Annotated in this window: 75 protein-coding genes, 6 tRNA genes and 1 rRNA gene; 21 read left to right on the top strand and 61 right to left on the bottom strand. The window is 56.3% G+C overall.

All coding sequences use genetic code 11. The features are described from left to right. Positions 1 to 256: 256 nt before the first annotated feature. Genes hemG through pepQ form a run of 4 tightly spaced genes read right to left on the bottom strand, consistent with a single transcriptional unit; the run spans position 257 to position 4,251 of the window. A complete protein-coding gene (hemG, locus tag SPG90_RS21605) occupies positions 257 to 802 on the bottom strand; it encodes a menaquinone-dependent protoporphyrinogen IX dehydrogenase (protein WP_029739672.1) in 546 nt (181 codons plus the stop codon). Between the two features lie 10 nt (positions 803 to 812). After that, positions 813 to 2,264, bottom strand: coding sequence for a Trk system potassium transporter TrkH (gene trkH, locus SPG90_RS21600; RefSeq protein WP_023309600.1), 1,452 nt, complete (start codon positions 2,262 to 2,264; stop codon positions 813 to 815). Positions 2,265 to 2,305: 41 nt separating this feature from the next. Further along, the gene (locus SPG90_RS21595) at positions 2,306 to 2,920 is read right to left on the bottom strand and encodes an IMPACT family protein (protein ID WP_045403834.1); all 615 of its coding nucleotides are present in this window, start codon (positions 2,918 to 2,920) and stop codon (positions 2,306 to 2,308) included. Then, complete coding sequence (gene pepQ / locus SPG90_RS21590) at positions 2,920 to 4,251, bottom strand: Xaa-Pro dipeptidase (protein ID WP_047174395.1); 1,332 nt, start codon at positions 4,249 to 4,251, stop codon at positions 2,920 to 2,922. Before pepQ ends, SPG90_RS21595 begins: the two co-directional genes overlap by 1 nt. A gap of 190 nt (positions 4,252 to 4,441) precedes the next feature. On the opposite strand from pepQ, the gene fadB reads away from it, so the two are divergent. Further along, on the top strand, positions 4,442 to 6,631 hold the full coding sequence (fadB, locus tag SPG90_RS21585; protein ID WP_047174396.1) for a fatty acid oxidation complex subunit alpha FadB: 2,190 nt from the start codon (positions 4,442 to 4,444) through the stop codon (positions 6,629 to 6,631). 9 nt (positions 6,632 to 6,640) lie between these two features. Beyond that, positions 6,641 to 7,804, top strand: a complete 1,164-nt coding sequence (fadA, locus tag SPG90_RS21580) for an acetyl-CoA C-acyltransferase FadA (protein ID WP_008501515.1) — start codon at positions 6,641 to 6,643, stop codon at positions 7,802 to 7,804. Between the two features lie 125 nt (positions 7,805 to 7,929). On the opposite strand, the gene fre is transcribed toward fadA, so the two are convergent. Next, positions 7,930 to 8,631, bottom strand: coding sequence for an NAD(P)H-flavin reductase (gene fre, locus SPG90_RS21575; RefSeq protein ID WP_008501516.1), 702 nt, complete (start codon positions 8,629 to 8,631; stop codon positions 7,930 to 7,932). Positions 8,632 to 8,673: 42 nt separating this feature from the next. After that, on the bottom strand, positions 8,674 to 10,164 hold the full coding sequence (gene ubiD / locus SPG90_RS21570; protein ID WP_161496003.1) for a 4-hydroxy-3-polyprenylbenzoate decarboxylase: 1,491 nt from the start codon (positions 10,162 to 10,164) through the stop codon (positions 8,674 to 8,676). Between the two features lie 173 nt (positions 10,165 to 10,337). Here ubiD and rfaH point away from each other — a divergent pair, with 173 nt between their 5' ends. Next, a complete protein-coding gene (rfaH, locus tag SPG90_RS21565) occupies positions 10,338 to 10,829 on the top strand; it encodes a transcription/translation regulatory transformer protein RfaH (RefSeq protein ID WP_023309605.1) in 492 nt (163 codons plus the stop codon). Here the strand turns inward: rfaH and tatD are convergent. The 9 genes from tatD to udp form a co-directional block, all read right to left on the bottom strand. Further along, the gene (tatD, locus tag SPG90_RS21560) at positions 10,826 to 11,608 is read right to left on the bottom strand and encodes a 3'-5' ssDNA/RNA exonuclease TatD (protein WP_047743389.1); all 783 of its coding nucleotides are present in this window, start codon (positions 11,606 to 11,608) and stop codon (positions 10,826 to 10,828) included. The two genes, rfaH and tatD, sit on opposite strands and share 4 nt — an antisense overlap. A gap of 41 nt (positions 11,609 to 11,649) precedes the next feature. Next, complete coding sequence (gene tatC, locus SPG90_RS21555; protein WP_023309607.1) at positions 11,650 to 12,420, bottom strand: Sec-independent protein translocase subunit TatC; 771 nt, start codon at positions 12,418 to 12,420, stop codon at positions 11,650 to 11,652. Between the two features lie 2 nt (positions 12,421 to 12,422). Continuing rightward, entirely contained in the window at positions 12,423 to 12,965 is a 543-nt protein-coding gene (gene tatB, locus SPG90_RS21550) for a Sec-independent protein translocase protein TatB (RefSeq protein ID WP_047174397.1), read from the bottom strand. A 3-nt stretch (positions 12,966 to 12,968) separates the two neighbouring features. Continuing rightward, positions 12,969 to 13,223 carry a Sec-independent protein translocase subunit TatA gene (tatA, locus tag SPG90_RS21545; protein ID WP_023309609.1) on the bottom strand — a complete coding sequence of 85 codons (255 nt, stop codon included), beginning with the start codon at positions 13,221 to 13,223 and terminating at the stop codon, positions 12,969 to 12,971. Positions 13,224 to 13,299: 76 nt separating this feature from the next. Beyond that, positions 13,300 to 14,940 carry a ubiquinone biosynthesis regulatory protein kinase UbiB gene (ubiB, locus tag SPG90_RS21540; RefSeq protein ID WP_322408351.1) on the bottom strand — a complete coding sequence of 547 codons (1,641 nt, stop codon included), beginning with the start codon at positions 14,938 to 14,940 and terminating at the stop codon, positions 13,300 to 13,302. After that, a complete protein-coding gene (gene ubiJ, locus SPG90_RS21535) occupies positions 14,937 to 15,542 on the bottom strand; it encodes a ubiquinone biosynthesis protein UbiJ (protein ID WP_126304516.1) in 606 nt (201 codons plus the stop codon). Before ubiJ ends, ubiB begins: the two co-directional genes overlap by 4 nt. A 13-nt stretch (positions 15,543 to 15,555) precedes the next feature. After that, the gene (ubiE, locus tag SPG90_RS21530) at positions 15,556 to 16,311 is read right to left on the bottom strand and encodes a bifunctional demethylmenaquinone methyltransferase/2-methoxy-6-polyprenyl-1,4-benzoquinol methylase UbiE (protein WP_023309612.1); all 756 of its coding nucleotides are present in this window, start codon (positions 16,309 to 16,311) and stop codon (positions 15,556 to 15,558) included. 66 nt (positions 16,312 to 16,377) lie between these two features. Further along, the gene (rmuC, locus tag SPG90_RS21525) at positions 16,378 to 17,835 is read right to left on the bottom strand and encodes a DNA recombination protein RmuC (protein ID WP_126304514.1); all 1,458 of its coding nucleotides are present in this window, start codon (positions 17,833 to 17,835) and stop codon (positions 16,378 to 16,380) included. 139 nt (positions 17,836 to 17,974) lie between these two features. Next, on the bottom strand, positions 17,975 to 18,736 hold the full coding sequence (gene udp / locus SPG90_RS21520) for a uridine phosphorylase (RefSeq protein WP_003860792.1): 762 nt from the start codon (positions 18,734 to 18,736) through the stop codon (positions 17,975 to 17,977). 255 nt (positions 18,737 to 18,991) lie between these two features. On the opposite strand from udp, the gene SPG90_RS21515 reads away from it, so the two are divergent. After that, the gene (locus SPG90_RS21515; RefSeq protein ID WP_115877022.1) at positions 18,992 to 19,798 is read left to right on the top strand and encodes a dienelactone hydrolase family protein; all 807 of its coding nucleotides are present in this window, start codon (positions 18,992 to 18,994) and stop codon (positions 19,796 to 19,798) included. 49 nt (positions 19,799 to 19,847) lie between these two features. Here the strand turns inward: SPG90_RS21515 and metE are convergent, their stop codons facing one another. Further along, positions 19,848 to 22,109, bottom strand: coding sequence for a 5-methyltetrahydropteroyltriglutamate--homocysteine S-methyltransferase (gene metE, locus SPG90_RS21510; protein ID WP_126304512.1), 2,262 nt, complete (start codon positions 22,107 to 22,109; stop codon positions 19,848 to 19,850). A gap of 237 nt (positions 22,110 to 22,346) precedes the next feature. Between metE and metR the strand changes: the two genes are divergently transcribed. Continuing rightward, positions 22,347 to 23,300, top strand: coding sequence for an HTH-type transcriptional regulator MetR (metR, locus tag SPG90_RS21505; protein ID WP_023309616.1), 954 nt, complete (start codon positions 22,347 to 22,349; stop codon positions 23,298 to 23,300). Here the strand turns inward: metR and SPG90_RS21500 are convergent. The 3 genes from SPG90_RS21500 to pldB all read right to left on the bottom strand — a co-directional run bounded on the left by SPG90_RS21500 (position 23,188) and on the right by pldB (position 25,994). Next, a complete protein-coding gene (locus SPG90_RS21500) occupies positions 23,188 to 24,087 on the bottom strand; it encodes a carboxylate/amino acid/amine transporter (protein ID WP_047174401.1) in 900 nt (299 codons plus the stop codon). The two genes, metR and SPG90_RS21500, sit on opposite strands and share 113 nt — an antisense overlap. A gap of 82 nt (positions 24,088 to 24,169) precedes the next feature. Then, on the bottom strand, positions 24,170 to 24,970 hold the full coding sequence (yigL, locus tag SPG90_RS21495) for a sugar/pyridoxal phosphate phosphatase YigL (RefSeq protein ID WP_023309618.1): 801 nt from the start codon (positions 24,968 to 24,970) through the stop codon (positions 24,170 to 24,172). A 31-nt stretch (positions 24,971 to 25,001) separates the two neighbouring features. Further along, positions 25,002 to 25,994 (bottom strand): lysophospholipase L2, encoded by a 993-nt coding sequence (pldB, locus tag SPG90_RS21490; RefSeq protein WP_126304510.1) that lies wholly within the window; start codon positions 25,992 to 25,994, stop codon positions 25,002 to 25,004. A gap of 110 nt (positions 25,995 to 26,104) precedes the next feature. Here pldB and rhtB point away from each other — a divergent pair, with 110 nt between their 5' ends. Next, positions 26,105 to 26,725 (top strand): homoserine/homoserine lactone efflux protein, encoded by a 621-nt coding sequence (rhtB, locus tag SPG90_RS21485; RefSeq protein ID WP_008501533.1) that lies wholly within the window; start codon positions 26,105 to 26,107, stop codon positions 26,723 to 26,725. Here rhtB and rhtC read toward each other — a convergent pair. From rhtC to pldA, 3 genes are all read right to left on the bottom strand, one after another. Then, positions 26,722 to 27,342, bottom strand: a complete 621-nt coding sequence (gene rhtC, locus SPG90_RS21480; RefSeq protein ID WP_126304508.1) for a threonine export protein RhtC — start codon at positions 27,340 to 27,342, stop codon at positions 26,722 to 26,724. The two genes, rhtB and rhtC, sit on opposite strands and share 4 nt — an antisense overlap. Before the next feature lie 61 nt (positions 27,343 to 27,403). Continuing rightward, the gene (recQ, locus tag SPG90_RS21475) at positions 27,404 to 29,233 is read right to left on the bottom strand and encodes an ATP-dependent DNA helicase RecQ (RefSeq protein WP_126304506.1); all 1,830 of its coding nucleotides are present in this window, start codon (positions 29,231 to 29,233) and stop codon (positions 27,404 to 27,406) included. Between the two features lie 90 nt (positions 29,234 to 29,323). Further along, positions 29,324 to 30,193: a phospholipase A gene (pldA, locus tag SPG90_RS21470; RefSeq protein ID WP_045357184.1), complete on the bottom strand. Its 870-nt coding sequence runs from the start codon at positions 30,191 to 30,193 to the stop codon at positions 29,324 to 29,326. Positions 30,194 to 30,356: 163 nt separating this feature from the next. Here pldA and yigI point away from each other — a divergent pair, with 163 nt between their 5' ends. Both yigI and rarD read left to right on the top strand, forming a co-directional pair. Beyond that, the gene (yigI, locus tag SPG90_RS21465; protein ID WP_008501538.1) at positions 30,357 to 30,824 is read left to right on the top strand and encodes an acyl-CoA thioesterase YigI; all 468 of its coding nucleotides are present in this window, start codon (positions 30,357 to 30,359) and stop codon (positions 30,822 to 30,824) included. A gap of 51 nt (positions 30,825 to 30,875) precedes the next feature. Next, the gene (rarD, locus tag SPG90_RS21460) at positions 30,876 to 31,772 is read left to right on the top strand and encodes an EamA family transporter RarD (protein ID WP_126304504.1); all 897 of its coding nucleotides are present in this window, start codon (positions 30,876 to 30,878) and stop codon (positions 31,770 to 31,772) included. A gap of 83 nt (positions 31,773 to 31,855) precedes the next feature. Here rarD and corA read toward each other — a convergent pair whose 3' ends face one another. From corA to lptM, 8 genes are all read right to left on the bottom strand, one after another. After that, a complete protein-coding gene (corA, locus tag SPG90_RS21455; RefSeq protein ID WP_008501540.1) occupies positions 31,856 to 32,806 on the bottom strand; it encodes a magnesium/cobalt transporter CorA in 951 nt (316 codons plus the stop codon). A 151-nt stretch (positions 32,807 to 32,957) separates the two neighbouring features. Further along, the gene (ysgD, locus tag SPG90_RS21450) at positions 32,958 to 33,014 is read right to left on the bottom strand and encodes a YsgD/CorL family protein (RefSeq protein WP_212743980.1); all 57 of its coding nucleotides are present in this window, start codon (positions 33,012 to 33,014) and stop codon (positions 32,958 to 32,960) included. Between the two features lie 149 nt (positions 33,015 to 33,163). Beyond that, positions 33,164 to 35,326 carry a DNA helicase II gene (gene uvrD / locus SPG90_RS21445; protein ID WP_032646073.1) on the bottom strand — a complete coding sequence of 721 codons (2,163 nt, stop codon included), beginning with the start codon at positions 35,324 to 35,326 and terminating at the stop codon, positions 33,164 to 33,166. 79 nt (positions 35,327 to 35,405) lie between these two features. Beyond that, a complete protein-coding gene (gene yigB / locus SPG90_RS21440) occupies positions 35,406 to 36,122 on the bottom strand; it encodes a 5-amino-6-(5-phospho-D-ribitylamino)uracil phosphatase YigB (RefSeq protein ID WP_023309624.1) in 717 nt (238 codons plus the stop codon). After that, complete coding sequence (gene xerC / locus SPG90_RS21435; protein ID WP_023309625.1) at positions 36,122 to 37,024, bottom strand: tyrosine recombinase XerC; 903 nt, start codon at positions 37,022 to 37,024, stop codon at positions 36,122 to 36,124. The genes yigB and xerC overlap by 1 nt, the downstream gene beginning before the upstream one ends. Then, a complete protein-coding gene (locus SPG90_RS21430) occupies positions 37,021 to 37,728 on the bottom strand; it encodes a DUF484 domain-containing protein (protein WP_023309626.1) in 708 nt (235 codons plus the stop codon). The genes xerC and SPG90_RS21430 overlap by 4 nt, the downstream gene beginning before the upstream one ends. Next, positions 37,725 to 38,549, bottom strand: coding sequence for a diaminopimelate epimerase (gene dapF, locus SPG90_RS21425; RefSeq protein WP_008501545.1), 825 nt, complete (start codon positions 38,547 to 38,549; stop codon positions 37,725 to 37,727). Before dapF ends, SPG90_RS21430 begins: the two co-directional genes overlap by 4 nt. Before the next feature lie 35 nt (positions 38,550 to 38,584). After that, entirely contained in the window at positions 38,585 to 38,788 is a 204-nt protein-coding gene (gene lptM, locus SPG90_RS21420; RefSeq protein WP_045403858.1) for an LPS translocon maturation chaperone LptM, read from the bottom strand. A 135-nt stretch (positions 38,789 to 38,923) separates the two neighbouring features. Here lptM and cyaY point away from each other — a divergent pair, with 135 nt between their 5' ends. After that, complete coding sequence (cyaY, locus tag SPG90_RS21415) at positions 38,924 to 39,244, top strand: iron donor protein CyaY (protein WP_045403860.1); 321 nt, start codon at positions 38,924 to 38,926, stop codon at positions 39,242 to 39,244. A 95-nt stretch (positions 39,245 to 39,339) separates the two neighbouring features. Here the strand turns inward: cyaY and cyaA are convergent, their stop codons facing one another. Further along, complete coding sequence (gene cyaA / locus SPG90_RS21410) at positions 39,340 to 41,883, bottom strand: class I adenylate cyclase (RefSeq protein WP_023309629.1); 2,544 nt, start codon at positions 41,881 to 41,883, stop codon at positions 39,340 to 39,342. Between the two features lie 350 nt (positions 41,884 to 42,233). Between cyaA and hemC the strand changes: the two genes are divergently transcribed. The 5 genes from hemC (at position 42,234) to SPG90_RS21385 (ending at position 47,715) form a co-directional block, all read left to right on the top strand. Then, on the top strand, positions 42,234 to 43,175 hold the full coding sequence (hemC, locus tag SPG90_RS21405) for a hydroxymethylbilane synthase (RefSeq protein WP_045403863.1): 942 nt from the start codon (positions 42,234 to 42,236) through the stop codon (positions 43,173 to 43,175). Further along, on the top strand, positions 43,172 to 43,912 hold the full coding sequence (hemD, locus tag SPG90_RS21400; RefSeq protein WP_126304500.1) for a uroporphyrinogen-III synthase: 741 nt from the start codon (positions 43,172 to 43,174) through the stop codon (positions 43,910 to 43,912). The genes hemC and hemD overlap by 4 nt, the downstream gene beginning before the upstream one ends. 20 nt (positions 43,913 to 43,932) lie before the next feature. Continuing rightward, positions 43,933 to 45,129, top strand: coding sequence for a uroporphyrinogen-III C-methyltransferase (hemX, locus tag SPG90_RS21395; protein ID WP_023309632.1), 1,197 nt, complete (start codon positions 43,933 to 43,935; stop codon positions 45,127 to 45,129). Between the two features lie 2 nt (positions 45,130 to 45,131). Continuing rightward, positions 45,132 to 46,331, top strand: coding sequence for a protoheme IX biogenesis protein HemY (gene hemY, locus SPG90_RS21390; RefSeq protein ID WP_023309633.1), 1,200 nt, complete (start codon positions 45,132 to 45,134; stop codon positions 46,329 to 46,331). A 172-nt stretch (positions 46,332 to 46,503) separates the two neighbouring features. Then, positions 46,504 to 47,715: an MFS transporter gene (locus SPG90_RS21385; protein WP_126304498.1), complete on the top strand. Its 1,212-nt coding sequence runs from the start codon at positions 46,504 to 46,506 to the stop codon at positions 47,713 to 47,715. A 507-nt stretch (positions 47,716 to 48,222) separates the two neighbouring features. Here the strand turns inward: SPG90_RS21385 and SPG90_RS21380 are convergent. The 17 genes from SPG90_RS21380 to trxA form a co-directional block, all read right to left on the bottom strand. Then, positions 48,223 to 48,299, bottom strand: a tRNA-Pro gene (locus SPG90_RS21380). Between the two features lie 45 nt (positions 48,300 to 48,344). Next, positions 48,345 to 48,430 (bottom strand) — tRNA-Leu (locus SPG90_RS21375). 22 nt (positions 48,431 to 48,452) lie between these two features. Beyond that, positions 48,453 to 48,528 (bottom strand) — tRNA-His (locus SPG90_RS21370). Positions 48,529 to 48,595: 67 nt separating this feature from the next. Beyond that, a tRNA-Arg gene (locus SPG90_RS21365) sits at positions 48,596 to 48,672 on the bottom strand. Positions 48,673 to 48,774: 102 nt separating this feature from the next. Then, entirely contained in the window at positions 48,775 to 50,160 is a 1,386-nt protein-coding gene (thrP, locus tag SPG90_RS21360) for a bifunctional threonine/serine APC transporter ThrP (protein WP_023309635.1), read from the bottom strand. Between the two features lie 197 nt (positions 50,161 to 50,357). After that, complete coding sequence (gene wecG, locus SPG90_RS21355; protein ID WP_126304496.1) at positions 50,358 to 51,098, bottom strand: lipopolysaccharide N-acetylmannosaminouronosyltransferase; 741 nt, start codon at positions 51,096 to 51,098, stop codon at positions 50,358 to 50,360. Positions 51,099 to 51,110: 12 nt separating this feature from the next. Further along, positions 51,111 to 52,463, bottom strand: a complete 1,353-nt coding sequence (wzyE, locus tag SPG90_RS21350) for an ECA oligosaccharide polymerase (RefSeq protein WP_023309637.1) — start codon at positions 52,461 to 52,463, stop codon at positions 51,111 to 51,113. Then, positions 52,460 to 53,539 (bottom strand): TDP-N-acetylfucosamine:lipid II N-acetylfucosaminyltransferase, encoded by a 1,080-nt coding sequence (locus SPG90_RS21345; RefSeq protein ID WP_047743368.1) that lies wholly within the window; start codon positions 53,537 to 53,539, stop codon positions 52,460 to 52,462. Before SPG90_RS21345 ends, wzyE begins: the two co-directional genes overlap by 4 nt. Further along, positions 53,536 to 54,786, bottom strand: a complete 1,251-nt coding sequence (wzxE, locus tag SPG90_RS21340) for a lipid III flippase WzxE (protein ID WP_126304494.1) — start codon at positions 54,784 to 54,786, stop codon at positions 53,536 to 53,538. Before wzxE ends, SPG90_RS21345 begins: the two co-directional genes overlap by 4 nt. Position 54,787: 1 nt before the next feature. Then, positions 54,788 to 55,918, bottom strand: coding sequence for a dTDP-4-amino-4,6-dideoxygalactose transaminase (gene rffA, locus SPG90_RS21335; protein ID WP_126304492.1), 1,131 nt, complete (start codon positions 55,916 to 55,918; stop codon positions 54,788 to 54,790). Between the two features lie 4 nt (positions 55,919 to 55,922). Continuing rightward, complete coding sequence (rffC, locus tag SPG90_RS21330) at positions 55,923 to 56,600, bottom strand: dTDP-4-amino-4,6-dideoxy-D-galactose acyltransferase (protein WP_322408350.1); 678 nt, start codon at positions 56,598 to 56,600, stop codon at positions 55,923 to 55,925. After that, positions 56,597 to 57,859 (bottom strand): UDP-N-acetyl-D-mannosamine dehydrogenase, encoded by a 1,263-nt coding sequence (gene wecC, locus SPG90_RS21325; RefSeq protein ID WP_126304488.1) that lies wholly within the window; start codon positions 57,857 to 57,859, stop codon positions 56,597 to 56,599. Before wecC ends, rffC begins: the two co-directional genes overlap by 4 nt. Next, positions 57,856 to 58,986 carry a non-hydrolyzing UDP-N-acetylglucosamine 2-epimerase gene (gene wecB / locus SPG90_RS21320; protein WP_029739565.1) on the bottom strand — a complete coding sequence of 377 codons (1,131 nt, stop codon included), beginning with the start codon at positions 58,984 to 58,986 and terminating at the stop codon, positions 57,856 to 57,858. The genes wecC and wecB overlap by 4 nt, the downstream gene beginning before the upstream one ends. Positions 58,987 to 59,042: 56 nt before the next feature. Continuing rightward, complete coding sequence (gene wzzE / locus SPG90_RS21315; protein WP_023309644.1) at positions 59,043 to 60,089, bottom strand: ECA polysaccharide chain length modulation protein; 1,047 nt, start codon at positions 60,087 to 60,089, stop codon at positions 59,043 to 59,045. A 13-nt stretch (positions 60,090 to 60,102) separates the two neighbouring features. Further along, the gene (gene wecA / locus SPG90_RS21310; protein ID WP_045357210.1) at positions 60,103 to 61,206 is read right to left on the bottom strand and encodes a UDP-N-acetylglucosamine--undecaprenyl-phosphate N-acetylglucosaminephosphotransferase; all 1,104 of its coding nucleotides are present in this window, start codon (positions 61,204 to 61,206) and stop codon (positions 60,103 to 60,105) included. A 241-nt stretch (positions 61,207 to 61,447) separates the two neighbouring features. After that, positions 61,448 to 62,707 carry a transcription termination factor Rho gene (gene rho, locus SPG90_RS21305; protein WP_008501566.1) on the bottom strand — a complete coding sequence of 420 codons (1,260 nt, stop codon included), beginning with the start codon at positions 62,705 to 62,707 and terminating at the stop codon, positions 61,448 to 61,450. A gap of 345 nt (positions 62,708 to 63,052) precedes the next feature. Next, positions 63,053 to 63,382: a thioredoxin TrxA gene (trxA, locus tag SPG90_RS21300; RefSeq protein WP_006179218.1), complete on the bottom strand. Its 330-nt coding sequence runs from the start codon at positions 63,380 to 63,382 to the stop codon at positions 63,053 to 63,055. Between the two features lie 144 nt (positions 63,383 to 63,526). Here trxA and rhlB point away from each other — a divergent pair, with 144 nt between their 5' ends. Together rhlB and gppA are read left to right on the top strand one after the other, a co-directional pair. Then, positions 63,527 to 64,795 carry an ATP-dependent RNA helicase RhlB gene (rhlB, locus tag SPG90_RS21295; RefSeq protein WP_023309646.1) on the top strand — a complete coding sequence of 423 codons (1,269 nt, stop codon included), beginning with the start codon at positions 63,527 to 63,529 and terminating at the stop codon, positions 64,793 to 64,795. 6 nt (positions 64,796 to 64,801) lie between these two features. Next, the gene (gppA, locus tag SPG90_RS21290) at positions 64,802 to 66,286 is read left to right on the top strand and encodes a guanosine-5'-triphosphate,3'-diphosphate diphosphatase (RefSeq protein ID WP_023309647.1); all 1,485 of its coding nucleotides are present in this window, start codon (positions 64,802 to 64,804) and stop codon (positions 66,284 to 66,286) included. Positions 66,287 to 66,345: 59 nt separating this feature from the next. Here the strand turns inward: gppA and rep are convergent, their stop codons facing one another. After that, on the bottom strand, positions 66,346 to 68,370 hold the full coding sequence (rep, locus tag SPG90_RS21285) for a DNA helicase Rep (RefSeq protein WP_023309648.1): 2,025 nt from the start codon (positions 68,368 to 68,370) through the stop codon (positions 66,346 to 66,348). Positions 68,371 to 68,482: 112 nt separating this feature from the next. On the opposite strand from rep, the gene ppiC (SPG90_RS21280) reads away from it, so the two are divergent. Next, a complete protein-coding gene (gene ppiC, locus SPG90_RS21280) occupies positions 68,483 to 68,764 on the top strand; it encodes a peptidylprolyl isomerase PpiC (RefSeq protein WP_126304486.1) in 282 nt (93 codons plus the stop codon). Between the two features lie 50 nt (positions 68,765 to 68,814). Beyond that, positions 68,815 to 69,168: a peptidylprolyl isomerase PpiC gene (ppiC, locus tag SPG90_RS21275; protein WP_322408349.1), complete on the top strand. Its 354-nt coding sequence runs from the start codon at positions 68,815 to 68,817 to the stop codon at positions 69,166 to 69,168. A gap of 92 nt (positions 69,169 to 69,260) precedes the next feature. Here the strand turns inward: ppiC (SPG90_RS21275) and ilvC are convergent, their stop codons facing one another. After that, the gene (gene ilvC / locus SPG90_RS21270) at positions 69,261 to 70,736 is read right to left on the bottom strand and encodes a ketol-acid reductoisomerase (RefSeq protein ID WP_021242831.1); all 1,476 of its coding nucleotides are present in this window, start codon (positions 70,734 to 70,736) and stop codon (positions 69,261 to 69,263) included. A gap of 152 nt (positions 70,737 to 70,888) precedes the next feature. On the opposite strand from ilvC, the gene ilvY reads away from it, so the two are divergent. After that, a complete protein-coding gene (gene ilvY / locus SPG90_RS21265; RefSeq protein ID WP_126304484.1) occupies positions 70,889 to 71,779 on the top strand; it encodes an HTH-type transcriptional activator IlvY in 891 nt (296 codons plus the stop codon). Here ilvY and ilvA read toward each other — a convergent pair. The 7 genes from ilvA to ilvL all read right to left on the bottom strand — a co-directional run bounded on the left by ilvA (position 71,776) and on the right by ilvL (position 78,326). Next, on the bottom strand, positions 71,776 to 73,320 hold the full coding sequence (gene ilvA, locus SPG90_RS21260) for a threonine ammonia-lyase, biosynthetic (protein WP_126304482.1): 1,545 nt from the start codon (positions 73,318 to 73,320) through the stop codon (positions 71,776 to 71,778). The two genes, ilvY and ilvA, sit on opposite strands and share 4 nt — an antisense overlap. 2 nt (positions 73,321 to 73,322) lie before the next feature. After that, a complete protein-coding gene (gene ilvD / locus SPG90_RS21255; protein WP_033146918.1) occupies positions 73,323 to 75,173 on the bottom strand; it encodes a dihydroxy-acid dehydratase in 1,851 nt (616 codons plus the stop codon). Positions 75,174 to 75,233: 60 nt separating this feature from the next. Beyond that, positions 75,234 to 76,163 (bottom strand): branched-chain-amino-acid transaminase, encoded by a 930-nt coding sequence (ilvE, locus tag SPG90_RS21250; RefSeq protein ID WP_023309654.1) that lies wholly within the window; start codon positions 76,161 to 76,163, stop codon positions 75,234 to 75,236. An 18-nt stretch (positions 76,164 to 76,181) separates the two neighbouring features. Beyond that, positions 76,182 to 76,445, bottom strand: a complete 264-nt coding sequence (ilvM, locus tag SPG90_RS21245; RefSeq protein ID WP_024907956.1) for an acetolactate synthase 2 small subunit — start codon at positions 76,443 to 76,445, stop codon at positions 76,182 to 76,184. After that, positions 76,442 to 78,088, bottom strand: coding sequence for an acetolactate synthase 2 catalytic subunit (ilvG, locus tag SPG90_RS21240; RefSeq protein ID WP_126304480.1), 1,647 nt, complete (start codon positions 78,086 to 78,088; stop codon positions 76,442 to 76,444). Before ilvG ends, ilvM begins: the two co-directional genes overlap by 4 nt. 2 nt (positions 78,089 to 78,090) lie before the next feature. Beyond that, positions 78,091 to 78,141: a peptide IlvX gene (gene ilvX / locus SPG90_RS21235; protein WP_166792073.1), complete on the bottom strand. Its 51-nt coding sequence runs from the start codon at positions 78,139 to 78,141 to the stop codon at positions 78,091 to 78,093. Between the two features lie 86 nt (positions 78,142 to 78,227). Next, entirely contained in the window at positions 78,228 to 78,326 is a 99-nt protein-coding gene (gene ilvL / locus SPG90_RS21230; protein WP_001311244.1) for an ilv operon leader peptide, read from the bottom strand. 341 nt (positions 78,327 to 78,667) lie between these two features. On the opposite strand from ilvL, the gene SPG90_RS21225 reads away from it, so the two are divergent. Continuing rightward, on the top strand, positions 78,668 to 80,188 hold the full coding sequence (locus tag SPG90_RS21225; protein ID WP_023309657.1) for a YifB family Mg chelatase-like AAA ATPase: 1,521 nt from the start codon (positions 78,668 to 78,670) through the stop codon (positions 80,186 to 80,188). A 30-nt stretch (positions 80,189 to 80,218) separates the two neighbouring features. On the opposite strand, the gene SPG90_RS21220 is transcribed toward SPG90_RS21225, so the two are convergent. Continuing rightward, positions 80,219 to 80,557, bottom strand: a complete 339-nt coding sequence (locus SPG90_RS21220; RefSeq protein ID WP_023309658.1) for a DUF413 domain-containing protein — start codon at positions 80,555 to 80,557, stop codon at positions 80,219 to 80,221. A gap of 118 nt (positions 80,558 to 80,675) precedes the next feature. Between SPG90_RS21220 and hdfR the strand changes: the two genes are divergently transcribed. Next, complete coding sequence (gene hdfR, locus SPG90_RS21215; RefSeq protein ID WP_023309659.1) at positions 80,676 to 81,497, top strand: HTH-type transcriptional regulator HdfR; 822 nt, start codon at positions 80,676 to 80,678, stop codon at positions 81,495 to 81,497. 98 nt (positions 81,498 to 81,595) lie between these two features. On the opposite strand, the gene SPG90_RS21210 is transcribed toward hdfR, so the two are convergent. From SPG90_RS21210 to rrf, 3 genes are all read right to left on the bottom strand, one after another. Continuing rightward, positions 81,596 to 81,671, bottom strand: a tRNA-Trp gene (locus SPG90_RS21210). A 54-nt stretch (positions 81,672 to 81,725) separates the two neighbouring features. After that, a tRNA-Asp gene (locus tag SPG90_RS21205) sits at positions 81,726 to 81,802 on the bottom strand. A gap of 55 nt (positions 81,803 to 81,857) precedes the next feature. Beyond that, positions 81,858 to 81,973: ribosomal RNA gene (gene rrf / locus SPG90_RS21200) — 5S ribosomal RNA — on the bottom strand. Positions 81,974 to 81,996: the final 23 nt, after the last annotated feature.

Here is an 81,996-nt window from a genome sequence, read left to right as displayed (position 1 = left end):
CACTTTGAGTGCCCACACAGATTGTCTGATAAATTGTTAAAGAGCAGTGCCGCTTCGCTTTTCGCTGCGGCGCGGGGTGTGCATATTACGCTTTCCCGCTTCAGAGTCAAGCGATTAATTTCGCTTTTCTCTGCTGACCCGGCGGCGTGTGTGCCGTTGTTCCGTGTCAGTGGAGGCGCATTATAGGGAGTTATTCCGACGTGACAAGCACAAAATACAAAAAACTTTTCGTTCGCTCACTTTTCAAACTTAACGCTTATTTATGTCGCGAATCGCCCGTTAAATGTGCGATTTCTCGCGCAAAACTGGCCACCTGCGACCAGTCGGTATAAACCACTTCTTTACGCGTATCGGTTTCACCCCCGGTCATCTTCATAATCAGGCGGATCATAAAGCGGTCATACCAGCGGTAGCGAGGGTAGCGCAGCGCGCCGGCAAAGACGGCGCACAGGTCAGGCTGCCACGGCGAGCTGAGTAAAAACTTGCGCGTGTAGCTGTTGGTCTGCGGCGTACGCTTCTCGGCTTTACGTGCGACAAGATTGACCGAGTAAAAGGCACCGGGCAATTTGTTGAGCACCGCCGTGTGCTTCTTCACAAAGCGATCCAGCGCCGGATGGAAATGCCCGTAACGAATTGACGCGCCAATTACCACGCGATCGTACTCCTGCCAGGCTATCTGCTCCGCACGGTTCAGGTTCACCACATCAGAGTAAATACCCAGCTCTTTTAATTCCGACGCCAGATAAGCGGCAATCTCACGCGTTTGTCCGTCTCGCGTAGAGAAAAGAATCAATGTTTTCATCAACGGCTCCTTACTCGCGCCAGAATGTAGGGGTGAACAGCACCAGCAGCGTAAAGACCTCAAGACGACCAAACAGCATATTGGCGATGAGGATCCATTTCGCTACCGGGTTCATGCTGGCAAAGTTATCCGCCACAACGCCCAAGCCGGGCCCGAGGTTATTCAATGTTGCTACGACGGACGCAAAGGCGGAGAAATCATCCACCCCCGTCGCGATAATCGCCAGCATGCTGACGATAAAGACCAGCGCATACGCCGAGAAGAAGCCCCACACCGCTTCGAGGATACGTTCCGGCAGCGCGCGGTTCCCCAGCTTAATGCTGTAAACCGCGTTCGGGTGGACCAGGCGCTTCAGCTCACGGTTGCCCTGCTTAAACAGCAGCAGAATACGAATTACCTTCAGGCCACCGCCCGTAGAACCCGCACAGCCCCCGATAAATGCCGAGCATAACAGCAGCACCGGCAGGAACAGCGGCCAGCGCGCGATACTGTCCGTGGTAAACCCGGCGGTCGTCGCCATTGATACCACCTGGAAGAACGCCTGATTTAGCGTGGTCAGCGCGGAGTTGTAGACATCATGGAACCACAGCACCAGGGTACAGATGATTACCAGCGTAAGCTGGACGCCAATAAACATACGGAACTCCGGGTCACGCCAGTACACCTTCAGGCTGCGCCCGCTCAGTAAAGAGAAGTGCAGACCGTAGTTACAGCCTGAAATCAGCAGGAAAATGGCAATAATGGTGTTAATCGTTGGACTGTCGAAGTAGCCGACGCTGGCATCGTGGGTGGAGAACCCGCCGATAGCGATCGTCGCAAAGCTGTGTCCGATGGCGTCGAAAGCGGGCATCCCGGCAAACCATAGCGCCAGCGCGCAGGCCACCGTCAGTAATACATAGATAAGCCAGAGGGTTTTCGCCGTCTCGGCAATACGCGGGCGCATTTTGTTATCTTTCAGCGGCCCGGGCATTTCAGCGCGATAGAGCTGCATGCCGCCAACGCCCAGAATAGGGAGAATAGCCACTGCCAGGACGATGATCCCCATCCCCCCGAACCACTGCAGCATCTGACGATAAAAGAGAATGGCGTGCGGGAGTGAATCCAGCCCCACCAGCGTCGTCGCCCCGGTGGTTGTTAAACCGGAGAACGATTCAAAAAAGGCATCCGTAATGCTCAGGTTAGGCTGTTCAGAGAAGATAAAGGGCAGCGAACCGACGCTCCCCAGCACCGTCCAGAACAGGACCACAATCAAAAATCCTTCGCGAGATTTCAGTTCACCTTTCTGACGACGGTTTGGCCACCACAGCAGCGAGCCGATCGCCAGCGCGACAAAGAAGGTCTGGGTAAATGCCCGCCCCGCGCCGTCCCGGTAGATAAGCGCCACCAGTCCTGGGAGAATCATCGTCCCGGAAAAAAGTATGACCAGCAGTCCAACGATTCGGGTTATGGCACGAAAATGCATCTCTGCCGCTTCCTTTGGTATTCAAAAAAGTGAGGTGGGGATTATTCTTCAATCGGCAGCAATTGCAACGAACCACGACTAAAATCAGCCAGTTTTGCTGAAAAAGCAGCCAGCTCCGCCTGAGGAAGCGCCACGCGTAATTTCACCATTGCCTGATATTCACTGTGCGCGATGACGCCGTTAAACTGTTTGAGCAGCGTTTCAATGCCCGATAGCTGAGCGTAATCGCACAACAAAGTATATTCGGTGAGCGGCGTTTTGCGGATAGTTGTGAGCATATTCAGTGCCTGCTGAACTCCGCCGCCATAGGCTTTTACCAGCCCACCCGTGCCTAACAGGATGCCGCCGTAGTAGCGCACCACCACGGCGGTTATTTCGCCCACGCCGCAGCCCATTAGCTGGGAGAGCATGGGTTTACCGGCCGTGCCCGCCGGTTCACCGTCATCGGAAAACCCCAACTGCTGTGAATCGTCCGGCGGCCCTGCTACCCACGCCACGCAGTGGTGACGGGCGTCAGGATGCTCAGCCCGGACGGACTCGACAAACGCTTTTGCCGCCTCTACGCCGTCGGTATGCGCCAGCAGCGTAATAAAGCGGCTTTTCTTGATTTCCTCAACAAAGGTGACCGGTTCAGCCGGTATCAGCCAGCTTTCCATCAGGCCAGCTTCAGGTCTCGCGTCATATTCTCGATACCGTTTTCGTGAACCACCACGTTATCTTCAATACGAATACCGCCAAACGGCTTCAGCGCCTCAATTTTTTCCCAGTTGAAGTGCTTGCTGAACTGGCCTTCACGCCACGGCGCCAGCAGGGATTCAATAAAGTAGATCCCCGGCTCAATCGTCAGCACCATACGCGGCTCCAGAATACGGGTGCAGCGCAGGTAAGGATATTTAGACGGTGCCGCCAGGTGCGTGCCGGTATCATCCTGCATAAAGCCCGCAACGTCGTGAACCTGCAGGCCCAGCGGGTGGCCGATACCGTGCGGCATGAATGGCCCGGTCAGATCGTTCTCGACCATCGCCTCTTCGCTCATGTCTTTCACAATCTGGTGCTTACGCAGCAGTTTAGCAATGCGCTGATGGAACTGAATGTGGTAATCCACATAGCTGGTTCCCGCCTTCATGGTGCCAATAAGCGCCAGCTGTTCATCGTTCACGTCTTTAATCAGCTGCGCGAAATCGGTATCCGCATTCGCCGCCCAGGTACGGGTCAGGTCGGCCGCGTAACCGTTGTACTCGGCGCCTGCGTCAAGCAGGAAGCTGCGCATCTCCGACGGAACATGGTGATCCAGTTTGGTGTAATGAAGCACAGACGCGTGCTCGTTCAGCGCGACGATATTGCTGTACGGCACGTCGGTATCACGGTGGCCCGTCGCGGTCAGATAGGCCTGATTGATGTCGAACTCGCTCATCCCCGACTGGAACGCTTCGTGCGCGGCACGGTGGCCATTCACCGCCGTTTTTTGCGCTTCACGCATGCAGTAAAGTTCGTAGTCGGTTTTATAGGCGCGGTAATAGTGCAGGTAATCCAGCACGCCTTTCGGATTGAGTTTGTCTGCCGGAATATCCAGACCCAGCGCGCGCTCCGGAACAGGGCCAATGTAGCCGATGTTGCCTCGCGCGGCAGGCAGCTGGCTACCAATACCGTCCGCTTTCGGCAGTGCAATCACATCAATCTCTTCCGTCCAGAAAGAGGTCGGCAGCGGTTCTACGTTGTGCCAGTAATCGACCGGCAGGTAGAACCACAGTTTCGGCTTGTTCACGCCGTCTACCAGCAGCCAGCAATTTGGAACCTGAGTCACCGGCACCCAGGCTTTGAACTGCGGGTTCACCTTAAACGGATAAGCGTGGTCATCCAGAAAGGTATTCATCAGCTCGCCGGAGTGGATCAGCAGCGCATCCAGCTTGAAGCGGGCCAGTACATCGCGGGTACGTTCCTGTAGGGTAACGATATGATTTTTATAAAGCGAAGCCAGTGAGTCCATCATTCTTCCTTTCGTTTTTTTGACCTCAAGTCATCGCATCTTAGCACACCTCACTCCGGCTGCGTGATTTCCACCGACCGTGATCAATGCAGCATTTTCTTAATGAGTAATTTGCATTTTATTAACATAAATCCCACACTCCGATTCATCTGGTATGACCAGATCCAATTGCTGGATTCAGGAGACTGACATGCTCTACAAAGGCGACACCCTGTACCTCAACTGGCTGGAAGATGGCATTGCCGAACTGGTGTTCGATGCCCCCGGCTCAGTGAACAAGCTTGATACCGCGACGGTGGCCAGTCTTGGCCAGGCGCTGGATGTTCTTGAAAAACAACCTGAATTAAAAGGGCTGCTGCTGCGTTCGAACAAAGCGGCCTTTATTGTCGGTGCCGATATCACCGAGTTTCTTTCGCTGTTCCTGGTCCCGGAAGAACAGCTGAGTCAGTGGCTGCACTTTGCCAACAGCGTCTTTAATCGTCTGGAAGATCTGCCTGTCCCGACCATTTCCGCCGTTAACGGCTACGCGCTGGGCGGCGGCTGCGAATGCGTACTCGCGACCGACTACCGTCTGGCGACGCCGGACCTGCGCATCGGCCTGCCGGAAACCAAGCTGGGCATCATGCCGGGCTTTGGCGGCTCCGTGCGTATGCCGCGCATGCTGGGTGCCGACAGCGCCCTTGAGATCATTGCCGCAGGTAAAGATGTCGGCGCAGAACAGGCTCAGAAAATCGGCCTGGTCGACGGCGTCGTGAAGCCAGAGAAACTGGTTGAAGGTGCACTCGCCATTCTGCGTCAGGCCATTAACGGCGATCTCGACTGGAAAGCCAAACGCCAGCCGAAGCTGGAACCGTTAAAACTCAGCAAGATTGAAGCCACCATGAGCTTCACCATCGCCAAAGGCATGGTGATGCAGACGGCGGGTAAACACTACCCGGCACCGATCACGGCGGTGAAAACCATTGAAGCAGCTGCTCGTCTCGGACGCGATGAAGCGCTGAAGCTCGAAAATCAGAGCTTTGTCCCTCTGGCGCACACCAATGAAGCTCGCGCGCTGGTCGGTATCTTCCTCAACGATCAGTTCGTGAAGGGTAAAGCCAGGCAGCTGACCAAAAACGTTGAGACGCCAAAACATGCGGCGGTACTCGGCGCGGGCATTATGGGTGGCGGCATCGCTTACCAGTCGGCCTGGAAAGGCGTGCCGGTAGTGATGAAAGACATCAGCGAGAAATCCCTGACGCTGGGCATGACCGAAGCGTCCAAGCTTCTGAATAAACAGCTGGAGCGTGGAAAAATTGACGGGCTGAAGCTTGCAGGTGTGATCTCCACCATTCAGCCCGTGCTGGAATACAGCGGTTTCGACCGCGTGGACGTCGTCGTTGAAGCGGTTGTTGAGAACCCGAAAGTCAAAAAAGCGGTGCTGGCAGAAACGGAAGACAAAGTTCGTCCTGAGACCGTGCTGGCTTCGAACACCTCCACCATTCCAATCAGCGAACTGGCGAGCGTGCTAAAGCGTCCGGAAAACTTCTGCGGGATGCACTTCTTCAATCCGGTACACCGAATGCCGCTGGTCGAAGTGATCCGTGGGGAAAAAACCTCTGACGAAACCATCGCTAAAGTGGTGGCATGGGCAAGCAAGATGGGCAAAACGCCGATCGTTGTTAACGACTGCCCGGGCTTCTTCGTCAACCGCGTGCTGTTCCCTTACTTCGCCGGCTTCAGCCAGCTGCTGCGCGACGGTGCGGACTTCCGCAAAATCGACAAAGTGATGGAGAAACAGTTCGGCTGGCCGATGGGCCCGGCGTATCTGCTGGACGTGGTCGGCATTGATACCGCTCACCATGCTCAGGCGGTGATGGCGGCAGGCTTCCCGCAGCGTATGCAGAAAGATTATCGCGACGCCATTGACGCTCTGTTCGACGCTAACCGCTTCGGCCAGAAAAACGGCCTGGGCTTCTGGCGCTATATAGAAGACAGCAAAGGCAAACCGAAGAAAGAAGAAGATGCCGTGGTGGATGGTCTGCTGGCCGACGTTAGCCAGCCAAAACGCGACTTCACCGACGATGAGATCATCGCCCGCATGATGATTCCGATGATCAACGAAGTGGTGCGTTGCCTCGAAGAAGGCATCATCGCCAGTCCGGCGGAAGCGGATATGGCGCTGGTATACGGCCTGGGCTTCCCTCCGTTCCACGGCGGCGCGTTCCGCTGGCTGGACACGCTCGGCAGCGCCCGCTATCTCGATATGGCCCAGCAGTATCAGCACCTCGGCCCGCTGTATGAAGTACCGGAAGGGCTACGTAACAAAGCGCGCCATAACGAACCCTACTATCCAGCAGTTGAGCCAGCCCGTCCGGTTGGCGAGCTGAAAACGGCTTAAGGAGTCACAATGGAAAAGGTTGTCATTGTTGATGCGATTCGCACCCCGATGGGCCGTTCAAAAGGCGGCGCGTTCCGTAACGTGCGTGCGGAAGACCTCTCCGCGCATCTGATGCGTAGCCTACTGGCGCGTAACCCGGCGCTGGATCCGGCTGCGCTCGACGATATCTACTGGGGCTGCGTGCAGCAGACCCTGGAGCAGGGCTTCAACATCGCCCGTAACGCGTCGCTGCTGGCGGAGATCCCGCATTCGGTTCCGGCCGTCACCGTCAACCGCCTGTGCGGTTCGTCAATGCAGGCGCTGCACGACGCGGCGCGCATGATCATGACCGGCGATGCTCAGGCCTGCCTGGTGGGCGGCGTCGAGCACATGGGTCACGTGCCGATGAGCCACGGGGTCGATTTCCACCCAGGCATGAGCCGTAACGTGGCGAAAGCCGCGGGGATGATGGGCCTGACCGCCGAGATGCTCTCTCGGCTGCACGGCATTAGCCGTGAAATGCAGGATGCCTTTGCCGCGCGCTCTCACGCTCGCGCATGGGCGGCGACGCAGTCCGGCGCCTTTAAGAATGAGATCATCCCGACCGGCGGCCACGACGCTGACGGCGTACTGAAGCAGTTCAGCTACGACGAAGTCATCCGCCCGGAAACCACCGTAGAAGCGCTTTCTACCCTGCGCCCTGCGTTTGATCCGGTCACCGGTACGGTAACGGCAGGTACTTCGTCGGCACTGTCCGACGGTGCCGCCGCGATGCTGGTGATGAGCGAAAGTCGCGCCCGCGAGCTGGGCTTAACGCCTCGCGCTCGGGTACGTTCGATGGCGGTCGTGGGCTGCGATCCTTCAATCATGGGTTACGGCCCGGTTCCGGCCTCGAAGCTGGCGCTGAAAAAAGCGGGATTAACCGCCAGCGACATCGACCTGTTTGAAATGAACGAAGCGTTCGCCGCGCAGATCCTGCCGTGCATTAAAGATCTGGGGCTGATGGAGCAGATCGACGAGAAGATTAACCTCAACGGCGGCGCGATCGCCCTCGGTCACCCGCTGGGCTGCTCCGGAGCGCGTATCAGCACGACGCTTATCAACCTGATGGAACGCAAAGATGCCCAGTTTGGTCTGGCAACGATGTGTATCGGGCTGGGTCAGGGTATCGCGACGGTGTTTGAGAGAGTGTAAATCAGGAAAAGTATCTCAAAGCCAATGACGTCAGAACGAACGCAGCCAACGCAGTTATGGCGTCATTGGCGAAGAGAAAGAGTTTAGTTGCCGTTCTTCCCGCCTGTCAGGGGCGGGTTTTTTATTTAAATGAAGGCAAACGCATCGCCAAACAGGCGGTCTTCACGCGCGTCACGTTCGTTGCAGAACAGGTCGCGGGCAATTTTCGCCATCTCGAAACGGCCAGCGATATAGATATCGTGCCCTGCCAGCGTGCCGTGATCCTGCAGCACCGCCGTCAGCACCGTCCCGCTACGACCACGCCAGCCCTCTTCCGGCTGCTCAACCACCGGCTCAATGCGCAGGTTAGGATGGGTTACGCTCAGCGCTTCCAGCTCTGACAGGTCGTACAGATGTTTCTCTTCGCGGCCACCCCAGTAAATGGTGATGTCACGGTCAGGGTTACGCGCCAGGGCGGTCAGCAGAATGGAGCGCACATAAGAGAAGCCCGTACCGCCAGCGATCAGGATCAGCGGACGGTCTTCGTCATCGCGCAGCCACGCATCGCCGTGCGGAATATCCACCACGATTTCACGTTCCTTCAGGATCCGATCCATCACCGCCATCGCATACAGGTTAAGCTCTGACGCACCAATATGAAGCTCAATAAATTCCTGCTCCGCTGGCGTTGAGGCCATAGAGAAAGGACGCTTATCACGCTCATCCATCACGACCATCAGGTACTGACCCGCGCGGAAAGAGAATGGCGCTTCAGGCACTAAACGGACGCGATATACGGTGTCGGTGATGGCATCTACCGAGGTCACTTTACAGCTTAAGGTTGTCATTCGCTCTCTCTGTCGGGAAGTCTATAGGGCTTAACGGTTAGCTCAGGGTTTACCGTTATTCATTATGGCCAGCTCGTCCCAGATCGCGTCAATTCGCGCGGTCACGGCAGGATCTTTTTTGATCGGGCGACCCCATTCACGGTCGGTTTCGCCAGGCCATTTATTTGTGGCATCCAGTCCCATCTTTGAGCCAAGACCGGAAACCGGCGAGGCAAAATCCAGGTAATCTATCGGCGTGTTTTCGACTAACACCGTATCGCGCGCCGGGTCCATTCGCGTGGTAATGGCCCAGATTACGTCATTCCAGTCGCGGGCGTTAACGTCATCATCGCAGACAATAACAAATTTGGTATACATAAACTGGCGCAGGAAAGACCATACGCCCATCATCACGCGTTTAGCGTGACCAGGATACTGCTTCTTCATCGTGACCACCGCCATGCGATACGAGCATCCTTCAGGCGGCAGATAAAAATCAACAATTTCCGGGAACTGCTTTTGCAGGATCGGCACAAACACTTCATTTAGCGCCACGCCCAGCACCGCCGGTTCGTCCGGTGGACGTCCGGTATACGTAGAGTGATAAATCGCATCTTCACGCTGCGTAATGTGCGTCACGGTGAACACTGGGAAGTTATCCACTTCGTTGTAATAGCCGGTGTGGTCGCCGTAGGGGCCTTCTGGCGCCATTTCACCCTGCTCGAGGTAACCTTCCAGCACAATTTCAGCACTGGCCGGAACTTCGAGATCGTTAGAGATACACTTCACGACTTCGGTTTTCGTTCCGCGCAGCAGGCCTGCAAACGCATATTCAGAGAGCGTATCCGGCACGGGCGTGACGGCTCCCAGAATGGTGGCCGGATCGGCGCCTAAGGCGACAGACACCGGGAAACGCTCCCCCGGATGCGCAGCGCACCACTCCTGGAAATCCAGCGCGCCGCCGCGATGCGACAGCCAGCGCATAATGAGTTTATTCTTGCCAATCAACTGCTGGCGGTAAATACCGAGGTTTTGCCGCTCTTTGTGCGGGCCGCGCGTAACGGTCAGCCCCCAGGTGATCAGCGGAGCGGCATCTTCAGGCCAGCACTGCATAATAGGGATTTTGGTCAGATCAACCGCATCGCCTTCCAGCACTTTCTGCTGGCACGGCGCGCCGCGCAGGCGCTTGGTGGGCATGTTCAGCACCTGCTTAAACTGCGGCAGCTTGTCGAACAGATCGCGGAAGCCCTTCGGAGGCTCCGGCTCTTTCAGAAACGCCAGCAGTTTACCGACTTCACGCAGCGCAGAGACGTCTTCCTGCCCCATTCCCAGTGCAACACGACGCGGTGTACCAAACAGGTTGCACAGCACCGGCATGGAGTAACCTTTCGGATTTTCAAACAGTAATGCGGGGCCACCGGCACGCAGGGTGCGGTCAGCAATTTCTGTCATTTCCAGATAAGGATCGACAGGAAGTGTAATACGTTTGAGTTCACCCTGCTTTTCCAGCAGCGTCAGGAAGTCGCGGAGATCGTGGTATTTCATGCAGTTAATCATGGCCTCTCTGTAAGCGCTTCATTATACGGCGTAAGCCTGCTTGATGCTGTAATTTTGTTAAATAAGCGTGAACTTATGCGTTCTGTTCCATTTTCCCCCATTATAATCAACTTAGCGATCCCGCCAGGGTTTTGATATGCTTGCGCCCCGAACTAAGGGAAAGAGTGATTATGCAGGCCTGGTATTTACTGTATTGCAAACGCGGGCAACTTCAGCGCGCGCAGGAACATCTTGAACGTCAGTCTGTAAATTGCCTGACACCCGTGATCACGCTTGAAAAAATGCAGCGCGGGAAGCGCACAACCGTCAGTGAGCCGTTGTTCCCGAACTACTTGTTTGTGGAGTTCGACCCGGAAGTCATTCATACCACCACCATCAGCGCAACGCGCGGCGTCAGCCACTTCGTTCGTTTTGGTGCCCACCCGGCAACGGTTCCGTCGACGGTCATTCATCAGCTGTCGATTTATCAACAGCCTGAGGGGATCACCGACCCCGAAACCCCTTACACGGGCGATAGCGTCGTGATTACCGAAGGCGCTTTCGAAGGCCTGCAGGCGATTTTTGCCGAGCCGGACGGGGAAGCGCGCTCTATGCTGTTGCTCAATCTGCTGAACAAGCAGGTGCTGCAGAGCGTTAAAAACACCGACTTCCGCAAGCTTTAAACGTTTATTCCGAACAGATTACGCACGTTGTCATCCGTCTGCGCCGAAAGCCAGTGCGGATCCTCTCCGCGCCACTTCGCGACGCTCTCAACAATGTGCCCCAGATACGCGGGCTCATTCCGCCGCGATGCAGGTTTGGATTTCATATCGCGCGGTAGCAGATAAGGCGCATCGGTTTCGAGGAGCAGCCGGTCAGCCGGGATTACTGGCAACAGCTCACGAAGTTCAAGCCCGCGGCGCTCATCGCAAACCCAGCCGGTAATACCCAGATAAAGCCCTCGCTTCAGGCAATCCAGCGCTTCCTGCCGTGAACCGGTGAAGCAGTGCAGCACCGCGCCGGGCAGTTTCTCCAGCCACGGATCCAGAAGTGCCAGGAAACGCTCATGCGCGTCGCGGCAGTGCATAAACACGGGCATTTCAAGCTCTGCTGCGAGCGCAAGCTGGGCAGTAAACGCCTTTTCCTGCTCTTCAGGCGTGGAAAAATTACGGTTGAAATCGAGACCGCATTCGCCGATCGCCACAACCTCTGGCGTCTTCGCCAGCCTGTAGAGGGTGTCGCCACTTTCCGCTGTCCACTGGCTGCTGTCGTGAGGATGCACGCCAGCGGTAGACCAACAGCGATCGTAGCCTCGAGCCAGCTGCTGCGCCTGCTCGCTCTCATGCAGGTTGGTGCCCGTCAGCAGCAGTCCTTTCACCCCGGCGGCAAACGCGCGCGCAACCACCTCATCACGATCTTTCGCAAACTGCGAGCTGGTCAGGTTGAATCCGATATCAAACATGGAAATCCCTATATAACAACCGCCCTGACGGGCGGCTGATTTTACTCTTCAGTGGTCTTGTCGGACGTATCGTCTTCGTCATCCGCTCGACGCCCTTTACCCACGTAGAACCGTGAGAAGAAGACGCCGACCTCAAACAGGCAGTACATCGGTATGGCCAGCAGCGTCTGCGAGAAAACATCCGGCGGTGTCAGCAGCATGCCGACCACGAAGGCGCCCACCAGAATATATGGACGCTTCTTACGCAGGTCATCCGGGGTCGTTACTCCTACCCAGCAGAGCAGCACAATGGCCACCGGCACTTCGAATGCCACGCCAAACGCCATAAACAGCGCCATCACAAAGCTGAGGTAGCTGGCGATATCCGTCGACACCTGGACCCCTTCCGGCGCGGTATGCGTCAGGAAGCCGAAGGCCAGCGGAAAGACGACGAAATAGGCAAACGCCATGCCGATATAAAACAGCAGCGAGCTGGACACCAGCAGCGGGATCACCAGCTTACGTTCATGCTTATACAGCGCTGGCGCCACAAACGCCCACACCTGGTAAAGAATGACCGGTGCAGAGGCAATCAACGACACCCAAAAGGTCAGCTTGATGGGGGTAAAGAACGGAGAAGCAACGTCTGTTGCAATCATCGTTGCACCCAGCGGCATCTGCTTGATCAGCGGCGCAGAGACCACCTGATAGATATCGTTGGCAAAATAGACCAGGCACAGGAATATGAGTAAAACCGCAATAATGCAGTTTAACAGGCGCTTACGCAGCTCAATGAGGTGCGTAATCAGCGGTTGAGTATCATCTACTGCCATGTTTACGCTTTATCACTCGACGAGGGGGATGAATCGGAAACGGACGCAGCGGGCTTCACTTCCGCCGCTTTTGCTACCGGCTCTTCCGGCTGCGCCTGTTTTTTCAGTTCGGTTTCCTGAGGCGTCTGTTCTGGCGCGGCAGCCTGATGTTCAGCACTCGCAGGCGTTACGCCCTCGCGCTGCTCCTCGCTGCCCTTAACCACCCGGTTATGGATGGTGTTCGCCTCATCGCTCGCTTTTTCAGGATCGTTAACGCTATAGGAGCGTTTCATCGATTCCGCCGCTTCGCGCAGCTCATCCATTGACGCTTTCAGTTCCGGCGTCAGGTTATCCATGCTCGCCTTCTCGACCTTTTTCAGGCTTTCCTGAAATTCCTGCAGCTTAAGCTCCTGCGCCAGCTCATTCTGAACGGTCGATGCCAGCGATCTCAGCGCACGAACCCAGCCCGCAACGGTTTTCACTGCCACCGGCAGACGCTGCGGCCCCAGCACAATCAGGCCAATCACAAAGACCAGCAGGAGCTCACTAAAACCAATGTCGAACACGACTTACACCTGCTCTTTATCGTGGCGTTTAGCGTCTTCCTTTTTGGCTTCTTCTTGCTTGTCGGCGATGGATTTAGCAGTAAAGTCAGCGTCCTGGCTGGTTTTATCCTGCTTGCTCTCATCATCGCTCATCGCTTTCTTGAAGCCTTTGATAGACGCGCCCAGATCGGAACCAATAGAACCGAGCTTTTTGGTGCCAAACAGCAGCACGACGATGACGGCAATAATGACTAATTGCCAGATACTGATACCACCCATACATGTTCCTCAGGGATAGATGATTAATGAGTCAGGTCGCATTATACGTGTGCGACCCGTCGATAGCGACGCACGCTCAGCGCGTTTTTCGCCAGCCGGCTAGCCAGACTACCACCCCGCCAGCCATCAGCCAGGCGGACATCATCTGCCAGTCCGGACGGTTGATCAGCAGCAGCGTACCGCTCAGCAGCAGCGTTGCGCCAATCCCAAAGAGATAGCGTGACTGCCCCTGGCGAACGCGGCTGGACTGAAGCTCGCGGGCGATTTTATCCATGCTGTGCTGAAGGTTCTTGCTCTGACGCAAACTGTCATAAACCAGTTCAGGAATTTCAGGCATTTTTTCTATCCAGAACGGGCCTTTCTCTTTCAGCGAGCGCACCAGCGCCGGAATGCCAACCTGATCCTTAATCCAGGATTCAAGGAAAGGTTTCGCGGTCTTCCACAAGTCTAACTGAGGATAGAGCTGTCGGCCTACACCCTCAACGTAAAGTAATGTTTTCTGAAGTAAAACTAGCTGTGGCTGAACTTCCATATTAAAACGGCGAGCCGTGTTGAACAGGTTCAACAGCACGTGCCCGAAGGAGATTTCCGCCAGCGGTTTTTCAAAAATCGGTTCACAAACGGTCCGGATCGCGAACTCAAACTCTTCGACGTTGGTATCCGGCGGCACCCAGCCGGAATCGACGTGCAGCTCGGCCACCTTACGGTAGTCGCGGTTGAAGAACGCGATGAAGTTCTCAGCCAGATACCGTTTATCTTCTTTGTTCAGCGACCCCACAATCCCGCAGTCGATACCGATATACTTCGGATCCTCAGGATGCTCGTAGCTTACGAAGATATTGCCCGGATGCATGTCCGCATGGAAAAAGCTGTCGCGGAACACCTGGGTAAAGAAGACCTGTACGCCACGTTCGGCCAGGAGCTTCATGTTTGTTCCCTGTTTCTCCAGGGCCACCACATCCGAAACCGGAATACCGTAGATACGCTCCATCACCATCATATTCTGGCTGCAGTAGTCAGAATAGACTTCAGGTACATAGAGCATCGGGCTGTTTTCAAAGTTGCGACGCAGCTGAATGGCGTTTGCCGATTCGCGCAGCAGGTTAAGCTCATCAATCAGCGTTTTTTCATATTCCCGCACCACTTCCAGTGGACGAAGGCGGCGCCCGTCCGGCAGCAAGCGTGGCACCCAGCGCGCCAGACGATAAATCAGCTTCATGTCCGCTTTGATGACTGGCAGGATGTCCGGACGAATAACTTTGATAACGACTTCTTTGCCGTTTTCTTTCAAACGCGCGGTGTGCACCTGCGCGATAGAGGCCGACGCCAGCGGCTGAATATCGAAATCGTCAAACCAGGTTTCGACGGGTACATTTCCCATCGCCTCTTCAATTTGCTTTTTCGCGCGCGCGCCGTCAAAGGGTGCGACGCGGTCCTGAAGCATTGCGAGCTCATCGGCAATGAGAGGCGGGAAGAGGTCGCGGCGGGTCGAGAGCATCTGCCCGAATTTAATCCATACCGGACCGAGTTCCTGCAGCGCCAGGCGCAGACGCTCACCCAGCGGTTGACCTTTGTGGCGATTGGGCATCCAGAACAGCATCCGCCGCCAGATGCGAAGCGGCAGCGTGATGCGCATTTTGGGAATAAGCTCGTCGAGCCCGTAGCTCAAAAAGGTGCGAGTAATAAAATAGAGGCGCCGAATTTCACCAGGCGTCATTTGCCCTCCAGTTTTTCCAGCCGTTTGGTAAACGCATCAACCGCGCGTTCAACAGCAGCGGTTTCTTCCGCAAACCATGCAACTTCCAGTGGCCCGGGCGCCATTCGCCACTCCTCAGTCATCACTTCCGCCACATAGCGTTGTTGGCGCTGGAGGCTTTTACGCGCAAAGGAGGCGCCACCATGAAGGGCTTTCCCGATGCCTTCGGCAGCAATGTCGCCGATAAAAGGCGCGAGCAGCTCTGCCGGATCGAACTCCGCCAGATCGGTGAGGGCAACGAAGTTTTGCACGACCTGAATGTCGCCTTCCACCTCCAGCTCACCGCTGCGGATAAGCGCCGTTAATTGCTGGCGATCGCGCAGTTTTGGCAGCACGCTCATGTGCGTGATGACCGAGCAGTCAGCTTCACCTTCCCACGCCCCCAGAACGTCAAGCTGGCGTTCGCTGAATACCAGCACAAGCGGCGTCGAGAACTCTTTTAAAACAATACGTAATATCTTCCCGTTTAGCCGCTGACGCGCTGCTTTCAGCGCCGGAGCACGATAGAGAAAGGCATTCAGTACGTTTTCGATACCTGCGGTGACTAAGGGCTTAAAGGGCACGGGACACCTCCACTCAGAACTTGTAACCGCGATGCAGCGCGACGACACCCGCCGTCAGGTTGAAATATTCAACGTTCTCAAATTCTGCATCCTGCATCATGGCTTTTAATGTGTCCTGATCCGGGTGCATACGGATAGATTCCGCCAGATAGCGGTAGCTTTCAGCGTCGTTAGCCACCAGCTCACCGATGCGCGGCAGCACGTGGAAGGAATAGGCGTCGTAGGCTTTGCTCAGCGGCTCAATAATCGGTTTGGAGAACTCGAGCACCAGCAGACGTCCACCCGGCTTCAGCACGCGGTACATGGAGCGCAGCGCTTTTTCTTTATCGGTCACGTTACGCAGACCGAAGGAAATAGTGATACAGTCAAAGGTATTGTCCGGGAACGGCAGCGCTTCGGCGTTTGCCTGCACATATTCCACATTCCCCACCACGCCGATATTACGCAGCTTTTCGCGTCCCATTTTCAGCATGGAGTCATTAATATCGGCGAGAACAACGCGACCGGTTTCACCCACCAGACGAGAGAATTTCGCGGTTAAATCGCCCGTACCGCCAGCTAAATCCAGCACCGTTTGTCCGCGACGCACGCCGCTACAGTCAATGGTGAAGCGCTTCCACAAGCGATGAATGCCGAACGACATCAGGTCATTCATCACATCGTACTTCGCCGCCACGGAATGAAATACGTGGGCCACCATGTCAGCTTTCTGCGCTTTGGCGACAGTCTGAAAGCCAAAGTGCGTTGTGTCTTGTGAATCGTCAGCCATCTTAGAGCCTGCTTATCAGTAAAATGTTCGTGAAGTGTATCAGATTGGGCGCGTTTGCCCTACGTTTCAACCACCGCGAAAAAAACGCGCTGGAATCTCGTCTGGTGATGAATCCGCCGCTAACGTGTTGTCTTCAATGTTTGTTTTTTGTTCGCTCGCCCCTTCTCGCAGGCGAAACTCGTCGTCCTGGGCGGTGGCCTGCTCGACCAATTCCGGATTAATCTCGCGTTTAACTTCTACCCCCAGGCTGCGGAATGATTCAGCCTGCGCCAGCAGATTGCCACGTCCGGAGGCGAGTTTTTTCATCGCCTGGCGATAGTTATCCTGCGCACGATCCAGGCTTTGCCCGACTGAAGACATGTCGTCCACAAAGAGGCGCATTTTGTCGTACAGCTTGCTGGCACGATCGGCAATCTGCTGCGCGTTGCGACTCTGGTGCTCATAGCGCCACAGGTTCGCAATGGTGCGTAACGCCACCAGCAGCGTGGTGGGGCTGACCAACATAATATTATTTTTGAGCGCTTCGGTTATAAGCTCAGGCTGTCTGTCGAGTGCCAGCAGAAATGCGGGCTCTACCGGAATAAACATCAGGACATAGTCCAGCGAGCGCAGACCCGGCAGCTGCTGGTAGTCTTTTCTGCCGAGCAGGCGAATGTGATTACGCACCGAGGCAATGTGCTCCTGAAGCGCCGATTCGCGGGTGTAGTCATCCTCCGCGTTGAAGTAACGCTCATACGCTACCAGCGTCATCTTGGCGTCAATCACCACATCTTTGCCCTGCGGCAGCCGCACGATCACATCCGGCTGCATGCGCGAGCGGGCATCGTTTTCGATACTCACCTGCGTTTCGTATTCGTACCCTTCCCGAAGGCCTGAAGCTTCCAGGACGCGGGTCAGCACCACTTCTCCCCAGTTGCCCTGGGTTTTGTTATCCCCTTTCAGCGCACGGGTGAGGTTGACCGCCTCCTGCGCCATCTGGGCATTCAGCTGCTGGAGATTGCGAATTTCATGCGCCAGGGTATGCCGCTCGCGGGCTTCCTGACCAAAGCTGTCCTGTACCTGACGGCGGAAGCCGTCCAGCTGTTCACGCAGGGGCGTCAGCAGACTGTTCAGGCTCTGGCGGTTTTGTTCGTCAACGCGGCGGTTGCTGTGCTCAAAAATGCGGTTCGCGAGATTCTCAAACTGTTCGCTGAGACGCTGCTCGCTGTTGATCATCTGGCGGATTTTGTCTTCCGCATGCAGTTGGGTGGATTCAAGGCGTGTGGTCACTTCGCGGAGATCGGCCTCCAGTGACGTGTTGATATCACGCAGGTTGCGCAGCTCGTTGTTGAGCAACTCACACTCATCGCGCCAGTGTTCGCTCAGCGCAAGCTGCTGTTTTATAGCGCTTAAATCTGCGACCATCTCTTCTCGCTCAGCCAGCTGGTCGGCCTTCTGCTGCGCATGCTGGTAGCTGGAAATCAGCCAGCCAATCCCTAAGCTCACCAACGCAATCACCGCGTAAATCAGGATTGAGATATCCACAATGCCCCCTGCATCAACGTATTACCCGCACAAAATAGAATTGTGCTGTATAAACGTCCAGTTTGAAAGGGTTTTCCTGCGAGGCGCTACGCAAAAAATAAAGGCCGAACGTGTCGGCCTTTGATTTAAGAAGAGAGGACTAGATCAGGCGACGCGCTGCTTCCACCACGATTTTCACTGCATGACTTTCGGTCTGCTTCATGGTTTCGGCGTTCGGGATCTCCTGCTGGGTACGGTTGACGATAACGCCCGCCACCATACCGGCACGCAGACCCTGGCTTGCACACATGGTCAGCAGCGTTGCGGATTCCATTTCGTAGTTCATCACACCCATGGACTGCCACTCTTCCATTGAGCCTTTGAAACGGCTAACCACGCGGCCTGAGAAGGTATCGTAACGCTCCTGGCCCGGGTAGAAGGTGTCGGAAGACGCGGTTACGCCCACGTGAGTGGTTGCGCCTACGGATTTCGCAGCTTCAACCAGTGCGGTGGTACATTCGAAATCAGCCACTGCCGGGAATTCCATTGGTGCAAAATGCAGGCTTGCGCCGTCCAAACGGACGGACGCGGTCGTGACCAGAACGTCGCCGACGTTGATATGCGGCTGAATAGCGCCGGTCGTACCGATACGCAGGAAAGTGCGGATGCCCAGCTGCGCCAGCTCTTCAACAGCAATAGACGTAGACGGACCACCGATACCGGTAGAGCACACGATCACCGCTTTGCCATCCAGCTCTGCGCGCCAGGTGGTGAACTCACGATGGGCAGCCAGCTTGACCGGCTTATCCATCAGCGCGGCGATCTTTTCCACACGCTCCGGATCGCCAGGGACGATGGCGAGCGTAGCCCCTTGTAAATCGTTTTTAGTGAGGCCGAGATGAAAAACATCAGACTTAGACATAGGTGACTCCTCTGTGGGTCGGTTAGTCAGAAGAAGTAAAACGGTACTTTACAGAAGCAGTAAGCATATTTTCGTGACGAACCTCACCATGAATAAAAATGGTTACATTGAATTTCCATAAAAAAGTGATTTACATCACATTAACAAGTTATATCGCCAGGTGCTGCACAAAAGATAGACCGTTTAAGGCACTGTGAGTTGTTAACCTGGTGTCTATATTTACCTTTGCGCTAACTCATTGGTACGGAGAATGCCATGACTGAAAAAACCGGTTTTGCACCTGCTGCGGCCCCACATGCTTCAACCATCGTGTCGACTCCAGAAGCGGCAATTACCGCGGGCGAGACCTCTATTCCCTCGCAGGGGGAGAATATGCCTGCTTATCACGCCCGACCAAAATCGGCAGAGGGTCCGCTACCCATCGTGATTGTGATTCAGGAGATATTTGGTGTTCACGAACACATTCGCGACCTCTGCCGCCGGCTGGCGCTGGAAGGGTATCTGGCCGTTGCGCCAGAGCTCTACTTCCGTCAGGGCGATCCGAACGACTACAGTGATATTCCAACATTGCTCAGCAACCTGGTCAGCAAAGTCCCGGACGCGCAGGTGCTGGCCGATCTCGATCATGTCGCCAGCTGGGCGGCGCGCAATGGCGGCGATCCGCATCGTCTGCTGGTCACCGGTTTCTGCTGGGGCGGTCGCATTAGCTGGCTGTATGCCGCGCATAACCCGCAGCTCAAAGCTGCTGTCGCCTGGTACGGCAAACTGGTGGGTGAAAAAACGCTGAATTCGCCTAAACATCCCGTCGATATCGCCACCGAGTTAAATGCCCCCGTGTTAGGGCTTTATGGCGGTCAGGATACCGGTATTTCGCTGGATTCGGTAGAAACCATGCGCCATGCGCTGCGTGCGGCCAATGCGAAGGCGGAGATTGTGGTGTACCCGGATGCCGGGCATGCGTTTAACGCCGATTATCGTCCGAGCTATCACGCGGAATCAGCCAAAGATGGCTGGCAGAGAATGCTGGCGTGGTTTAGCCAGTACGGCGGTAAGAAAGCGTAATAACAATAAGCCCGGAGGCAGTTACGCCTTACCGGGCCATCCAATACCCCTACGCCTGACGCAAATTCTGCGCTGCCTTCACCATGTTCGCCAGCGCTGCGCGGGTTTCAGGCCAGCCGCGGGTTTTCAGTCCGCAGTCCGGGTTTACCCAAAGACGCTCTGCCGGAATACGCTGGGCCGCTTTTTTCAGCAGGGCTTCAATCCACTCCACGCTCGGCACGTTCGGGGAGTGGATGTCGTACACGCCCGGCCCGATTTCGTTCGGGTAGTCGAATTCTTCAAACGACTCCAGCAGCTCCATATCTGAACGCGAGGTCTCAATAGTGATCACGTCGGCGTCCAGCGCGGCAATCGAATCCATGATGTCGTTAAATTCGCAGTAACACATGTGGGTGTGGATCTGGGTGTCATCCTTCGCCACCGCAGCGTTGATGCGGAACGCCTCCACGCCCCACTGCAGGTAGGCATCCCAGTCGCTGCGGCGCAGCGGCAGGCCTTCGCGCAGCGCCGGCTCGTCAATCTGGATAATGCCAATGCCTGCCGCTTCCAGATCCGCCACTTCATCACGCAGCGCCAGGGCAATCTGTTTGGCGATGGTTTCACGGGTCACGTCTTCACGCGGGAACGACCAGCAGAGAATGGTCACCGGACCGGTCAGCATCCCTTTTACCGGCTTGTCGGTCAGGGACTGGGCATACTTCGCCCACTCCACGGTGATCGCTTCCGGGCGGCTGACGTCACCGATCACGACTGGTGGCTTCACGCATCGGGAGCCATAGCTCTGCACCCAGCCGTTCTGGGTAAAGACGAAGCCGTCCAGGTGCTCGCCAAAGTATTCCACCATGTCATTACGCTCTGCTTCACCGTGCACCAGCACGTCCAGCCCAAGGCGTTCCTGCTCGATAATCGCCTGCTTGATGTGTTCCGCGATCCCGGTGCGGTAGTGATTCGCATCCAGATTGCCCTTTTTAAAGTCCAGACGCAGGCCGCGGATCTCGGTGGTCTGCGGGAAGGAACCAATCGTCGTGGTCGGCCACGCAGGCAGATTGAAGCGGGCGCGCTGGGCTTCGGCGCGCACCTCATACGGGCTCTGGCGCTGGCTGTCCTGGGCGGTGATGGCCGCCAGACGTTTTTCCACCGCCGGGTTATGCACGCGCGCGGAGTGGCGGCGCGCCCGGATCGGGGCGCTCCATTCGGTAATTGCCGTCGTGTCGCCGCTGTTCAGCGCGTCGCGCAGCAGGGCCAGCTCTTCACATTTTTGCAGCGCGAAGGCAAACCAGCTCTTTACTTCAGGGTCGAGACGGGTTTCCACGCTCAGGTCGATCGGGCTGTGCAGCAGCGAGCAGGACGAGGCCACCCACAGCTCACGTTTACCGACGATGTCTTTGATTTGTGCGTATTTCTCGGTCAGATCGGCGCGCCAGACGTTACGGCCATTCACCAGACCGGCGGAGAGCAGCCAGTCTGCGGGCAGGCGCTTGTGCAGCTCCGTCACATCATCTTTACCGTGTACAAGGTCTACGTGCAGGCCCTGCACCGGCAGCGCGGTAATCGTGTTCAGGTTCGGCGTCACGCCTTCGAAATAGGTTGTCAGTAGCAGCTTCACCTCCCCGGTGAGCGCGTCATACGCCGGTTTGAAGGCATCGAGCCATTCCTGAGGCAACTCGAGCACCAGCGCCGGTTCGTCGATTTGCACCCACTGAATGCCGCGTTTGCCCAGCTCAATCAGCACCTGTTTGTAGACCGGCAGAATGTCCTTCAGCAGGCTCAGACGATCGAACTGCTCGCCTTTGACTTTCCCCAGCCACAGATAGGTCACTGGCCCCAGCAGCACGGGTTTAACCTGGTGGCCCAGCGCCAGCGCTTCATCCACTTCGTCCAGAAGCTGCGTCCAGGCCAGCCTGAACTGCTGGCCTTTGACGAATTCCGGCACCATATAGTGATAGTTGGTGTTAAACCACTTGGTCATTTCCGCCGCTGCCGCTGGCTCCCCCGTTGGCGCGCGGCCACGGCCGATGCGGAACAGAGTATCGATATCTACCGATCCATCTTTGTTCTGATGACGAGCCGGCACGTTGCCAAGCAGCAGGCTGGTCGTCAGAACATGGTCGTACCAGGCGAAATCGCCCACCGGCAGCAGGTCAATGCCCGCCTGTTTTTGCTGATCCCAGTGGCGGGCGCGCAGCTCGCGTCCTACCGCCAGCAGCTCTTCGCGGGTGGTATTACCCGCCCAGTAGCTTTCTTGCGCTTTTTTCAGCTCGCGACGCAGGCCGACGCGAGGGAAACCGAGAGTGTGATTGCGGATTGTCATGTTTTTCTTCCTCTAATTAATTGTAAATCCTTTGGATTTTGAATTTAGGGAAGGCGGCAAGTTTGCTCATCCCCGGGAGCTTACATGAGTAAGTGACCGGGGTGAGTAAACGCAGCCAACGCACCATAAATTTAAATGACGAAGGATTTTAGCCGTCCAGATGTTTACACATCCATAATTGGCAGTTACTGTATATTCCTCAAGCGCAAAATGTTCATGGCGAAGTGAAGGACTTTCATGATCGAGATTAAACACCTGAAAACGCTACAAGCGTTGCGGAACTGCGGTTCGCTCGCGGCGGCTGCGGCCACGCTGCACCAGACCCAGTCTGCCCTTTCTCACCAGTTCAGCGATCTGGAACAACGCCTCGGCTTCCGTCTTTTTGTGCGTAAGAGCCAGCCGCTACGCTTTACGCCGCAGGGTGAAATTCTCCTTCAGCTGGCGAATCAGGTCCTGCCGCAAATCGCGAGCGCGCTGCAGGCGTGTAACGAACCGCAGCAGACCAAACTGCGCATCGCCATTGAGTGCCACAGCTGTATTCAGTGGCTGACCCCCGCGCTTGAGAACTTCCGCCAGAAATGGCCGCAGGTGGAGATGGACTTTAAATCCGGCGTGACGTTCGACCCGCAGCCCTCGCTGCAGCAGGGCGAGCTGGATCTGGTCATGACCTCTGACATCCTGCCGCGCAGCGGCCTGCACTATTCGCCGATGTTTGATTATGAAGTGCGCCTGGTGCTGGCGCCGGACCACCCGCTGGCCGCCAAAACGCGCATCACGCCGGAAGACCTGGCGACAGAAACGCTGCTGATTTACCCGGTCCAGCGTAGTCGTCTGGATATCTGGCGCCACTTCCTGCAGCCGGCAGGCATCAGTCCGCAGCTGAAAAGCGTGGATAACACCCTGCTGCTGATTCAGATGGTGGCGGCCAGAATGGGTATCGCGGCGCTGCCGCACTGGGTGGTGGAGAGTTTTGAACGCCAGGGTCTGGTGCAGACCAAAACCCTGGGTGAAGGACTGTGGAGCCGACTGTACGCCGCCGTGCGCGATGGCGAGCAGCGTCAGCCGATTACGGAGGCGTTTATTCGCTCAGCGCGGAACCACGCGTGCGACCATCTTCCGTTTGTGCGGAGCGCGGAGCGACCCATCGGCGATGGACCCACAGCGAAGCCAGGATCACCGCTCCCCCAATAAGGAAGCTCGGCCAGTGCGGCTGTTGCTGCCAGATGGCGAGGTTGACCAGCAACCCTGCCGGGACATGCACGTTGTTCATGATCCCCAGCGTACCGGCGTCTACCTGCGTAGCGCCGTAGTTCCACATGAAGTACCCCAGCCCTGACGCCACTACGCCCAGCCAGACCAGAACGCCCCACTGCACGGCGGTGGTCGGCAGCTTTTGCGGATTACCGAGCATAAACCACGCCGCCACCGCGACAATCGCGGCGCCCATATAGAACCATGCGAACGCGTTATGCTGCGGCATCGGGCGGGTTTCCATCAGGCGTTTGTAGCCCACCATGCCGATGGCGAAACTGATGTTGGCGAGCTGGACGAACATCAGCCCGGTCCAGAAGTGATCGCTCACTTTGTCGTAGCGAATAATCGCCGCGCCGATCACCGCCAGCGCGGCGCTCAGCAGGTATCCCCAGCGCAGACGGCGTTTACTAAGCAGATCGTATATCAGCGTGATGTAGAGCGGCGTCAGCACGGTAAAGAGCAGGAATTCGGAGACGGACAGGTAGACGTAGGCCCGGAAGCTGAACAGATACATGATGCCGAGCTGCATCGCCCCCACCAGCATATACAGCACAATCGTTTTCAGCGATTGCCCGCGCGTGCGCAGAAACGGCAGGAACACCAGCGCCGCCAGCCCCACGCGCATCAGCACCGAGAAGTAGCTGTCGACCGAACCGGCAAGGTATTCGCCAATCAGGCTAAAGGAGAAGGCCCACAGGATAGTGGTGATAATGAGTAGCGCCACAATGCTTGTCTCTCAGAAAGAAGAACAGGCATTGTAGCGAACTCTTTAGTTGACAACTGAGCAATAAACAACCGAATGAAGATTATTCAAGGAACAGTTTACGCAGATACTTCGGTACCGCGTTGTCAGCGTTAGAACCAATCACTTCCAGCTCAGGGTGCAGATCCTTCAGACGCTGGTGCGCGTTCTGCATGATGCAGCCCTTACCCGCCATCGAAAGCATCTCGGCGTCGTTCATGCCGTCACCGAAGGCGATACAGTCTTTCAGCCCGAAGCCCAGGCGTTTCGCAACCGCTTCCAGCGCGTGACCTTTGGAGACGCCACCCGCCATTACTTCCAGACAGGTCAGGGTTGAGAAGCTCACGTTGACGCGATCGCCCCAGCGGGCGTTGATCGCCTGTTCCAGCGGGAGCAGCTCTTCGTGGCTGTCACAGGTGAAGAACACCTTGCTGATCCCTTCCGGCTCCAGCAGGCCCGGTTCGTAAAGGGAGTAGTTGAATACCGCTTCCTTGAAGAAACGCATTTCATCCGGGCGGTGGCGGTTCATAAACCAGTCGTCGTCGCGGTAAACGTTAGTAACGATAGCCGGGTTGTCATGCACCACGCCGAACAGATCGGCGGCAATATCGCGATCCAGATTGTGGGTAAAGATCAGGTTGCCGTCGGTATCATGCACGCGCGCACCGTTGGAGGTGATCATGTACGATTTGATCTCAAGATTATCGCGGATCTGCCCTACGTCCACGTGGTGGCGGCCGGTGGCGAACACAAAGTTCACGCCACGGGCAGTCAGGAGTTTTAAGGTCTCTTTCGCGTAAGGCGACAGGGTGTGGTCGGGGGAAAGCAGCGTGCCATCTAAATCAGATGCAACAACCTGGTACATAGGGATTTCAACCTCTGGTGGAAAACAAGAATCAATTATGCCTGTTGAAAAATTCAACAATGGCGTTAAGCGCGACTGAGCGCATAGCGTCCTTTTCAAAAAGGATCTCATGGAACGCGCCGTCAATGACCAGCGGTTTACCCCCTTCACAAGGGTGACCGGCTGCAGCGCGCAGTTCACAATAGCGGTCGTGCATGCGGTTATCCACCACACGCTCTTCCTCCGCCTGAATCAGAAGCGTCGGCGTGTCATCATCGCCCACGCCCGCCAGCACCTGCTCACCGGCCAGAATCCCCTCCCGCACCCAGTGCCAGGTCGGGCCGCCGACGCGCAAGCGCGGTTCATCGGCATAAAAGCGCAGGTTGCGGCGATAACGCTGCCGGCTATGGGTTAAGACGTTGATGGCGAACGGCAGCGCGCGCCAGCGTCCTGTGCCAATGGCGTAACCTTCACGAATGCGCTGATGGCCCTCAGCCCAGTCAAGAAGATGGCGCACCATCCAGTCAGGAAAACGGATCACGATACCGTACATCGGCGCGGTGAGCGCAATGGCGTCGCACTCGTGCGCATAACGCTGCAAAAACAGCGTCGAAATGGCGCCGCCCATGGAGTGCGCAAGAATATACCGCTTGCGCCAGGGGCCGGGCTGAACGTCCTGCTGCCAGAACGCGGCAAAATCGTCGACGTAATCGCTGAAGCGATCGACGTGCCCACGGTGCGTGTCCGGCAGCATACGTCCGGACAGCCCCTGTCCACGATGGTCGATGATCAGGACATCGAACCCCATATGGACCAGGTCATAGGCCAGCTCGGCGTATTTAACGTAGCTTTCAATACGCCCGGGGCAGACCACAATCACCCGGTCATTTTTTTCATTTCGGAAACGAACGAAACGCACCGGGATGCCCCCGACGCCCGTAAACTCATCTTCCTCACACTGCCGCCAGAAATCGGTCAGCGGCCCCATAGAGAAAGCAGCAAAAGCGTTTTCTCGTGTTTCCCAGTCCTTTTTCTGCTGAAACATTGGGTTTCCACTCACGTAATCCAGGGAATATCGTTTTTTTCGTCACCGGTCACAAAATGACTCAATAATAGCGTATTGTGGCATAAAAATAGACGGTTCGGGAGTTTCAAATGACCTTCGAATGGTGGTTCGCCTACCTGCTGACATCCATTATCCTCAGCCTTTCTCCGGGCTCGGGGGCTATTAACACCATGACCACCTCCATCAATCACGGCTATCGCGGTGCGGCGGCGTCGATTGCCGGTTTGCAGACCGGGCTGGGCATTCATATTGTGCTGGTCGGGATCGGTCTGGGGACCCTGTTCTCCCGCTCCGTGCTGGCCTTTGAGGTGCTGAAATGGGCCGGGGCAGCGTATCTGATTTGGCTCGGCATCCAGCAGTGGCGCGCGGCAGGCTCCATCAACCTGAATACGCTGGCTCAGACGCAAAACCGCGGCCATCTGTTTAAGCGCGCGGTGTTCGTCAACCTGACCAACCCGAAGAGCATCGTTTTCCTCGCCGCGCTGTTCCCGCAGTTTATCGTTCCGCATCAGCCCCAGGTGATGCAGTACGTGGTGCTGGGCGCGACCACTATTATCGTCGATATCATCGTGATGATTGGTTACGCGACGCTGGCGCAGCGAATTGCGGCGTGGATTAAAGGGCCTAAGCAGATGAAGGCCCTGAATAAAGTCTTTGGCTCGCTGTTTATGCTGGTTGGCGCGCTGCTTGCGTCAGCGCGTCACGCTTAGCGAGAAATGATGAGATGAATGCCGAAGCCGGCGAACAGCGCGCCGGCGAAGCCGTCAATCCACTTCGCGATACGCTGGTAGCCGCGGCGCATCGCCGGTAAGGCAAACAGGCTGGCCACGATGGTAAACCAGGCAAAGGTTTCAACGACGATCAGCAGGAAGATGCCCCAGCGCGCGCCTGCGCCGACGCTATCGCCGACAAACAGCGAGAACACCGAGCCGAAATAGATAATCGCTTTTGGGTTCGCCAGATTGGTCAGCAGCCCTTTTACAAAGCTGCGGCCGCCCGTTGCCAGCTCCACCTTCGGCTCTTGCGCTTTTTTCTCTTCTTTCTTCAGCGCCCCGCGCAGCATCTGGTAGCCCATCCAGCACAGGTACAGCCCGCCGCCGACCATAATGATGTTATGCAGCCAGGCCATCTTCGCCAGGATAAGGTTCAGACCGAGCAGCGCGACCGCCGCCCAGACCATAACGCCCATGGTGATACCGAGCACGCCCATCATCGCCTCTTTGCGGGAGCGGCTGACGGCCGTTTGTGATACGAAGAAAAAGTCCGGGCCGGGGCTCATCAGCGCAACGATGTGCACTAACGCCACGGTGAGAAATAGCATTAACATAATTAGCTCGCGGGGAAATAATTTAGTGAGTCATCATCCTGGCACTTTTTCGCCCGGCTGACTACTCCTCATCATCACCGTCGGCGTGAGAGCGGATGAGCGCCATAAACTCTTTACCGAAGCGCTCCAGCTTGCGTGTTCCCACGCCGTTGACGCTCAGCATCTCGCTGGCGCTCAGCGGCATCTGTTCGGCCATCTCAATCAGCGTCGCGTCGTTGAAGACGACATAAGGCGGGATATTCTCTTCATCGGCAATGGCTTTTCGCAGCTTGCGCAGTTTGGCGAACAGCTTACGGTCGTAGTTGCCGCCGTAGGATTTCTGCATCACGCGCGGTTTGAGAGCAACTACGCGCGGCACGGCGAGTTTAAGTTCCACATCACCGCGCAGCACCGGACGCGCCGCCTCGGTCAGCTGCAGGGCGGAGTGCTGGGCGATATTCTGTGTGGCAAAGCCAAGGTGAATTAGCTGACGAATAATACTGACCCAGTGCTCGTGGCTCTGGTCCTTGCCAATACCGTACACTGGCAACTTGTCGTGGCCCATATCGCGGATACGCTGGTTATTGGCGCCGCGCAGCACCTCCACCACGTAGCCCATCCCGAAGCGTTGATTCACACGGTAAATGGTCGAGAGCGCCTTACGCGCGTCCATCAGGCCATCGTACTGCTTTGGCGGATCGAGGCAGATATCGCAGTTGCCGCACGGCTCCTGGCGCCCTTCACCAAAGTAGTTGAGCAGCACCAGACGACGGCAGGTTTGCGCTTCGGCAAACGCGCCCATCGCGTTGAGCTTGTGGCGCTCGATATCCTGCAGCTGTCCCTGCGGCTTCTCTTCCAGACAGCGGCGCAGCCACGCCATATCGGCCGGATCGTAAAACAGCATCGCTTCCGCAGGCAGACCGTCACGCCCGGCGCGGCCGGTTTCCTGATAGTAGGATTCGATATTGCGCGGGATGTCGAAATGCACCACAAAGCGCACGTTCGGCTTGTTGATGCCCATTCCGAACGCCACGGTCGCGACGACGATCTGCAGGTCGTCACGCTGGAATTTCTCCTGCACGTCGGCGCGGATGTGATTCTCTAACCCGGCGTGATAGGCGGCGGCGCTAAAGCCGCGGTTTTGCAGACGCGCGGCGGTGTCTTCCACCTTCGCACGGCTGTTGCAGTAGATGATGCCGGACTTGCCGCGCTGCTCCTGGACGTAGCGCAGGAGCTGATCCAGCGGCTTGAATTTTTCCATCAGCATATAGCGGATGTTTGGGCGGTCGAAGCTGCTGACCTGAATATAGGGGGCGTTCAGCCCGAGCAGGCGAACGATATCCAGCCGCGTGGTGTCATCCGCCGTGGCGGTAAGCGCCATAAACGGCAGCTCGGGGAAGCGCTGACGCAGCTGGCCGAGGGCGGCGTATTCCGGGCGGAAATCGTGTCCCCACTGGGAAATACAGTGCGCTTCATCCACCGCCAGCAGCACCGGGTTCCAGTGCGCCAGGTGATCGAGGAAGTTATCCAGCATCAGGCGTTCCGGGGCGATATACAGCAGGCGGATCTGCCCGGTGCGGCACCCGGCCATCACCTCTTGCTGCTGCTCCCGGGTTTGGGTCGAGTTAAGACAGGCTGCCGCCACGCCGTTGGCGAGCAGCTGGTCAACCTGGTCTTTCATAAGAGAAATGAGAGGGGATACCACGACCGTCAGGCCGTTAAGCACCAGCGCGGGCACCTGATAACAGAGGGACTTACCGCCGCCGGTCGGCATTACCACCAGGCAATCACGACCTTCCAGCACCGTTTCAATGATGGTTTCCTGGCCAGGGCGGAACTGCTGGTAGCCAAAGGTTTCATGCAAAACCTGTTTAGCCAGCGACTCCTGATTCAATACTTCCGCCTGCGCCACGTTAACCCCATATGCCAGAAATGAAACAGGCGCTATTTTCAGCGCCTGAGAGAGAAACTTCAACGTTTAACGCAAAAACATTCGAACAGCCTAGAGAATATCGTTCAGCATCACGCCCACGCCGACGCGGGTCTGGTTGAAGTTGTAATCGATAAGCGACTCGCCGTAACCGCTGTACACCTGAGTATAGATGCGGACATGCTTCGTCATGGGATAGCTTAAGCCCACTTCCGCACCGCCGTAGCCGGTGTTCCAGTTGTACTGGCCTTTGGCGCTGAGCACGGCATCACCTAACTGATAGCCGACTTTAAGCTGGTAGTAGCCCATATATTTGGTGATGTCCGGATTGTCATCCGTGCTGCCGACCACATACCACGGCTTCACTTCCACCATCCAGTTACCGTTCTGCGCCATCAGACGCGTATAGGCACGGTTCCAGCTACGGGATGTCGGGTCAGAACGACCGTTGGAATCATGGTTAAAGCCCACTTCGACGTCACGCAGCGTCCAGCCCGCAAACTCATAATCCGTTGCAAAACCGAGGAACAGCTGCGGCTCATAGTTGGTTTCACGGAACGGTGAGGACTCTCCGCTGTTAGAGAGCTGCCACCAGGATTTCTGGGTGTAAGACGCCCCGAGCACCGAGTTTGGCCCCAGAATACCGCGCCAGAACGGGAACGCGAGGCTGAGCTGGAACTTCACCTCATCTTTACGCGCATTATCAGACCAGTTATAGGAGCTTATCGCCTCTTTGTTGAGATCGCTGGTCTGGGTATAAATCACATAGTTGGTGTCATACGGATAGAGCGTGAACGGATTGTCATGCTCCTGAAGAAGGTTCGCGATAATGCTACCGTGAACGGCAGGTTTATCATGCACCTCTTTAATCGTCGCTTCCTGCGCATATGCTGTGAGGGGCAGCGCAACCGCCGCCAGTAACCAGGCCAGATACGTCCGCATCGGTGGTGTTCTCCTGCAAAAGAGTAAAATTAGCTGAATAGTTATGTGGCGAACATTCTACAGACTTCTGCGACAACTGCTGCATCCTCGTTTCTGAAAGTGGAATTCCTTGTTGCCGAGGCATAAAATCAACATTTCGTTAACAATAAGGATGTGATGCCTCATGTCAGCCATGCTTACCGCCGAAGAAGTGTTAAAACTCGTGGGCGAGATTTTTGTTTACCATATGCCGTTTAACCGCGCGCTGGGACTGGAGCTGGAACGTTACGAGAAAGACTTTGCCCAGCTGAGCTTCAACAACCAGCCGATGATGGTAGGTAACTGGGCGCAAAGCATTTTGCACGGCGGCGTGATTGCCTCCGCGCTGGACGTGGCGGCAGGTCTGGTCTGCGTGGGCAGCACGCTGACCCGCCATGACACCATCAACGAAGACGAACTCCGCCAGCGTCTGGCGCGCATGGGCACCATTGATTTGCGCGTCGACTATCTTCGCCCGGGGCGCGGAAATCGCTTTACCTGTACCAGCAGCCTGCTGCGCGCGGGAAATAAAGTTGCCGTGGCGCGCGTTGAATTACACAACGAAGAACAGGTGTATATCGCCAGCGCAACCGCCACTTATATGGTGGGTTGAGGCGGCAAAATCGGGTAAAATTAATTCACTTTTTTGTAACGGATTTTCCCGATGGATGCTAAACAGACGCGGCAGGGCGTTTTACTCGCCCTTGCCGCTTATTTTATTTGGGGTATCGCCCCGGCGTATTTCAAGCTTATTGCCTACGTTCCGGCCGATGAGATCCTGACTCACCGCGTTATCTGGTCATTCTTCTTTATGATTGCGCTGATGAGCCTCAGCCGTCAGTGGTCGGGCGTCAAAACGCTGCTGCAAACCCCGAAAAAGATTTTCATGCTGGCGCTCTCAGCCGTGCTGATTGGCGGCAACTGGCTGCTGTTTATCTGGGCGGTGAATAATCATCACATGCTCGAAGCGAGCCTGGGGTACTTCATTAACCCGCTGGTGAATATCGTGCTGGGGATGATTTTCCTCGGGGAGCGCTTCCGCCGGATGCAGTGGGTGGCGGTGATTCTGGCCTTCTGCGGCGTACTGGTGCAGCTCTGGACCTTCGGCTCGCTGCCGATTATTGCCCTCGGTCTGGCGTTCAGCTTTGCGTTCTACGGCCTGGTGCGTAAGAAGATTGCGGTTGAAGCACAGACGGGGATGCTGTTTGAAACCCTGTGGCTGCTGCCGGTAGCGGCGATTTATCTCTTCGGCATCGCCGACAGCGCCACCAGCCATATGGGCAGCAACCCGTGGTCGCTGAACCTGATGCTGATGGCGGCGGGCGTGGTGACCACCATTCCACTGCTGTGCTTCACCGGTGCCGCGACGCGTCTGCGTCTCTCCACGCTGGGCTTCTTCCAGTACATTGGCCCGACGCTGATGTTCCTGCTGGCGGTGGTGTTTTACGGCGAGGTGCCGGGGGCGGATAAGATGGTAACGTTCGCCTTTATCTGGGTGGCGCTGGCGATTTTCGTTGCCGATGCGATTTATACCCAGCGCAGGGTGCGCAAAGGGCTGTGATGTTGCCCTCACCCTAACCCTCTCCCACAGGGAGAGGGAATTCGATCGTAAGGCGGGTAAGCGCAGCGCCACCCGCCAGATTTTTACAGCCAGTTCCGGCGCTTAAAGTACAGATACGGCGCCAGCCCCGCGAGGATCATAAAGATAATCGCCCCCGGGTAGCCAAAGCTCCATTTCAGCTCCGGCATAAACTCAAAGTTCATCCCGTAGCTGGACGCCACCAGCGTCGGCGGCAGGAACACCACAGACACTACCGAGAAGATCTTGATGATGCGGTTCTGCTCGATGTTGATAAAGCCCATCGCCGCCTGCATCAGGAAGTTGACCTTCTGGAACAGGGATTCGTTGTGCGGCAGCAGGGATTCGATATCGCGCAGGATCTCACGCGCCTGCTCCAGCTGACCGCCCGGCAGACGCGCCTTGCGCACCAGGAAGTTCAGCGCGCGCTGGGTATCCATCAGACACAAACGCACCTTCCAGCCGATATCTTCCAGCTCAGCCAGCGTGGAGAGTGCCTCGTCGTACTCATCGCCCTGATGGCCTTCCATGATCACGCGGCTAAGCTTTTCCAGATCGCTGTAGATGTTTTCAATTTCATCCGCCAGCTGTTCAATTTTAGTTTCGAACAGATCGAGCAGCAGCTCGTAAGCGTTACCGTCCACCATTGCCTGGCTGCGGGCGCGCATACGGTAGAGGCGAAATGCCGGCAGCTCGCGCTCGCGCAGGGTAAACAGACGGCCGTCGCGAATGGTAAACGCCACGGTGGAGTTACCCGCGTGGTCTTCCGCATCTTCAAAGAAGAAGAAGGAGTGAATATGCAGACCGTCTTCGTCTTCAAAAAAACGCGCGGATGCTTCGATGTCTTCCAGTTCCGGGCGGGTTGCCAGGCTTTGCCCCAGTTCAGATTGTACGCGAAGGCGTTCATCGTCGTCCGGCTCGACCAGATCCACCCATACGGCATCAATGAGGGGCTGTGACTCTTCGGCTTCAAGCCGAGTCAGTCGGTTATTTTCGAGTTGAAATGCGCTCAACATGACCGGGACTCCCAATGCAAAAAATATCGGACAGTTCGGTGGGCACACAGAAACAAATTGGGTTTCAGACCATTAAACAGCCTGACTCAGCGCGACGGGAATAATGCAGGTCGCTGACAACCACTAAGGCCATCAGCAAGAGGAGATAGCCTTAGGAGTTGTTCCTAGATGACAGGGAATTGAGCCAGTATCTACTGGGTGTGTCCAAGGCGAATGTCCTCTTAGCGTAATCGTGCGCGCATGTTACGCCAGCTATAACTGTGGCGTCAACACGCAACGGAACGCTGAAGGGCATTAATTGACCTTCACTGTATAAGGCTAGCAGATTATTACAAAATAATTATATTTTTCTGAATGTTAGACTGTTTCCAGCTTCGCGTAGGCCGCCACCAGCCATTTGATCCCCTGCCCCTGGAACGCTACCTGCAGTCGGCTGTGCTCGCCGCTGCCTTCCAGATTCACAATGGTGCCTTCGCCAAACTTCGAATGGCGCACGCGCTGGCCCAGCTTGTAACCGGTGTCGGTTTCCGCAATCGGCGAGCCCATGCGCTGATGGCTGACCGGACGGCTGATGCTCGCCCGCAGACGCACCTCTTCCACGCACTCCTCCGGCAGTTCGCCGATAAAGCGCGATGGACGGTGATAGACCTCTTTACCGTACAGACGTCGGGTTTCGGCGTAGGTTAGCGTCAGCTTTTGCATTGCGCGCGTCACGCCCACGTAGGCCAGACGACGTTCCTCTTCCAGACGTCCGCCTTCATCCAGCGACATCTGGCTCGGGAACATCCCCTCTTCCATCCCGACGATGAACACCTGCGGGAACTCCAGACCTTTGGCGGAGTGCAGGGTCATCAGCTGAACCGCATCCTGCCAGGTGTCCGCCTGCCCTTCACCCGCTTCCAGCGCGGCGTGGGAGAGGAACGCCTGCAACGGCATCAGGTCTTCGTCTTCTTCGTTGTAGCTGAACTGGCGCGTTGCCGTGACCAGTTCCTCTAAGTTCTCAATACGGGTCTGGCCCTTCTCGCCTTTTTCCTGCTCGTACATGGTTCGCAGGCCGGAGTCTTTAATCACCCGGTCGGTCTGCACGTGCAGCGGCATGTCGGCGGTTTCCTGCGCCAGAGCGTCAATCAGCTCAAGGAAGCGCTGTAACGCGCTGGCGGCACGTCCGGCGAGCGCTTTTTCCTGCAGCAGCTCGCGGCACGCCTGCCACAGCGTCAGCTGGCGATCGCGCGAGGCCTGACGCACCACGTCCAGCGTGCGGTCGCCAATCCCGCGGGTCGGCGTGTTGACCACGCGCTCAAACGCCGCGTCGTCGTTACGGTTGGCAATGAGGCGCAGATACGACAGCGCATCTTTGATTTCCTGACGCTCGAAGAATCGCATGCCGCCATAAATGCGGTACGGCATGCTCACCTGCAGCAGCGCCTCTTCCAGCACGCGCGACTGGGCGTTGCTGCGGTAGAGAATGGCGCACTGCTCCAGCGCGCCGCCGTTGTCCTGCCAGGTTTTGATACGGTTCACCACGAAGCGGGCTTCGTCGAGCTCGTTGAAGGCGCAGTAAATCGAAATCGGTTCGCCGTCGACGCCGTCGGTCCACAGCTTTTTACCCAGACGCCCGTTGTTGTTCTCAATCAGGGCGTTGGCCGCGCTCAGGATGTTGCTGGTTGAGCGGTAGTTCTGCTCCAGACGGATGGTTTCCGCGCCGGGGAAATCGTTGAGGAAGCGCTGGATGTTCTCCACCTGCGCCCCGCGCCAGCCGTAGATCGACTGGTCATCATCGCCCACGATCATCACCTTGCCGGTATCGCCGGCCAGCAGGCGGATCCACGCGTACTGGATGTTGTTGGTATCCTGGAATTCGTCCACCAGGATATTGGTGAAGCGTTCACGGTAGTGCTGCAGGATGTGCGGTTTGTTCAGCCACAGCTCGTGGGCGCGCAGCAGCAGCTCGGCGAAATCCACCAGACCGGCGCGATCGCACGCTTCCTGATAGGCCTTGTAGACGTTCTGCCAGGTCTGCTCGACCGGGTTGCCGAAGCTCTGAATGTGGTGCGGGCGCAGCCCCTCGTCTTTCTGGCCGTTGATGTACCACATCGCCTGACGCGGCGGCCACTGCTTCTCATCGAGGTTCATCGCCTTGATCAGGCGCTTCAGCAAGCGGAGCTGGTCTTCGCTGTCGAGGATCTGGAAATCCTGCGGCAGGTTAGCGTCCATATGGTGCGCGCGCAGCAGGCGGTGCGCCAGACCGTGGAAGGTGCCAACCCACATGCCGCCCTGGCTGGTGCCCATCAGCTGGGCGATACGGTGGCGCATCTCTGCTGCCGCCTTGTTGGTAAACGTCACCGCCATGATGGAGTACGGGGAGCAGTTTTCCACGCTCTGCAGCCAGGCGATACGGTGAACCAGCACGCGCGTCTTACCACTGCCCGCTCCAGCCAGCACCAGCAGGTTGGTGCGCGAGGCGGCAACCGCGTCACGCTGTTTGTCATTAAGGCTGTCGAGCAGGTAAGAAACGTCCATTGGCACCGTCACGTCATGTCGGGCGGGCAAATGTTTCCATTCGCCAAAACCCTGTTAATTTATACAGAACAATTGATGATTATATCAGCGTCGTGAGGGATGCCAACCGTGAAATTTCCACGTGCGGCAGAAGACGGCTGTCGGTTGCGGTCATCAGCTCCGCATTTTCCGGCTTGATCCAGCAGGCCTGCATCCCGCAGCGGATAGCGCCGGCCACGTCCGTAGTCAGGTCATCCCCCACGTGCAGAATGTTACCCAGCGGCAGGTTAAGCTTATCTGCCGCCAGATGGTACATATCATTAAATGGCTTCGCGCGCCCGTGAGGACCCGCACGCAGCACGAACTCAAAATAATCGCTGAGGCCAAACAGCTCCGGCTGAGCATTGCCGTTAGTGATCGCCACCAGCGGCCACTTTTCGGCAAGCTTCGCCAGCGTGTCGTGGGTCTCCTGCGGCACGTCGATACGGCTGCGCCATTTGGCAAAGTTTTCCATGGCCGCTTCGGCACCGATGGCCGCGTCCTGCGCGCTCAGGCCGGCATTGAGCATCGCCTGCTCGACCGCACGACGACGCCATTCGGTCACGTCGTGGTAAATGTCCGGCTCGGTTTCCCGCAGGGACTGACGGAGCTTCTGAAAGTCCTTGTTCTGCATCGCTTTCAGCGCGGGATGGTAGTTCTGCACAAACGCCAGCGACTCCTGCTCGGTACGCAGGATCACCTCGCGGTTGTCGTAAAGGGTGTCATCAAGGTCAAACGTCAGGGCTGAGATCTGACCAAGTGGGCGGTAAAAACGCATTATTTCCCCCGTTTGGCGCGTGGATGCGCCGCGTCATACACCGAGGCAAGGTGTTGGAAGTCTAAGTGGGTATAGATTTGAGTGGTCGACAGATTCGCGTGGCCAAGCAGTTCCTGCACGCCGCGCAGATCGCCGCTCGACTCAAGCATGTGTGTCGCAAAGGAGTGGCGCAGCTTGTGCGGATGAACGTGGCTGTTCAGCCCCTGCTTAATGCCCCACTCCGCAAAGCGCTTCTGGACGTTACGCGCGGAGATCCGCTTGCCGAGCTTCGACAGGAACAGCGCATCCTCTTCGCTGCCAAACAGCCCGCGCAGGTCAAGCCAGTGCTCAATCCAGGAAACTGCATTGCGGCCAATCGGCAGGCGGCGCTCTTTGCTGCCCTTGCCCATTACCCACACTTCACCGGACTCCAGATCGAGGTGTTTGATATCAAGATTAACCAGCTCTGACAGACGCAGCCCGGCACCGTACATCACCTCCAGCATCGCGCGGTCGCGCACGGCGAGCGGATCGTTAAGGTCGATATCCAGCAGGCGGTTTACGTCGTCAACGTCGATATTTTTAGGCAGATGGCGCGGCGCTTTCGGCGTGGCGATCCCCTTTGCCGGGTTGGCTTTTAAGCCCCCCTGGCTGACCAGCCAGTCGAAGAAACTGCGCAGCGCCGAGAGCCTGAGCGCCAGGCTTGCCGGGCTGAGATTTTTTTTACGGCTACGCACGACGAACCCGCGTACCGTCGCAGCGTCACATTGTTGCCAGCTTTTCAGGCCGATTTCGTCGGCGATCTGCATGATGGCATCAAGCTGACGCTGGTAGTTGAGCAGGGTAATGGGGCTAAGCTGACGCTCCACGCCCAGATAGCGCAGAAAGCGCGAGACGTCAGTGGCGAGCAGTCCGTCCGTCATACGCGCTCAATCCAGCGCTCCAGCAGCTCGGGCAGCATCAGGGCGATCTCCTGCAGCAGGTGCGTCGCTTGCCCCTGCTCATAGTGATGCGCATCGCGGCTGGTAAATAACATGACACCCAGATCGCCATCGCGCCCCATCAGCGACATCGCTACCGAACCAATCGCTTTGGCTTCCGGTAACACCACCAGCAGCTCAGGCCCGTTCAGCGGCCCCAGATAGTGGTGCTCATGGCCCAGACGCTGAATGCGCAGCGGTTCAAACGCCTGACGGCTAAGAGCCAGATGGGTGAACCCCGACGGTGCACCGATGCGCCAGCGGTCAGGGAAAAGACGAATCGTTGCGCCCGCCAGCCCCAGCTCGCGAGCCCAGCGGTGGAAGCGGCTGAGGAACTCGTCAAGACTGTGCGCCGACGCCAGACGCGCCTGCAGATGCAGCAGACGATAGAACAGGCTTTCGTTGGTGCTGGCCTGCTCCATCAGCAGCGTCATGTTCTCTTCTAGCTGATTGATGTGGTTGCGCGAGCGCGCCATGTGCCATTCGACCAGCGACACGGTCCCGCGAACCGGATGCGGCACGCGCATCTCTTCGACGACGCGTGCATTGCGAATAAAGAACTCAGGATTGCGCAGCAGATAATCAACAACAGCTCTGTCGTCCAGTTCCGTCACTGTTTCCTGCAGTTCTTCCCCTGGTTGTTTCATAGATGGATAAACCCGTCATAGACATGTGCCGCCGGGCCCGTCATATACAGTGGATGACCCGGTCCTTTCCAGGCGATATCAAGCCGGCCGCCCGGTAATTCCACGCGAACCTCTTCTGCCAGTAACCCCTGAGAGATGCCCACGGCCACCGCAGCACAGGCGCCGCTTCCGCAGGCCTGAGTCTCGCCCGCGCCGCGCTCGTAAACCCGCAGGCGAATGTGCTCGCGCTTCACCACCTGCATAAAGCCGATGTTCGCGCGCTCCGGGAAACGTTCGTGGCTTTCCAGCACCGGGCCGAGCGTTTCGACCGCGGCGGTTTCCACATCATCAACCTGAATCACGCAGTGAGGGTTACCCATTGAGACGACGCCGCACAATACTGTCTGCTCGGCCGCACGCATAATATAGGTCTTTTCCGCTTTGTTTGCGCGAAACGGCACGACGGAGGGCTCGAAGTTAGGCTCGCCCATGTTCACGCGCACCAGCTCATCATCGGTGACGCTGAGCACCATGCGGCCATTGGCCGTGCTGACGCGAATATCACGCTTGTTGGTCAGCCCTTTCAGGCGGACAAAGCGGGCAAAACAGCGCGCGCCGTTGCCGCACTGGTTAACTTCGCTGCCGTCCGCGTTAAAAATACGGTAGTGGAAATCGAGGTCGGGATCGTACGGTGGCTCGACCACCAGCAGCTGATCGAACCCCACGCCCAGATGCCGATCCGCCAGGCGACGGATCAGTTCCGGGGAGAAAAACACATTCTGCGTTACCGCGTCGACGACCATAAAATCGTTGCCAAGGCCATGCATTTTAGAGAACTGCATCATTTGCTCCATTGCGCGGGTACAGAACGTTGTCGTCAGAGATTAACCTGAGTCGGGCCACCGTTGTCGCCACGATCGTTAGTATTTGGCGTGGTAGACTCAATGCCGCTTTGCGCGGGTTTCGTCGGCGGCGGCGCGGTTTTATCCGCCGGTGGGAAGTACAGTGGTCCCTTCAGTCCGCAGCCAGTCAGGCTAAACAGCGTGATGAGAACGGCAAGCGTTCGGAAAGCGTTTTTCATTATAAAGTTGCCCGTAAGTTCAAATCTGTTTCTATCATCGCAGGAGAAGACACAAAAGCAAGAGTTTGCCGCTTTCCTGCAACGGGAATTATTTAGGGTTATACTGCCGGCATCACGAAAAACAGGAACAAAACCATGAACGACAGTGAATTCCATCGCCTTGCCGACACCCTGTGGATGACCATCGAAGAGCGTCTTGACGACTGGGATGGCGACAGCGATATCGATTGTGAAATCAACGGCGGCATTCTGACCCTGAGCTTCGAAAATGGCAGCAAAATTATTATTAACCGCCAGGAGCCGCTTCACCAGGTGTGGCTGGCCGCGAAACAGGGCGGCTATCATTTCGATCTGAAGGACGGGGAATGGGTTTGCGACCGCAGCGGCGTACCGTTCTGGGATCTGCTGGAACAGGCGGCGACCGCGCAGGCGGGTGAGGCTGTGAGTTTCAGATAGTTTTGGTGCCGGGTGGCGCTGCGCTTACCCGGCCTACGGGTTCGAGCTGTTGTAGGCCCGGTAAGGCGTAGCCGCCACCGGGCTAGCGAAAAGGCTCAGGAGAAATACTGTTGCAGCAGCGGCGCGGTGTCCTGATTGGCAGGCGCGGCAGGCGTTACGGCCTGGGTGCGGAACGGGATCACCTGCGTACGACCGTCGACGTTCACAATCTGGTAGAACTGCGGCAGGTTAAAGTTGATAAAGCTTGAGCCGTAGGTGAAACGGTCATGCGAAGAGGAGTAGAAGCGGCTGACGTCGCGCACCAGCTCCTCTTTACTGCCTTCACAGTGGTGATACACCTCGGCGCGGTTGGTTTCATCCAGAATGTAGATGTTGAACCCGGCATCGTCGCCCGACTCTTCAAAGAAGAACTGAATAATCCCTTCGCTGGCGAATCCGTCCACCACCTGCGGGAGCTTAACGTGGTTGGTTTCCACCTGCACCGACAGGCCATGCAGCTTGTTGTGTGAAATCGCGCCGTAGAACTCGATGGCGTTTTCCAGCTTCTGTACCGACACGTTCAGGCGTTCGAAGAACAGGCCCCAGGTCTGGCCGGAGACGCGCAGCGCTTTAAAGCGCCCGGTTTCCTGACGGGTACTGGAGAGACGCAGTTCGATACACTCAGAAACCAGCTGCTGCACGCGGGTACGAATTAAACCGCGCAGGTGCTGGCTGTAGCAGAACACCTCAACGCTGTCCGGCGGTGCGGCATCCTGGTGCATCTTGCCGAGAATCGTTTTCAGCGCTTCGATCATCGCCTGCTCGCCGTTGAAATGCAGGGTACGCACTTCGTTCCACGAGTTGCGGTACAGCAGATCCACGCTGCCCACCAGGCAGTTTTGCTGCTCGCCAAAGCTGAAGACGTCCAGCTTGCGGAAGTCAAAGTGAACTACCTGATTGCGGAAGGCCGCCGTCGGGTCGTACTCCAGGTTGACGATAATCGCCAGATGGCGAATCTCGCACGGGCTGTAGAGCGCTTTAGGCGTTGGGGCAGGCAGACGCAGCGGGAAGTGGTGCGACACATCCGCGACCATCTCCTGCAGCTTAGCGAGATCAACCACCTCGTTGCCTTTGATAAACAGGCGCGTGCGCGAGGTCAGCAGGCCGTTAAACCAGGCCCAGGCCACCAGCTTGTTCAGGTAGCGGTTATACTCCAGCGGCTGATGGCTGATGATTGAGTCCATGCTTGGCGCACGGTTGTACAGATACCACCCGGTGCGGTTCGCGCGGCCCGGCGGCACGTAGATAAAGGTCAGATTCGGTTCTGACAGGTCTGGCGAAATCTGCGGGTTAACCAGGGTGACTTTACCCGGCAGCGCTTCAAACGCGGCATACAGCTTACGGGTTAATACCCCGATGTCCTGCGGGCTGGCGGAAACGCTGAGGTTGTTACGGCGCGCAAAGCGGATCAGGTTACGATAGCTTTGCATCATCGCATCGAGCAGTTCGTTGTGCGCTTCACGCACCTGATCGATTTTCCAGTTGGCCCGGTTGTCGAGCATGGACAGACGCGCTTCGTCCCATCCCCACTCTTTCACTAACTGACTGACCACTTCACGACGCCAGCCCACGCAGGCGCGCTCGCGGCTCAATTTCTCACAGACTTTGAGATAGAAACATCGACGCACCAGGTCAAGACGCGTGGTGTCATCAATGGCTTTCAGGTATTCGGTCACGCGCTCCAGCATCATGCAGTAGGCGTCCAGCCCGAAGGAGACGATCTCCCCGTCGTGCAGACGTTGCTTGATATCTTTCGCCAGCAGGCGAGGCGTGGGGTATTCCCAGGAATAGGCTTCCAGCAGCAGCGTTTTCAGCACCGCTTTGTACGGCGAGTCGATACTTTTATAGAGCTGCCAGAGGCTTGCGCCAAAGTACTCTTCTGCTGACAGAGAGCTCAGACCGCCGAGGTCCAGCCATTCGTTTGGCGTCAGTACGCCCTGCGCGTAAAGCGACATGACGTAGTCATCGTAATGCTCTTCTTCTTCGCACGGGACCATATTCCACAGAATACGCTTCCCGGCCAGACGCACGGCAGTACGGTAAAATTCATCCAGCAGTAAGATGTGCTGAGTCGAGCCGCAGTCCTCACCACCCAGACTGCCGCTTTCGTTATGGCGGAAACGGTTTTCATCAATCAGGAAGAAGCTCACTTCCACACCGAGCGATGCAGCCCAGCTCTCCAGCAGGCTGCATTTACGCTGCAGCAGCTGACGCTCGTCGTTATCGAGCCAGGACTGATGGCAGACCCAGATGTCCAGGTCCGAAGAACAGCTTTGCCCTACCGATGAGGTGCTCCCCATAGAGTAAACGCCGGTAATCGGTAGTTCACCTTTTGGAGACTCCTGTGGCGGCATGCCGCGGTAGAGTTCCAGTTCGTTGAGGTAATGCTGTTGGGTTTCATCAGGCGTGAAAAGGCAAATGCCCTGGGGAACGTTACCGTCAAGGTAGCCAGGCATCAGCGGATGGTGATAGTGCAATAATGTCGGCAGCAGACTGTATACCTGCTGGAAAGCAGGGCCCATGGCAGCAAGCGCGCGATCCACACGCAGTTGATTAATGGCATCCAGTCTCTGTTTCAGAGTCTCAATATAGAGGTACAAGACGTATCGCCTGATGTTTCCGGGTGTCGCAAGCTATTCAAAACACGAATAACAGCGGACCCGCAGTATTTCAAAAAGATAACCGTTACCCTTTTTCGCCCTTATCATTTTTGGTGGTACCGACGAAAAAATGGTCTAAAACGTGATCAATTTAACACCTTGCCGGTTGACCGTAAAGAAAGATGCGCTACATACAAGTGTAGCACCGTTCTGTACGTGTAAATTCCTGAATACGGCTATGGCTGACGAATACGCCGCCCTGTCCCTCTCGCGCTTCATCAACCGTAAAACTGCCATCCCAGAGTCAACAATGTTAGGATGGTTAGCGATTGATAATGACGGTAACAAGCATGTTAGACAATGTTTTGAGAATTGCCACACGCCAAAGCCCTCTCGCGCTCTGGCAGGCACATTATGTGAAGCAGCGCCTTGAAGCCTGCCACAGTGGATTGCGCGTCGAGCTGGTGCCGATGGTCACGCGCGGTGACGTGATCCTCGATACGCCGCTGGCGAAAGTGGGTGGCAAAGGCCTGTTTGTCAAAGAACTGGAACTGGCATTGCTTGAGAACCGCGCCGATATCGCCGTACATTCAATGAAAGACGTGCCCGTCGAGTTCCCGGAAGGACTGGGGCTGGTGACCATCTGCGAGCGCGAAGATCCGCGTGATGCGTTTGTCTCTAACCACTATGACTCGCTCGACGCGCTGCCGGAGGGTAGCGTGGTTGGCACGTCCAGTTTACGCCGTCAGTGTCAGCTGGCAGAGCGCCGTCCTGACCTGATCATTCGCTCGCTGCGCGGTAACGTCGGCACGCGTCTGGGCAAGCTGGATAACGGCGATTACGATGCCATTATCCTCGCCGTTGCCGGCCTGAAGCGTCTGGGGCTGGAGTCGCGCATTCGCGTGGCGATGCCGCCAGAGCTGTCGCTGCCGGCCGTGGGCCAGGGTGCCGTCGGCATCGAGTGTCGTCTGGACGATGCGCGTACCCGCGAACTGCTCGCGCCGCTGAACCATGACGAGACCGCTATACGCGTAAAAGCCGAGCGTGCGATGAATACCCGCCTCGAAGGGGGATGCCAGGTACCGATTGGCAGCTATGCTGAATTAACAGAAGGCGAACTGTGGCTGCGCGCGCTGGTGGGCGCCCCGGACGGTTCGCAGATGGTACGCGGCGAACGTCGCGGTAAAGCGCAAGATGCCGAGCAGCTTGGCGTGTCGCTGGCGGAAGAACTGCTGGATAACGGCGCCCGCGAGATCCTGGCTGACGTTTATAATGGAGAGCCCCCTGCATGAGTATTCTTGTCACCCGCCCTTCTCCCGCAGGAGAGCAGTTAGTGAGCCGTCTGCGCGCACTGGGGCAGGTGGCCTGGAGTTTTCCGCTCATTGAATTCTCCCCCGGTCGGGAGCTCTCCGCGCTCGCCGACCAGATGAATACTCTTCAAGAAGGCGACCTGCTGTTTGCACTGTCGCAACATGCCGTGGAATTTGCCCACGCGCAGCTGCAACAGCAGGGTTTGACCTGGCCAGCCGCCCCCCGCTATTTCGCGATTGGCCGCACAACGGCACTGGCGCTGCATACCGTAAGCAGCGTGGACGTTTGTTACCCGTTAGATCGGGAAATCAGTGAAGTCTTGCTACAATTACCTGAATTACAAACTATTGCCGGAAAGCGCGCGCTCATTTTGCGCGGTAATGGTGGCCGCGAGCTGCTGGGCGAAACGCTGCGTGAACGTGGTGCAGACGTGACGTTCGTTGAGTGCTATCAGCGTTGTGCAAAACACTACGATGGCGCGGAAGAGGCGATGCGCTGGCACGCGCGCGGCATTAATACGCTGGTGGTCACCAGCGGTGAAATGTTACAACAGCTTTGGTCGCTGATACCGCTCTGGTATCGCGAAAACTGGTTACTCCGCTGTCGGCTTCTGGTCGTCAGTGAGCGTCTGGCGTACCAGGCCCGGGAACTGGGCTGGCAGGATATTCGGATCGCTGATAACGCCGACAACGATGCGCTGCTGCGCGCATTACAATAACTCTCAAATGGGAAGCCATAATGACGGAACACGACAAATCCTCCGCCGTGGTTGAAGAGACCAGGGAGACTGTGGAGACGACGCCACAGCCAGAGACGACAGAGAAAACCGCTGAGAAGAAAAACGGCAGCAACAAAACGAGCCTCGCGCTAAGCGCGATTGCCATCGCCATTGCGCTGGCTGCAGGGGTTGGCTTGTACGGCCTGGTGAAGCAACAGGGCGCTAACCAGACGTCCACCAGCGATGCGCTGGTGAATCAGCTCACTGCCCTGCAAAAAGCGCAGGAGACGCAGAAAACCGAGCTGGAAACGGTGATTAAGCAGCAGGCCGCCGCGCTTGCCGAGGCGAACCGCAAACAGGAAGAGCTGGCTAAACAGCTGGGCGACGTGCAGCAGAAAGTCGCCACGATTTCCGGTACCGATGCCAAAACCTGGCTGCTCTCGCAGGCTGACTTCCTGGTGAAGCTCGCAGGACGTAAGCTCTGGAGCGATCAGGACGTCACCACTGCCGCCGCGCTGCTGAAAAGCGCCGATGCGAGCCTGGCAGACATGAACGACCCGAGCCTCATTACCGCACGTCGCGCGATCACCGAAGACATCGCCAGCCTCTCCGCCGTCTCGCAGGTGGATTACGACGGCATTATCCTCAAGGTGAACCAGCTGTCGAATCAGATTGATAACCTGCAGCTGGCGGATAATAACGACGACGACTCCCCGATGGATTCCGACGGTACCGAGCTTTCCAGCTCCCTGAGCGAATGGCGCATAAACCTGCAGAAAAGCTGGCAGAACTTTATGGACAGCTTCATCACTATCCGCCGTCGCGACGAAACCGCCGTGCCGCTGCTGGCGCCGAACCAGGATATCTATCTGCGCGAGAACATCCGTTCCCGCCTGCTGGTGGCGGCTCAGGCCGTGCCGCGTCATCAGGAAGAGACCTACAAACAGGCGCTGGATAACGTCTCAACGTGGGTACGCGCCTACTACAACACCGATGATGCGACGACCACCGCCTTCCTCGAAGACATTGATAAGCTGAGCCAGCAGAACATCACCATGAACGTGCCGGATAAGCTGGCCAGCCAGCCGATTCTGGAGAAACTGATGCAGACGCGCGTACGTAACCTGCTGGCGCAGCCGGGCGTACCGGCAGAGCCGTCGGGCGGAGCGGCACCTGCCCCGGCTCCGGCGCCTGAAAGCGCACCGCAAGGAGAGTAATGATGCTAAAAGTTCTCTTACTCTTCATCCTGCTGATCGCCGGGATCGTGCTGGGCCCCATGCTTGCGGGCCATCAGGGTTACGTCCTGATCCAGACCGATAACTACAACATTGAAACCAGCGTAACCGGCCTGACGATCATTCTGATCCTCGGCGTGGTGGTGCTGTTTGCGATCGAGTGGATCCTGCGCCGCATTTTCCGCACCGGTGCCCACACGCGCGGCTGGTTCGTTGGACGTAAACGCCGCCGCGCCCGTAAACAAACCGAGCAGGCTCTGCTTAAGCTTGCTGAGGGTGACTATCAGCAGGTTGAAAAGCTGATGTCGAAAAACGCTGACCATGCTGAACAGCCGGTGGTGAATTATCTGCTCGCAGCCGAAGCGGCGCAGCAGCGCGGTGACGAAGCCCGCGCTAATCAGCATCTGGAGCGGGCGGCAGAGCTGGCGTCCGGTGACCCAATTCCTGTGGAAATTACCCGCGTCCGCCTGCAGCTGGCACGCAATGAGAACCACGCGGCTCGCCACGGTATCGATCGCCTGCTGGAAGTTGCGCCACGTCATCCGGAAGTGCTGCGTCTTGCCGAGCAGGCGTATATTCGTACCGGCGCCTGGGGTTCGCTGCTGGACATCATTCCGTCGATGGCGAAAGCCGAGGTGGGCGACGATGAACATCGTGATGAGCTGCAGCGTCTGGCATGGATTGGCCTGATGGATCAGGCGCGCGCCGACCTGGGCAGCGACGGTCTGAAAACGTGGTGGAAGAATCAGAGCCGTAAGACGCGCCAGCAGGTTCCTCTGCAGGTCGCCATGGCGGAACATCTTATTGAATGTGACGATCATGACACGGCTCAGGAGATCCTCCTCGACGGCCTGAAGCGCCAGTATGACGATCGTCTGGTGATGGTGATCCCGCGCCTGAAAACCAATAATCCTGAGCAAATCGAAAAAGTGCTGCGTCAGCAGATTAAAAGCGTCGGCGATCGTCCGCTGCTGTGGAGCACCCTCGGTCAGTCGTTAATGAAGCATGGCGAATGGCAGGAGGCGAGCCTCGCCTTCCGTGCGGCGCTGAAACAGCGTCCGGACGCGTTTGACTACGCGTGGCTTGCCGATACGCTGGACAAGCAGCATAAGCCGGAAGAGGCAGCCGCCATGCGGCGTGACGGATTGCTGCTAACGCTGCAAAATAACGGTACGCAGCAGTAAATAAAAAGGAGGCCAGAGGGCCTCCTTTTTTTATCGCCTTTCTCCTGCTACATTCTTTGCACCCACATCCGCAAACGAATCCGCCAATGTAACGATGTCTTTTCATTAACCTTTTTTCACACACGCGCACATTTTGCAGCGTGGACTAAATCGTTTTTGAAAGGAAATCTCAATGAACTCGCTTTTGTATGCGCTTATCCAGGCGCTGCGCTGCCACCGCTGGCTGCGCCTGCTTGCCTGTGCTTTTATCTTTTCGTCACTGGGGAATGGTCTAACCCAGGTTGTGGTCTTCGGTTTGCTGCTAGCGTGGTCAGCCCCGCCCGCTCTGCTCACTCTCGCTTTTCTTTTCGCTACGGTACCTGGGTTCATCGGCAGCATCTTAGGCGAAAAACTGTGCTCGCTCTTTTCGCCGATATCGCTGCTGATACTGACCGAGGTGCTGGGCTTGCTCGCCCTGCTCTTTCCTCTGCTTGGCGTGGGTTACCACAGCGTTGCCGCATTGCTCGCCGTGCAATCCACCGAAGCCCTGCTCAGCGGGATGAGCTGGCCCGCGCTGACATTGCTCTTTAAGCGCGGACTTAGCGAAGCAGAGCTGCCCGCTGCAACCTGTCTGGAAAATGTGATTTTCGCTTCTCAGGTGTTATTAGGGACCGGACTCGGCGTGGTGCTGTTTCAGAAGACATCCGTGTTTACCCTACTGGCCATTGATGCCGCGAGCTTTCTGGGCTCATTAGTACTGCTATGGCTGGCTGGGCGCCGGTTTTCTCCGACACCAGGCCCCACCACTATGGAAAAGGGGGATGCTGCAACATTACGCTGGCAGGCGTTGACCGTTCGGCAGAAACGCAGCCTGCTCATCCTGCCGGCGCTGGCCGCCGTCGGCTCACCGGCGATGGCGCTTCTTCCGGCACTGGCCCAGCAGCTCCGTCCTCAGGATGCGGCGGGCCTTGCTTTGCCTTTGCTTTTCGCGAGAAGTCTGGGGCAGCTTAGTGGCCCCCTGCTGCTAAAAAAAGAGAGCCTGACGCGCTTTGCGGCCCACACGCCACGAATAATCGTTTGCCTGAGCATCTTTCTGGCCGCTTATGGCATGCTGCCGTTTTTGTCCGGGTGGACAGTATGTGCGCTGGGGATGATCTTTATCGCGCATCTGGCCTCGAATGTTCTCTTCGCAGCGGGCACGTTTGGGGTACTCAGTAGTTTTCCTCTCACGCAAACCGCTTCGGCCAGCGGTAAAGCCTGGCGCTGGCAAACGCTCAGCGCCTCTCTTTTCACCGGCATTGCAGCGGCGGTGGCTTCAGGGTTTGGCTCAGTACAGGCGCTCTATGCTGTCTCTGCATCGGCCCTGCTGATGGTTGCCCTGATCATGCGCTTGTATCGGGAATAAGGCATAAAAAAACGCCTGCTATAAAAGCAGGCGTCAAAACAGGTCTGTAAGACAACATATTTGGTGCTTCACTCAACGTTGTGTCCATGGTGTCTGATGAGGCCGAAGCGACATCTGTCAGTGGACGATAAGCACCGTAAATGGCTCTGCGTCATTCCTGAGTTTATGAGGCACTAAGGCGAACATAAGAGATGGAATGAGCATCTACACGCATATTATTGCACGTAACGTGCCAACATAACACCCAGAACTTTTACATGACGCAATATTTTAAGATAAAAGGAAATTATGCTGCTAAGCGCCGTCTTAAGCGCTACAACGTATCGGGAAAAGGCGGGAATATGTCGCCAGGAGGAGACAGCAAAACCCATAAATGTTTTTTTATCTAACTTTCAATGAGTTGTATGTCGCTGGATTGCGACAATGAAAAAGGACGCTGTCGGAGAATGACTACAGGGATGAGAAGCCGCAGAAAACAAAAAACCCCGCCGAAGCGGGGTTCAAAATTGGTCGGCGAGAGAGGATTCGAACCTCCGACCCACTGGTCCCAAACCAGTTGCGCTACCAAGCTGCGCTACTCGCCGATGTACTGCTTTTTGAATTTTTAGTTCAATTCATTTAAAAAGTCGTGGTGCGAGGGGGGGGACTCGAACCCCCACATCCAAAGGACACTAACACCTGAAGCTAGCGCGTCTACCAATTCCGCCACCTTCGCAATTCACAACTCTTTCAAATAATGGGGTGGCTAATGGGATTCGAACCCACGACAACTGGAATCACAATCCAGGGCTCTACCAACTGAGCTATAGCCACCACTGTATTCTTTCACGCGGTACTGACTACTTCTCAGACCACCGCAGCTCTAGCGCCGGGACTAAAATGGCGCGCCCGACAGGATTCGAACCTGAGACCTCTGCCTCCGGAGGGCAGCGCTCTATCCAGCTGAGCTACGGGCGCTTAGCGCCGTTGCGGGGCTGGATATTACGTACCTCCGTCCCCGCTGTCTAGTGCTTTTTTGAAAAAAATGCGCGTTTGGTTATGGTTTGCACATTTTGCCGCTTATTCCTCCACTTTCTGCGTGGTGCCGCGGCGACCCAGGCCAAAAAGCTTATATGCGGCCGTCACAGCCGCCAGGAAGATCATCCCGACAAACAGCGACATGCGGGTATCTTCATTAAAGTACATGCCGATTAATACGCAAATCAGGAACGCCATCGTCAAATAGTTCGCATAGGGGAACAGAATTGAGCGGAACGGATGGCTTTCGATCGCTTTTTTATGCGCATGCCGGAAACGTAGCTGGCTGATGAGGATAACAAACCACGGCACCATGCCCGGCAGTACGCTGGCGCTGTAGACGTAAACGAATACGCGCTGCGGGTTAGGAATGATGTAATTCAGGCAAGAGCCAATCAGCAGGATTACAATGGAGACCGCCACACCCGCCACCGGTACGCCGGCACGTGAGACTTTACTCATCGCCGCAGGCAGCTGGTTATTCTTCGAAAGCGCATAGAGCATACGCCCGCAGCTGTACATCCCGCTGTTACAGCCTGACAGCGCTGCCGTCAGGACCACAAAGTTGATGATGCCCGCCGCCGCCGTGATACCAATTTTGGCGAAGGTTAAAACAAACGGGCTACCCGTCGTGCCAATTTCGTTCCATGGGAAGATAGTCACGATGACGAAGATCGCGCCCACATAGAAAATCAGGATGCGCCACAGCACTTTGCCCACCGCGCTACGCAGCGTGACCTGCGGGTTTTTCGCTTCACCGGCGGTAATACCAATCAGCTCCACGCCCTGATACGAGGCCACAACGATACACAGCGCCGTCAGGAAGCCCTTCCAGCCGCCGGCAAAGAAGCCGCCGTTTTCGGTCAGGTTGCCAAAACCGATAGCGTGTCCACCGTTGCCAAAGCCGAAGAAAATCACGCCCAGGCCGACGACAATCATCACGATAATCGTGGTGACTTTGATCATTGCGAACCAGAACTCAATTTCACCGTAAAGGCGCACGGCTGCCAGGTTTGCCAGCGCCACCAGCCCCACGGCAATGAGCGCGGGTATCCACTGGACCATGTCCGGGAACCAGAACTGGACGTAGACCCCTATCGCGGTGATCTCTGAGATGCCCACCGCCATCCACATAAACCAGTATGACCAGGCCGTCAGGTAGCCGAAGAAGGGGCTCATATAGCGATGCGCGTAAACGGCGAAAGAGCCGGTTACCGGCTCCAGGAAGAGCATTTCGCCCATGGAACGCATAATGAAGAAAACAAACAGCCCGGCGATAATATACGCCAGTAATACGGAAGGGCCTGCCCATTTGAGCGTGCTTGCGGAGCCCATAAACAGGCCTACGCCGATAGTGCCGCCCAGCGCTATCAGTTCAATATGACGAGCTTCCAGCCCACGCTGTAGCTCCGGTTGTTTCTCTGCCATAGATCCTCGATTGTGTTTGCTATTTCCCGGCTTAATACCGGGTATTGTTTTTTAGGGGTACTAAAATACGGAGCGAATGGTTTCCTAAAATCTGCCAAATGGCAAACGATGCATTAAAAAAATGAATGCATTGCACAGATTATCAGCAGTTTTGCAGGCGAGTTGCAGCGCGAATAGCATATCGCGCTACATTTTGATTACATTTTCCCGGTGTAATGCCAGGCGAGGTAGCGTAACAGACGGATCTGTCGTTTGATGCGCGTCGGTTGCGATAGCAGGCGGTACAGCCACTCCAGCCCCAGATTTTGCCAGACCTTTGGCGCACGCTTAACGTGGCCGGTAAAGACGTCGTACGTGCCGCCGACGCCCATGTAGAGGGCATCAGGACAGACCAGACGGCAGTCACGCATCAGGATCTCCTGACGCGGGGAACCCATCGCCACGGTGACAATTTTCGCCCCGCTGTCACGAACGCGTTCAAACAGAGCCTGTCGATCTTCCGGTTTGAAGTAACCATTCTGGCTGCCGACAATATTAACATTCCATTGACGACACAGTTTCTCCTCCGTCTGGGCCAGTATCTCCGGCTTTCCGCCAATCAGGAACACGGGCGTACCCTGCACACCGGCGCGGGCCATAAGCTGCTCCCAGAGATCGGCCCCCGCCACGCGGGATACATTAGCGTCAGGATACTTTTTACGGATAGAGCGAACTACGCTGATCCCGTCCGCGTATTTAAATTCAGCCGCTTCAATCAGGCTTTTGACTTCCGCATTATCCTCAACCGCCAGCATTTTTTCCGCGTTGATGGCCACCAGCGTACCGGATTTCATCTGGCCGTCGGCGAACAGAAAGTCCAGCGCGTGCTGCATGTCGCGCCAGCCAATAAGCTGCAGGCCACGTAGCGCGTAGCGCGGTGCAGAAATTTTATCAGTCATTACTATCCTTACTCAGACTTGCGACAGCGTTGTGCTGCCCTGCCGCTCGCGCTTGTGCACGAGCCCTGCGCTGTCAAATAGCCAGTACAACAGTTTGGCCAGCAACAGGCAGAGGCCGAAAACGACCATGAAGAACACCACGCGCGACACGAACGAGTCCAGCCCTTCGCGCGCCAGAACGATCATATTGAAAATGGCACCAAAGCAGAAACTGTGCAAAATGGCGGCTTTATAGCGGTTGGTCTCTTCATTGCCGCGCAGATAAAGCCAGTCAAACCACTTGATAATCAGCCCAACGGCAACTGCACCGGGCAGAATGAACCACGCCCCCCCCATCACCACCAGGGAACCAATCAGCGTTGGCGAGATTGCCAGACCGGAATGGTTGTTCAGCACTTCCCAGGTAAAGTAATTTGCCGTGTTAAGCACCACGCCAGGCCGGTCCGGCCATAGCCAGGAAGGGATAAAGACGTAGAAGTCGCGAACAATCGGCGCCAGCCCCTGGAAATCAATCTTGTCGTAGTTTTGCAGCAGCAATGCCAGGTTTTCCCACGGGGAGAAGGTATCGCGCGTCAGGTAGAGGAACGTGTAAAACGCCTCATCGCCCGCCACGTTCATCCCGTAGCGCTTCAGCGCCAGCCAGAACATCCCCACAATGCCAAACACGCCTGCCGCAACCAGCATCCACAGCGAGATCCAGCCGCGGATGATGCCGATAAACAGGAAGATGGCGAAGGCGATGATAATGTTCGCGCGCGTGCCGCCCACAATCATGTAGGTCAGAATGCCAAACGCGACGGTGCTGACCAGGAAGAATAGCCACGCTTTGCTGTCCTGGCGCAGAAAAAAGACCACCAGCATCGCCGGAATGAAGAAGTAGAAGAAACGCTTAAGCGCCACGCCCGAGACTTCGGCCGAAAAAATCTGGCTGTAGGAGTGGAGCTTAAACAGCAGAAAGCCGTTATGCATGAAGAAGATACCGACGCTGACCAGGGCGATGGTCATCAGCATCACCCACGTCAGGTGGGTTTCCACCCGATTCATGGTAAAAAGCGGCCGGCGCGGGGCAGCAGCCTGCGCTGAACGAAGACGCGTTTTATAGGTGACGTAGTAGACGGCATAGAAGCAGGTCGCCGCCAGAAGCGCCTGAAGCAGGATTTCCGGCGGTGCGACGCTCACGTCAAAACGGAAGACCAGAATGCTGGTCAGCGGGAAGCCGAAAAAGAAGGTCAGCAGAAACAGTAACGAGAAGAAAACGTTAAAGTTGAAACGTACCCGGCGGAATTCAAACCAGGTAAGCGTGGCAATAAACAGGGTGCTCAGAAGCCAGACAACCAGTAAGCCGCTGAATTGCAACTGACTCATGCTTTGTCTCCTGAAGCGATACGCAGCGCGCGGTGCCACGGCGTGAGGTAATTCGGGCTGAAAAAATCGATGCTATTTTTATCCACCAGCGTGAGCTGGCGTTGGGCTTCCCGAACCACCTCGACATTCAGCGTGTCTGAGGTAAACAGCACCGGAATATGCTGCTCGGCCATGTCCTGCCAGAACGGATTGTCGCGGTTGAGCACGCACGGTACACCCGCCTGAATCAGCAGACACAGCGTGCCGATTCCCTGCTGTCGTGCGAAGATGAAATAGCCAAGATCGCATTTTCTCAGCAGCGCAAGATATTCATCAAATTCCAGCTTATCGCTAAGGATGTGCAGGTTTTCTGCACTAAACAGCGCAAGCCCCTGTTGGCGAACGTCAGCAATATAGGCGTCGTTGTTGGCGGGATAGCCCATCGGCACCACAACATTCACCGTGTCGCCAAACTGCTGATGCACCGCCCTGAGCGCCGCGACGTGTTCGTTACTGCGATCGCCGGAATTCCCCACCAGGATCGTCAGCTTGCCTTCACGCACCGCGTCATTCGCCATGGCGTTCAGCGCCGGATCCATGCGGGTCGGGAAATAGAGTAGTTCTCCGCGCACGTTCGGGTGCTGTTTAGCAAAATAGTTGAGATCGCCACGGGTGGCAAACACACAGCCTACGCGCCCCTGCGCCATGCGCCGCAGCGGATAGAAAAGACGGAATTTCCAGCCGCGGGAGACTTCGTAGAGATCGGCTCCCCAGATATGCCAGCTGCACTGGGAAGGTTTAATCCCCCCGCTGAGCAGTGCCAGCCACAGGCCGGTATTGAACTGCCCGTGGAAAAAGAAACGTTGCTTACGATCCGCTTTGGCTTTTGCAATGACCGCCTTCGCCAGCGCGGCCTTATCCGGCCAGAAGCGAATCGTCAGCGCCGGAAACGCCTCGCTCAGGCCCTTATCCTGACCTGCAACCATAAACTCACGCGCATCAGGATTACCCGATGCCAGCTCGTCGTTGAAGAACCGCAAAACGGTCTGGTTATGGTGTGGGATATCCGATCCCAGGATGTGAATCAGTGCAGTCATGCGCGTTTACGCCACAATAAAAATACGCCGCAACAGGCGGCGAAATAAACGATATAGGTTGCCATGTAGGCCTGAGCCGCCCCCAGCGCACCGTGCGCGGGTATCAGCCAGTGTGAAAATGCTGTCAGTAACGCAAACTGGCTAATTTCCGCCAGGATATACAGCCGCAGGGACGCTTTTGCAATCACCAGATAGCCGAAAACGTAAGCCCCCACTTTCAGCACATCACCCACCAGCTGCCATGCAAAGAGATCGCGCATGGCGGTGAACTTCGCCGAGAACAGCAGCCAGATGGCGACATCGCGCAGTAACCAGACGGTAAAGCTGGCCGCCGCGACGGCAGGCAGCACAAAGCGCAGAGATCGGAAAATCTCGCGCGTAATTTCTTGTCTGGACGTCAGGCGCGATAAGGTTGGCAGCAAATAGACGCTAAAGGAAGCCGTTATAAATTGGAGGTATGCATCGGAAATGCTGCTCACGCCCTGCCAAATCCCGACTTCATCCCAGCTATAATGCGCCGCCAGCAGGTTTCGCATCATCACGTAGGCTACCGGCAGCGTGACGGAGGTGATGAGCGCCATCAGGGTAAATTTACCCAGCTGGCTGGCAAGCATCGTGTCCCATTGCGGTTTCAGGTAGCTCAGAGGGATGACGCCCCGACGCATCAGCATAAATGCCGCAGGCACAACAACCAGGGCCGGGACCAGCGCAAGCCCCAGCAGCGCGCCTTCATAGCCGCCAAGGCGATAGCAGAAGTAATAGGCAATCACGCCGATGACGCTGCCCAGGATTAAGGCAAGCGCGTTCCCGGCGGCATCACGAAAACCTTTCATCAGCGCCAGCAGCAGGTTTGCCCAGGCAATGCCCATCTGAACCAACGCGACCAGACGCACCAGCCCCTGATAATGGGGGTGCCCGAACAATCCCTGGCTGATGGGCGCCGCCGCCAGCAGAAAGACAACCGCCATCAGGGTCGAAAAACCCGTGACCATCGCCGAAGAGGTGCCCACCACCCTGCGCAGCTGAGCCGCATCATCGTGATACTGCGCAACGTATTTGGTGACGCCGTTGAAAATACCGGCGCCGGCCAGCACGCCAAGGACGGTAACGAGCTGGCGGAAATTACCCGCCAGCCCCACGCCAGAGGGGCCAAATGAGACGGCCAGCAGCTTGACGACCAGCAGCCCGGCGCCAATTTTTACAAGCGTGGACGCGGCGGTCCACACCGATGCTTTTGCCAGAGACATATCAGCCGAAATAACTCAGAAGGGTATTAATCACCGTACGCTGGTTAACAGGCGCGAGGTTGTAGAACAGTGGCAGGCGAAGCAAACGCTCACTTTCTTTGGTGGTGTAACGATCTTCACCGGCGAACGTGCCAAACGCTTCGCCGGCCGGGCTGGAGTGCAGCGGGATATAGTGGAACACCGCCATAATTTCGGCCTCTTTCAGCCAGGCGATGAGCTCGCTGCGGTCGTCGTTATCGCGCAGCTTGATGTAGAACATATGCGCGTTGTGGACGCAAGCTGCCGGGATGGTCGGCAGCTCAATGCGCCCGGCTTTGGCCAGAGGCTCAAGCGCATCGTAATACGTTTGCCACAGGGAAAGACGCTGAAGGTTGATACGTTCCGCCGCTTCCAGCTGCGCCCACAGATATGCCGCCTGCAGATCCGCCATCAGATAGCTGGAGCCGATGTCGCGCCAGGTGTATTTATCCACCTGTCCCCGGAAGAACTGGCTGCGGTTGGTGCCTTTTTCGCGGATCACTTCCGCACGCTCCACGAGAGCCCGGTCGTTAATCAGCGTCGCGCCACCTTCTCCGCCCGCCGTGTAGTTTTTGGTTTCGTGGAAGCTAAAGCAGCCAATGTGGCCGATAGTGCCCAGCGCGCGTCCCTTGTAGGTGGACATCACGCCCTGCGCGGCATCTTCCACCACGAACAGATTATGTTTTTTGGCGATGGCCATGATGGTGTCCATTTCACAGGCCACGCCCGCGTAGTGAACCGGCACGATCGCTCGCGTTTTGTCGGTGATCGCCGCTTCAATCAGCGTCTCATCAATGTTCATGGTATCCGGACGGATATCCACAAACACGATTTTCGCTCCGCGCAGGACAAAGGCGTTTGCGGTGGAAACGAAGGTATAGCTCGGCATAATCACTTCATCACCGGGCTGGATATCCAGCAACAGTGCCGCCATTTCCAGCGATGCCGTACAGGACGGGGTCAGCAGCACTTTGGCGCTGCGAAAACGCTGTTCCATCCACTGCTGACAGCGACGGGTAAAACCGCCGTCACCACAGAGTTTGCCGCTGCCCATGGCAGACTGCATATAGTCGAGTTCAGTTCCGACAACGGGTGGTGCGTTAAATGGAATCATCTTGTCACCTGTATAACCAGTAGGCGGTGGCGTCGATGTTGGCACCACTCGCAATATAACGTTTAAGCGCGGCGGTGTTGCCCAGTTGGGTCGCGACCCGCAGCGTCACAAGCTGTTGCTGCTGCGCCCAGTGCAGCGCCGCCTGCATGAGTTTCTCACCCATGCCTCGCCCGACTAATAAGCCAATACGCGCCTCGCGCTCGTTGAGCTTACGCAGCGAGACGAACCCCTGGATTTGACCGTCGCCTGCACGGAAAACCAGGCAGACGTGGTCAAAGGTGCCTTTGACCGCATTCTCTATCCACTGGGCATAGAAACGTCCGCTATCGTCAGGTGCATACCAGGGAGCACGAAAGCGACTCTGTGAAAATGCCTGGGCCGCCATCTGACGCAGCACGGGGATGTCCTGTTCGTTTGCAATTTCCGCGCCTGGCGCATCGTGCCGGGTAAGGGTAATGGAAAGGTCTACCTCACCTTCAACCAGCTGAAAGCCGTGCTGCTGGAGCGCATCAAGCAGATCGGCGCGCTCCGCCGGGATCTTAGCCTGCACCCGTTGCCAGGCGATATAATCTGATTCAGCCAGCACCGGCGCGTCATCGCGCACACGTACGATGGCCGACGGCAGGCCGAAAAAGGCACTCTCCCACTGCAGGGACTCAAGCACCCCATTCAGGCTGTTCAACGCCAGACACCTTTGGTATCCACAATATACTGCTGACGAACAGCATCGCCGGACGTCGCTTTAAACTCTTTATGATCTACCAGCAGCACCAGCACGTCCGCCGTCGCCAGCGCGTCGTCCAACGCCGTCAGCGTGCAGTGCCCCGCCAGTTTTGCCGGTAATTCATGGATATTCGGCTCAACCACCAGCGTTTCACCCTTGTGCCATTCGGCAATCATCTCGGCAATTTCCATCGCCGGGCTTTCACGCAGATCGTCAATATTGGGTTTAAATGCCAGACCAAAGCAGGCAATTTTCAGCTCGCTGGCGCGCTTGCCGCTCTCTGTCAGGCAATCCGCTACCGTCGCTTTAACCTGATTGAGCACCCAGTGAGGCTTGCTGTCGTTCACTTCACGCGCGGTGCGAATCAGACGAGCCTGCGCCGGATTTTGCGCCACGATAAACCACGGATCGACGGCGATACAGTGTCCACCCACGCCCGGGCCTGGCTGGAGAATGTTTACACGCGGATGGCGATTCGCCAGGCTAATCAGCTCCCAGACGTTAATCCCCTGATCGGCGCAAATTAGCGACAGTTCGTTCGCAAAGGCGATATTGACGTCGCGGAAGCTGTTCTCCGTCAGCTTGCACATCTCGGCGGTGCGGGAATTGGTCACCACGCACTCGCCTTCCAGGAAAATCTTGTACAGCGCGCTGGCACGTTCGGAACAGACGGGCGTCATACCGCCAATGACGCGGTCGTTTTTAATCAGTTCGACCATCACCTGGCCCGGCAGCACGCGCTCCGGACAGTAGGCGATGTTGATATCCGCCTGCTCACCCACCTGCTGCGGGAAGCTTAAATCAGGACGCGCCTCGGCCAGCCACTGTGCCATCTGCTCGGTAGCGCCGACCGGAGAGGTCGATTCCAGGATCACCAGCGCCCCTTTCTTCAGCACAGGCGCTATGGATTTGGCCGCCGCCTCGACGAATGCCATGTCGGGCTCGTGGTCACCTTTAAACGGGGTAGGGACGGCAATCAGGTAGGCATCCGCTTCAACTGGCGTCGTGCTGGCACGCAGGAAGCCCCCCTCCACCGCCTCTTTCACCACGCGGTCAAGATCGGGCTCCACAATATGAATCTCGCCACGGTTAATGGTTTCTACCGCTCGTGCGTTGATATCCACACCAACAACCTGTTTCTGACGAGAGGCAAACGCGGCCGCAGTAGGTAAGCCAATGTAGCCAAGACCAATGACAGAGATGGTAGTAAAACTCATAGCGATACCCGATTGTGTTTAAGTGCATGCAAAATACGGCCACAAGCCTGCCCGTCTCCATACGGATTATGGGCCCGGCTCATCGCCTGATACGCTTCATCGTCATGCAGCAGGCGCGTGACCTCTTCGACGATGAGCTGCGCGTTGGTGCCGACCAGACGCACCGTACCGGCTTTGACGGCTTCCGGACGTTCGGTCGTTTCACGCATCACCAGCACAGGTTTGCCGAGGGATGGCGCTTCTTCCTGGATTCCGCCGGAATCGGTGAGGATCAGCCAGGCGTGGTTCATCAGCCAGACAAACGGCATGTAGTCCTGAGGTTCAATCAGAAGGACATTTTCGACATGGCCCAGGATCCGGTTAACCGGCTCGCTGACGTTAGGGTTAAGGTGTACTGGATAGACAATTTGCACATCGTCATTCTGCGCGGCGATTTCAGCCAGCGCGTGACAGATTTGCTCGAAACCCCGGCCAAAGCTCTCGCGACGGTGGCCAGTGACCAGAATGGTTTTTTTGCCGTTGTGAAGGAACGGATAGCGGGCAGCGAGCTCTTTCTGAAGATCGCTGTTTGCCAGGACGCGGTCACGTACCCAAATTAACGCGTCAATGACCGTATTGCCGGTCACAAAGATTTTGTTATCGGCGATATTTTCACGCAGCAGGTTCTGACGAGAGTTTTCCGTTGGCGCAAAGTGGTACATCGCCAGATGACCCGTTAACGTGCGGTTGGCCTCCTCCGGCCACGGTGAATAAAGATTGCCGGTACGCAGACCCGCCTCAACATGCCCCACGGGAATTCGCTGGTAAAACGCGGCCAGGCTTGTCGCCACGGTTGTGGTGGTGTCACCGTGTACCAGCACGACGTCGGGCTTGAATGACTCCAGGATCGGCTTAAGATCTTGCAGTATGCGGCAGGTTATTTCGGTCAAGCCTTGCCCTGGTTTCATAATATTGAGGTCGTAATCCGGGGCGATGGAAAAGAGCGTTAAAACCTGGTCGAGCATCTCACGGTGCTGTGCCGTGACGCAGACTTTCGCTTCAATATCAGGATCGCTGGCCAGCGCATGAACCAGAGGCGCCATCTTAATGGCCTCCGGCCTGGTGCCAAATACGGTAAGTACTTTCACATCGATTCTCTTCGATTAGGCGATGAAGGCCATAGCCTTCATCGTAAACGGCGTTCTTAGTTTTTGCGACGACGCGTTAACGCCACGCCAGCGCCCGTCAGTGCGCCCACAATCCCCCACATGATCATCAGGAATGCGCGGCGCGGACTGTCGCGTTTTACAGGTTCTTCAGGCGTTCGCAAATAACGATAGGTCTGAAAACGCGGGTCCAGGGATGGACCGACATTAAGCGTATTGAGCATCGCGCGATTTTGATCGTAATCGAGGTCAAAATCAGGACCGACGGCCTTCAGGTTTTCCAGCCGCGCCTGCAGCATAGGGCGACCAAGAAGGAACATTTCAGAGTCAGGCAGCTCATCGGCCGGCACGTCCGTCTCAGTACGGGAAATATTGTGCTGTTCCGCAATTTTCAGCGCCTGCTCAATGTTATGCACGCGGCGACCGAAAATAGTATTCGCCACTTCTTCCTGACGTTTCACCTGGGCTTTCATCTGGATGGTACGAGCCGCCCAGGCACCTTTAAGCTCTTCGTTAAGATGGCTTGCGGCACGCTGGCTGGCAAACGCGACATACTGACGCAACAGGTTGTTGGCATCCGGCGCGGTTTCTGCAATCAGCTTGACGCTGTCATTCACGCTACGCAGCGCGTCGCCCGGCATAAACTGAATATTGTTAATCAGATCGTCCAGCAGGGCGGCATCGGCTTTTGTATTATCAACCCGGCGCTGCTTGTAGTAATCCGTCTGGGACCAGAAATCACGGCGGGTATCCCACGAAGCCAGCTGCATCACAAACTCTTTATAGGCTTCATCCATAACGGAAGCCTGGTCAGGCGTAGCAAGACTGGCTTTGATGTCCAGGTTACGCAGGAATTGCTGCTGGGAATAGTATCCCCCGAGCATGTTAACCGTTGGCTTGTCTGTGATTGCCGTGGCGCTCCACTCTTGCTTTGCAAAGAACGTATAGGCCAGCGCTAACAGGGCAAACCCCAGCGCGATCCCCGCAATCCAAAGTTTGCCTGCCCATAACACGCGAAACAAACCCCGAATATCCAGTTCATTCTCAGTTACCACTGATTTCGCTCCCGCCAACGGTTGAGTCATCATAGTCCCGGTTTTACTTAGTTAATGTTGTATTTTTGCCACTGTTACGACGCATCCTGCGTTTAATACGTTTAATGAAGCGTGCTACCTTCCATGCACGCTTGATGCAGTAGCCGTAGAGAGAAAAAGCTAGCAAGAACAATACCAACATAGCCCATTCAGGCACAAAATGTGTATATTCCGCCGTCACGCCAATCCCCGCTAGAATAGCAGCCGCCAGCGTAATAAGCACAAATGCTTGCCGGGAAGTGAATCCGGCTCGCATGATCAAATGATGAATGTGCTGACGGTCAGCAGAGAAAGGACTCATCCCTTTACGCAGGCGGCGATACATAATCGCAACCATGTCCATTAACGGGATAGCGATAATCCATAATGCCGTTACTGGGCTAATGGGGTGTACATCACCCTGAGTGGTTTCCAGCAAGATCCAAATGATAGTAAAGCCGATAAGTGTGCTACCCGCATCACCCATGAATACTTTATAGCGACGGCCCAATGCGCCGAGATTCAACAGGATATAAGGTAGGATGGCCGCAATCATGGCAAAACACCACATAGCAAGGCTATATTGCCCATCGAACCATAAAATGAAACCAATTGCGGCAAATGAGACGCAGGACAAGCCTCCCAACAAACCATCGATACCGTCAACCATGTTGAACGCGTTAATTGCCACCCACACGGCAAAAAGTGTCAGGAAATAACCGAACGGACCGAGTTCCATCTCCCAGGAGCCAAAAATATAGCCCAGGCTACTCAAGTGCAGCTTAGCGAACACCATCATAGCGATAGCTACAGCAGCCTGAACGAAGGCGCGGATTTTGACGCTAATATCATAACGGTCGTCAAGAGCGCCAACCACCACAAGCACCGTCGCACAGGTCAGGTACAGCCTGGCATGTGGAATATAGTAATCCGCGATGGCAAACGTGAAGCAGATCCCCGCGAAAACAGAGATACCGCCGACCAAAGGAATCATACCTTGATGACGCTTACGGAAGTTGGGTTTATCCACTAACCCCAGATATTTCGCCACCTTACGTGCCAGAAACAAAAAACAGGTGGTAAACAAGAAAATACTGGTTAGTTCAGTAAACGTATCAAGTAGGTTCACAATGGATGTTCTCAACAAATGTTAGTCAAGGAAGTATAACCATCAAGGCGCTGAGCCTGAAGTTATAAAGCAAACCTCTTACAATTCCATTTGTTTATTATTCAAGCTATTAATGTTTTTACTGTGCGAATTATCTTATTGTCGCACTGACCAGTCAAAATTGGGAGTTGGTGGTACTAGCGTATAGTCCATAAAAGGAAAACGCCACGTAAAAACGTGGCGTTCGCTGGCTTTATTTGCGTTACGAGCGTTTCATCATGTCGAAGAAATCGTCGTTGGTTTTGGTCATCGCCAGTTTATTAATGAGGAACTCCATCGCGTCAATTTCACCCATTGGATGGATGATTTTGCGCAGGATCCACATTTTCTGCAGCTCTTCCTGCGTGGTGAGCAGCTCTTCTTTACGGGTACCGGAACGGTTGTAGTCGATAGCCGGGAAGACGCGTTTTTCAGCGATTTTACGAGAAAGGTGCAGTTCCATGTTACCTGTACCTTTAAATTCTTCGTAAATCACTTCGTCCATTTTAGAACCGGTATCGATCAGCGCCGTCGCGATGATGGTCAGGCTGCCGCCCTCTTCCACGTTACGTGCGGCACCGAAGAAGCGTTTCGGACGATGCAGGGCGTTAGCATCCACACCACCGGTCAGCACTTTACCAGACGCCGGAACCACGGTGTTGTAGGCACGCGCCAGACGGGTGATGGAGTCAAGCAGGATGATCACGTCTTTCTTGTGCTCAACCAGGCGTTTCGCCTTCTCGATAACCATTTCCGCAACCTGAACGTGGCGAGAGGCTGGCTCGTCGAAGGTAGAAGCAACCACTTCACCTTTAACCAGACGCTGCATCTCGGTCACTTCTTCCGGACGTTCGTCAATCAGCAGCACCATCAGCACGCAGTCTGGGTGGTTATAGGCAATGCTCTGCGCGATGTTCTGCAGCAGCATGGTTTTACCCGCTTTTGGCGGTGCCACAATCAAACCACGCTGGCCGCGACCAATTGGTGAGGCCAGATCCAGAACACGCGCGGTTAAGTCTTCAGTAGAACCGTTACCACGCTCCATGCGCAGGCGAGAGTTCGCGTGCAGCGGCGTTAAGTTCTCGAAGAGGATCTTATTACGCGAGTTTTCCGGTTTGTCGAAGTTAACTTCATTGACTTTCAACAGCGCAAAGTAGCGTTCACCCTCTTTAGGAGGACGAATCTTACCTGAAATGGTGTCACCAGTGCGGAGGTTGAAACGGCGGATTTGGCTGGGGGATACGTAGATGTCGTCAGGGCCGGCGAGGTAGGAGCTGTCTGCAGAGCGGAGGAAACCAAATCCGTCTTGCAATATCTCCAGCACACCGTCGCCAAAGATATCTTCGCCACTCTTAGCGTGCTGCTTCAGGATGGCGAAAATGATGTCCTGCTTGCGCATACGAGCCTGGTTTTCCAGCCCCATATTTTCGCCGAGAGTGATCAGCTCAGAAACCGGCGTATTCTTTAATTCGGTAAGATTCATAATGGTGTGGGTTCTTAAACTCGGGGTGATTCTCGAACTTAATGTTGTGAATGGTATGGCAGGGTCATCCATGCCTGTTTAGCGGCCATCGACTCATGTCTGTTCGCTGTCTGGTCACAGGGAAAGAACGCAGAACTGAAACGACAAGACGGATTGAGTGACAAGCCCGGAATTTAGCCACTTCACGCACTGTACATGTTAACAACGGGAAGTATCGGGTAAAACAAGATTCAAACAACAAGATATGTTTAAAACGAAGTCATAGCTAACTTAGCACGACTTCAGCCGGGCGTCCAGAGTTCCACATCATTTAGCCGGGAGCCCTGAACGCACAGCGGAGAAACCTTACGCCAGGTTAGCGTCCAGGAACTCTTTCAGTTGACCTTTGGACAGCGCGCCCACTTTGGTCGCTGCCACTTCGCCGTTTTTGAACAGCAGAAGGGTTGGGATGCCACGGATACCGTATTTTGGTGCGGTGCCCGGGTTCTGGTCGATGTTCAGCTTGGCAACGGTCAGTTTGCCCTGATATTCGTCGGCGATCTCATCCAGAATCGGGGCGATCATTTTGCAAGGACCACACCATTCAGCCCAGAAATCGACGAGGATCAGCCCGTCAGCCTTAAGTACGTCCGTGTCAAAACTGTCGTCAGTCAGGTGAATAATTTTATCGCTCATATATAACTCCACAGGAATAAGCCTGGTACGTTGGTTTTGTCTCCACCAACGACGTGTTGATGTCGCATTAACCAACTAAAGGTTGACTTTATTTCACCGGATACGCTTTCGTAAAGCAATAGTAAGCTGATATTCTACCACACTATGAGCAAAACACATTTAACAGAACAGAAGTTTTCCGACTTCGCGCTGCACCCGAAGGTGATTGAAGCCCTTGAAAACAAAGGGTTTCATAACTGCACGCCCATTCAGGCCCTCGCGCTGCCGCTGACGCTGGCCGGTCGCGATGTTGCCGGGCAGGCGCAAACCGGTACCGGCAAAACGATGGCGTTTTTAACGTCAACGTTTCATTATTTACTTTCTCACCCAGCGATTGCAGACCGCAAAGTTAACCAGCCGCGCGCGCTAATTATGGCCCCGACGCGAGAACTTGCGGTACAGATCCACGCAGACGCTGAACCCCTGGCGCAGTCTACCGGCCTGAAGCTTGGCCTGGCCTATGGCGGCGACGGCTACGATAAACAGCTGAAAGTGCTGGAAAGCGGTGTGGATATCCTGATCGGTACCACCGGCCGTCTTATCGATTACGCCAAACAGAACCACATTAACCTCGGCGCAATCCAGGTTGTGGTGCTCGATGAAGCTGACCGCATGTACGATCTGGGCTTCATTAAAGACATTCGCTGGCTGTTCCGCCGCATGCCGCCGGCCAATCAGCGTCTGAATATGCTGTTCTCCGCTACCCTTTCTTATCGCGTACGCGAGCTGGCGTTCGAACAGATGAACAACGCCGAATATGTAGAAGTGGAACCGGAGCAGAAAACGGGTCACCGCATTAAAGAAGAGCTCTTCTATCCTTCCAATGAAGAGAAAATGCGTCTGCTGCAAACGCTGATTGAAGAAGAGTGGCCAGATCGCGCCATTATCTTCGCGAACACCAAGCACCGTTGTGAAGACATCTGGGGCCATCTGGCTGCAGACGGTCACCGTGTTGGCCTGTTGACCGGCGACGTGGCGCAGAAAAAACGCCTGCGTATTCTGGAAGAGTTTACCCGTGGCGATCTTGATATTCTGGTCGCAACTGACGTTGCCGCTCGTGGTCTGCACATTCCGGCCGTAACGCACGTCTTTAACTACGATCTGCCAGACGACTGCGAAGACTACGTACACCGTATCGGTCGTACCGGTCGTGCGGGCGCAAGCGGTCACTCGATTAGCCTTGCGTGTGAAGAGTATGCGCTGAATCTCCCGGCCATTGAGACGTATATCGGTCACTCTATTCCGCAGAGCAAATACAATCCGGAAGCGCTGTTAAGCGAACTGCCGCCGCCTAAGCGCCTAACCCGCCCACGCTCCGGCAATGGTCCGCGTCGTTCAGGTGGCGCGCCGCGTAATCGTCGTCGTTCAGGTTAAGAAAATATGCTCAGCTCCACCTCGCTTTATGCGGCAATTGATCTCGGTTCGAATAGTTTTCATATGCTGGTTGTGCGCGAGGTGGCGGGAAGCATACAAACGCTGACGCGCATCAAGCGCAAGGTCCGCCTCGCGGCGGGCCTGAGCAGTGACAATCACCTCTCGCCTGAAGCCATGGAACGTGGCTGGCAGTGTCTGCGGCTCTTTGCCGAACGTCTGCAGGATATCCCGCACGCCCAAATCACCGTGGTCGCCACTGCGACACTCCGCCTGGCGGTTAACGCCGTGGATTTCATTGCCAGAGCGCAGGAAATTCTGGGTTGTCCGGTACAGATTATCAGCGGTGAAGAAGAAGCTCGCCTGATTTACCAGGGCGTTGCGCACACCACGGGAGGTGACGATCGCCGTCTGGTGGTGGATATCGGTGGTGCCAGTACCGAGCTTGTGACCGGCACCGGCGCGCAGGCAACGTCGCTGTTCAGCCTGTCGATGGGCTGCGTGACCTGGCTTGAGCGCTACTTTACCGATCGGAACCTGGCGAAAGAGAACTTCGACGAGGCAGAAAACGCCGCGCGCGAGGTGTTACGCCCGGTGATGGACGAGCTGCGCTATCACGGCTGGAAAGTCTGCGTGGGTGCCTCGGGTACCGTGCAGGCTCTGCAGGAAATCATGATGGCGCAGGGAATGGACGAGCGGATTACGCTTGCCAAACTTCAGCAGCTGAAACAGCGCGCCATTCAGTGTGGACGCCTGGAAGAGCTGGAAATTGAAGGCCTGACGCTGGAACGCGCGTTGGTCTTCCCGAGCGGGCTGGCTATTCTTATCGCCATTTTCACCGAGCTGAACATCCAGTGTATGACCCTGGCCGGCGGCGCGCTGCGCGAAGGTCTGGTCTACGGGATGTTACATCTTTCGGTCGATCAGGATATCCGCAGCCGTACTCTGCGCAATGTGCAGCGTCGTTTTATGGTTGATATCGATCAGGCCGGACGCGTATCGCAGCTGGCGTCACGCTTCGCCGATCAGGTCGCTAACGTCTGGGATCTTGACCATCTGAGCCGGGATTTACTGCTGAGCGCCTGCGCGCTACATGAAGTGGGGCTGAGCATTGATTTTAAGCAGGCACCGGCTCATGCAGCGTATCTGGTACGAAACCTTGATCTACCGGGCTATACGCCCGCGCAGAAAAAGCTGCTGGCAACGCTGCTGCTGAACCAGACCAATGCCGTCGATCTCTCCTCTTTGCATCAGCAAAACGCCGTACCGCCGCGCGTGGCCGAGCATCTGTGCCGCCTGCTGCGTCTGGCGATCCTGTTTGCCAGCCGCCGCCGCGATGATTTGCTGCCAGCCATTAATCTGGTGGCCGATGACGAGAAGCTTTCGCTGACGCTGCCGGAGAACTGGATTGATCGTCACCCGTTAGGGGCCGAGATGATCGAACAGGAGTGCCAGTGGCAGAGCTACGTGCACTGGGTGCTTGAGGTAAAGTAATACGCTGAACATTGCCGGGTGGCGGCTTCGCCTTACCCGGCCTACAGATCCCTACGGAATTATCCTTTCTCTTTGGCTTTTGCCAGCATGGCGCGGATGTTCGCCACGTTAGCCTGTCCCTTGTGCATCCGCTCTTCTGCGGTAATCACTTTGCGCTCCTGTTCCCAGATCAGGTCATCCTGCGGCAGTTCCAGCAGGAAACGACTCGGCTCCGGGCGTACCAGTTCACCATACTGGCGGCGCTCTTTACACAGCGTGAACGTCAGCTCTTTCTGCGCGCGGGTGATCCCCACGTAGGCCAGGCGACGCTCCTCGTCGACGTTATCTTCATCAATGCTGCTCTGGTGCGGCAACAATCCCTCTTCCATGCCGACCAGATACACATACGGGAACTCCAGCCCTTTTGACGCATGCAGCGTCATCAGCTGAACCTGATCGGCCTCTTCTTCGCTCTCGCCGCGCTCCATCATGTCGCGCAGGGTAAAGCGGGTGACCACCTGCGTCAGGGTCATTGGCTCGTCGATTTCAGAGCCCTCCAGCATTTCGGTCATCCAGCTGAAGAGCTGGTTAACGTTTTTCATGCGCATCTCAGCCGCTTTCGGGCTGGCTGAGGTTTCATACAGCCAGGACTCATAGTCAATGCCGTGAATGAGATCGCGCACCGCCGCCACCGGCTCCCGCTCCGCGAGACGCTGCACTTCGCCAAGCCAGTGGGTGAAGCGGGTTAACGAATCATACCCGCGTCCGGTTAACGTCTGGCTCAGCCCCATGTCGAAGCTGGCGGTAAACATACTTTTGTTGCGGGTCATCGCCCACTCGCCGAGCTTTTGCAGCGTCGCCGGGCCAATCTCGCGTTTAGGCGTATTCACGATGCGCAGAAACGCGCTGTCGTCATCCGGGTTAGTGAGCACGCGCAGATAGGCCAGCAGATCTTTGATTTCTGGCCGCGAGAAGAACGACGTGCCGCCCGAGATTTTGTACGGAATGCGGTTCTGCATCAGCATCTTTTCAAAGACGCGCGACTGGTGATTGCCGCGATAGAGGATCGCGTAATCCTTATATTCGGTTTTGTTGACGAAGTGGTGAGCGATAAGCTCGCCCGTCACGCGCTCCGCTTCATGATCCTCATTGTTGGCGCTGAGCACTTTCAGCTCCGTGCCGTAGCCCAGTTCGGAGAACAGACGCTTCTCAAATACGTGCGGGTTATTGGCAATCAGGATGTTTGCCGCCTTCAGGATACGCCCGGAGGAGCGGTAGTTTTGCTCCAGCTTAATCACCTGCAGGGCCGGGAAATCTTTGCTCAGCAGCACCAGGTTTTGTGGGCGCGCACCGCGCCAGGAGTAAATTGACTGGTCGTCGTCGCCTACCACGGTGAAACGCGCGCGCTGCCCCACCAGCAGCTTCACCAGCTCGTACTGGCTGGTGTTGGTGTCCTGATATTCATCCACCAGCAGGTAGCGGATTTTGTTCTGCCAGCGCTCGCGCACCTCTTCATTGCGCTGCAGCAGCAGCGTGGGCAGCAGGATCAGATCGTCAAAGTCCAGCACGTTACACGCTTTCATATGCGCATCGTACAGACCGTAGCAGTGGGCGAAGATCCGATCCCGTTCACCTTTGGCGATCGCCGCGGCCTGGGCCGGCGTCATCAGATCGTTTTTCCAGTTCGAGATCGTCGAGATCAGCTGCTGCAACAGCACTTTGTCATCTTCGATGAGCCCCTCGGTGAGCTCTTTGAGCAGCGCCACCTGATCGGTGTCATCGAAGAGCGAGAAGTTGGACTTCATTCCCAGCGCCGCATACTCGCGTTTGATGATATCCAGCCCCAGCGTGTGGAAAGTGGAAATCATCAGGCCGCGTGCCTCTTTACGACCCAGCGTCTGACCGACGCGCTCTTTCATCTCGCGCGCCGCTTTATTGGTAAAGGTGACCGCCGCAATGTGTCGCGCCTGATATCCACAGTTGTGGATCAGATGGGCGATTTTGTTGGTGATCACGCGGGTTTTACCCGAACCGGCCCCTGCCAGCACCAGGCATGGTCCAGTAACGAATTCGACCGCTTGTTGTTGTCCAGGGTTTAAACGCATGGGAGTGTTGCTCAATCTTCGAACGGGGTGTGGATTGTAGCAGAAAGCCGGGCGCAGATTTACCGGCTAATGATAAAGTGGAGAAATCGCGTTTAACCCGTAGAGCAGAACCATGAAAAAGACCGCAGCAGCCCTGCATATTCTGGTAAAAGAAGAGAAACTGGCTCAGGAGATCCTGGCCAAGCTGGAGCGCGGCATCAGCTTTGATCATCTGGCGAAGCGTTACTCTAAATGCCCGTCCGGACGCAATGGCGGGGATCTCGGCGAGTTTCAACAAGGTGCGATGGTCGGCCCGTTCGATCGGGCGGTCTTTAGCTGCTCGCTTCTGAAGCCCTACGGCCCGGTAAAAACCAAATTTGGCTACCATATCATTAAGGTGCTATATCGCCGCTGACGCGTGATATATTGCGCCCCGATTTATTTCAACCTATTCAAGGCACGATCATGGCAAAAACAGCAGCAGCAGTGCACATCCTCGTTAAAGAAGAGAAACTGGCTTTAGATCTTCTGGAGCAGATTAAAAACGGTGCCGACTTCGGCAAGCTGGCGAAGAAGCACTCTATCTGTCCGTCAGGCAAACGCGGCGGCGATCTGGGTGAGTTCCGTCAGGGCCAGATGGTTCCGGCGTTCGATAAAGTGGTGTTCTCCTGCCCGGTGCTGGAGCCAACCGGCCCGCTGCATACCCNGATGGTTCCGGCGTTCGATAAAGTGGTGTTCTCCTGCCCGGTGCTGGAGCCAACCGGCCCGCTGCATACCCAGTTCGGGTATCACATTATTAAAGTACTGTATCGGAAATAAACAACAAGGCCTTCTCTAAGAGAAGGCCTTTAATGTTTGCACCCTCTCCCTGTGGGAGAGGGGCGGGTGAGGGCATCAGCCCGCCCCTGTTGTTAACCCGCTACCGCAATACGCTTCATATCGGTCATGTAGCCACGCAGTTTGTGGCCCACTTTCTCGATCTGGTGGCTGCGAATCGCTTCGTTAACATCACGCAGCTGCGCGTTATCCACCGCACCTTCCGCAATCGCTTTACCCAGATCGCCCGTCTGCAGAGTGGTCATAAACTCTTTCAGCAGCGGTACGCAGGCGTAAGAGAACAGGTAGTTACCGTATTCTGCGGTATCAGAGATCACCACGTTCATTTCGTACAGACGCTTACGGGCGATGGTGTTCGCGATCAGCGGCAGCTCGTGCAGTGATTCGTAGTACGCAGACTCTTCGATGATACCGGAATCCACCATGGTTTCGAACGCCAGCTCAACGCCTGCTTTCACCATCGCGATCATCAGAACGCCTTTATCGAAGTACTCCTGCTCGCCGATTTTACCTTCATACTGTGGCGCGGTTTCGAACGCGGTTTTACCGGTCTCTTCACGCCAGGTCAGCAGTTTCTTATCATCGTTCGCCCAGTCTGCCATCATGCCGGAAGAGAACTCGCCGGAGATGATGTCGTCCATATGTTTCTGGAACAGCGGCGCCATGATGGTCTTCAGCTGTTCAGACAGCGCGTAAGCACGCAGTTTTGCCGGGTTGGACAGACGGTCCATCATCAGCGTAATACCGCCCTGCTTCAGCGCTTCGGTGATGGTTTCCCAGCCGAACTGGATCAGTTTTTCCGCGTAGGCCGGGTCGGTGCCTTCTTCCACCAGCTTGTCGAAGCACAGCAGAGAACCGGCCTGCAGCATGCCGCACAGAATGGTCTGCTCGCCCATCAGGTCAGATTTCACTTCGGCAACGAAGGACGATTCCAGTACGCCCGCACGGTGGCCGCCGGTCGCCGCTGCCCACGCTTTGGCAATCGCCATGCCTTCGCCTTTCGGATCGTTTTCCGGGTGAACCGCGATCAGGGTCGGCACGCCGAAGCCACGTTTGTACTCTTCACGTACTTCGGTACCCGGACACTTCGGCGCCACCATCACCACGGTGATGTCTTTACGGATCTGCTCGCCCACTTCAACGATGTTGAAGCCGTGGGAGTAACCCAGCGCGGCGCCGTCTTTCATCAGCGGCTGTACGGAACGCACAACGTCAGAGTGCTGCTTGTCCGGGGTCAGGTTAACCACCAGATCCGCCTGCGGGATCAGCTCTTCGTAGGTACCCACTTTGAAGCCGTTTTCGGTCGCTTTACGCCAGGAAGCGCGCTTCTCGGCAATTGCTTCTTTGCGCAGAGCGTAGGAGATATCCAGACCGGAGTCACGCATGTTCAGGCCCTGGTTCAGACCCTGTGCGCCACAGCCGACGATGACCACTTTTTTACCCTGAAGGTAGCTCGCGCCATCGGCAAATTCATCGCGCGCCATGAAGCGGCATTTGCCCAGCTGCGCCAGCTGCTGGCGCAAGTTCAGTGTATTAAAGTAGTTAGCCATGGGTGATACCTCGTGATGTTGTGTGTCTTATTGTTCGGTTCGCGTTTCAGCGAGAATGTACCCACATTACAACAGGAAATTTATTGCGGAAATTGATATATTCACAACGTCATGTTGCAATTTTTGCAATGTAAAAAGAGGGAGTGGAATCGGTGGATTTACGCGATCTGAAAATGTTCCTGCACCTGGCGGAAAGCCGCCATTTTGGCCGCAGCGCCCGGGCGATACACGTTAGCCCCTCCACGCTTTCACGCCAGATCCAGCGGCTTGAGGAAGACCTCGGCCAGCCGCTGTTCGTGCGTGATAACCGCACCGTCACCCTCACGGAAGCGGGTGAAGAGCTGCGCAATTTTGCCCAGCAGACGCTGTTGCAGTACCAGCAGCTGCGGCACTCGATTGACCAGCAGGGGCCGTCACTCTCCGGTGAGCTGCATATTTTCTGCTCCGTGACCGCCGCCTACAGCCATCTGCCGCCCATCCTTGACCGCTTTCGCGCGGCACATCCGTCGGTAGAAATTAAGCTCACCACCGGCGACGCCTCCGACGCAATGGAAAAAGTGGTGACGGGCGAAGCGGATCTCGCCATCGCCGGAAAACCCGAAACCCTGCCGGGCGCGGTAGCGTTCTCGATGCTGGAGAATCTGGCGGTGGTGCTGATTGCCCCGGCGCTGCCCTGCCCGGTGCGTAACCAGGTGTCGGTGGAAAAACCGGACTGGTCGACGGTACCTTTTATCATGGCCGATCAGGGGCCGGTGCGCCGCCGCATCGAGCTGTGGTTCCGCCGTCAGAAAATCAGCAATCCGTCGATTTACGCCACGGTCAGCGGCCACGAGGCGATGGTGTCGATGGTGGCGCTCGGCTGCGGCGTGGCGCTGCTGCCGGAAGTAGTGCTGGAAAACAGCCCCGAACCGGTGCGCAATCGCGTGATGATTCTGGAGCGCAGCGACGAGAAGACGCCGTTTGAGCTTGGCGTGTGCGCACAAAAAAAGCGGCTGCATGAGCCGCTTATTGATGCGTTCTGGCAGATATTGCCGAACCACTAGCCCGCCAGGAAGAACCTGAACGCCGGGTTATGGGTTTCGTCGTGGCACTCATAGCCCAGCTCGTTCAGCCGCGTTTCGAAATCCGGCTCGTGCTCGCCCAGTTCGAACGCCGCCAGCACGCGGCCGTAGTCGGTGCCGTGGCTGCGGTAGTGGAATAGTGAAATATTCCAGTGCGTGCCCAGCGTGTGCAGGAACTTGAGCAGCGCGCCCGGGGATTCCGGAAACTCGAAGCTGAACAGACGTTCCCTGAGCGGCTTTGATGGACGCCCGCCGACCATGTAGCGCACGTGCAGCTTCGCCATCTCATCGTCAGAGAGATCGACCACGCTGTAGCCGCCCTCATGCAGCAGGTTGAGGATCTCTTTGCGCTCCTCCACGCCGCGGCTCAGACGCACGCCGACAAAAATGCAGGCGTCTTTGGCATCGGCAAAACGGTAGTTAAATTCCGTCACCGAACGGCCGCCCAGCAGCTGGCAGAACTTCAGGAAGCTGCCCTTCTCTTCAGGAATCGTCACCGCCAGCAGCGCTTCACGCTGTTCACCCAGCTCGCAGCGCTCGGAAACGTAGCGCAGACCGTGGAAGTTCACGTTCGCACCAGACAGCACGTGCGCCAGACGCTCGCCGCGAATGTTGTGCTGGGCGATGTATTTTTTCATCCCCGCCAGCGCCAGCGCGCCTGACGGTTCCGCCACCGCGCGCACATCTTCGAACAGATCCTTCATCGCCGCGCAGATGGCGTCGCTATCAACCGTGACGATATCGTCGAGATATTCCTGGCACAGGCGGAAGGTTTCGTCCCCAATGCGCTTCACCGCCACGCCCTCGGCAAAAAGCCCGACGCGCGGCAGGTCCACCGGATGACCCGCATCCAGCGCCGCCTTCAGGCAGGCAGAATCTTCCGCTTCAACGGCGATGACTTTGATCTGCGGCATCAGCTGTTTGATCAGCACCGCCACGCCTGCGGCCAGGCCACCGCCGCCCACCGGGACGAAGACGCGGTCGAGATGGGCATCCTGCTGAAGCAGTTCCAGCGCCAGCGTGCCTTGCCCGGCAATCACCATCGGATGGTCGAACGGCGGCACCCAGGTAAAGCCCTGCTGCTGCGCCAGCTCAATCGCTTTGGCTTTGGCTTCGTCAAAGTTGGCACCGTGGAGCAGCACTTCGCCGCCGAAACCGCGCACCGCGTCGACTTTGATATCTGCGGTAGCAACCGGCATCACGATCAGCGCCTTCAGCCCCAGACGAGCAGACGAGAACGCCACGCCCTGGGCGTGGTTGCCCGCCGACGCGGTAATCACGCCGCGCGCTTTCTGCTCGTCAGTCAGGCCGGCCATCATCGCGTAGGCGCCGCGCAGCTTAAAGCTGTGCACCGGCTGACGGTCTTCGCGCTTGACCAGAATGACGTTGTCGAGGCGCGAAGAGAGTTTTTCCATTTTCTGCAGGGGCGTGACCTGCGCGGCTTCATAGACCGGCGCGCGTAGCACCGCTCTCAGATATTCCGCCCCCTCAGGGGCGGCGGATAAGGGTTGCGACTCGGCCATTGTTAGCCCCCAAGTTTCGATTTATCGCGCACCGCGCCTTTATCTGCACTGGTGGCAAGGCTCGCATAGGCGCGCAGGGCGAAGGAGACTTCACGCTGGCGGTCTTTCGGCGTCCAGGCTTTATCGCCGCGGGCCTCCTGCGCTTCACGACGGGCCGCAATTTCCTGGTCGCTCAGCTTCAGCTGAATGCCGCGATTCGGAATGTCGATTTCGATCAGGTCGCCGTCTTCGATGATGGCGATGTTGCCGCCGCTTGCCGCTTCCGGGGAAACGTGGCCGATAGAGAGGCCGGAGGTACCGCCGGAGAAACGTCCGTCGGTGATCAGCGCACACGCTTTACCGAGTCCCATAGATTTCAGGAAGGTGGTTGGGTAGAGCATCTCCTGCATGCCCGGGCCGCCTTTCGGTCCTTCGTAGCGAATAACAACCACGTCGCCTTCCACCACTTTGCCGCCGAGGATGGCATCTACCGCTTCATCCTGGCTTTCGTATACCTTCGCCGGACCGGTGAATTTCAGGATGCTGTCGTCCACGCCTGCGGTTTTCACGATGCAGCCGTTTTCCGCGAAGTTACCGTACAGCACGGCCAGACCGCCGTCTTTGCTGTAGGCATGTTCCAGCGAGCGGATGCAGCCTTCGGCGCGGTCATCGTCCAGCGTATCCCAGCGACAATCCTGCGAGAATGCCTGGGTGGTGCGAATACCCGCTGGACCGGCGCGGAACATCTTTTTCACCGCGTCGTCTTTGGTCAGCATGACGTCGTACTGGTCCAGCGACTCAGGCAGCGTCAGGCCAAGCACGTTTTTCACGTCACGGTTCAGCAGCCCGGCGCGATCCAGCTCGCCGAGAATGCCCAGCACGCCGCCCGCGCGGTGTACGTCTTCCATATGGTACTTCTGGGTGCTCGGCGCGACTTTACACAGCTGCGGGACTTTGCGGGAGAGCTTGTCGATGTCGCTCATGGTGAAGTCGATTTCGGCTTCCTGCGCGGCGGCCAGCAGGTGCAGAACGGTGTTGGTGGAGCCGCCCATGGCGATATCCAGCGTCATCGCGTTCTCAAACGCGGCCTTGCTGGCGATGTTGCGCGGCAGCGCGCTGGCGTCGTCCTGCTCGTAGTAGCGTTTGGTCAGCTCAACGATGCGCTTACCGGCGTTGAGGAACAGCTGCTTACGGTCGGCGTGGGTCGCCAGCAGCGAGCCGTTGCCCGGCTGAGAAAGACCCAGCGCTTCGGTCAGGCAGTTCATGGAGTTGGCGGTGAACATACCGGAACAGGAGCCGCAGGTCGGACACGCAGAGCGTTCCACCTGGTCGCTCTGCTCGTCAGAGACTTTCGGGTCCGCGCCCTGGATCATCGCATCAACCAGGTCGAGCTTGATGATTTTGTCGGAGAGCTTGGTTTTCCCCGCTTCCATCGGGCCGCCGGAGACGAAGATCACCGGAATGTTCAGGCGCAGAGAGGCCATCAGCATCCCCGGGGTGATTTTGTCGCAGTTGGAGATGCAGACCATCGCATCGGCGCAGTGGGCGTTCACCATGTACTCTACGGAGTCGGCGATCAGCTCGCGCGACGGCAGTGAATAGAGCATGCCCCCGTGCCCCATCGCGATACCGTCATCCACCGCAATGGTGTTGAACTCTTTCGCCACGCCGCCGGAGGCTTCGATTTGCTCGGCAACCAGCTTACCGAGATCGCGCAGGTGCACGTGGCCCGGTACAAACTGGGTGAAGGAGTTCACCACGGCAATAATCGGCTTGCCGAAATCGGCGTCGGTCATTCCGGTGGCGCGCCACAGCGCGCGGGCTCCCGCCATATTACGGCCGTGGGTGGTGGTGGCTGAACGATACTTAGGCATGCTTTATTGACTCCCGTCTGACTATTTAATGGGACGGTGCGTGCCGTCCCAAATTTATGCTTAGTGATTAACCTGATCCAACCAGCCGTATTTATCTTCTGTTTCGCCGGTGAAGAGGCCAAAGAACGCTTGCTGAATACGTTTGGTGACCGGACCACAGCGGCCTTCGCCCACCTGGATACCGTCCACGCTGCGTACCGGCGTGATTTCAGCCGCCGTGCCGGACATAAACACTTCATCTGCCAGATACAGGGATTCGCGGGACAGTACCTGCTCGCGTACTTCGATACCCAGATCTTTCGCCAGCTTGATGATGGCGTCACGGGTGATGCCCGGCAGCGCGGACGAGGTGAATGGCGGCGTGAACAAAATGCCGTCTTTCACTTCAAACAGGTTTTCACCCGCACCTTCAGAGATGTAGCCATTTACGTCGAGGGCGATACCTTCCTGATAGCCGTGGCGGCGCGCTTCGCTACCGACCAGCAATGAGGAGAGATAGTTCCCGCCTGCTTTCGCGGCGGTCGGGATAGTGTTTGGCGCAACGCGGTTCCAGGAAGAGACCATTGCGTCGATCCCCTGCTCCAGGGCTTCTGCACCCAGGTAAGCACCCCACGGGAACGCGGCAATGATCACATCTGTGGTATAGCCGGCTGGCGGGTTCACGCCCATACCGACGTCACCCACGAAGACCAGCGGACGGATATAGGCGCTGGTCAGGTTGTTTTTACGGATCACGTCGCGGCAGGCTTCCATCAGCTCATCAACGCTTTGTGAAACCGGAAAACGATAAATTTTGGCTGAGTCATGCAGACGCTGCATGTGTTCGCGATGGCGGAACACCACTGGCCCTTTGTGAGAATCGTAGCAGCGGATGCCTTCAAATACGGAGGTACCGTAGTGCAGCGCGTGGGACATCACGTGGACCTTCGCGTCCTCCCAGCGAACCATCTCACCGTTGAACCAAATGTAATCAGCTTTTTTTGTCGTCATTTTTTCGTCCTGTCACGCTTAAGCGCGGATTTGTTGTGATGTGGTTGTGCTCTGGCAGATGGCAACATGGGCAACGTCTACCAGCTTTGATAACTGACTAAACAGTAAGTCGACCGACCGCGGGCTGGCAACGGTTAATTCGATACTGATATTCCGGGCGTCAGTGGCCGTCTCCATATTCATAGAGCAAATCTGAAAACCACGATGACGCACCACACGCAAAACGCGTTCTAAGGTTTCCGGGTTGAAGCGAGCCTGTACGGCGACCTGATGCTGCATCATGATAATTTCTCCATCATTTGTGAGTTACTGGCACCAGGCGGTACCAACGGCCAGACGTTCTCGAGTTCGTCGATTGAGACATGAAGCAGGTAAGGCCCATCGCTGTTCAGCATGGTGTCGAGCGCCGCTTCAACCTGATCTTTACGGGTGATGTGCTGACCAGGGATGCCAAAGGCGCTGGCCAGGGTGAGGAAATCGGGGTTATCGGTGAGAGTCGTTTCGCTGTAACGCTCCTGGAAGAACAGCTGTTGCCACTGGCGAACCATCCCTAAACGCTGGTTATCAAGCAACACGATCTTCAGCGGTAACTGCTTGCGCTTAACGGTGCCGAGCTCCTGAACGTTCATCATGAAGGAGCCGTCACCGGAGATACAGATAACGGTATCGTTCGGGCGGGCAACCTGCGCGCCAACGGCTGCCGGCAGACCGAAGCCCATGGTACCCAAGCCGCTGGAGGTGATGAAGTTTTCCGGACGGGTGTAGGTCATGTGCTGCGCGGACCACATCTGGTGCTGGCCTACGTCGGTGGTGACGACGCTGTCAGCCGGTTTACGGTCGGACAACTGCTTCAACAGCAGCGGCGCGTAGATGGCCTCGCCGGGGTGGTCGTAACGCCAGGCATGCTCGGCGCGCATATCAGCGGTGTGCTGACGCCATGCGTTGATATCCAGCGGCTGCTGCAATGCCGGTAACAGCGCGTTGAGATCGCCCTGCAAGGCGACATGCGCCTGACGCAGTTTGTTCATCTCTGCCGGGTCGATATCCATATGGATGACTTTGGCGTTCGGCGCAAAGGTATTCAGCTTGCCGGTGACGCGGTCGTCAAAACGGGCACCTACGGCGATGAGCAGATCGCACTCCTGCACCGCCAGGTTTGCCGCTTTGGTGCCGTGCATCCCCAGCATGCCCAGATAGTAGGGGTAATCCGCGTCGACTGCACCGAGACCTTTCAACGTGCAGGTCGCTGGCATCTGCGTTGTTGCGATAAATTCGCGCAGGGCAGGAACGGCCTGTGCCATGCCGACGCCACCGCCGACGTACAGCATTGGCTGTTTCGCCTTGGCCAGCATCTGACGGGCCTCTTCAACTTCCGCTTCCGGAAAGGCATCGTCGCTTTCAACGGTAGAGAAGTGCGGTTCCAGTTCGCCGAGTGCCACCTGGATATCTTTCGGGATATCGACCAGTACCGGACCAGGACGACCTGAGTTTGCCACGTCGAACGCTTCTGCCATTACGCGCGGCAGCTCTTCCAGAGACTGGACGAGGAAGCTGTGTTTGGTGCAGGCCAGCGATAAACCGAGGACGTCGACTTCCTGAAAAGCATCGGTACCGATGAACGGAGACGCCACCTGCCCGGTGATGGCGACAACGGGAACGGAATCCAGCAGCGCGTCAGCCAGGCCGGTGATCAGGTTCGTTGCGCCCGGGCCTGAAGTCGCCATACACACGCCGGTTTTACCGGTCGCGCGGGCATAACCCATGGCTGCCATCGCTGCGCCCTGCTCGTGTCGGCACAAGAGATGTTCCACGCCGCCGTCATACAGTGCATCGTAAATCGGCATAATTGCGCCACCCGGATAACCGAATACGGTTTCGACTCCCTGCGCGCGCAACGCATGTACTACCCACTGTGCCCCATTCATAGTTAGTTCCCCGTCATAAATCGGGAGAAACAGAATTTTGTGCTAGTCGTCATTCTCTGCTCCTCATTTACGTTTTTTAGTCATAAAAAAACCCCCGGACCTTTCGGTGCGGGGGTCTTAGTTCGTTAAGGCTTGATTTCTAAGCCTTTCCTCGTCCAAGTGCAGCCCCGCACGGTGGGATAATAATCACCACCACGCTAATCACGACCAGGCTAATCACTCGTAGAAGGGCTGTCATTTTCAGTTCTTTTTGCATCTTGTTCGAAGGAATACCTAAAGAGTTATCACAGTTTTTAAATCAAACACAAGATTTATTTATGACGAATTTGATTAGGTAGCGAATCATATTTCTAAAAACCGTTGTTTTATATACGGAAATTAGAAAATGAATATTTTTCATTTTTTCACTGCGGTTCTTACCGTCAAAACGGGGCTTTTTACATTCTGCGAGGAGGTTTCCACGGTTATGCAAGGGTATCAGTGTGCGCTTAAAATCTCTGAATGAGCGGCGTAAATTCGCAAAATGATGCTAAACAGACAAAACCGGCGCTGGCATAGTCACACCAGGAGGTAGTGCAAATGTCACTGTCAGTTGTTTATACGCGTGCGGCTCTCGGGGTAAAGGCACCGCTTATTTCCGTCGAGGTTCATTTGAGTAATGGGCTGCCAGGACTCACGCTTGTCGGGCTACCGGAAACGACGGTTAAAGAGGCGAGGGATCGCGTTCGCAGCGCAATAATAAATAGCGGTTATACCTTCCCCGCGAAGAAGATCACCATCAACCTTGCCCCCGCCGATCTGCCTAAAGAGGGGGGACGATACGATTTACCTATCGCAATTGCCCTTCTCGCGGCTTCTGAGCAGCTTAATACGACACGGCTAGGCTCGTATGAGTTCGTTGGCGAACTCGCGCTCACAGGCGCGTTAAGAGGCGTTCCAGGTGCGATATCGGGAGCCCTGGAAGCCATACGAGCAGGGCGGCAAATCATTGTCGCTAATGAAAACGCATCAGAAGTGAGTCTTATCGCCGAGAAGGGGTGTCTCATCGCAGGGCATTTACAGGAAGTTTGTGCCTGGCTGGAAGGGCGTCATGAACTGTCCGAGCCGGAGGAGTGTGATGATGCTATAGCGGATGCACCAGAGGATCTCAGCGAGATTATGGGGCAGGAGCAAGGGAAACGGGCGCTGGAGATTACGGCTGCAGGTGGACACAATCTTCTGTTAATTGGCCCGCCGGGTACGGGTAAAACCATGCTGGCAAGCAGGTTGAGTGGGTTACTTCCACCGCTCAATAATCATGAAGCGCTGGAAAGTGCCGCCATATATAGCCTTATCAGTTCGACGTCGTTGCAAAAACAGTGGCGCCGTCGTCCTTTTCGTTCCCCGCATCATAGCGCTTCACTGACGGCAATGGTCGGCGGCGGGGCGATTCCGGGGCCGGGAGAGATCTCGCTGGCACACAATGGCATTCTGTTTCTTGATGAGCTGCCTGAGTTTGAGCGCCGAGTGCTGGATGCGCTGAGGGAGCCCATTGAATCCGGTGAGATACATATCTCACGCACGCGAGCCAAAATAAGCTATCCCGCGCAGTTTCAGCTGGTCGCGGCGATGAATCCCAGCCCGACGGGCCACTACCAGGGAAACCATAACCGCTGTACGCCGGAGCAGACGTTGCGCTATCTGGGTAAGTTATCCGGCCCGTTCCTCGACCGTTTCGATTTATCCCTCGAAATTCCCCTTCCCCCGCCGGGTCTGCTCAGGCAAACGGGCATAACGGGTGAAAGCTCAGCGGAGGTACGCGAACGGGTGATTGCAGCCCAGACGCGGCAGTACGCTCGTCAGAACAGGCTGAATGCACGGCTGGATAATGCCGGGATCCGGCAGTTTTGTTCACTTAACGTTGAGGATGCGGGATGGCTGGAGGAGACGTTGACGCGGTTCGGACTGTCCATACGTGCGTGGCAGCGTTTGCTGAAGGTGGCCAGAACTATTGCTGACGTGGAGGGGTGCACTGACATTGAGAGGAAACATTTGCAGGAGGCGCTGAGCTACCGCGCTATCGATCGTTTGCTGCTGCATTTGCAGAAATTGCTGGCATAAAAAAAGGGGCCGTAGCCCCTTCTCTTTATTTTAGTCATCAGACTCGGTGTAGTCTTCTGCACCTTCCATCTGCGGCTTACCGCCAGACAGCGTATGGAAGCGCTTAGGACGCTTAATGCGCGCCATGTACTTGATCCATACGCGTTCCGCTTCAGACTCCGGCTCACGCTCACCACGGCAAACAGAAACAAACTGTTTTTCGTCTTCGGTTGCAGGTTCACGCTTACCCAGATCCAGCTCGTTAAAGGCATAACCATGGCGCTCAAGCAGTTGAGCTTCTTTGATGGTGAAATCGCCGTGACGAGAGAACCCGCGCGGATAATGTTTATTGTCGAAAAAACGATTAGTCGTCGTAAAGCTTTCCGCCATCCTACACGCTCCTAATTCTTTGGCCGAGCTATTTATGGCGCGGAGTATTAGTTACGCTTGACAGAGTGTAAAACAAAACATTTAAATCATAACGACAAATAATTTTGCGGAGAAAGATGTGGATACGGAATTGCTTAAAACTTTCCTTGAAGTGAGCAGAACACGCCACTTTGGGCGAGCAGCTGAAGCCCTTTACCTGACGCAGTCAGCAGTCAGTTTTCGTATTCGACAGCTGGAAAATCAACTGGGTGTGAATCTTTTTACCCGCCATCGCAACAATATTCGCTTAACGCCTGCCGGTGAGAAACTGCTGCCGTATGCAGAAACGCTGATGAATACCTGGCAGGCGGCACGTAAAGAGGTAGCACATACTTCGAGGCATAATGAGTTCTCGATAGGAGCCAGCGCTTCTCTGTGGGAATGCATGCTAAGTCAGTGGCTTACCCGGCTGTATCATTCACACGGCCATCTGCAATTTGAAGCCAGAATTGCACAGCGGCAGTCGCTGGTTAAGCAACTTCATGAGCGCCAGCTTGATCTTCTGATCACAACCGAAGCCCCCAAGATGGACGAATTTAGCAGCCAGATTGTGGGCCAGTTTGGCCTGGCACTTTATGCGTCTGAACCTTCGATGATGAAGGCAGACCTGACCTATTTACGCCTGGAATGGGGGCCGGATTTTCAGCAGCACGAGACGGGACTGATTGCACCTGATGATGTTCCGCAGTTAACGACCAGCTCGGCAGAGATCGCCTGTCAGCAGCTGCCCCTGCTGAAAGGTTGTACCTGGTTACCTGTTCGCTGGGCAGACACTAAAGCAGGGCTGCACACCGTGATGGATTCCACCACGCTTACCAGGCCGCTGTATGCAATTTGGCTGCAAAACAGTGATAAGCAATCACAGATAAAAGATCTGTTAAAAATCAATGTAATGGATTGATGCATCAGCCAGCAGGGATGCTGGCTGAAAATTAAGAAGAGAGTTTTCTGCAATGTTTCAGGAAAAAAAAATCCTTTGCCGAAGCAAAGGATTCTATATGGCAGGGGCGGAGAGACTCGAACTCGCGACACCCGGTTTTGGAGACCGGTGCTCTACCAACTGAGCTACGCCCCTAAAGTTTTTTTGCCATTAAGCCTGCCAACAAGGCAGGCTTAATGTCTTAATAAGTGGCGGAACGGACGGGACTCGAACCCGCGACCCCCTGCGTGACAGGCAGGTATTCTAACCGACTGAACTACCGCTCCACCGAAGACTGCTGTAACCACCGGATTTATGCACCGGCTTACTACTTAATTTGATGCCTGGCAGTTCCCTACTCTCGCATGGGGAGACCCCACACTACCATCGGCGCTACGGCGTTTCACTTCTGAGTTCGGCATGGGGTCAGGTGGGACCACCGCGCTAAAGCCGCCAGGCAAATTCTGTTAAATCTGTATCA

The organism is Enterobacter sp. D2 (assembly GCF_034427575.1).
GTDB classification, from domain to species: Bacteria; Pseudomonadota; Gammaproteobacteria; order Enterobacterales; family Enterobacteriaceae; genus Enterobacter; species Enterobacter cloacae_M.
This window is presented reverse-complemented; position numbering and strand designations above follow the sequence as displayed.

Excerpts from the sequence above, each read along its gene's own strand:
- tatC (WP_023309607.1), bottom strand. The coding sequence starts at position 12,420 with ATGGCAGTAGATGATACTCAACCGCTGATTACGCACCTCATTGAGCTG.
- rhtC (WP_126304508.1), bottom strand. The coding sequence starts at position 27,342 with ATGTTAATGCTATTTCTCACCGTGGCGTTAGTGCACATCGTTGCGCTG.
- xerC (WP_023309625.1), bottom strand. The coding sequence starts at position 37,024 with ATGACGGACGGACTGCTCGCCACTGACGTCTCGCGCTTTCTGCGCTAT.
- ilvC (WP_021242831.1), bottom strand. The coding sequence starts at position 70,736 with ATGGCTAACTACTTTAATACACTGAACTTGCGCCAGCAGCTGGCGCAG.
- cyaY (WP_045403860.1), top strand. The coding sequence starts at position 38,924 with ATGAACGACAGTGAATTCCATCGCCTTGCCGACACCCTGTGGATGACC.
- hemG (WP_029739672.1), bottom strand. The coding sequence starts at position 802 with ATGAAAACATTGATTCTTTTCTCTACGCGAGACGGACAAACGCGTGAG.
- SPG90_RS21515 (WP_115877022.1), top strand. The coding sequence starts at position 18,992 with ATGACTGAAAAAACCGGTTTTGCACCTGCTGCGGCCCCACATGCTTCA.
- lptM (WP_045403858.1), bottom strand. The coding sequence starts at position 38,788 with ATGAAAAACGCTTTCCGAACGCTTGCCGTTCTCATCACGCTGTTTAGC.
- metE (WP_126304512.1), bottom strand. The coding sequence starts at position 22,109 with ATGACAATCCGCAATCACACTCTCGGTTTCCCTCGCGTCGGCCTGCGT.
- SPG90_RS21430 (WP_023309626.1), bottom strand. The coding sequence starts at position 37,728 with ATGAAACAACCAGGGGAAGAACTGCAGGAAACAGTGACGGAACTGGAC.
- ppiC (WP_126304486.1), top strand. The coding sequence starts at position 68,483 with ATGAAAAAGACCGCAGCAGCCCTGCATATTCTGGTAAAAGAAGAGAAA.
- rep (WP_023309648.1), bottom strand. The coding sequence starts at position 68,370 with ATGCGTTTAAACCCTGGACAACAACAAGCGGTCGAATTCGTTACTGGA.
- corA (WP_008501540.1), bottom strand. The coding sequence starts at position 32,806 with ATGTTGAGCGCATTTCAACTCGAAAATAACCGACTGACTCGGCTTGAA.
- udp (WP_003860792.1), bottom strand. The coding sequence starts at position 18,736 with ATGTCTAAGTCTGATGTTTTTCATCTCGGCCTCACTAAAAACGATTTA.
- wzxE (WP_126304494.1), bottom strand. The coding sequence starts at position 54,786 with ATGTCTCTGGCAAAAGCATCGGTGTGGACCGCCGCGTCCACGCTTGTA.
- uvrD (WP_032646073.1), bottom strand. The coding sequence starts at position 35,326 with ATGGACGTTTCTTACCTGCTCGACAGCCTTAATGACAAACAGCGTGAC.
- rarD (WP_126304504.1), top strand. The coding sequence starts at position 30,876 with ATGGATGCTAAACAGACGCGGCAGGGCGTTTTACTCGCCCTTGCCGCT.
- SPG90_RS21595 (WP_045403834.1), bottom strand. The coding sequence starts at position 2,920 with ATGGAAAGCTGGCTGATACCGGCTGAACCGGTCACCTTTGTTGAGGAA.
- tatD (WP_047743389.1), bottom strand. The coding sequence starts at position 11,608 with ATGTTTGATATCGGATTCAACCTGACCAGCTCGCAGTTTGCGAAAGAT.
- wzzE (WP_023309644.1), bottom strand. The coding sequence starts at position 60,089 with ATGACTCAACCGTTGGCGGGAGCGAAATCAGTGGTAACTGAGAATGAA.
- rhtB (WP_008501533.1), top strand. The coding sequence starts at position 26,105 with ATGACCTTCGAATGGTGGTTCGCCTACCTGCTGACATCCATTATCCTC.
- rho (WP_008501566.1), bottom strand. The coding sequence starts at position 62,707 with ATGAATCTTACCGAATTAAAGAATACGCCGGTTTCTGAGCTGATCACT.
- rhlB (WP_023309646.1), top strand. The coding sequence starts at position 63,527 with ATGAGCAAAACACATTTAACAGAACAGAAGTTTTCCGACTTCGCGCTG.
- gppA (WP_023309647.1), top strand. The coding sequence starts at position 64,802 with ATGCTCAGCTCCACCTCGCTTTATGCGGCAATTGATCTCGGTTCGAAT.
- ilvA (WP_126304482.1), bottom strand. The coding sequence starts at position 73,320 with ATGGCCGAGTCGCAACCCTTATCCGCCGCCCCTGAGGGGGCGGAATAT.
- SPG90_RS21220 (WP_023309658.1), bottom strand. The coding sequence starts at position 80,557 with ATGGCGGAAAGCTTTACGACGACTAATCGTTTTTTCGACAATAAACAT.
- wecC (WP_126304488.1), bottom strand. The coding sequence starts at position 57,859 with ATGAGTTTTACTACCATCTCTGTCATTGGTCTTGGCTACATTGGCTTA.
- ilvL (WP_001311244.1), bottom strand. The coding sequence starts at position 78,326 with ATGACAGCCCTTCTACGAGTGATTAGCCTGGTCGTGATTAGCGTGGTG.
- fadB (WP_047174396.1), top strand. The coding sequence starts at position 4,442 with ATGCTCTACAAAGGCGACACCCTGTACCTCAACTGGCTGGAAGATGGC.
- ilvE (WP_023309654.1), bottom strand. The coding sequence starts at position 76,163 with ATGACGACAAAAAAAGCTGATTACATTTGGTTCAACGGTGAGATGGTT.
- SPG90_RS21225 (WP_023309657.1), top strand. The coding sequence starts at position 78,668 with ATGTCACTGTCAGTTGTTTATACGCGTGCGGCTCTCGGGGTAAAGGCA.
- hemD (WP_126304500.1), top strand. The coding sequence starts at position 43,172 with ATGAGTATTCTTGTCACCCGCCCTTCTCCCGCAGGAGAGCAGTTAGTG.
- hemX (WP_023309632.1), top strand. The coding sequence starts at position 43,933 with ATGACGGAACACGACAAATCCTCCGCCGTGGTTGAAGAGACCAGGGAG.
- wecG (WP_126304496.1), bottom strand. The coding sequence starts at position 51,098 with ATGACTGATAAAATTTCTGCACCGCGCTACGCGCTACGTGGCCTGCAG.
- SPG90_RS21385 (WP_126304498.1), top strand. The coding sequence starts at position 46,504 with ATGAACTCGCTTTTGTATGCGCTTATCCAGGCGCTGCGCTGCCACCGC.
- pepQ (WP_047174395.1), bottom strand. The coding sequence starts at position 4,251 with ATGGACTCACTGGCTTCGCTTTATAAAAATCATATCGTTACCCTACAG.
- rffA (WP_126304492.1), bottom strand. The coding sequence starts at position 55,918 with ATGATTCCATTTAACGCACCACCCGTTGTCGGAACTGAACTCGACTAT.
- rfaH (WP_023309605.1), top strand. The coding sequence starts at position 10,338 with ATGCAGGCCTGGTATTTACTGTATTGCAAACGCGGGCAACTTCAGCGC.
- ilvD (WP_033146918.1), bottom strand. The coding sequence starts at position 75,173 with ATGCCTAAGTATCGTTCAGCCACCACCACCCACGGCCGTAATATGGCG.
- hemC (WP_045403863.1), top strand. The coding sequence starts at position 42,234 with ATGTTAGACAATGTTTTGAGAATTGCCACACGCCAAAGCCCTCTCGCG.
- wzyE (WP_023309637.1), bottom strand. The coding sequence starts at position 52,463 with ATGAGTCAGTTGCAATTCAGCGGCTTACTGGTTGTCTGGCTTCTGAGC.
- ubiE (WP_023309612.1), bottom strand. The coding sequence starts at position 16,311 with ATGGCTGACGATTCACAAGACACAACGCACTTTGGCTTTCAGACTGTC.
- metR (WP_023309616.1), top strand. The coding sequence starts at position 22,347 with ATGATCGAGATTAAACACCTGAAAACGCTACAAGCGTTGCGGAACTGC.
- trkH (WP_023309600.1), bottom strand. The coding sequence starts at position 2,264 with ATGCATTTTCGTGCCATAACCCGAATCGTTGGACTGCTGGTCATACTT.
- dapF (WP_008501545.1), bottom strand. The coding sequence starts at position 38,549 with ATGCAGTTCTCTAAAATGCATGGCCTTGGCAACGATTTTATGGTCGTC.
- thrP (WP_023309635.1), bottom strand. The coding sequence starts at position 50,160 with ATGGCAGAGAAACAACCGGAGCTACAGCGTGGGCTGGAAGCTCGTCAT.
- pldA (WP_045357184.1), bottom strand. The coding sequence starts at position 30,193 with ATGCGGACGTATCTGGCCTGGTTACTGGCGGCGGTTGCGCTGCCCCTC.
- fre (WP_008501516.1), bottom strand. The coding sequence starts at position 8,631 with ATGACAACCTTAAGCTGTAAAGTGACCTCGGTAGATGCCATCACCGAC.
- ilvG (WP_126304480.1), bottom strand. The coding sequence starts at position 78,088 with ATGAATGGGGCACAGTGGGTAGTACATGCGTTGCGCGCGCAGGGAGTC.
- tatA (WP_023309609.1), bottom strand. The coding sequence starts at position 13,223 with ATGGGTGGTATCAGTATCTGGCAATTAGTCATTATTGCCGTCATCGTC.
- yigI (WP_008501538.1), top strand. The coding sequence starts at position 30,357 with ATGTCAGCCATGCTTACCGCCGAAGAAGTGTTAAAACTCGTGGGCGAG.
- yigB (WP_023309624.1), bottom strand. The coding sequence starts at position 36,122 with ATGCGTTTTTACCGCCCACTTGGTCAGATCTCAGCCCTGACGTTTGAC.
- ubiB (WP_322408351.1), bottom strand. The coding sequence starts at position 14,940 with ATGACGCCTGGTGAAATTCGGCGCCTCTATTTTATTACTCGCACCTTT.
- SPG90_RS21345 (WP_047743368.1), bottom strand. The coding sequence starts at position 53,539 with ATGACTGCACTGATTCACATCCTGGGATCGGATATCCCACACCATAAC.
- fadA (WP_008501515.1), top strand. The coding sequence starts at position 6,641 with ATGGAAAAGGTTGTCATTGTTGATGCGATTCGCACCCCGATGGGCCGT.
- trxA (WP_006179218.1), bottom strand. The coding sequence starts at position 63,382 with ATGAGCGATAAAATTATTCACCTGACTGACGACAGTTTTGACACGGAC.
- yigL (WP_023309618.1), bottom strand. The coding sequence starts at position 24,970 with ATGTACCAGGTTGTTGCATCTGATTTAGATGGCACGCTGCTTTCCCCC.
- ilvM (WP_024907956.1), bottom strand. The coding sequence starts at position 76,445 with ATGATGCAGCATCAGGTCGCCGTACAGGCTCGCTTCAACCCGGAAACC.
- hemY (WP_023309633.1), top strand. The coding sequence starts at position 45,132 with ATGCTAAAAGTTCTCTTACTCTTCATCCTGCTGATCGCCGGGATCGTG.
- pldB (WP_126304510.1), bottom strand. The coding sequence starts at position 25,994 with ATGTTTCAGCAGAAAAAGGACTGGGAAACACGAGAAAACGCTTTTGCT.